This is a genomic window from Microcoleus sp. A2-C3 (assembly GCF_036706065.1).
Classification (GTDB): Bacteria; Cyanobacteriota; Cyanobacteriia; order Cyanobacteriales; family Microcoleaceae; genus Microcoleus.
The window spans coordinates 1-80,891 of the sequence record NZ_JAUBVX010000029.1 but is presented as its reverse complement, the minus strand read 5'-3'; the positions used below and the strand labels follow the sequence as shown (position 1 = coordinate 80,891).

Annotated in this window: 84 protein-coding genes, 1 tRNA gene, 1 pseudogene and 1 riboswitch; of the genes and pseudogenes, 42 read left to right on the top strand and 44 right to left on the bottom strand. The window is 45.3% G+C overall.

Features of this window, described 5'->3' with window-relative positions:
• Positions 1-143: 143 nt before the first annotated feature.
• The 4 genes from QUB66_RS17320 to QUB66_RS17305 form a co-directional block, all read right to left on the bottom strand.
• On the bottom strand, positions 144-896 hold the full coding sequence (locus tag QUB66_RS17320) for a DUF2207 domain-containing protein (RefSeq protein ID WP_332968973.1): 753 nt from the start codon (positions 894-896) through the stop codon (positions 144-146).
• Between the two features lie 370 nt (positions 897-1,266).
• Positions 1,267-2,073, bottom strand: a complete 807-nt coding sequence (gene cbiQ, locus QUB66_RS17315) for a cobalt ECF transporter T component CbiQ (RefSeq protein WP_265240062.1) — start codon at positions 2,071-2,073, stop codon at positions 1,267-1,269.
• The gene (locus QUB66_RS17310; protein ID WP_332968970.1) at positions 2,070-2,402 is read right to left on the bottom strand and encodes an energy-coupling factor ABC transporter substrate-binding protein; all 333 of its coding nucleotides are present in this window, start codon (positions 2,400-2,402) and stop codon (positions 2,070-2,072) included. The genes cbiQ and QUB66_RS17310 overlap by 4 nt, the downstream gene beginning before the upstream one ends.
• 4 nt (positions 2,403-2,406) lie before the next feature.
• Positions 2,407-3,126: an energy-coupling factor ABC transporter permease gene (locus QUB66_RS17305; protein ID WP_332968978.1), complete on the bottom strand. Its 720-nt coding sequence runs from the start codon at positions 3,124-3,126 to the stop codon at positions 2,407-2,409.
• Between the two features lie 61 nt (positions 3,127-3,187).
• Positions 3,188-3,334, bottom strand: a riboswitch (cobalamin riboswitch).
• A gap of 251 nt (positions 3,335-3,585) precedes the next feature.
• Between QUB66_RS17305 and QUB66_RS17300 the strand changes: the two genes are divergently transcribed.
• Complete coding sequence (locus QUB66_RS17300) at positions 3,586-4,326, top strand: Uma2 family endonuclease (RefSeq protein WP_265240060.1); 741 nt, start codon at positions 3,586-3,588, stop codon at positions 4,324-4,326.
• Between the two features lie 193 nt (positions 4,327-4,519).
• On the opposite strand, the gene QUB66_RS17295 is transcribed toward QUB66_RS17300, so the two are convergent.
• Together QUB66_RS17295 and QUB66_RS17290 are read right to left on the bottom strand one after the other, a co-directional pair.
• Entirely contained in the window at positions 4,520-6,673 is a 2,154-nt protein-coding gene (locus QUB66_RS17295; protein ID WP_332968968.1) for a pentapeptide repeat-containing protein, read from the bottom strand.
• Positions 6,674-6,691: 18 nt separating this feature from the next.
• The gene (locus QUB66_RS17290; protein WP_106150930.1) at positions 6,692-7,015 is read right to left on the bottom strand and encodes a hypothetical protein; all 324 of its coding nucleotides are present in this window, start codon (positions 7,013-7,015) and stop codon (positions 6,692-6,694) included.
• Positions 7,016-7,178: 163 nt separating this feature from the next.
• Here QUB66_RS17290 and QUB66_RS17285 point away from each other — a divergent pair, with 163 nt between their 5' ends.
• Positions 7,179-7,628 carry a hypothetical protein gene (locus QUB66_RS17285; protein WP_332968966.1) on the top strand — a complete coding sequence of 150 codons (450 nt, stop codon included), beginning with the start codon at positions 7,179-7,181 and terminating at the stop codon, positions 7,626-7,628.
• Between the two features lie 48 nt (positions 7,629-7,676).
• Here QUB66_RS17285 and QUB66_RS17280 read toward each other — a convergent pair whose 3' ends face one another.
• From QUB66_RS17280 to folK, 5 genes are all read right to left on the bottom strand, one after another.
• Positions 7,677-8,123 carry a Uma2 family endonuclease gene (locus tag QUB66_RS17280; protein ID WP_332968965.1) on the bottom strand — a complete coding sequence of 149 codons (447 nt, stop codon included), beginning with the start codon at positions 8,121-8,123 and terminating at the stop codon, positions 7,677-7,679.
• 12 nt (positions 8,124-8,135) lie between these two features.
• Complete coding sequence (locus QUB66_RS17275) at positions 8,136-8,324, bottom strand: hypothetical protein (RefSeq protein ID WP_332968964.1); 189 nt, start codon at positions 8,322-8,324, stop codon at positions 8,136-8,138.
• A 168-nt stretch (positions 8,325-8,492) separates the two neighbouring features.
• On the bottom strand, positions 8,493-9,944 hold the full coding sequence (locus QUB66_RS17270; RefSeq protein WP_332968962.1) for an FAD-binding domain-containing protein: 1,452 nt from the start codon (positions 9,942-9,944) through the stop codon (positions 8,493-8,495).
• 127 nt (positions 9,945-10,071) lie between these two features.
• Positions 10,072-10,620: an NUDIX hydrolase gene (locus QUB66_RS17265; protein ID WP_332968961.1), complete on the bottom strand. Its 549-nt coding sequence runs from the start codon at positions 10,618-10,620 to the stop codon at positions 10,072-10,074.
• Positions 10,621-10,698: 78 nt separating this feature from the next.
• Positions 10,699-11,187 carry a 2-amino-4-hydroxy-6-hydroxymethyldihydropteridine diphosphokinase gene (folK, locus tag QUB66_RS17260; RefSeq protein ID WP_332968959.1) on the bottom strand — a complete coding sequence of 163 codons (489 nt, stop codon included), beginning with the start codon at positions 11,185-11,187 and terminating at the stop codon, positions 10,699-10,701.
• 211 nt (positions 11,188-11,398) lie between these two features.
• Between folK and QUB66_RS17255 the strand changes: the two genes are divergently transcribed.
• The 3 genes from QUB66_RS17255 (at position 11,399) to QUB66_RS17245 (ending at position 16,918) form a co-directional block, all read left to right on the top strand.
• Entirely contained in the window at positions 11,399-11,866 is a 468-nt protein-coding gene (locus QUB66_RS17255) for a hypothetical protein (protein ID WP_332968958.1), read from the top strand.
• A 226-nt stretch (positions 11,867-12,092) separates the two neighbouring features.
• Positions 12,093-14,441 carry a PhoX family protein gene (locus tag QUB66_RS17250; RefSeq protein WP_332968956.1) on the top strand — a complete coding sequence of 783 codons (2,349 nt, stop codon included), beginning with the start codon at positions 12,093-12,095 and terminating at the stop codon, positions 14,439-14,441.
• 335 nt (positions 14,442-14,776) lie between these two features.
• Positions 14,777-16,918, top strand: a complete 2,142-nt coding sequence (locus QUB66_RS17245; protein WP_332968955.1) for an SPFH domain-containing protein — start codon at positions 14,777-14,779, stop codon at positions 16,916-16,918.
• Between the two features lie 129 nt (positions 16,919-17,047).
• Here the strand turns inward: QUB66_RS17245 and QUB66_RS17240 are convergent, their stop codons facing one another.
• Together QUB66_RS17240 and QUB66_RS17235 are read right to left on the bottom strand one after the other, a co-directional pair.
• Positions 17,048-17,494 carry a helix-turn-helix domain-containing protein gene (locus QUB66_RS17240; protein ID WP_265240048.1) on the bottom strand — a complete coding sequence of 149 codons (447 nt, stop codon included), beginning with the start codon at positions 17,492-17,494 and terminating at the stop codon, positions 17,048-17,050.
• Positions 17,495-17,527: 33 nt separating this feature from the next.
• Complete coding sequence (locus tag QUB66_RS17235; protein WP_332968953.1) at positions 17,528-17,836, bottom strand: type II toxin-antitoxin system HigB family toxin; 309 nt, start codon at positions 17,834-17,836, stop codon at positions 17,528-17,530.
• Positions 17,837-18,017: 181 nt separating this feature from the next.
• Between QUB66_RS17235 and QUB66_RS17230 the strand changes: the two genes are divergently transcribed.
• Together QUB66_RS17230 and QUB66_RS17225 are read left to right on the top strand one after the other, a co-directional pair.
• Complete coding sequence (locus QUB66_RS17230; RefSeq protein ID WP_332968952.1) at positions 18,018-18,302, top strand: DUF2470 domain-containing protein; 285 nt, start codon at positions 18,018-18,020, stop codon at positions 18,300-18,302.
• A gap of 189 nt (positions 18,303-18,491) precedes the next feature.
• Positions 18,492-20,132, top strand: coding sequence for an AAA family ATPase (locus QUB66_RS17225; RefSeq protein ID WP_332968951.1), 1,641 nt, complete (start codon positions 18,492-18,494; stop codon positions 20,130-20,132).
• 59 nt (positions 20,133-20,191) lie between these two features.
• Here the strand turns inward: QUB66_RS17225 and QUB66_RS17220 are convergent, their stop codons facing one another.
• Entirely contained in the window at positions 20,192-21,289 is a 1,098-nt protein-coding gene (locus QUB66_RS17220) for a DUF3616 domain-containing protein (RefSeq protein ID WP_332968950.1), read from the bottom strand.
• Between the two features lie 390 nt (positions 21,290-21,679).
• Between QUB66_RS17220 and QUB66_RS17215 the strand changes: the two genes are divergently transcribed.
• Entirely contained in the window at positions 21,680-22,783 is a 1,104-nt protein-coding gene (locus QUB66_RS17215; protein WP_265240043.1) for a site-2 protease family protein, read from the top strand.
• Positions 22,784-23,279: 496 nt separating this feature from the next.
• Here QUB66_RS17215 and QUB66_RS17210 read toward each other — a convergent pair whose 3' ends face one another.
• The 3 genes from QUB66_RS17210 to QUB66_RS17200 all read right to left on the bottom strand — a co-directional run bounded on the left by QUB66_RS17210 (position 23,280) and on the right by QUB66_RS17200 (position 27,930).
• Positions 23,280-26,948: a PAS domain S-box protein gene (locus QUB66_RS17210; RefSeq protein ID WP_332968949.1), complete on the bottom strand. Its 3,669-nt coding sequence runs from the start codon at positions 26,946-26,948 to the stop codon at positions 23,280-23,282.
• Positions 26,949-27,170: 222 nt separating this feature from the next.
• A complete protein-coding gene (locus tag QUB66_RS17205; protein ID WP_332968947.1) occupies positions 27,171-27,293 on the bottom strand; it encodes a hypothetical protein in 123 nt (40 codons plus the stop codon).
• A 250-nt stretch (positions 27,294-27,543) separates the two neighbouring features.
• The gene (locus QUB66_RS17200) at positions 27,544-27,930 is read right to left on the bottom strand and encodes an AbrB family transcriptional regulator (protein ID WP_106150812.1); all 387 of its coding nucleotides are present in this window, start codon (positions 27,928-27,930) and stop codon (positions 27,544-27,546) included.
• Between the two features lie 265 nt (positions 27,931-28,195).
• Between QUB66_RS17200 and QUB66_RS17195 the strand changes: the two genes are divergently transcribed.
• The 4 genes from QUB66_RS17195 (at position 28,196) to pyrR (ending at position 31,069) form a co-directional block, all read left to right on the top strand.
• On the top strand, positions 28,196-28,639 hold the full coding sequence (locus tag QUB66_RS17195) for an Rrf2 family transcriptional regulator (RefSeq protein WP_265240040.1): 444 nt from the start codon (positions 28,196-28,198) through the stop codon (positions 28,637-28,639).
• A gap of 37 nt (positions 28,640-28,676) precedes the next feature.
• The gene (locus QUB66_RS17190; RefSeq protein ID WP_265240039.1) at positions 28,677-29,060 is read left to right on the top strand and encodes a GFA family protein; all 384 of its coding nucleotides are present in this window, start codon (positions 28,677-28,679) and stop codon (positions 29,058-29,060) included.
• 126 nt (positions 29,061-29,186) lie between these two features.
• On the top strand, positions 29,187-30,266 hold the full coding sequence (cbiB, locus tag QUB66_RS17185) for an adenosylcobinamide-phosphate synthase CbiB (protein WP_265240038.1): 1,080 nt from the start codon (positions 29,187-29,189) through the stop codon (positions 30,264-30,266).
• Between the two features lie 269 nt (positions 30,267-30,535).
• Entirely contained in the window at positions 30,536-31,069 is a 534-nt protein-coding gene (pyrR, locus tag QUB66_RS17180) for a bifunctional pyr operon transcriptional regulator/uracil phosphoribosyltransferase PyrR (RefSeq protein ID WP_265240037.1), read from the top strand.
• Between the two features lie 369 nt (positions 31,070-31,438).
• Here pyrR and QUB66_RS17175 read toward each other — a convergent pair.
• Positions 31,439-31,511, bottom strand: a tRNA-Ile gene (locus QUB66_RS17175).
• Between the two features lie 185 nt (positions 31,512-31,696).
• Between QUB66_RS17175 and QUB66_RS17170 the strand changes: the two genes are divergently transcribed.
• Positions 31,697-32,389 (top strand): hypothetical protein, encoded by a 693-nt coding sequence (locus QUB66_RS17170; protein WP_332968944.1) that lies wholly within the window; start codon positions 31,697-31,699, stop codon positions 32,387-32,389.
• 68 nt (positions 32,390-32,457) lie between these two features.
• Positions 32,458-33,933 (top strand): hemolysin family protein, encoded by a 1,476-nt coding sequence (locus QUB66_RS17165; RefSeq protein ID WP_332971255.1) that lies wholly within the window; start codon positions 32,458-32,460, stop codon positions 33,931-33,933.
• Between the two features lie 149 nt (positions 33,934-34,082).
• Here the strand turns inward: QUB66_RS17165 and queC are convergent, their stop codons facing one another.
• Positions 34,083-34,757, bottom strand: a complete 675-nt coding sequence (gene queC / locus QUB66_RS17160) for a 7-cyano-7-deazaguanine synthase QueC (protein WP_332968942.1) — start codon at positions 34,755-34,757, stop codon at positions 34,083-34,085.
• Between the two features lie 206 nt (positions 34,758-34,963).
• Positions 34,964-36,313 carry a cytosine deaminase gene (locus QUB66_RS17155; protein WP_332968940.1) on the bottom strand — a complete coding sequence of 450 codons (1,350 nt, stop codon included), beginning with the start codon at positions 36,311-36,313 and terminating at the stop codon, positions 34,964-34,966.
• Positions 36,314-36,712: 399 nt separating this feature from the next.
• On the opposite strand from QUB66_RS17155, the gene QUB66_RS17150 reads away from it, so the two are divergent.
• From QUB66_RS17150 to QUB66_RS17135, 4 genes are all read left to right on the top strand, one after another.
• Positions 36,713-37,960, top strand: a complete 1,248-nt coding sequence (locus QUB66_RS17150; RefSeq protein WP_332968938.1) for a GTP cyclohydrolase II — start codon at positions 36,713-36,715, stop codon at positions 37,958-37,960.
• Positions 37,961-38,035: 75 nt separating this feature from the next.
• On the top strand, positions 38,036-39,118 hold the full coding sequence (locus QUB66_RS17145) for an adenylate/guanylate cyclase domain-containing protein (RefSeq protein WP_332968936.1): 1,083 nt from the start codon (positions 38,036-38,038) through the stop codon (positions 39,116-39,118).
• The gene (locus tag QUB66_RS17140) at positions 39,115-40,362 is read left to right on the top strand and encodes a URC4/urg3 family protein (RefSeq protein WP_332968935.1); all 1,248 of its coding nucleotides are present in this window, start codon (positions 39,115-39,117) and stop codon (positions 40,360-40,362) included. Before QUB66_RS17145 ends, QUB66_RS17140 begins: the two co-directional genes overlap by 4 nt.
• Entirely contained in the window at positions 40,346-40,483 is a 138-nt protein-coding gene (locus QUB66_RS17135) for a hypothetical protein (RefSeq protein WP_265240029.1), read from the top strand. The genes QUB66_RS17140 and QUB66_RS17135 overlap by 17 nt, the downstream gene beginning before the upstream one ends.
• A gap of 235 nt (positions 40,484-40,718) precedes the next feature.
• On the opposite strand, the gene QUB66_RS17130 is transcribed toward QUB66_RS17135, so the two are convergent.
• Entirely contained in the window at positions 40,719-41,294 is a 576-nt protein-coding gene (locus tag QUB66_RS17130) for a DUF4360 domain-containing protein (protein WP_265240028.1), read from the bottom strand.
• Positions 41,295-42,023: 729 nt separating this feature from the next.
• Here QUB66_RS17130 and QUB66_RS17125 point away from each other — a divergent pair.
• Positions 42,024-42,170: a hypothetical protein gene (locus QUB66_RS17125; protein WP_265240027.1), complete on the top strand. Its 147-nt coding sequence runs from the start codon at positions 42,024-42,026 to the stop codon at positions 42,168-42,170.
• A gap of 439 nt (positions 42,171-42,609) precedes the next feature.
• Here QUB66_RS17125 and QUB66_RS17120 read toward each other — a convergent pair whose 3' ends face one another.
• Together QUB66_RS17120 and QUB66_RS17115 are read right to left on the bottom strand one after the other, a co-directional pair.
• On the bottom strand, positions 42,610-44,529 hold the full coding sequence (locus tag QUB66_RS17120; RefSeq protein WP_265240026.1) for a hypothetical protein: 1,920 nt from the start codon (positions 44,527-44,529) through the stop codon (positions 42,610-42,612).
• A 38-nt stretch (positions 44,530-44,567) separates the two neighbouring features.
• Positions 44,568-45,812, bottom strand: a complete 1,245-nt coding sequence (locus QUB66_RS17115; RefSeq protein WP_332968934.1) for a glycosyltransferase family 4 protein — start codon at positions 45,810-45,812, stop codon at positions 44,568-44,570.
• Positions 45,813-45,888: 76 nt separating this feature from the next.
• On the opposite strand from QUB66_RS17115, the gene QUB66_RS17110 reads away from it, so the two are divergent.
• The 5 genes and pseudogenes from QUB66_RS17110 (at position 45,889) to QUB66_RS29765 (ending at position 51,000) form a co-directional block, all read left to right on the top strand.
• Positions 45,889-46,359 carry a tetratricopeptide repeat protein gene (locus tag QUB66_RS17110; protein WP_332968933.1) on the top strand — a complete coding sequence of 157 codons (471 nt, stop codon included), beginning with the start codon at positions 45,889-45,891 and terminating at the stop codon, positions 46,357-46,359.
• 207 nt (positions 46,360-46,566) lie between these two features.
• Entirely contained in the window at positions 46,567-47,544 is a 978-nt protein-coding gene (locus QUB66_RS17105) for a glycosyltransferase family 2 protein (RefSeq protein ID WP_332968932.1), read from the top strand.
• 524 nt (positions 47,545-48,068) lie between these two features.
• The gene (locus QUB66_RS17100) at positions 48,069-48,359 is read left to right on the top strand and encodes a hypothetical protein (RefSeq protein WP_332968931.1); all 291 of its coding nucleotides are present in this window, start codon (positions 48,069-48,071) and stop codon (positions 48,357-48,359) included.
• 241 nt (positions 48,360-48,600) lie between these two features.
• Positions 48,601-49,644, top strand: a pseudogene (locus QUB66_RS29770) (GAF domain-containing protein); the annotation flags it as partial.
• A 114-nt stretch (positions 49,645-49,758) separates the two neighbouring features.
• Positions 49,759-51,000, top strand: a complete 1,242-nt coding sequence (locus QUB66_RS29765) for a PAS domain-containing sensor histidine kinase (protein WP_442923184.1) — start codon at positions 49,759-49,761, stop codon at positions 50,998-51,000.
• Positions 51,001-51,118: 118 nt separating this feature from the next.
• On the opposite strand, the gene crn3 is transcribed toward QUB66_RS29765, so the two are convergent.
• From crn3 to QUB66_RS17060, 7 genes are all read right to left on the bottom strand, one after another.
• On the bottom strand, positions 51,119-51,448 hold the full coding sequence (gene crn3 / locus QUB66_RS17090; protein ID WP_265240019.1) for a CRISPR-associated ring nuclease Crn3/Csx3: 330 nt from the start codon (positions 51,446-51,448) through the stop codon (positions 51,119-51,121).
• A gap of 59 nt (positions 51,449-51,507) precedes the next feature.
• Positions 51,508-52,443, bottom strand: a complete 936-nt coding sequence (locus QUB66_RS17085) for a DUF192 domain-containing protein (RefSeq protein WP_332968929.1) — start codon at positions 52,441-52,443, stop codon at positions 51,508-51,510.
• Positions 52,444-52,587: 144 nt separating this feature from the next.
• On the bottom strand, positions 52,588-54,393 hold the full coding sequence (locus QUB66_RS17080) for an NAD+ synthase (RefSeq protein WP_332968928.1): 1,806 nt from the start codon (positions 54,391-54,393) through the stop codon (positions 52,588-52,590).
• Between the two features lie 94 nt (positions 54,394-54,487).
• On the bottom strand, positions 54,488-54,781 hold the full coding sequence (locus QUB66_RS17075; RefSeq protein ID WP_332968927.1) for an isochorismate lyase: 294 nt from the start codon (positions 54,779-54,781) through the stop codon (positions 54,488-54,490).
• Between the two features lie 198 nt (positions 54,782-54,979).
• A complete protein-coding gene (locus tag QUB66_RS17070; protein WP_332968926.1) occupies positions 54,980-55,729 on the bottom strand; it encodes an NUDIX hydrolase in 750 nt (249 codons plus the stop codon).
• Complete coding sequence (locus QUB66_RS17065; protein WP_265240013.1) at positions 55,690-56,289, bottom strand: nicotinate-nucleotide adenylyltransferase; 600 nt, start codon at positions 56,287-56,289, stop codon at positions 55,690-55,692. The genes QUB66_RS17070 and QUB66_RS17065 overlap by 40 nt, the downstream gene beginning before the upstream one ends.
• Positions 56,290-56,521: 232 nt before the next feature.
• Complete coding sequence (locus QUB66_RS17060; RefSeq protein ID WP_332968925.1) at positions 56,522-57,925, bottom strand: nicotinate phosphoribosyltransferase; 1,404 nt, start codon at positions 57,923-57,925, stop codon at positions 56,522-56,524.
• Between the two features lie 511 nt (positions 57,926-58,436).
• On the opposite strand from QUB66_RS17060, the gene QUB66_RS17055 reads away from it, so the two are divergent.
• Positions 58,437-58,607, top strand: a complete 171-nt coding sequence (locus tag QUB66_RS17055; protein ID WP_375339849.1) for an isochorismate synthase — start codon at positions 58,437-58,439, stop codon at positions 58,605-58,607.
• Between the two features lie 189 nt (positions 58,608-58,796).
• Here the strand turns inward: QUB66_RS17055 and QUB66_RS17050 are convergent, their stop codons facing one another.
• Positions 58,797-59,477: a diacylglycerol/polyprenol kinase family protein gene (locus QUB66_RS17050; protein ID WP_442923301.1), complete on the bottom strand. Its 681-nt coding sequence runs from the start codon at positions 59,475-59,477 to the stop codon at positions 58,797-58,799.
• A 191-nt stretch (positions 59,478-59,668) separates the two neighbouring features.
• Here QUB66_RS17050 and QUB66_RS17045 point away from each other — a divergent pair, with 191 nt between their 5' ends.
• The 5 genes from QUB66_RS17045 to QUB66_RS17025 all read left to right on the top strand — a co-directional run bounded on the left by QUB66_RS17045 (position 59,669) and on the right by QUB66_RS17025 (position 61,941).
• Positions 59,669-59,965 (top strand): BrnT family toxin, encoded by a 297-nt coding sequence (locus tag QUB66_RS17045; protein ID WP_265240010.1) that lies wholly within the window; start codon positions 59,669-59,671, stop codon positions 59,963-59,965.
• Positions 59,966-59,999: 34 nt separating this feature from the next.
• Positions 60,000-60,239 carry a hypothetical protein gene (locus tag QUB66_RS17040; RefSeq protein WP_332968923.1) on the top strand — a complete coding sequence of 80 codons (240 nt, stop codon included), beginning with the start codon at positions 60,000-60,002 and terminating at the stop codon, positions 60,237-60,239.
• A gap of 35 nt (positions 60,240-60,274) precedes the next feature.
• A complete protein-coding gene (locus QUB66_RS17035; RefSeq protein ID WP_332968975.1) occupies positions 60,275-60,556 on the top strand; it encodes an antibiotic biosynthesis monooxygenase in 282 nt (93 codons plus the stop codon).
• Positions 60,557-60,695: 139 nt separating this feature from the next.
• Positions 60,696-60,830: a hypothetical protein gene (locus tag QUB66_RS17030; RefSeq protein ID WP_332968922.1), complete on the top strand. Its 135-nt coding sequence runs from the start codon at positions 60,696-60,698 to the stop codon at positions 60,828-60,830.
• Between the two features lie 181 nt (positions 60,831-61,011).
• On the top strand, positions 61,012-61,941 hold the full coding sequence (locus QUB66_RS17025) for a phosphoribulokinase (RefSeq protein ID WP_265240007.1): 930 nt from the start codon (positions 61,012-61,014) through the stop codon (positions 61,939-61,941).
• 275 nt (positions 61,942-62,216) lie between these two features.
• On the opposite strand, the gene QUB66_RS17020 is transcribed toward QUB66_RS17025, so the two are convergent.
• The gene (locus QUB66_RS17020) at positions 62,217-62,729 is read right to left on the bottom strand and encodes an ARC6/PARC6 family protein (RefSeq protein WP_332968920.1); all 513 of its coding nucleotides are present in this window, start codon (positions 62,727-62,729) and stop codon (positions 62,217-62,219) included.
• A gap of 77 nt (positions 62,730-62,806) precedes the next feature.
• The gene (locus tag QUB66_RS17015) at positions 62,807-63,013 is read right to left on the bottom strand and encodes a hypothetical protein (RefSeq protein WP_265240005.1); all 207 of its coding nucleotides are present in this window, start codon (positions 63,011-63,013) and stop codon (positions 62,807-62,809) included.
• Between the two features lie 110 nt (positions 63,014-63,123).
• Between QUB66_RS17015 and QUB66_RS17010 the strand changes: the two genes are divergently transcribed.
• Entirely contained in the window at positions 63,124-64,104 is a 981-nt protein-coding gene (locus QUB66_RS17010; RefSeq protein WP_265240004.1) for an ABC transporter ATP-binding protein, read from the top strand.
• A 176-nt stretch (positions 64,105-64,280) separates the two neighbouring features.
• Here QUB66_RS17010 and QUB66_RS17005 read toward each other — a convergent pair whose 3' ends face one another.
• Positions 64,281-65,951, bottom strand: coding sequence for an ATP-binding protein (locus QUB66_RS17005; RefSeq protein ID WP_332968918.1), 1,671 nt, complete (start codon positions 65,949-65,951; stop codon positions 64,281-64,283).
• A gap of 521 nt (positions 65,952-66,472) precedes the next feature.
• On the opposite strand from QUB66_RS17005, the gene QUB66_RS17000 reads away from it, so the two are divergent.
• The gene (locus QUB66_RS17000) at positions 66,473-70,981 is read left to right on the top strand and encodes a hypothetical protein (RefSeq protein ID WP_332968917.1); all 4,509 of its coding nucleotides are present in this window, start codon (positions 66,473-66,475) and stop codon (positions 70,979-70,981) included.
• Between the two features lie 78 nt (positions 70,982-71,059).
• On the opposite strand, the gene QUB66_RS16995 is transcribed toward QUB66_RS17000, so the two are convergent.
• A complete protein-coding gene (locus QUB66_RS16995) occupies positions 71,060-71,209 on the bottom strand; it encodes a hypothetical protein (protein WP_332968915.1) in 150 nt (49 codons plus the stop codon).
• Positions 71,210-71,315: 106 nt separating this feature from the next.
• Here QUB66_RS16995 and QUB66_RS16990 point away from each other — a divergent pair, with 106 nt between their 5' ends.
• The 5 genes from QUB66_RS16990 to QUB66_RS16970 all read left to right on the top strand — a co-directional run bounded on the left by QUB66_RS16990 (position 71,316) and on the right by QUB66_RS16970 (position 72,965).
• Positions 71,316-71,789: a type II toxin-antitoxin system VapC family toxin gene (locus QUB66_RS16990; protein ID WP_332968913.1), complete on the top strand. Its 474-nt coding sequence runs from the start codon at positions 71,316-71,318 to the stop codon at positions 71,787-71,789.
• 3 nt (positions 71,790-71,792) lie between these two features.
• Positions 71,793-71,972 (top strand): hypothetical protein, encoded by a 180-nt coding sequence (locus QUB66_RS16985; protein WP_332968911.1) that lies wholly within the window; start codon positions 71,793-71,795, stop codon positions 71,970-71,972.
• 18 nt (positions 71,973-71,990) lie between these two features.
• On the top strand, positions 71,991-72,347 hold the full coding sequence (locus QUB66_RS16980; RefSeq protein WP_332968909.1) for a hypothetical protein: 357 nt from the start codon (positions 71,991-71,993) through the stop codon (positions 72,345-72,347).
• 145 nt (positions 72,348-72,492) lie between these two features.
• Positions 72,493-72,696 (top strand): hypothetical protein, encoded by a 204-nt coding sequence (locus QUB66_RS16975; RefSeq protein ID WP_332968908.1) that lies wholly within the window; start codon positions 72,493-72,495, stop codon positions 72,694-72,696.
• The gene (locus tag QUB66_RS16970; protein ID WP_265239998.1) at positions 72,693-72,965 is read left to right on the top strand and encodes a type II toxin-antitoxin system RelE family toxin; all 273 of its coding nucleotides are present in this window, start codon (positions 72,693-72,695) and stop codon (positions 72,963-72,965) included. The genes QUB66_RS16975 and QUB66_RS16970 overlap by 4 nt, the downstream gene beginning before the upstream one ends.
• A gap of 286 nt (positions 72,966-73,251) precedes the next feature.
• On the opposite strand, the gene QUB66_RS16965 is transcribed toward QUB66_RS16970, so the two are convergent.
• From QUB66_RS16965 to QUB66_RS16930, 8 genes are all read right to left on the bottom strand, one after another.
• On the bottom strand, positions 73,252-73,656 hold the full coding sequence (locus QUB66_RS16965; RefSeq protein ID WP_265239997.1) for a helix-turn-helix domain-containing protein: 405 nt from the start codon (positions 73,654-73,656) through the stop codon (positions 73,252-73,254).
• Positions 73,640-73,939 carry a type II toxin-antitoxin system HigB family toxin gene (locus tag QUB66_RS16960; RefSeq protein WP_332968905.1) on the bottom strand — a complete coding sequence of 100 codons (300 nt, stop codon included), beginning with the start codon at positions 73,937-73,939 and terminating at the stop codon, positions 73,640-73,642. The genes QUB66_RS16965 and QUB66_RS16960 overlap by 17 nt, the downstream gene beginning before the upstream one ends.
• A 172-nt stretch (positions 73,940-74,111) precedes the next feature.
• Positions 74,112-74,309: a hypothetical protein gene (locus tag QUB66_RS16955; protein ID WP_332968903.1), complete on the bottom strand. Its 198-nt coding sequence runs from the start codon at positions 74,307-74,309 to the stop codon at positions 74,112-74,114.
• Positions 74,310-74,323: 14 nt separating this feature from the next.
• Positions 74,324-74,722, bottom strand: a complete 399-nt coding sequence (locus tag QUB66_RS16950; protein WP_332968902.1) for a type II toxin-antitoxin system VapC family toxin — start codon at positions 74,720-74,722, stop codon at positions 74,324-74,326.
• Entirely contained in the window at positions 74,713-74,913 is a 201-nt protein-coding gene (locus QUB66_RS16945; protein ID WP_265239993.1) for a hypothetical protein, read from the bottom strand. Before QUB66_RS16945 ends, QUB66_RS16950 begins: the two co-directional genes overlap by 10 nt.
• A gap of 26 nt (positions 74,914-74,939) precedes the next feature.
• Positions 74,940-75,101 (bottom strand): hypothetical protein, encoded by a 162-nt coding sequence (locus QUB66_RS16940; RefSeq protein WP_265239992.1) that lies wholly within the window; start codon positions 75,099-75,101, stop codon positions 74,940-74,942.
• Positions 75,098-75,433 (bottom strand): DUF5615 family PIN-like protein, encoded by a 336-nt coding sequence (locus QUB66_RS16935; RefSeq protein ID WP_265239991.1) that lies wholly within the window; start codon positions 75,431-75,433, stop codon positions 75,098-75,100. The genes QUB66_RS16940 and QUB66_RS16935 overlap by 4 nt, the downstream gene beginning before the upstream one ends.
• Entirely contained in the window at positions 75,426-75,746 is a 321-nt protein-coding gene (locus QUB66_RS16930; protein ID WP_265239990.1) for a DUF433 domain-containing protein, read from the bottom strand. Before QUB66_RS16930 ends, QUB66_RS16935 begins: the two co-directional genes overlap by 8 nt.
• Positions 75,747-75,816: 70 nt before the next feature.
• Here QUB66_RS16930 and QUB66_RS16925 point away from each other — a divergent pair, with 70 nt between their 5' ends.
• Entirely contained in the window at positions 75,817-76,071 is a 255-nt protein-coding gene (locus tag QUB66_RS16925) for a hypothetical protein (protein WP_332968900.1), read from the top strand.
• Here the strand turns inward: QUB66_RS16925 and QUB66_RS16920 are convergent.
• Positions 76,068-77,081, bottom strand: a complete 1,014-nt coding sequence (locus tag QUB66_RS16920) for an adenosine kinase (protein WP_265239987.1) — start codon at positions 77,079-77,081, stop codon at positions 76,068-76,070. The two genes, QUB66_RS16925 and QUB66_RS16920, sit on opposite strands and share 4 nt — an antisense overlap.
• 92 nt (positions 77,082-77,173) lie before the next feature.
• On the opposite strand from QUB66_RS16920, the gene QUB66_RS16915 reads away from it, so the two are divergent.
• The 4 genes from QUB66_RS16915 to QUB66_RS16900 all read left to right on the top strand — a co-directional run bounded on the left by QUB66_RS16915 (position 77,174) and on the right by QUB66_RS16900 (position 80,717).
• Entirely contained in the window at positions 77,174-78,739 is a 1,566-nt protein-coding gene (locus tag QUB66_RS16915; protein ID WP_332968899.1) for a bifunctional aminoglycoside phosphotransferase/ATP-binding protein, read from the top strand.
• The gene (locus QUB66_RS16910; protein WP_265239985.1) at positions 78,727-79,149 is read left to right on the top strand and encodes a hypothetical protein; all 423 of its coding nucleotides are present in this window, start codon (positions 78,727-78,729) and stop codon (positions 79,147-79,149) included. Before QUB66_RS16915 ends, QUB66_RS16910 begins: the two co-directional genes overlap by 13 nt.
• 332 nt (positions 79,150-79,481) lie before the next feature.
• Positions 79,482-80,276, top strand: coding sequence for a YdcF family protein (locus QUB66_RS16905; protein WP_332970799.1), 795 nt, complete (start codon positions 79,482-79,484; stop codon positions 80,274-80,276).
• Between the two features lie 210 nt (positions 80,277-80,486).
• Positions 80,487-80,717 (top strand): hypothetical protein, encoded by a 231-nt coding sequence (locus tag QUB66_RS16900; protein WP_265239983.1) that lies wholly within the window; start codon positions 80,487-80,489, stop codon positions 80,715-80,717.
• Positions 80,718-80,891 lie beyond the last annotated feature (174 nt).

The following is an 80,891-nucleotide window of genomic DNA, read 5'->3' as shown; positions in this document are numbered from 1 at the left end:
AAAAATTTTTTACGAAAGTATTGGTATTTATGTAAGTCTTTTAAGATAATTAAATTTTTGTTTGAGTTTTTCACAAAGGAACATAAATTTGATTTCCCCAAAATCCATCAGTACACCTATACATAGAAAATGATTTAGGATTGCTATATAAGGAATAAAAATACTAACCAATATTCTTTTGTGAACAATTCCACTTCTCCCGAAGAAGATTGAGATTGATTGCCAGTTTGTTGCCAACGAGGTTGAGGCACATTAAGAATTGGCTGGGGAAAGGCAATTTGTACTTCTAATTCTTGTTCCGGTAGCACAGGCTGACTTGCTACAAATTCATAGGTTTTAGCATCTACTTGACTAGGGATAGCTGGTGTGCCAAAATTCGTAAACGATAGAACTTTACCTGACAAAGCTTCTGGTAATTTTACTCTAACTTTTGCGGCATTGATCGGGGCTTTACGACCTGATGAAATGGCTTTCCAGTAAACTTGAGTATTCTCGCCATCTAGCTGCAATCCACCTACTACGCGATATTTGATAACAAAAGTATGTGATTCTGGCGCTTTTAATTGATGTTGCCAACGAATCCAAAGCTGATTATTTTCAATCCCAGTTGTACTGGCGATCTTTTGATTATTTTCGGCAACTGTCACATCTTTGATTTCATCGACTTTATCTAAAGGAATATAGCGATATCGTTGAGTGTTGTAGTCGGCTGTGAATACATATTTTTGTGTTTCGGTGACTAACATATCTCCGTTGGTCTGAACGTCGATTAGGACGTTGATATTCTCCCAGTAAAATGGTAGTTGTTGGGCGGCTGCATGAGTGACTGTGACCAGAAATACGGTGAATAATGTGGTGATAAAATAAGTTATTTTTTTTAACTGCTGTTTGTTCATGAGATGATTCCTACTGAGTAGCTATTGATTGCTATTATTCAATAGATTTCTAGTAAGGTCAATTCATATAATTCATTGGTTTAGTTCATAAAAGTCATATTATGGTTTTGTCACAAAGATGGGACGTACGGTTGAAACCGCATCTACACAAAGTCCGAGATGAGACGGCGGTTGAAACCGCGTCTACACAAACAATGTCCGCCTCCGCGGACTGAAGAAAATAAGATGGTTTTAACCGCCGATTCTTTAACCTGCGGAGGCAGGTTTTGTCTGTATAGACGCGGTTTTAACCGCCGATTCTTTAACCTGCGGAGGCAGGTTTTGTCTGTATAGACGCGGTTTTAACCGCCGATTCTGTACAAACGCGGTTTCAACCGCCCGGTATCCTGACAATACTTAACAGGGTTAAAACCGTGCAGCCAAACACGGCTTCAAATGTATATCTGCGCGAGGGTTTGTAAGGGTAGGAATTCCAAACGCGGAGTTCTCCGTTGAAGCCGCGCGAGGCTAAAGTCAGGGAAACTTGACGGTAGTTTTCTAAAGTTCGCAGCAGCAATTGACCGATTAAAATGCCTAAGCTGTGCATTCCCCGCTTCCAAGTGCGGTAGCCGCAGCGGGAGTTTTGGGCTGTCCAAAGTTCATCGGCGATCGCCAATAAGCTAAAAATAAAGCGGTACATTAGTAATAGCAGTTCTGTGACTAACTCTGGACAGCGTAATTGTCTCAGAATCTGCAATATTTCGGTAAATGGTACTGTCAACAGGATGAAGTACATACAGCTTGTGGATGCGAAGGCGCGGGCAAACAGCAAGCTCACTTGGTATATTCCAGTGCGACTCACATAGATATAAAAAGTGCCGATGCTAATTCCCCAACCTTGCCAAATATCCCACTGAATTTCCGGGATGCGATCGCCCGCAACGGCACCCATCGCCAAAGCAGGCAAACTTGTCAGCAAAAACACCAGCGGTACAGACAGCAACCGCAGATAGAGTTTCGCCGGAATTCCGGCATAAACGACGATCCAGATTGTCAACCACAGGGCGATCGACAACTGCACCGCTGCATGGGAAACTAGAGACAGGATTAAAAGGGCGATCGCAAATGATAGTTTGTGAGAGGGCGGCAAACCGCGCAAGCGATTTGTATAAGCCAGACTATCAATTTGATGGTTCATTCCAAGGTTTTGCGATCGGAATTCTGCTGAGATTGCGATCGGCCTTTATACAACCCAATCACGTAGCCAATTACGCCAGCCCCCATCGCCGCTTGAGACGCAAACAGCAAACTTTCAATTTCGCCGCTCGCCGGTTCAAAGAAGTGATTGAACCAAGGTTCATACCCCGGTTGAATTTCGCTAATTGCTTTTTCAGCTTGGTCATCCGCGCCGCCGTATTCACCCCGCACAAACACCAGAGGAATAACAGCAAGAACAACCACAGCACCAGCCAATAACCAATTTTGTAGCGAACTAGCTTGCTGATTTTTTGTAGGCTTTTGATTCACGACTTTATGACTCCTGTCTCAATAATTTCAAAGTTTCCAACTCCGGCTTTCCGTAGGAATGCAGCCAATTCCAGACTAATACAGTCAGCAATCCCTCGCTAATCGCCAGGGGTACTTGAGTAATAGCAAAGATGCTAGCAAACTTGAGAAACGAAGCCATAAAACCGCCGCTTGCTGCGGGAAAAGCCAATGCTAATTGAATCGAAGTCATCACATAAGTCAGCAAATCTGCCAAAGCCGAAGCACAAAAAATTGCCGCCCGCTGACTACCAGTTCGCAACAGCAAATGATAGACAAAATACGCAGCAAAAGGGCCAACAATCGCCATCGAAAACATATTTGCTCCCAGGGTTGTCAAGCCGCCGTGGGCCAACAAAACCGCTTGAAAAAGCAGCACTAAAGCGCCGAGTACAGCCATCACCGAAGGGCCGAACAAAATCGCACCCAAACCAGTACCCGTCGGGTGAGAACAACTGCCCGTTACCGAAGGAATTTTTAAAGCAGAAAGCACAAAAGTAAACGCACCCGCCAAAGCTAACAGCAGTTTAAGTTCCGGGTGTTCTTTTGTAATGCGGGCGATCGATCGCAAACCAACTAGAAAAAAAGGTAACGCCACTATCCACCAAAACGCCGCCCATTGCACCGGCAAAAAACCTTCCGAAATGTGCATAGCTGCGGCGGGGGTTGCCGAACCGAGGACAATATAACAACTTAAGCCAGCCATCAATCCCAGGCTGACTAATTTCCGATTTCTGGCCTTCACGCTGAACCTCGCAGATGAAACTATGTAAACAAACACATCGGCGGGCATCCTGACTTAGAAAGCGACATGGCTTTCATTACAGTTGCGGGACAGCGCCGGACTTACACCGAACTTTCCCCGTTTCCTCTAATGGCTGCTCCCCATTAGAACCGAATGATTAGCTTAGTATAGGCGATCGGGCAACTCTCAGCCGATCTTTACAAAAATTATTTCAAATTAAGTGGCTTAGATTGTGTCCGACAGCTTCAAGTGTCCGAAGAGACAAACAATAAAAATGCCACCGAACACGATTTGATCTATCTTCTTCTTTTTGATTCTCTTCCTTCGCGTCTTCGCGGTTCGTTAAAATCTCAACCAAATTCCCAAAAAACACCAAACAAGTGAATGCTATAATATTAGTGAGTTTCGAGAAAAGCCGCCATGTTAGATTACAACTTTCCGAAGCACTGGCCCTCAGCCGACGAACTACCAGACTCAGATGAAACACCAGTGGATAACGAACTGCAAGAATTAATCCCAGGATTGCTAAAAGCAATATTGCTCATACTTTGGGGGGAACGCATGGACTGGTTTTTTGGTATAGATATGGGTCTTTACCATCACCCCGAAAAACCTCCGATTGTGCCAGATGCCTTCTTGAGTTTAGGGGTGCAACGGTTTTATGATGAAGAATTGCGTCCAAGTTATGTGGTGTGGGAGGAAAAGGTCATGCCCAGTTTTGTACTGGAAGTTGTTTCCCCGACTCCTCGCAAGGAATACACCGCCAAGTTGGAAGAATATCAAAGGTTAGGCGTACTTTATTACGTCATTTATTCTTCCCGCCGCCGACGTAAACCCCGTTTGGAAGTATATAAGTTAGTCAATGGTTCCTATGAGTTACAGCCAGAAAATCTAGTTTGGATGCCAGAGATTGGTTTGGGAATTGGCTGTGAAAGGGGCAATTATTCTGGGGTGACAAGGGAGTGGTTGTATTGGTACGATGCTGATGGAAAACGTTATTTGACTCCTGAAGAACAGGTGAAGGAATCAGCGCAACGTCTCCAACAGGAATCGCAACGCGCACAACAGGAATCCCAACGTGCACAACAGGAATCCCAGCGCGCCGATCGCCTAGCTGAACGATTGCGAGAGTTGGGGATAGATCCTGATAATATCAACTAATTACAAAATCTCGCACTTTAGAACCCCGATTTTTTGAAGAAGTCGGGGTTTTGGTATTTTACATAAATTCCGGTTACACTCCTTATGATATAGAGTCCAAGGTAGTACCGTCTCCCTACCGTGATTAATTGTAAGGAGACGGCACTGCCGTCTCCTTCAGCTACTAATAATTCCGATGCCAACGGATTTGATACTATTTCGTCGGGCACTTCGGATGATTCCCACCCTGCAAACAAATATAAGCAATTTGACTTTGATCTAAATTCTTAGCCTCCCCAAAATTAACTCCTTGGAATCGACCCGATTTGCTACCGACAGGACTTTGAATAAACTGATCCGAAGTCGCCTTCCCCAGAAACACAGCGCTTTGAAAATTCACTCCAGCTAAATTCGCGCCCCGGAAATCAACCGAACTCACGTCCGCATTCCGCAAATTAGCATCTTGCAACCGAGCGTCTTTTAAATTCGCGTTGGCGAGTTTAGCTGAACTCAAATCAGCATTTTGTAAATTTGCACCAGATAAATCAGCACCAGATAAATCAGCACCTTGCCATTCCGATTTAGACAAGTTTGTCAAGGACAATTGAGCGCCTTGAGCCTTCACTTTGGCTAAACGCGCGCCTTCCAAATTTGCTCCCGAAAAATTAGCGCTGCCGATATCTGCACCAGTAAAACTTGCCTCTTTTAACATTGCTTGCTGCAAGTTTGCTCCAATTAATAGAGCACTACTAAAATTAGCTCCAGTCAAACTTCCGCTTGAGAAATTAGCTTTGTTCAGGACAGCGCGCACAAAAGTAGTGCGGTTCATTACTGCACTGTTCAAAGATCCTCCGGTTAAATTTGCTCCCTCAAAATTAGCTTCGCTTAAGTCAGAAATCCAATCGTCAAATGTACCAGGTCGCCTGTCTTCGCCAGTTCCATAAAAGCGAGTTCCCTGCAAGCTGGCATTGGTTAAATTGGTTTTTCTGAGCTTAATTCCTGACAAGTCAACTTTGTCTAATACTAAAGTAAACTGACCTGGGCCCGCAGGACTTTGACTTAAATCTGTGCGGCTCAAATCCGCGCCGTTGAGCTGGCTGCTATACACTGTGAGAATTTTGCCGATCGCCCTTTGCACTGTTCTTTGGCGAGTGGCTGCTAACTCTCGTTCCGGGGTTTTCCCCCCAAATCGCAGGGATTCGAGGTCATTGCTAAGAGCTAGATTCAACCGCCGCAAGTCAGGCAAAGCTTTCGGGCCGGTACTAACTAAAGCTTGCTGGATCGCGTCCAACATCGGGCGGCTCTCTTCTTGAGCCAGCAAATCGGCTAACAGCGGTACGGCGCGGGAGTCTTCCACGGCGCCCAAAGCCAAAATTGCCGATCGCCTCCCCGATGTCCCGCTAGCCGAAGTCGGAGACAATTTATTCACTAAAGCCACAAATAATTCGTCATTCCGCTGCCGAGAATCCCGCATATTTGCTTGAGTTTGAGTGTAGATCAAAGTGCCAACAAACAAACTTAAAATCAATCCCGCGCCGCCGATGGTAACTATTACTAAAGTTGTGCCTGGATGTTGGCGCATCCAATTCCACAAACTGGGATATTCCTTCACCCCAGTTTCGGGAGTCAAAACCAAAGCCGCAATTTGGGCATCTTCCTCAGTCCATTCTTGACTTTTGACAGGATTTGTAGACAGTTCGTGCGATTCCCTACGGGATAGCTTCGCTTCACGAGCATTGACGACCAAAGTATTCGCGAGGCGATCGTGCCCCGACTGCCGTTTGTAGCGCAACGCAAAAGCCCCGTCTGCGAGGATTGCCAAGCCGCTCAACCCACCTAAAATGATTAAATCTGGAAACGCGCCACTCAAGCGCCAAATGCCGTAAGCGAAGCCCAGAGGCACTCCCCAGCGCCCCAAACTTTCACGAATTAGCACTCGCCGAAAACCCGGAGGAACACCCGACGCTGTGACAACTTTCACCCCAAACCAGCGTTTCGGGAGAGTTTGACCGGTTCTGGCGAGCAAAAACAACTGCCACGCAGCTAAAACTGCCGGTGCTAGCAGTGCCCCAGACCAGAATAGATTAGTTAGGGGTGCGACTCTGGGGTTGCGATCGCGCACGGGGATAGCCAAAACACGAGCAACAGTTTCGGAGACTGCTGCTACCGAGGGATTGAGCGGCACGGTTTGAGATTCCTTGTTAACCAATGCGCCGATGCTGAAGGGAACGAGGGCGCTGGCCGCAATTAACGAAATTTCAACGGCCCAAGCGCCACACCTGCGAACCAGCAGTGGCATTTGCTGGGATTGTGTCTGCCAAGACGGATCGGGTTGATTAATACCACCGGGTGCGGTTGGGCTAGCCATATTTAGAATTTCCTATTGTTAGTCGTTAGTGTTGGAGGAATCAGGAGAAATTGCCAATTTGTACGCTATGTAGATTAGCACTCCGAGAACAGCAAGAGTCATCAGCGCTGAAATTAGCTGTACGATGCTATTGAAGACTGTCAGGACAATTATCGCTCCGACGGCAAAGACTGCCACCTGTCCCGGTTTGGGCAATTTTTGAAACTTGTCCAGAAATTGATTGTAGAAGGTTCCGACGGCTTGATAGCTGTTTGGATTTTGTTGGATGAGGGGCGATCGCTCTAGTTTAGCTTTTAGTGCTCCGATCGCCTGCTGCCAATTGAAGTTATTTTGAGGATTCATAAAAAAAATTGGAGTTAGTTTAGCTGTACTTTAATCATTTTAGGACGGTCACATTAATAAGAGTCACATTAGCCTGTTCGGAACCCCTAATTATCTTCTACTGTCAAAGAAGTAGAACCGAAGCCATTCTGTTCCGATAAATTTCGGATAAATAAGGATAAAAATGAAGATATATTATCCCTGCGATCGCCCCAGACTACGCTTTGGCTCGATCGTCACCTTAGCCTTAGCAATGATTTTAGCGCCTGCGGGAGCCCTTCGGAGCCAACCGCTACAAATTGCTCCGGGATTTCGTGAACCGCTGAGCGTTTCTGGAGTCTCCGGCGGCCCGAACAATAGCGGCGACTGCGGTTTTGTAGCCCAAGGGCCGAACCAAGTCATCGAAGTAACACAGGATTTACCTTACTGGAAAATTGCGGTACAAACGGCGGGAGCTCCGAGTTTGATGATTCAGGGCCCGAGGGGGCGTTTCTGCGTGCTACCGGCGAATGCTGGTGCGGGGAATGTCGAATTTTCCGGCTATGGGGACAAGGGGACTTATGTGATCTTTGTGGGCGATCGAGCTCAAGGTCAACACCCTTACTCTCTCTCTATTTCCCAACAGCGAAATTAAAAATACCAAAAAATCAGGAACCTTGCTGTCAGAAATAGGGATTTCACATCAATTTTGTATTTGTTCTGTAACCCACTTACGAAACAATCGGAGAGTTTGACTCGTACCCGCTGTTTGACTTTGTTCGCAATACTGAGAAATCGCTTCAATAATTGGCAAGTTGGGAAATATCGGACTAAATTCCGATTCAACATATTTCCCATCTTCAAGCACATTAATCTGAAGCCTTTTATTTTCATAGCGCCAGATTTCAGGGACTCCCAACGCCTCGTAAGCATCCAATTGATTTTTAGAAGTTAAATCGACTTCAATTGCTAAATCCGGCGCAGGATCGATAGTTAAGTCGATGCGCTTTTTGCCAATCATTAAAGCGTAATTTTGAATATAAAAAGATTTATCAGGTTCAATTCCTTGTAACATACTTTTTCGCTTAAAAGTCGTCGAACCAAATGCTTCAAAGTCAATTTCAAGTTCTTCGATTAGTATTCTGACCATATCGCCAATGATCTATTTATTAAATTCATGTTCTGGTAGCGGCATCCTAATCTCCAAAGTTCCTTGACTGTAAGCTATTCTAGAGCCACGGTGTTCTCCCAACTCCTCTAAAATCGCCTCAAACTCCTGCCAGTTGATATCGTTCAACAGCAGTCTATGTCCTGGCGGTACACTGATTTGCCTTAATTGCAGCGTTACCATTTCAACGTCCAATTTCTTTATTTTTATTGTAACTCAATACGATTTAGATCAGATAAGACGGCGGTTTCAACCGCATCTACTAATTCCATGCGCCTGGTTTTCTTTCTTTCTTCAACCCGCGGAGGCGGGTTTTGTCTGTGTAGGCGCGAATTCTATTCGCCCAATTTTCTACTCAACAATTTTTTGCTGTTTATAAAGTTCCTTAAACTTCCGTTGCTGCTCATTATGATCTACGATCGGATCGGGATAATGAAGCAGTCGGCGTTCTAAAGGCGAAATATTTCCTGTTAGCAAAAGTTTAGTATCAACTCGGCGCAATTCTGGAACCCACTGCCGAATATATTCCCCTTCCGGGTCAAATTTTTGAGCTTGACTGGCGGGATTGAATATTCGCAAAGGTTTCTGATCCATCCCGCTCGATGCACTCCACTGCCAGCCGCCATTATTAGCAGAAAGATCGCCATCAATCAAATTTTGCATGAAGTATTTTTCGCCCCACTGCCAGTTAATAATTAAATCTTTCGTGAGGAAACTAGCGACTATCATACGACAGCGATTGTGCATCCAACCAGTCTGATTTAACTGCCGCATTGCCGCATCGATAATTGGATAGCCAGTTTTGCCCCTACACCAAGCTTGAAACAGCTTTTCATCGTTTTCCCAAGGAAAGTCTTTGAATGCTTTACGATACGGCCCGTCTGCTAATTCTGGGAAGTTATACATGGCGTGTTGGTAAAATTCTCGCCACGCTATTTCCTGTTGCCAAGTGCTGATGCTTGTGCAGGCTTCTTCGCTGCGGCAAGTTTCCATTACTATCTGGGTAGCTTGCCAAACAGTACGGATGCCAATTGCACCAAATTTGAGGGCGGCGCTGAGTTCGGATGTGCCACTAATTGCGGGGAAATTGCGCTGTTCTTGATATTGGTAAATTGCCCGATCGCAAAAATCTTCCAACTTGGCTCGCGCCGCATCTTCTCCGGGTTCTATTAACAGCGAATTTTCCCAAATAAATCCCAAACTAGATGGCGTTGGCAGTGTTTCAATTGCACCTGCTTGGTTAGCAATTTCTTGTTCTTCTGCGGTCAATCCAGTCATTAATTCCAGATCAGTTATCGGCAGTGTCTCTACAGGTTGGGCTTTCGGTTTGCTGTTCCATTTTTTCCAAAATGGTGTATAAACTGTGTAGGGATTCCCTGTGCCGGTGCGAATTTCGTCCGGGGCGTGCAGGAGTTGATCGCAAAAATTTTGAACTTGAATTCCGGCTTGTTCGAGGGCATTTAATACGGACTGATCGCGCTTTTTTGCATAGGGTTCTACATCCCAGTTCCAAAATACTGCTTTAGCATTAATCGCTGTTGCTAATTTCGGTATTCCTAGAATCGGATCATCTTGAATTATCAGTAATTGACTGCCTGCTTCGCTGTAACGTGAGGAGAGTTTTTGTAAGCAGCCGATCATGTATGTGACTCTGGCTGGTGCTACGTCATCGCGATCGAGAATATTGCGATCCAGACAAAAAACTCCAACTATTTTCGGGCTTTGCTGGCGCGCTGCGGCTAGTCCGATGTTGTCAGAAATACGCAAGTCGCGGCGGTGCCAAAATAAAATTAAATCAGACATTTTTTTATATTTTAACTTTATACAGTTCCCCGTAGGGTGCGCACTGCGCACCTTACTACTATACAATAAGTAGGGTGCGCCGAAGAGCACCTTACAGATAGATTATCTGCGTCTAGGACGGTCTGCTTCAAGTCAGAAAAGGACGCGCCAAGAAAAAGCTAGAAATAGATTTCGCATCAATTGGTTCGCCAGCTAAGATCGCTTTTTCTAATTCTTCTGGAGTGAATAAAACTGTCTCCATGTCTTCATCATCGTCTTGCGCTGGTGGCTTTTCCAATTTGACCAAATCTTGTGCTAAAAAAGCATAAATTATTTCATCTGAATAACCGGGAGCGAGCATGAATTTGCCTAATTCCCGCCATTTTCCGGCGCTATATCCGGTTTCTTCTTGGATTTCGCGTTTGATAGTTTCGGCGGGGCTTTCAGTGCTTTCGACAGTACCTGCGGGAAATTCTAAAATCCGTCCTTTGGCTGCGAAGCGGTATTGTCGCACCAAGACGAGTTTACCTTCGGGGGTGACGGGAACTGCAAGTGCTCCGCCGGGGTGGCGAATACATTCCCAGTCGCCTTCGGAACCGTTGGGAAGGCGGAGGCTAGCTACGTCAAAGTTGAATTTACGCCCTTGGTAAAACAGGCGCTGTTTGAGGAGTTGGGGTAGTTCTTGACCGATCGACATAAGCGATAAGTGAATAATGTTTGATTGCACCGATTTAAAACATCATAGGCGATCGCAGCCCGGAATTTTGCTCAATTTCTACACTTTCATTTTTTCCACTCCTGAACAGTTTACCGTTTGCAGGAGTTGTGCGATCGTACTTTTCGTCACAGGATGCACCCAATCCGGCGCAATTTCGGCTAAAGGTACTAATACAAAAGCTCTTTCGGTCATCCGGGGATGAGGTAAAGTCAGTGTCGGAGTGTCTAGGATTAAATCATCATACAGCAGCAAATCTAGGTCGAGGGTTCTCGGCCCCCATTTTTCGCGGCGAATCCGATTAAATTTTATTTCAATTTCTAATAAAGTTGCTAGCAATTGTTCGGGTTCTAGTGCAACTTCTAGGATGGCACAGGCATTAATATAATCGGGTTGTGGCGGCCCGACGGGGGCGGTTTGATACCAACTAGAATAAGAATTTACTGTGATTTCTGGAGTATTGTTGAGAGTTGCGATCGCACTTTTGAGTGTGGCGAGGGAGTCGCCTAAGTTGCTACCGAGGGCGATCGCGCATTTTGTTGATTTCATTGCAGGAAGATGGAAGATGGAAGATGGAAGATGGAAGATGGAAGATGGAAGATGGAAGATGGAAGATGGAAGATGGATTTAGTTATCTCCCCTACAAGCCCTATTTTTGGGCAAACCTGACACTACAAGATATTATTTTAATTTGAGCTTAATCGGCTGTTAAATTTTGTTTATTATCATTGACAAGTATTAGCATTGAGTTTAAAAAACAATGAGTTTGCATCGGCGCTTATGTTCAACCTTTATTTTAGCAACGGTCTTTTTTGCCGCAAGTATATCAGTATCTTTAGCAGAAACTAAGGAAAGCTATCTTACCCTAGATTCGGACGACAGTCAATCTTTTGCAAGTTTAGTGCAGCAGGCGGAAGATTTGGCCACATTGTCGATCGCCCGCGAGTTTCAAGAAAATCCAGGATTAACAGAAGTTACGGTGATAGTTACAGCCGATCGCAGCCGGCAAAGAGTTCCGGTTTTGCGATCGAGAGTATCCCGCAGCCAGTGGCAGAAAGATGCGAGCATCGAACGGTGGACGAGATATTTTGCAGATGCTAAATTGCTGCTGGGATTCATAGATCCCAATATTTCGCCCGCAAATTCCGGGCCTTCGCAAAGGATTAATGTACCAGCGCCTAGTCGATCGGCATCCCGACAAAACGATCCGGCTTTTCGAGATGATTGAGATTGTGTTTGGTCGATTACCATAATAAAAATGGTTCGTAGTGCGGACTTCAGTCCGCAATAGGTCACGGACTAAAGTCCGCACTACGAACGTTTTTATTTAACGTGTTTTTAACCAAAATATTCCCCTACTTTAATTAACCAGAAGTTTAACTATCCTTAATTTAATAGTAGTAAATTTCTATAAAGACTCGTCTGACTAGGGATGTTGGGATCAAAAGGAATTTATGTCTAAAATAACTCGCCGACAACTGCTAATTTTCTTCGGCAGCAGTGCAGCTACCACTGTGCTTGCTCCTAAGCTAACTCAAACACTGTTCGGCATCAATTCCAGCGATGCCGTTGCTGTACTTCCAACATCTTTCACTCCTCTAAGACTTCCCCACCCGCTGCCAATTTATCGAGAAATGTCGAGTTTCATGCCGACTGCGCCGGGGGGAATCGGCACTGTGATGAGTGCGTCAGGGGATACGAAATTAACCAGTTACAGCGTGGTTGACGATGTGGTTGTGCCGCCGGAATACGAACGTTATGTAATTCTCCGCTGGGGCGATCGAGTTTTTCCCGATCCGGCAGATTATTTCGGCTACAACAACGACTATACGGGCTTTGTAGGCCTGCGCGGCAGCACAGACGACGGCTATCTGTGGGTTAACCACGAATACGTATCCTTCCCGATGTCGAAAATCGCGCCCGAAGCCCCGACGGATGTGGCATCTTTTCCAGCGACCGATCGCGCCGTCCTCGGTATAGACTTATCCGTAAAAAATCAGGCTACCCTCGGCGAATTCCTGTACAATCTCGGCGGATCGATCGTCCGCATCACCAAACAAGCTGATGGACGCTTTGGGGCAATTCCGCGCGATCCCCTCAACCGACGCATTCACGGACTTTCCGGCCTCGGAATCAACAGCCAGCGCAGCGACAAATACAAAGATGTCACCTCCTGGGGAACCAGACAAGGCGACAATAACTTCTTGGTAGGAACCGGCCCTGCAGCCACCCAAGTTTTTGCCCAAGTCAACAGCGACGGACTCGGCAACCGCATCATCGGCACAGCATACAACTGTTCCGGCGGCACAACCCCTTGGGGAACAATCCTTTCCGCCGAAGAAAATTTCCAAGGTAGCGAACTATTCTTCGTGGGAGTTCAGGAAAACATCAAACCCAACGGCGGCCAAACCAGCTATCCCAAGGGTACTACTGGCGAAGAATTCGGCTTAGTGGGCGAAAAATACGGCTGGATGGTAGAAGTCGATCCCCAAGATCCCAACTTCCGCCCCCGCAAACACACCGCTTTAGGCCGTTTTCGCCACGAAAACGTCGCCTTTCGCGCCGAAGCAGGCCGCAAGTTAGTAGTGTACATGGGGGACGATCGGCGCGGCGGACACACCTGGAAATTTGTCAGCAACGGTACTGTCACAAATCCCGCAGATAAAACCAACAGCAAATTATTGGAAGACGGCGTTTTGTACGTCGCCCAATACAATCGCAACGGTGCGGGAAGATGGCTACCACTGACAATCAATAGCCAAACCAATCCAGTGAGTCCCCAAAAAGTTGCCGAGGCGGAATTAGCAAGTTTTGGCAAAGCTCAAAGAGATGGCAATACTCGCTTGCCAAAACGCAGCGGAATTGCAAGTCAAACCGAAGATGGCGGTTCTTTTGTAGTAGATACAACTAATGAAGCAACAGCACTTCCCGGCTACAGAAATAAAACTCTTGCTAATTTCTACAGCAGCCAAGGTGCGGTTTTAGTTGATGCTTTCTTAGCTGCTAATTTGATTGGTGGTACTCCGACGGCGCGGCCGGAAGATTTGGAAGTTAATCCTACTACGAAGGAAGTTTTTATTGCATATACTGACGGCGCACCGGGAAGCGATGGCTATCCAGATTCTCGCATTTTTACTGTTGCTAAATATGGCAGCGCACTCAATAGCACCCAGCAGTCGGGAGGACTTTACAAAATAATTGAAGATAGTGCCGATGGTGCTGGTTTGACTTTCCGCTGGCAGCGTTTAGCCCAAGGTGGAGAAGCTGGTACAGTAGCTGGGGCGGGATTTGCTAGTGTTGACAATTTGGTTTTTGACCCTCAAGGCAATATTTGGGGCGTGACTGATATGTCTACTTCCACACACAACGGTTTTGATGTGGGTGCTGTTGGGAAACCCACTGCGATCGATCACAAGAAAACTGGAAATGTCTCGGATTTTACTGGTGTTTTCGGCAACAATTGGCTTTTTTACATTCCGACTTCTGGGCCGAATGCGGGAAGTGTAATTCCGTTTGCTCACGGCCCGAACCGCTGCGAAATGACGGGGCCGACTTTTGTTGGAGATACGCTGTTGCTTGCGGTGCAGCATCCGGGGGAAGATTGTCCGATCGATGATGGTACTGTGTTGCGCCGTCAAATTGAAATGTTGGATTTAAACGGTGCTGTTTTTAATCAAACTCGGACTGTTTCTCGTGGTAGTTTGTGGCCGAGCAATATCTCGAATGATTCGCGCCGATCGCCGATGCCGTCGGTAATTGGGATTCGCCGCGTGCGAACAAATCCCACCGGCCAGTTTGTCTAGAGTTATCCGCTGCTTATTGTAGGCGAGTATCTGTAGGGACACGGCATTGCCGTGTCCTTACTTTTTCAGTTTGTTGCATCATTGATTTTAATCTTATAGCAGTTCTCAAGTGAGTTTGCCCCCGTGCGCGATTGCTTTCTTGCCAATTGCCAATTACTAATTACCAATTATCATAGATCCCTCACCTAAACGAGAAAAATTATATCCGTATTTTCACTGATAAATATGACTATTATGACTGCAAGTAATGAAAAATAAGACATTAAATTTTACATCAGAAGTTGGGATTAGAGCTAAGCTAGAGCTAATAGAACAAATTAGCCCATATCAAAAAAATGCTTTATTCACTTTTGCCCAAGTCTCAACTCAAAGTTCGAGTTTTAAAACAGTTAGCAGCCGCCATTTCGGTATCTTTAGCCCTCAGTGTAACAACCAGTTTGAAACCCTCGCCGGTATTAGCTGCTGGCGATATCCCCCCTGCAAATCACTCCTCGACTCAGCTAGCAGCAAAACCTGATTCTAGCTTGCAGTTAGGGCAGTTGCGCACCACTGTTCCGGTGCAGACAATGCAGCTCGATGCGGGTGGATTTATCCCGATCGCGATCGGCAGTATGATAGTCATTCTAGTGCTACCGCTATTTTTTGGTGGATTAGTCGTAATTGGCGATCGGGAAGTTGGCATTGTCAGTAAAAAGTTTAGCTTCAACGGCAAATCTTTGCCCCCAGGAGATTTAATTGCCTTAAACGGTGAAGCTGGATATCAAGCTGATACATTACCTCCCGGTTGGCACTGGGGTTATTGGCCTTTGCAATACAACGTCCGCAAAGAATCTTTAACAATAGTTCCCCAAGGCGAAATTGGCTTAGTTATCGCAGCAGGCGGCGAGTCGAATCCGCCACAGCGCATCCTCGGAAAAATCACAGAATGCGACAATTTTCAAGATGCTCGCAAATTCCTCAAAGAAGGCGGCGAAAAAGGTCGGCAACTCGGCATCTTGACGGGCGGCAGCTATCGAATTAACACGGCATTATTTACCGTAATCACAGCAGGAAATGCTACAAAACACGGCATGACAGCCGAACAGTTGAAGCTGTACACAATCGCCCCAGACAAAGTAGGAATTGTCACAACTTATGACGGCGTTCCGATTCAAGATGGCGAAATTGCCGGCCCAATTATTCCCAATCACGACAACTTCCAAAACGCGCAAAAATTTATCACCGCCGGCGGGCGGCGCGGTTTGCAGGAACAGGTTCTGCTGTCCGGTTCGTGGAACTTAAACCCTTGGTTTGTCGGGGTTGACCAGGTGGCAATGACTGAAATCCCGATCGGCTATGTCGGCGCCGTGATTTCCTATGTCGGCAAAACCTCAGAAGATGTCAGCGGCGCAGCTTTCACCCACGGCAACTTAGTAAATGTGGGCAACAAAGGCGTATGGGTGACACCTCTTTATCCAGGCAAACATCCGCTAAATACTCGCATTTTGAAAGTAGAATTAGTGCCGACTACAAACATTGTATTGAACTGGTCTGGTAAAACAGAACGGCACAGTTACGACTCTAAACTTTCATCTTTAACCGTGCGTTCTCAAGACGGTTTTGCCTTCGATTTAGAAGTAGCTCAAATCATTCACGTTGGAGCTTTGGATGCTCCGAAAGTTATCTCTCGCGTCGGTTCGATGCAGAATTTAGTAGACCACGTTTTGCAGCCGACAATCGGCAATTACTTCCGCAACTCGGCTCAAGCTTATTCTGTATTAGATTTTCTTTCAGCCAGAAGCGGCAGACAAGCGGAAGCCGCCGAGTATATCAAAGCAGCTTTGCGTACCTACGACGTGCAAGCAATTGATACTTTAATCGGGGATATTTTGCCACCCGCAGAGTTGATGCAAACTCAAACGGATCGCAAAATTGCTGAGGAACAATGTAAGACTTATGAGGTGCAGCAAATAGCACAAACTCAGCGGCAACAATTGGTAAGAGAAACAGCGCTGGCTGAGATTCAACAAGAGATGGTAAAATCCGAACAAGGCGTGAAGATTTCTGAGTTAAAAGCGAATTCTCAGGTCAAACAAGCTCAAGGCGAAGCTGAGTCGATTCGGGTGAAGGGAAATGCTCAAGCTGAAGCTTATCGCGCGGGTGTTGTAGCTTTGGGCGGTTCCGGTTATACGGCTTTGCAGTTAATGCAAATTATCGGCGATAGTCATGTGCGAGTTGTACCAGATGTTGCGGTTAGCGGTAACGGTAGCGGCGGCGGTTTGGTTGACGGTTTGCTGGGAATGATGATGTGGAATCAAACGAGCAAAAATGGAGATAATGGCGGGGAATTGCCTGTAGTTACTTTGGAAAAATCGCAGCCTGCTGTGTTGGAACCTGTGGCCAAGTTACCCGTAGCAAAGGTGAATTCAACCAAGTCACCAGAAGACCGGGCGGTTGAAACCGCGTCTATACAAACAAAACCCGCCGACGCGGGTTGAAGAGTGAGCGGTTAAAATTCCGTTATTTTCTTTTAGTCCGCGCAGGCGGACTTTGTTTGTGTAGGCGCAGGCGGACTTTGTTTGTGTAGGCGCGAATTCTATTCGCCGTAAATTCTATGTTTGTGTAGACTATGTTTGTGTAGACGCTAATTCTATTCGTTGGGAATCCTTGGATGCTGGATGTAGCGGAAAGAATGCAGCCGGCGAGACACAGAAAAACTCAGCAAGTTTTTGTATGTGTTCCGTTGTAAGTTGACGCTTTTCACGCAGAATATCAGAGACAATAGACTCAGTTTTAAAAATAGGAACGAGGTCTTTTTGTCGGAGATCAAATTCTACTATCAAAGCTTTTAACAGTTCTATCCCGTAAATGTCAGGAATAGGTTCTAAAGTTTGCTCGTATTCATAAACCAGGGTTCCGAGTACGTTTAGATAATCGCGTTCGTCGGGAGTTAGTTCGCCTTTGTCTAATAGAGAGTCAATGGTTTCTTGAGTTGCGATTAATTCTGACTCCGCAGTGATGGGTCGCGGGGGAAACGCTGTGAGCAATTCTATATAGGCAAGAGAGTTGTTCATAAGATTATTCACTATTAATAGAAGATAACATTATCATTCATACCACGGGTATTTTTTCCATTTATCTTCGTCATATTCTTCATGGGTAAGTACAGCTCTAATAAAGATTTTTTTAGGTTTAAATTCATAATCTATGAAGGTAATCAGTCTGTAGTTATTACCTCTGATGTTAAAGACAGTAAAGTTACCCACTCTATCTGCTGAGGAAAAAACTGCTTTTACTTCAGCTAGGTTTGACCACTGGGCTGTTGTCGCTAGTTTGTACCAAGACCGCAGACTTGTTTCCGCGTCAGGATACTTTTCCCAGAATTTTCTGAGTGCAGATTGGGAGATAACGTGCATATATTGCCTAGATAAAAATTTTGAAGAATAATACGTTCTTTCATGATCGATTGTTTTTCCTAAAGGCTACTCGATCATCTTAGCAAATTGCGAAGTTGATTGTCAACTGCGAATCAATCTCTTTCTCCGATCGCGCAAATCGCAGTACAATCGATCGCAATATTGCATATGAGGAATCCCCATGTCAGACCAGTTTTCGACCGAAATTAGCGATCGCATCTGCACTCACATGAACGAAGACCACGCTAGCGCCGTAGTTTTGTACGCTCAAGCCTACGGCGACAAGCCAGAGGCGACATCCGCTCAAATGCTCGCTATCGATGCCGAGGGCATGGATTTAACCGCTGAAGTAAATGGCGAAACAGTGCCTGTCAGAGTAAAGTTCGATCGCACTTTAGCAGATGCCGAAGATGCCCACCACATTCTGATTGATATGCTAAAACAAGCCAGAAAAGCCGCAAAATAGCCAACCCTGCACAATTCTGTTATAATTTCAAGGTTCGTAGTACGGACTTTAGTCCGATTAAATCGTTGACAAGGACTAAAGTCCTGACTACAAACCTTTAGTCCGGTTAAATCGTTGAAAAAGACTAAAATCGTGACTACAAACAAAATATTTAATAAACTTTAATTTACATCTAAAATCTCAAATCAAATGACAGAAACTTACCCCCATTCCAGAGAATTAGATGCCATCAACGGCGCTCAAAAAAACCCTTTTGAGGCACTCATTAAGCGACTAGATTTGATGATTCGCGCCCGCTATTCGCTGCTGTACATTGTCGGCGCAGAAGAGGAACCAGTCGAAGCTGTAATCGCCCAAGTAGCGCTGCAAGTAACACCCGCGCGCCGAGTATTATTCTGGGATATGGTGCGCGGCTGGGAAGATAACGGTTCTGGAAAAGGTTCGGTAATGGCGGCGCTCGATCGCATCAGCAAAACTGCTGTCGAAGAATATACCATATTTGTACTGCGGGATCTGCACCCAATTTTGAGAGCTCCGTACACCGACAAAAATGCCCCAGTAGTCCGGGAATTGCGCAATTTAACCAGGGAATTGAAGCGCAGCAAAAAAACTATCGTCCTCACTTCTCACACGCTAGAATTGCCAGAAGAATTGAAAGAAGAAGTAACAGTAATTGATTTCCCCTTGCCGAACATCCAAGAAATCAATCATTTAATTTCCCATGTCGTGGAAAAGCCGGAACAGTTGCAAGTTGGTGGCTTAGCAAAGGAACAATTAGTTAAAGCTTGTCAAGGTTTGAGCCGCGCTCGAATTGGGCGCGTTTTAGCTAAAGCTTTGGCTGCAAAACAGCAAATTAACGAGTCGGATATTGACGGAGTTTTGGAAGAGAAACAACAAGCAATTCGCCAAACTGGAATTTTAGAGTTTTGCAACTATAGAGAATCCCTGAAAAATGTGGGCGGATTGGAGAATTTGAAGCAGTGGGTAAAGATGCGGCAAGATGCTTTTACTGACGAAGCCCGTCGCTACGGTATACCCAATCCTAAAGGCGTTTTGTTAGTAGGAATTCAAGGAACGGGCAAATCTTTGTCGGCGAAAACTATTGCTTCTGAATGGCGTTTGCCGCTGCTGCGTTTGGATACTGGCAGATTGTTCGGCGGCGTGGTCGGGGAAAGCGAAAGCCGCGTTCGACAAATGATACAATTGGCAGAGGCGATCGCTCCTTGCGTCTTGTGGATAGATGAAATAGATAAAGCCTTCGGCAACATTATCAGCGGCGGTGACGGCGATTCGGGAACTTCGCGCCGCGTATTCGGCAGTTTGATCACTTGGATGCAGGAAAAAACCAGCCCGGTGTTTATCGTCGCAACTGCAAATAACGTGCGGATTTTGCCGGCGGAGTTGCTGAGAAAAGGCAGGTTTGATGAGATTTTCTTTTTGAATTTGCCCTCGGAATCAGAAAGGCAAGATATTTTTAAAGTGCATTTGCAGCGTTTGCGGCCGACTAGATTGCGCGATTTTGATTTGGAGGTTTTGGCGAAGTCTGCTGAGAATTTTAGCGGTGCGGAAATTGAGCAAGTTGTGATTGATGGATTGTACCGCGCTTTTGGCACTTTTGTGAACGGACAGCGCCGAGATTTGACGACGGAGGATGTTTTGAGGTCGATCGAGGATACTGTACCTTTAGCTGCGATCGCGCGATCGCAAATTGAAGATTTGAAGCGGTGGGCGGCCGAAGCGGGCGCGAGAACAGCTTCTAACGATACTCGATTGATTGATGAATTGAAGCGCTACAGCAGGCCACTGGGAGGGGATGCGATCGACAATTAACCAAATTTCGGTTCGCAGTCAGGAATCCAATTCCCTAATTCTAAGGACTGAATTCCTCACTACGAACCCAATCTAAAAATATCCGCAAAAATCGCATTTTCCCCAACCATTCTACTCGCAGCCGGCGAATCGTAAACGACTAACAACGAATTCTCCTGCCCCAAATAGGGAAACAAACTCAACCCCTCAGCATTGTCCGTACCAACATTAAAAGGCAAGTCAAACAATACCTCCAAATTTCCCCCATCTTGCCCAGTAATACTGTCGCCCGTTAGCGAAGCCCTCGAAGAGGATCGCCCTAAAATTCCCCTCAACCGAAAAACCCTCATCGCCCCAGATAGAGTCATCGTCGGCCCGGCTAAAACAATTAAATCTTCCCCATTAAAACACAATTCTCGCACACCCAAACCGTTCAAATCGACAAAATGTTTTTTGTACAATTTCCCTGCTTCCCCAATTTCCTTAAGCCTTAAAACTCCCGGTTCTGTCTCTTCAACTTCTATTTCTAAAATTATCGCCCAACCCCGCAGCACAGGCCCCCGCAAACCGAGAAAAATGCTCTCCCCCCGCACCGCAAAACCCTCAATATCGAAACCATTTTCTTTGCTCGGAATTGGCACAGAAAAATACAAGCCGAGATGGCTGTCATCTTGGAGCGCATCTGTTAGTATATTGCCCGTTTCTGTCCGCTGAAGGCATCCCGCTGTCAATTGAATTTTGGGATTTTCAGGATGGGAAATTGACTTGTACAAAATCCCATCTTTCACTGGGACTTTTGCTAGCAAATAGCGATTGACATCTGTCTCAATTGTTGCTAATCTTTCGAGATCGTCTGCGGAATCTTTACCTTTAGGTTTTTTGCGTTTTGTGCTGTGAGAACCGACCAACCAAAGGCAATTGCTGCTGAAATCAATTCCTTCAATATCGATTTCGTCGTCGTCCGATAAATCGATAAAATCCCCGATCGCAAATTTTTGATGTTCTCCAAAAACATGAGGCGATACAGGCGACAAACATTCGAGCGAAGTCGTTTCATCAGAACCCAGCCACAAATGACCGTCGGGAGTGAAAGCCACAGCCGATAAGTTTGTAATAATATCGCTCGCTTCGCTGTTGAATTGCAGCAGCAGGCGACCGAGCAAAAAGGATTCTGGCATAATTATTAGCACCAAAACTATTCTTAGGGTAAGTAATTATAGCTAAAATTGCTTGAAACTGATATCTTGCCACAGGTGCAATAGTCCGCCAGGGAATTAATTCCCCGTCTCAAAGGTAAAGTCGGTTTGAACGGACTGAAAACTTATAGTTAAAACTAAAATAAATATAATGTTCTGTCCTGAGAGAGATGACTTCCGCTTTTTCGACAGGGATTTTTAACTTCCAGCAGCCCCGCAGCCACAACCGCAGCCGGCGGTGACTATTCAGCAAACCGAACCTCTACAGACGGATAACACCCTAATTGAAGCATTAACATTTCAGTTACATTTCGTTACTATAAGGAAACAGAGAAAAAAACTTCTCGCCCATAATATCAGAGGTCGTCATATATGAATAGTACATTTCGCGTCGGCAACCTGTTTGGAATTCCCTTTTATGTCAACGCATCTTGGTTTTTAGTTCTGGGTTTAGTAACTTGGCAATACGGCGGCGCACTAGCTGGCCTGTTTCCCACATTAGGCCCTGTAGCGCCGTGGTTGCTAGGATTATTTTCAGCCTTACTATTATTTGCTTCCGTCTTAGCCCACGAATTAGGACACAGTTGGGTAGCCATCAAACAGGGAATTGGCGTGAAATCAATTTCGCTATTTCTGTTTGGCGGACTGGCTAATTTGGAAAGAGAATCGAAAACGCCAGCCGAAGCATTTTGGGTAGCGATTGCAGGCCCGTTGGTTAGCTTATTTTTGTCCGGTTTGTTAACAGTTATTGGCGTTGGTGCAGCCCTCACAGGCCCCGCAGCAGCCATCGTCGGACTTTTAGCTTCGATCAACTTAGCTTTAGCCTTATTTAACTTGATTCCCGGTTTGCCCCTCGATGGTGGTAACATCCTCAAAGCGATCGTCTGGAAGATTACCGGCAACCCTTACAAAGGCGTAATCTTTGCTAGCCGCGTCGGTCAAATAATTGGTTGGATCGCTATTGCTACAGGCATCTTCGGCAATATTTGGAATTTAGTAATCGGTTGGTTCTTGCTGCAAAATGCTGGTCAATCTGCACAATATGCCACAGTCCAAAATGAACTCGCAGGGCTGACAGCCGCCGATGCTTTGACTACCGAAAGCCCGATCGTCCCAGAAAACTTATCGCTCAGAGAATTTGCCAACAACTACGTGATTGGTAGCACTCACACATGGCGCCGGTTCTTAGTTACCGACGATGCGGGACAATTGGTAGGTGCGATCGACCTTGACGACATCAAAACCATTCCCACCGGTACCTGGCCCCAAGTTTTGGTTAAAGAACTCGTGAAGCCGATCGAATTTACCACCACCGTCAAACCAGAATTATCCCTCCTCGAAGTCGTCACCCTTCTGGAAACACTCAAAGTCCAAGAACTCCCCGTCATTCGCGAAAACGGCGTCCTCGTGGGACTTGTAGAAAAAGCTGAAATTGCCCGCTTGCTACAAAAACGAGCTCAAGCAGACCCCGCTTGATACCCTCAGATACTTGACAAATAATAGTTAACCCCCTCGATTGCTCTTACCAAAATGGCGATCGGGGGGGTTAACTCTAGCTATACAAAATTCAACTCAAACCTTAAATTATTAGCTACAAATCAACAATGATAATTATAATAGTCTTTTAATCAACTGAGCGAGGACGTATGCCATCTCAAGACTTTTCCTCTCAATCCGAAACACTACGGTTCACTTAAGATTGTCCGAAGAGAGGAACGAAGCAAACAAGAGTATTTATTTTTCATAATTTTTTACCGCCTAGATCGTCTTAAGTGAACCGTATTGTCTTATATCATGTTTTGTCGATTACTATAACAAAAATGGTTTGTAGGGCGGACGACAGTCCGCAAATTAAGAGCGGACGATCGGCCGCACTACGAACCTTGATATTGCATGATGGTTGAGAAAACCAGCATCAAAAATGTTTTTAGCAATACTTTTTGAGAATGATATAAGGTTCGCATTGCCCACCCTACAGTTCAATTTTTGCAATTAAATCGAGGATTTCTTGATAATCAAAGTTATCTAAATGATTCATCAAAACTTTGGCAAAAAGCTCATTTTCGCTGCGAATTTCCTCAATTGTTGTAGCAATCAAATCGAAGTCAGCCTCACGGACTGCTTGTAGAAGTTTGCTCGTCCATTCTGGGGAAACTTGCGGTTTTGAGTTAAGCGTAAATATTTCATAACTATCCAATATTTCTTGTTTGATGATGGTTGAACTCTCTGAAAAATTATTGACTTCAACGGGGGCGATTGCTGTAACGGCTGGAATGTCAAATTTCAAGACTGTACCCCGTCCTACTTCGCTTTCGGCGGTAATTTCGCCGCCCATTAATTTTATGAACTCGCGGCTGATACTTAATCCTAAACCCATACCTTTTTGAAGTGTTTTACCCGATGAACTTTGCATGAATAATTCAAATATACTATCTAATTCTTCCGGGGCGATGCCAACTCCTGTATCGGCAATTTCAAACCAAATAAAAACTTTTTGGAAGTTTTTAGATGAATTAACAAATTCTTCTTTGACAGGTTTTGTTGTTCCTTCTTTGTTCGTTCCGACGGTGACTGATACTGAGCCATTTTGGGTGAATTTAACTGCATTGTCTAAGAGATTGATCAGCACTTCCCGCAACTTAATATCATCGGTTTCTACGTATTGAGGGACATCCGAGGAGCAGTCAATAATTAATTTGATTTTTTTATTTAGTGCCGGAATTTGGAACATATTTTGCAAGTCGCCCAGCAAGCGGTACAAATCAAAGCATTTGGGGTAGATTGTCATGCGCCCTGCTTCAATTTTAGATAAGTCTAAAACTCTATCGATCAGTTGAAGCAGGTGTTCTCCGCTGCGGCGAATAATTTTGATATTTTCTTTTTCCGGCAAAGTTAAATTAGTGCTGGGTTCCATTAATTGAGCGAAGCCGAGAATGGCGTTGAGAGGGGTTCGCAATTCGTGGCTCATGTTGGCGAGAAAGATGCTTTTAGTTTTGTTTCCAGCTTCTGCTGCTAATGCGGCTTCTTTGAGTTGTTGTTCTACTTGTTTGCGATCGCTAATATCGAGTATTATGCCGTGCCAGACGATATCTCCATTTTCGCGCAATTCCGGCCGAGAGTGAGCTTGCAGCCATTTGAGTTTTCCCGATGCTGTGACAATCCGCCACTCGTGGACAAATGGTTCGAGATTTGTGGCACTTCTGACAATGGCCTCGAAGTGGTTGGGGCGATCGTCCGGGTGCATTTGTTCGTAGAGTAAAGCAGAGTTGTTCTTGATTTCCTCCGGCTCTAATTCTTGAATTTCTCGGCACATCGGACTGATGTATTCCATCTTAACTGAGCCGTCGGGATGCTGCACGAATATGTAAAGTTCTCCGGGAACAGTGATTGCTAATTTGTGAAATAGAGCTTCGCTTTTTTGCAAGGCTATTTGTGCTTGTTTGCGATCGCCAATATCAATCCCAAATCCAAAAAGAAAGTCAAAATTGCCATTTTCATCCAAAACGGGCGTACCGTGCCACTCCACCAACAAAGTACGCGCGGTGCTGCTATCTCCTAGGGAATCGCACTTGGTGATAAGTTGGTGTTCGTTAACCGTTTGCGGGCTGGCTTTGACACCCTTAAAAATCGAGTGCAATCCGGCTCGATCGCCCTCCGGTACAAATATAGCTAAGTAATCTTTGCCGATAATTTCTGCGGCAGTATAGCCCACAGCTTGCAGCATACAGTCATTCGCCCGCAGGATTCTACCCTCACAGTCGATCGCCACAAAAAACATCGGAGAATTTTCAATAATCTTGAAGTTAAAGTCCCGCTCTTTGCGGATAATTTTTGTAGCATGGTGGCGCTCATCAATTTCGATCTCCAAGCGGGCATTGATTTCGGCTAACTCGATCGTGCGCGAGGCTACTTCAATTTCCAGGGTGCGGTTGTAGTCAGCCAATATTTGCTCTGCCTGTTTGCGATCGGTGATATCTTGAAAAACAATAATCACGTAAACAAGATTGCCCTCAGCGTCAAACACCGGCATCGATCGCACTTGCAAGCGAATATTTTTCCCATCCGGGCGAATTTCCATATCTTCAACCAGCGTTTCTTCACCCCTCACCGCTCGTGCAAACGGGGAGTCTTCCATCGGATAAAGTCGATCGGTTCCTGCTACATAAAGCTGATAAGTTGCTGAGAGTTCTGCTGCGGTTGTATTGGGCATCGCCCCTTTGCCGGTGATCTCTCCTCCCACCGAATTCATAAAAACAGTGCTACCAGTCGGAGTCAGGGCTGTCACCCCAACGGGCAAACTTTCTAACAGCTTGGCAAATTTTGCTTCGCTTTCGGCCAAAGCTTGAAAAGACTTTTTCAGTTGAGTTGCCATTTCGTTGAAAGACTGGGCTAATGCGCCCACTTCATCCAGCCTACTGACAGCAACAGTGCGATCAAATTCTCCTTGGGCGATATCTTTAGCTGCTTCGTTGAGCCGCAGCAACGGCAGCGTTACCCACCTAGCTGTCAGAACTCCGGCAATTGTCGATAGCAGGAGCGCCACCGCAGAAAGTAAAATTGTAGTGCGGGTATTTCTGTTAACTTGCCCCATGAAATCGGATTCGGGAACTACGATCGCAATCAGCCAGTTCAAACCGTAACTATCAGAAAACGGCAGCACTTCCACAAAATATTCCTGCCCGTCTCGGCTAAATTTCAGTTGCTGCTGCTGGTTAATCTCACCAAAGCCTCCGAAGTGTTCGTACAAATACTTAGCTGTGGTGCGAATGACAGGAGTTTTGCTGTCTAAAACATTCAGCCGCTGGGGTTGTTGCTTTCCCAACATCTTTCTAAAGGATGATTCTTGACTCGAACTGGCAACCAGTAAGCCCGATCGTTCGATCGCAAAAATTTCTCCAGTTTTGCTAAACTTCAGGCGATCGAGATATTGCTGAATTTCCAAGATCGAAAAATCTACCGCACTAACTCCCAGTAATTTACCATTGCGATCGCGAATCGGTTGACTCGCCGCCATAAACAGAGTCCCCGGAGTCAAACCCTGATAAATGCTCGTCCAAATCGGTTTATTAGCTGCAACAGCTTCTTTGTACCAGGGGTGCCGGCGGGCATCGTAGGTTCCCGCTTCTGTGTTTAATTTGGCGGTGCGAGTGCCTCTGTTGTCGGTCGCGTAGTAGATGTTATGAGAGTTGGTAGACTTGTTAGCGGCGACAATTTGCAAACTGTTGTCGATCGGGTTGCGCCAAATACCGAGATATTCTCCTGTTTTTTCAGAACCCAGGGACATCCACTGAATGCTTTTAAACGATCGCATTTGCTGCCAGAGGAACTTCTCTCCCCGAAGCTGGGGCTGTTCTAACTTTAAGTTTAATTCCGCGCGATCGATCGCTTCAGCGTTGAGTTGATTTACCCAGTGAGTATTTTCCAGAAAACCAGTCAGTTGTTCTTCAACTCTCTTCCCCGTCTGGGCGATCAATTTTTCGGCGAGCTCTTCGACTGCTCTTTCTCCGTTGCGAAAGGACAGATATCCGACAATCCCCACTGCTGCGACGATTTGCACCACAAAAGAGCCTACTAGAACGCAGCGTAGGGGTATTTTTGTGGGCTGTTGGGAAGTTTTGCTCGCGAATCGGGACAACGGCATAGGCTGGCGACTAACTGCTCCCTAACACTGTAACTGTTTCGGCCTCTAATTTCACGTAGGGCGATCGAGCTTGTTTACTTCCAGTCACTCGATTTTAGATTTTAGATTTTAGATTTTAGATTTTGAGAATACGTCCGCCATTTTCTTGGCGAAGTGCAGTTTCTCACCTCAACCAAACCTGCTTATTGCCTCAAACCTCACCCGTGACATCCGTTAAATCCGTTATAAAATCCGCTGCCGAACCTCATCCGTGACATCCGTTAAATCCGTTATAAAATCCGTTGCCGAACTTCCCTCGAACCTCTTCCTTCTTCCCTCTTCGTTCGAGCAACTGTCAACTGTCAACTGCCAACTGTCAACTCAACAGTTACACGGAAAATCCCCGCTTGTCCAAACGGATATAGCGAGGGGCGAGAATAGGTATTCTCGGAAAATATAAAGTAGTGGCAGTGGCTTTTGTCGAGCCATTGCCATCTATAGAAGCCATACTGTTTTAGGCGCACTGAAAAATTTCAGAGCCAACTCTCTGCCTGCATTCAATGCTTGAAGTCAAACCAACCAGTTCAAGCAAGAAGTCAAAGCAAGTCGTAAAAGCCTAGGATACTTCTTCGCGATCGATTTGGCGCAGGTGAATGTGCTTGCGTCCCAGAGAGATTTCAAATTCATCTCCCGGCTGAAGTTCCATCTGCTTGGTGTAGGCGGCTCCAATCAGTAAGTTGCCGTTAGATTGAACGCTAATCCGATAGCTAGCTGAGCGTCCGCCACGTCCATTACCATTTTGCTTCCCGTCAAGCTGAATGCCTTCTGCATCAATCAGCGCATTCAGGAATTTCATCATGTTCACCCGTTCTACGCCATTTTTGGTAATGGTGTAGTAGCCACAGGCTCTAGCTTTTTCTTCCTTGGTAAGGTTCTCTAGGTCTTTGACCTTTTTGATCAGACCTTCGCCTTCAAGGGGTTCGATATTTTTCTTTTTAGCCATTTACTGAGTCCTGAAATATTCAACTGGTGTACGGATTTTTTCTCGGTTGGTTTTTGGTTTGACCAAGAAACTTTAGCTTTATAGCTGGTCGTAAAACCATATTACACCGATCGGCTCAATTGTTAACCACTATTGTCTAAATATTTTTAACAACGTGCAGTCTTTCTTGAGGAGTAGCTGCAAGGCAAGCGAGCAATCTCTAAACTCGCTAGCATAAGCTATCAGCTATCAGCTAGCTGAATATTTGCCCCCATCTGAAAATCCCATGAAGTTAACCACACGCGGACACTACAGTGTCAAAGCATTACTGGATCTAAGTTTGCAACCTCGGTTCGGCCCGACATCGGTGAAATCGATCGCGAACCGACAGGAGTTACCGGCTCCATATCTAGAAAAATTGCTGATTGAAATGCGACGAGCCGGTTTAGTCCAATCAGTTCGGGGTTCCCAGGGAGGATATCAATTGGCCCGCGAACCCGCTCAAATCTCTTTAGGACAAATCTTAGAGGCTGTAGGGGAAACTATTGAACCTTTACCTCGACATTCTCCTGACGCGACTCAAGCAGAGGACTGGGTAACATTCAGTTTGTGGAACCGATTGCACAAAAAACTGGCCGAAGCGCTATACAGTATTTCCCTCGAAGACTTATACTATGATGTCCGCAGTTGGCAAGCGGCTCTTGGGGAAGAAACTAGCTTTATCATTTAGATGGTAAGTTCATTTATTCGATCGCCAGCTTGCACACATGGACGAAACACTTGTTACCTACTCCGGTGGCTGTCATTGCGGTGCTGTCCGCTTTACAGTCACGGTTGACAAACACGAAGCATCAGACTGCAACTGCTCTATCTGTAAAAAGAAGGGATTTTTGCACCTAATTGTGCCGCCGGAACGTTTTACATTAATGTGTGGCGAAGATGTTTTGACAACTTATACGTTTAATACAGGAATTGCCAAACATACTTTCTGCCGAATTTGTGGTATTCACTCGTTCTATCGCCCCCGATCGCATCCCGATCAATTCGATGTCAACGTCCGCTGTCTTGACTCAGATGCCGTTTCCAAATTTCAGATTCTACCCTTTGACGGTGTTGATTGGGAGCAGAACGTACACTTGCTGGGCGACTAAAGTAATCTCAGCAGTTAAAATCAGGGATCAAAAATCCAAGTCCACAATGGTAGCCACAGTTAAAAGCTGTGCTAGAAACACGATCGCTCATACTCGGACGGACTATCAAGTTTGGCACAATATATAATGGTGCTCGATCAATTTGCTGTTTTGATTTTAGCTGCGGTATTAGATTATGCGATCGGCGATCCTTGGGGTTGGCCGCATCCCGTGCAGGCGATGGGTTGGGCGATCGACCGCTATACTCGAATTGTCTTTAGTATATGGAATAATCCCGCAGACAAAATGGCTCCTGCGGGCGATCGTCCGGCCGGCGATCGGCACAAACTGCTGCTACGATGTGCTGGTACAATACTAGCGATCGGGTTGATTCTAGGCAGTTATACTGTCAGTTGGTCGATCGTCCAAGCTGCTAGTTGGGTGCATCCTATTTTAGGCATTGCCCTACAGACCATTTTGCTGGCTAGCTGTTTTGCCGGTAGGAGTTTAAGGGCGGCGGCCCAAGACGTGCTCGCACCTTTAAATATTGGAGATTTAGTCAAAGCGCGAGAACGGTTGAGCCTTTACGTCGGCCGGGATACTGAAAACTTATCCGAGCCAGAAATTCTGCGAGCATTGTTAGAAACTGTAACAGAGAATGCCGTTGATGGCGTGACAGCACCGCTATTTTATGCCCTAGTTGGGTTCGCTCTGCCGCATCTATTATTAACTGTTACCAATTTGCCGATCGCTCCTAACTCGATGTGGGCGATGGCGATCGTCCCCTGTGCGATCGCCTACAAAGCAGCCAGCACATTAGATTCTACCGTCGGCTACAAAGAAGCGCCATACACTGATTTAGGATGGTTTAGCGCCAAACTAGATGACGTGTTGACATGGATTCCTTGCCGACTAACAGTGATTACTTTAGCCTTGATATCTGGCAAACCGATGTACATTTGGCAGATTTGTCAGAGAGATGCAGTTAAAGATGCCAGTCCCAATTCCGGTTGGAGTGAGTGCGTCTACGCCGCCATCTTGGGAGTACAACTAGGAGGTACAAATTCCTATCGCGGAGTGATCAAACACAAACCGCTGCTAGGAGAGCCGATTCGGGCGATCGCACCGCAGCAAATTGACCGAGCATTAAAGTTAACTCGGTATTGCTTTCTGATTTGGTTGGGACTATCATTGCTTTTTTATACCTTATTATGTTTGAGCCGCTAACTGCTGACCTCACCCGCAGACAGATACAGCCCTCCGACAGGAGTCTGCCAGATCCCAAAAAGTTTTGACGTTAGTAGTTCCCACCCCCAGATTCATCTATCAAGTCAATCTAAAATCTAAAATCGTTCGACGCTCGCACTCACGCCGAAGTCTCACATCTAAAATTGTTCCAACCCTCAGATTAATTTGTCGAGTCAATCTCAAATCTCAAATCCCAAATCTCAAATTCTTCGATTCGCCAACAGCCAACCATTAGCTCCCAGCAAGCAATGACTAAAATTATCAAAATTTTATCCCCGGATGAAGTGAGGCGAACTCTCACCCGCGTCGCTTCCCAGATTGTCGAAAAATCAGGGGCTCCCTCGGAGTTAGTGCTGTTGGGAATTCATACTAGAGGAGTGCCGCTAGCTCAAATGTTGGCAGCTCAAATTGAAGTCCTCGAACAAGTCAAAGTACCGGTGGGCGCTTTGGATATTACGTTTTACCGAGATGACTTGGATCGAGTTGCGATGCGAACACCGGCTAAAACAGAAATTCCTTTCGATTTGACTGGCAAAACGGTGGTGTTGGTAGATGACGTTATATATAAAGGTAGAACAATTCGAGCGGCTTTGAATGCGGTAAACGATTACGGGCGGCCGGAGAAAATTTGGTTGGCGGTATTAGTCGATCGCGGCCACCGAGAAGTACCGATTCAGCCGGATTTTACGGGTAAAAAGTTGCCGACTGCAAAGGAAGAACAAGTTAAGGTTTACGTTCAAGAGTACGATGGGCGCTACGGAGTGGAATTGATTAAGGGTTGATATGTTGACCAACGATCGGAATCATAATTTTGGGAGTGAGCGTGCGAGCTTAAGAGATCGCGATCCATCTCAGGAGATCGCGATCGCCCCCTAGCCTCAGAAACCGGGTTTCTTCCTATATTTTTCGTGACTCGTCACAAATTTTTCGTAGAAACCCGGTTTCTAAGCTCTTGTGCATTTAAATTGTAGATTTTGATGACAATCAAAAATCGTCAATTCCTCTCCCCCTCTCCCCTTCTCCCACTCTCCCCCTCAATAGCCATACACAATCGATATGAGCAAAAGCTTAGCCCCACGGGAGCCAGAACTGGTATCAGAGAAGAAACCGGGTTTTGGCCCCACGCGCGGAGCGTCCTAATTTATTGAAAATCGGCAGTGCAGGAGTTGAACCTGCCTGGGGCGAATTATGAGTTCGCTGCCTAAACCGCTCGGCCAACTGCCGTTAAATCGATTTGTTCGATCCAACTGAAAATCAATTATAACATAATTTCCCAGTCCGTGCTAGAACTAGAGAACAAAAATCAAAATCTTTAGATCTGTTTAGTCCCGATCGCCTGGAACGCACCTGCGCTATCGGGCTCGACCGGACAAAGCAGTTTCTATTCCCTCGGCATAAAATTATAGGCAATGGCAGTGAATTCAACAGTAGTGCTGACTCTAATTCTGCTCACTCTGATGTTTGGAGCAGGTGTGACGAGTTCTGTTTTGGGATTTACTACAGGTCGCGAAGCCTTGAAAGGAACGACTCAACCCGATGTTCGCCCCAGCAACAATGCTGGCACTGGCAAGCAGAGAACTGCCGCTAGCAAAGAGCAAGTGAGCATTTTGAAAGAAACAGACATTCTCAAAACCGTCAAAGCGCGGATAGAAGGTCGCGATCCTGACAAAAAAACGGTCGGAGCAAATACTAAAGCAGACAAGGCAAGCTCTAAATCAGCCACAGCCAAAAAACCGGGCGCGACAAATGCCAGCGCCAAGTTTCCGCTCAACAGTCGCGATGGGGGAGTAACTCTGGAAGTAAGCGCCACCAGTCAGCGCAGCAACTCCATGCTGCTAGACGTGAGCATGAAAAACGAAGGTTCCCAAGCTGTGAGGTTTCTCTACAGTTTCTTGAACGTCACTGACAATCAAGGGCGGGCCCTTTCGGCGACTGCCGAGGATTTGCCGGCGGAACTGCCCCCCAACGGGCAGGTGTATTACGGTACGGTGAGTATTCCCACCGCTTTGCTGGAAAATGCTAAGGAAGTTTCGCTGACGCTGACAGATTATCCAGGTCAAAAACTCCAGTTGCAAATATCTGGCATTCCAGTGGCGAAGTAAGACAATCAGGAGCAAAACCTCCAGACCGATTCTCAGGTTCGATCGAGAAAGTTGTTCTAGGGAGCATTGTGTCACTTTTAGGGACGAGAGTGCAGGAGATAGCTGATTTACCCGCGATGACTCCGACAGAGGTGCTGTCGCGGTTGCTGTCAGTGCTGCTGCTGATTGCAATCAATGCTTTTTTTGTGGCGGCTGAGTTTTCGATGGTGACGGTACGCCGATCGCGCATCAATCAGTTAGTAGAGGCTGGCGACATTGCAGCTCTAACTGTTCAATCTTTGCAAAAAAGTATCGAGCGATTGCTCTCAACAATGCAGTTGGGAATCACTCTTTCTAGTTTAGCTCTCGGCTGGATTGGGGAAGATACGATCGCCGTGCTAGTCCGAATGTCGATCGCCAGTTTGCCGCTGCCACTTTACATCAAGTCGGCCCTCGCCCATTCTTTGGGAATATCAATAGTAACTTTTTTCCTGCTAGCTTACCTGCAAATCGTACTCGGCGAACTGTTTCCCAAATCTGTAGCGTTACTTTATTCCGAACAGCTAGCCAGAAGTTTAGGGCCTCCGAGTTTATTAATTTCTCGTTTGTTCAATCCCTTTGTGTCATTTCTCAATCAATCCACGCGATCGCTCTTGCGGTTTGCGGGAATCGAATACGACCTCAAACACCGGCCGGTTACTCCCGAAGAACTGCAATTAATTATAGCTACTTCCAGCGAATCAAGCGGCTTGGAAGCAGAAGAGCGAGAATTGCTCAATAACGTGTTTGAATTTGGCGAAGTTTGGGTAGAAGAAGTGATGGTGCCCAGGCCGAACATTATCGCACTTCCGAAGACGGCTACCTTTCAAACTTTGCTCGACGAAATGGCAATTTCCAACCATTCCCTCTATCCCGTGACGGGAGATTCTTTAGACGATATTATTGGCATTATTGGTTTCAAACAACTTGCAAAACCTCTAGCTGAAGGTTTGCTATCTCCCGACACAGAAATTGTAACTTGGATGGTTGCGGTGAGGTTTGTGCCGGAGATGATGCTGCTGGGGGAATTGCTACCTTTGATGCAGAGTTCGTCGGAAGAAATTGCGATCGTAGTTGATGAATTTGGCGGCATTTCCGGGTTAGTGACGCTGAGGGATTTGATAGCGGAAATTATCGGCCGCACTTACCACTCGCCCGACAGTAAAGAAATTGCTGTGCAAGTATTGGACGATCGCACTTTTTTGGTACAAGCGCAGTTAAATGTAGATGATGTGAATCAAATATTGAATTTGGATTTGCCGATAGCTGACGAATATCAGACAATCGGAGGTTTTTTGAGCTATCAGTTGCAAAGAATGCCGGCTGTTGGGGAAGTTTGGCGCGGCGACAATGCGGAACTTACGGTGGTTTCGGCGATCGGGCCGCGCTTGGATCAAATTCAAATTCAGTTGCTGGATGGGGCGGCTGGCGATATTTTGGGTGAAATTCTAGCTGCGGGCGGGGAAGTTGTGGCGAAAGGGCGATCGAATGGCGGGTTGAGAGGAGGCGCGAGATTTTCTAGTTAAGCATCTTTTAGTTAATGCTTACATAATCTACTCGCTCGAAGTCGCTGCGTACTAAATCATCTAACGTCGGGCCTTTGGGGCGTAAATTCAGCGGCAGCGAAGTAGACGCGAAAAAACCCGGTTTCTGGGCCGTCGCGCGCAAGTCATGTTTAACCGTAAGTCACCGGATCTTGCAACCCCAATTCTTCAAAAGCCGCCAGCCGCAGCCGACAAGAATCGCAAACACCGCACGCAGTTTCGCCGCCTGCATAGCAAGACCAAGTTTGCTCCCAAGGCACTCCCAACTTGTTACCCAATTCAATAATTTCGGTTTTTTTAAGTTCGAGCAAAGGTGTGACAATCTTAATAGCTTCTCCTTCCCTTCCCTGCTTGGTTCCCAACCGAAATACTTCCTGCATTGCTTGGATGTAATCGAGACGACAGTCGGGATAGCCGGAATAATCTAAAGCGTTGACACCGATGTAAATCCTCTGAGCTCCTAGGGTTTCGGCGTAGGCGAGGGCAAAACTAAGAAAAATCGTATTTCTAGCTGGAACGTAGGTAATGGGGATGTTTTGCGACATTTCTGCCAGGTTGCGATCGATCGGCAATTCCATCTCATTATCCGTCAAAGCCGAACCGCCCCACAGCGTCAAGTCAAAGTTTATCACCTGATGCGCCTTAATATCCGCTGAAAGTGCGATCGCCCGTGCTGATTCCAACTCCCGCCGATGTCTTTGTTGGTAGTCAAAGGAAATCGCGTAACATTCGCAGCCATCGGCTTTGGCTTGATATAAAACTGTTGAGGAATCTAGCCCTCCCGACAATAAAATAACTGCTTTCACTTAAAACATCCTCGATCGCATCAGCGTTTATATTTATATCAAATTCTTTGTCAGTTGACAAGATGAGACGACGGTTGAAACCGCGTCTACAAAAACGAGGACGTACGGTTGAAACCGCGTCTACAAAAATGAAGAAGATAAAATAATTTTAACCGCAGAGTTTTCTTCAACCCGCGGAGGCGGGTTTTGTTTGTATAGACGCGGTTTCAACCGCCGAGTCTTCTTCCTTGCAACAAATCATCTAGTTCGCGGTAATCGGGCAAAGTTGTATCAATTTCTCTACCCTGCCGCAAAACTGTGCGATCGCGCTGCGACCTAGATAACAATTCGCTGAAATTCCGCGCCTTAAACAAAATCAAATCTGCTGGTAAACCAACTCCTATTCGTCCTACATTCGGCAATCCCATTAAATCTGCTGGTGTTGTTGTGACTGTGCGCGGCCAATCTTCCCAAGGCCTGTCTAAATGGGCAATGCGGACTGACATATTAAACACTTCTAAAACATCGTGGTCGCCAAATCCGTAAAACGGATCGCGACAATTATCGCTAGCAACTGTGACGGGAATTCCTGCTGCTTTGAGTTCGTGCAGCAGCGTCACTCCCCGCCAGCGCGGTGTACGCCCAGATTCTCTGTCTTGCAAATAAAGGTTGCACATCGGTAAGCTGACAATGCCAATATTTGCTTCCTTGACTAATGCGATTATTTCTGTTACTAAATCCGGCGGTTGTACGGCTAAACTACAGCAGTGCCCGCAGATAATTTGACCGCTAAATTTATGGCGGATGGCGGTTTTTGCGACTTCCCGCAATGTTACTGATTCTGGATCGTCGGTTTCGTCGGTGTGGAAGTCGAGGTTTAAACCGCGTTCTCGCGCTAAGCTAAAAACGCGATCGAGTTGTTTGCCTAAATCCGGGTTCATGTAGGCGACTCCGCCGAGGATGCCGCCGATTTGAGCAATTTTGTCTGCTAATTTTTCGCCGGCGGGTGTCAGGTAATAGTCGAGGGAAACTAGGGAAACTGCTTGCAAAATTAGCCGATCGCGCCATTCGTCCTGCAATGCTGCAAATACTGCTAAACTAACCGTTGCCTGTTCCCCGGCGCTGTCGATGTGAGTGCGGATCGCCTTGGTTCCGTGGGCGTAGCTGCACTTGAGCCCGAACTGCATCCGCTGGTAAACATCCTCTGCATTCCAGTTTTTTTGAGCGTCAGCCCCCACTGCTTCGAGCGCACCGCCAAAAGTTCCATCGGGATTGGGCGATCGTTCCCAAATGTGTCCTTTGTCCAAATGCGTGTGCATATCTACAAAACACGGGAAAACTAAACCACCTTGCAAGTCTACAACTGGGATATCTAGAAGTTGGGATAAAGGTTGCGTACCTGTGGGGATGATTTGGGCGATCGTACCCGCTGCAATTTCCACATCCACCGCACAAAAACCGTTCTCAGCTTGTCTAGTTGGGACAGTAATAGCGTTAGGGGCGATCGATTTCATCTCTAGAATAGACGCGGGTACGCGACCATTTTTGAGGAAATAATTAGATGTACTTGGCAACATTAAATTTGTGAGTTAGTATTTTCTTAAAAATTCAGCGCTACCAGTTATAACTATAGCACCCCCTTGCAGGAATTGTGAACATATCTCTTTCCCTGTTTCCCTCTTTTCTCGTTCTGAGTCCTCTGCGGTTATTTTAAAAAATATTATTGACAAATCAAATAAGATTGCCATATAAATTAAGGTTAAATATTTAGCTTTTATATTAGCAATGCAGCCCCAGCCCTGAACCACAAATGCAAAATTTTTAGATTGTTGAGAAAAACGCGCCAGTCAGCGCCACCAGTTTTGCTATGCTGAATACTTCCAGATCCTGAATCCTGTTGCTATCATAAATCACTGCTTCAAATTGCAATTTCACTTTCAACTAACAGCAGCATCCATAGCAAGAGCCCAAAAACTGTGTCAAAACCCAAGCATATAGTTTTAACATCCCATTCCGACAGTTCCGACACAAAACCAATTCCCATTTATTGGGGAGAAATCGATCCCCTGAAACGGGGGCCTGTGATTGGTAGTCTTAGCAAATCGTCTCACCGAAATGCGATCGGCACTCATTCGGGTTCCTACTCTGTTTATCGAGCGCTAGCAGTTGCTTCCGGCGCACTCCAAGCAGATCACCGCCCCGATTTTACCAACACATCTCCAGCCGCAAACATTGGGCCACATCCGAGTTGGGGCGATCGCAATTTGATTGTTTCTCTCGATCCGTTTGGGGCTTTGGTTAGCGAAATTTATACTTCATTTTCTCAGCAGGGATACGATATTCGACCGACAATTGCTGTCACTAAAGCTCACATGAATATGCCGGAATTACAAGATGCCATCGCTAAGGGGCGGGTGCAAATTGATGGCAAAATAGTCAAAGCAGGCGGTAATTTAGCAGTAACTAAAATTGCGATCGATCCGGTGTGGTATTTGCCAGGAATTGCGAGGCGGATCGGTGTTGAAGAAAGTGTTCTCCGCCGTGTCTTGTTCGAGCAAACAGGCGGTATGTTCTCGGATTTGGTGACGCGACTGGATTTGCACGTTTTATTGCCCCCAATTGGCGGAACTACGGTTTATATTATTGGCGATGTCGCGAATATTTCTGACCCACAGAAGCAGTTGGCGGTACGGGTACATGATGAATGCAACGGTTCTGACGTGTTTAGTTCGGATATCTGCACTTGCCGTCCTTATTTGGTACACGGGATTGAAATTTGCATCCAAACGGCACAATCTGGCGGTTCTGGGGTAGTTGTTTATTTCCGCAAGGAAGGCAGAGCTTTGGGCGAAGTAACTAAGTTTTTAGTGTACAATGCCAGAAAACGGCAGGCAGGTGGCGATCGCGCTGATGCCTATTTTACTCGCACTGAATGTGTCGCCGGAGTTCAAGATATGCGGTTTCAAGAACTCATGCCAGATGTTTTGCACTGGTTGGGTATCTCTCGAATTGACAGTTTAGTTTCTATGAGCGATCTCAAATACAATGCAATTATCAATTCTGGCATTCAAGTAGTCGATCGCATCCCCATTCCCGAAGATTGGATTCCCGCAGACGCACAAGTCGAAATCGTCGCCAAAAAAGCCGCTGGCTACTACACGCCAGACCCCGTGCCAGATGCTACAATTCTTGCAGAAGCGATCGGACGCGATTTAGGAGATTGAGAGGGCAAAGACGCGATCGATCGCGTCTTTGCCAAATAAAATTTATTGCTGGTTTTTGATCAGTCAGGGTAGGTTATGGCTAATTTGCGTTCTACTGTGATCGTAAAAACAGATATTTGCGGATATACCGCCAGAGTTAAAAAATTAGTTCAGTCGGAATTAAGTAGTTTGTTAAATGAGCATAAAAATTTTATTTCAGAGATTAGCACCAGAAATGAAGGCAGCCTGATCAAAGGGGAAGGTGATTCCTTTTGGATGATTTTTCCCAGCGTCACAGCAGCGGCGATGGCAGCCATAGAAATGCAGCAAGAATTGAGATCGCAACAATCTAGCAAATCCAACGACGAACGATTGGCTATTCGCGTGTCGATTACATTGGGAGATGTCTTGCATCAAGATAAAGATATTTTTGGCGATACGGTGAATTTAACAGCGCGCATAGAATCAGTAACTCCGCCGGATGAAATATATTTGTCCCAAGCAGCATGGCTGGCGCTCAACAAAGCAGAAGTGCAAACATCTTTTGTCAATGAGTTTTCTTTGAAAGGGATGAGCGAACCTGAAAAGGTTTACAAAGTTGACCAAAGTTATAAAACGCGAATTGTTGAAAATCAAGCAATAATTAAAGCTGATTTGAGAGGTTTTATTGCTTATCAAGAATCTAATTCTATTAGAGACGTTGAATATTTGATCACCAACTTCGATACTTTTGAAAAAACCATTTGCGAAGAATACGGTGGCACAATTCGGAGTATTGTTGGCGATTCGCATTTGTTGACTTTCCCAGAAGCTCACGCAGCCTTAGCGGCAATGGAAAGTTTGTGCGAAAATTGGAAACTGTTTATTCACGGCAATCAAATACCTTGCGGCTTGTCGGTGGGAATTGCTAAAGGAAATTTGTATATATTTCGCTCTTGTACTTACGGCAAAGATATTAACATCGCCGACAGGCTGGAAGATTTAAGTAAAATAGTATCTCCGGGTACAGAAAAGAATTCGGTGATAGTTTCCGATCAAATAAAACGTGAAGTCAGTGGCTCGAAGTGGGAATATAAGCTGATCAAAATTGATAGAAATGTGATTTTAGATAATCTTTTAGATTACAGTCAGTTTGACTTTTTTAAGGAAAATGATGTTTACCGGTGTTTGGTTGTATGAAGTTGCACAATATTGAACTTGAGGCTGTAGAATATCTGAGAACGCCGGCTGCGATTCGCCAAAAGTGCGATCGGCTTTTTAATTTAGCCTCCGAAAATAAACTGCGCTACTTCCGCGTCGATTTATCCCAACTCGACAAAGCAGCAAATTATGTAATCGACACAACGCGCCAACAGTATCCCGATTTCAACATTCCCTTTCACAGTCGCTGGCGGCATTTTGAAGCCGGCAACCAACCGCGCCTCGCCGAATTAAATACAGCGTTAGCACAATTTACACTCATAGAACAAGCTAAGATCAAATTTGATTTAGCAATTATCAGCGTTTTGCTCGATGCCGGCGCCGGTGCCGATTGGCAGTATTGCGAAGCCGAAACAGGACAGGTTTACCGCCGTTCTGAAGGATTAGCAATAGCCACTTTTCGGATGTTTTGTCAAGGTATTTTTTCCAGCAATCCCGATTTTCCTTTTTCTGCTGATTCTCGCGGACTTTCTCAATTAAAACTAGAAACCTTAGCAGCCGGATTTCAGGTAAGTCGAGACAATCCGCTAATTGGTTTAACAGGCAGATTAGAATTGTTGCAGCGTTTGGGGAGTGCAATTTGCCAGCATCCATTATTGTTTGGTAGCGACAATCCGCGTCCCGGCAATTTGGCACAATATTTGCTTGACAGTCTGGTTGATGGAGTCAAAACTGTGAAGGCTGTTGAAGTATTGAGGGCTGTTTTGACAGGTTTTGGGGAAATTTGGCCGGGAAGATATGCCATTGCTGGTGTTAATTTAGGCGATGTTTGGCGACATCCGGCATTACAAGGAGAAAATCTGGCAGATGAATTTGTGCCGTTTCACAAACTCTCGCAGTGGTTGACTTATTCGCTGTTGGAACCGCTGCAAGAACTTGGTTTAGTCGTCGCCGGATTGGATGAGTTAACGGGATTGCCGGAGTACCGCAACGGCGGTTTATGTTTGGATATTGGGCTGCTGCGGGCAAAAGATGTGGTTATTTTTGAGCAGAGTTATTTGCCTGGTTCGGAAATTATAGTAGAATGGCGATCGCTAACTGTGATTCTTTTAGATAAAATTGCCGCAGCTATGCGAGAAAAGCTGCACTTGAGTGCGACAGAATTGCCGCTGGTGAAGATTTTGCAAGGGGGAACTTGGGCGGCTGGGCGAAAAATTGCCGGGGAATTGAGGGCTGGTGGAGTGCCGCCAATTCAGATTGAAAGTGATGGTACTGTGTTTTAGAAGAAGGAAGAAGGAAGAAGGAAGAAGGAAGAAGGAAGAAGGAAGGAAGAAGGAAGAAGGAAGGAAGAAGGAAGAAGGAAAATCCCTAAAAAAATCTACAATTTTACAGCGACGCACCTGATCCTAATTTGAAAAAGTCTTGCTACATCAGAAGTGTTGGGTTTGTTTCCTCAACCCTGTTTGTCAGGTGCGTCGCGCTCGGATTGTCGATAGTTTTTGGGATTTTTTTCAGGCGACGCATTCTACGAATACTAATAACTTGATCTTAATTAGAACGTTGTGATTAGCGCAGGAAAAAACCCGGTTCCTTTACGAAACCGGGTCATAGGTGTTATGTTTTTTTGCTGGTTCTGTGTTTAGCGGCAAGTGCGATATTTGATGTGATAAACTAAACCGCGATGAGCCAAATCGAAAGAGTCCACGGTGGCTGCGCCGGCACCACTGGCTGTCATCGAGGCATTCACCCGCATATTTACACTGTCGCCGCAGCGAGACCAAACATCAGCTACAGTGACTAAACTATCTCGCACATTGTAGTTAGTTTCTCCGCTTAAATTCCGATTAAAAACTGGGCCGCGGCTTCCTGCGAAAAAGTATTCTGCTCGCAAGTTGCCTGTGGTGCTAGGAGCAACGTAGCCGCGGTAATCAGCATCGTAGAGAGAAATTTGGAAGCCTTGGGGTACTTTGATGGGAATGCTCAGATTGCAGCTTTTACGCCTTTCTGTTGAGACATTTCCCTGGGCTGCAAACTTATCAAATAGGATGGTGAGTTCTTGACCGTCGGGGCTGACGCTGACGCTGGCGGAGCGGTCTGGGCAACCGCTACCGCCGTAGCTGGCACCTAATATTTGAACTGACGGAGTAGCAGCAAATGCGGGGCTGATAGAAGCCGTCATTAATGCTGTCGCTACCAAGAGTTTTATAAACTTCATGGATGTTCTCCTTAATAAGTTGAGTTGTGTGTTAAGCAGATTAAAGAAATGCAATTGAATTTAGGTAATGTTTTTTAACTTGGATATGACGGCGGTCATCTTGAAAGATAAAAAAGCCGTTGAATCCAAGCTATTTTTTTCAATTGCAGTACCTAGATCAGTTTTTTTGATTAGTTAATTTATCTAGTAAACTGGTTTTCTGCTGATACTTTCTAAGATTCATATCTGTTGGTCCATGTTCCGGAAGATTCTGGTGCGAAACTCCGGATCTGTGTTAGCGGACTGTTCCGAAGTGCGAGACAGCGAGCGAGACCGGTCGGGAGGCTGTTGGGGTCGGATATGTGTTTCCATAGGGCTTATTTGACCCGGACTGGGAGATGCTGCCGATCGCCTTTACGGTACTCTGTAAATTGAATAAAATCATTTTCTGCTGTATATGGCAATACATTCATTTAAAAATAAGTTTACTAACATAAGCATTGGTTTGATAGTGCCATACAATGTAAATTGTAAAATTTTAATGTCAGGAAAAGCCTATATATAACAATAGTTGTAGGGTTTTCTTACATTAAATTCGCAAATTGCATTATCTAGATGTATTTACTGCATTTTATCGATCAAATCTCTGCCTTTAGTGTAATTAATGGCAGTAATTAGTAGATAAAATAGAGGTATGATGCTGACTGCTTGCGATCGACTACTAACAATTCTTGGACGAGGAAAAAAACAATGGAGACTACAGCACAGAAAGAAGCCCCAACTCAGCCTGTTGAGGAAGTGACAATTAACGATATCAACAGTTTGGAGTTTGAGCTTTGGGCTAAAGCGGTGAAACGGCAGATGATTGCAGCACTCTCTAAAAAGGGCGCGATTTGACATCTCTGGGTTTTTTGTGTGCAACTTGTGTTAATTTAATTAACAAAATTTTTGTCTGCATTGTTGTCCAAGAGCGATAAGTGGGGAGGGGAAGAGTTTTGAGATTGCGCCTCTTTCGGAGTTGCGGGAGGGGGAGAAGAAAGCATTTTCCTGATTCCTAGTTCTGGACCCACGGGTGGAAGGAAGCCGGGTTTTTTTACGAAAATACTTCTGTTGCGATCGGCAGAAATGGTAAAAAAACCCGGTTTCTTTGTGTCAAGAGTGCATCCCGGACTGTTCCTTCTACCGAATGCTCGATCCCAGATTACCAGAAAGAATTGGTTTAAAGCCTCTTCCTTCTAGGGAGAAATTAAAACAAGACTATTCATTACTCGAATCCTCGGACTTCCAGGTAGAGGTCGCCCTCAACTGTCAACTGTCAACTGTCAACTGTCAACTGTCAAGATCGCTTGTCAACCGCCGCTAGCAAGCGTAGATTTCCGTCTTGAATCTGCACGGCTTTGACGGTTCCCACAGCGACTCTTTGTTGACCGTTAGCCATCGCTACTTCAATCTTAATCTTGGGGTCAGCCTGCAAGCCCAGCCGCCCCCAAAGCCACTTGACTTGAGTAGCAGGAAAAGAGCGGACTTCTACATCTGTAAAGGGCGGATTAACCCAGCGGGTTCCGTCGTAAAAACTCGCTACCTGCACCTGATACCAAACTTGTTCTTCGGTCAATTTTAACTCGTTTTTGGGTTCTGGTTCCAGCCACTCAGTGGGATTGATACTGCTAATTACGGTAGCAGAACCCATAATTTGACTCTTGTGGTCTTCTAAAGTTTGAGCCACAGAAACTGCTTCCTCAAGTTTATTGACCAAATTCCGAATACGAGTTCGACTTTCGCTGTCAGTATCTAATTGCTGGTCGAGCCAATTCATCGCCTCGCGAGTTCCGTCTTGAGATGCTACAATCAGCGCGCCCCAAGCCTTGACATCGGCGTCAGATGCGTTGACTCTCAAGGCGGCGTCTACGCGGTTCATGATCCGCCCGCCTTCATTTTTGAGGGTTGTGGCAATTTCGTGAGTGTTGCTAGGATCGGCTTCAAATACTTGCAAAGCTTGACTCCAGCGGCCGTCGATCAATTCTGCGAGCACTTGTTGGCTGGGACTGGCCCAAGATGCGATCGCCTGAGCTCGAGTAATTTTAGCGTGAAATTCGATCGTTTCTAGCTGAGCTTGCGCGGCAGCAGGCCAATTCTGGCCGGCTTTCCCCTTAGCAATACGCATGACATTTAATCCCGGAGACCAAAGTCCGCTTTTTGCCAGCCGCAGCCCATTTTTATAAGTCTCGTCATTGAAGGCAAATTCTTCTAAGGAAATCGCGGTTAATTGAACTGGGTTCGGGATAAATTTGCGCGGGCCTATTTGATAAATGGTAAATTGCGGCTCTAAACCAATTGTTTGGTCGATCGCCAATTGCGGGTTTTTCCCCTTAACAATTTGCTGCCAATTCGGCGGTTGTCCAGCAACACTCGCCCAATCCAACAGCGAGATTAAATGATTTTGGCTGGGGTTGTAGCGAACGACTTGTCCGTAGGGAATTTTCTTGTCGCCCCGCACCAGTTGACCGCTGACATTAAACCAAATGCCCTCGGCGGGGGCTTTTCCGTCAAAGCGGCGCAGTTCTGTCAGCGGTAGCGACTGATTTGAGGCTTGATTGTTAGATGTAGAGTCATCCAAAGAAGCAATCACAAAAGATTCCGCAGGGCCTTCTACATTCACGGAACTTGCTAGCTGAAAATACTGCTCTTTTTCGGAATCGCGATCGGGAAGTTGCACGCGCTTGTACACGCGAAGTTCGACAATTTGACGGCAAGGATTTTTGCAAACAGTAGAAGCATTAACATTCCTTTCCACCATCACCGGCAACAGCAAGTCGGAAATAAAATTATCGCCCGATTTCTCAATAGGAAGCGGCAGGGGTTCGCCAGTGATGAATCCCAATTTGCGGATGCTGGCTTTGATTTGATCGAGAGTTTGGATCGTATCTCTGCTACCTGTAGGCAGGCGCGACCATCCGGGTACAAACTGAGAGACTAATTTGTTACCGTTGGGATCGACAATTAGCTGGTAACTCAACCAAGCGCCGCCTCCCATCAAAGCGGAAAAGCCACACAAGACGCTGAGGGCGGTCAAATTAGCTATTAATCTTTTCCAGGGATATCTGGCGGGAGTTGGGGTACCAGCTATCGGAAGCTGGGACTCTTGCAGTTTTTTGGGGCGTCGGTTTTGGCGGCGGCGTCTGGTCGGAGCAGGAGCAATTTTGGAATTTTCTGGGGGTTTGGCTCGATTTTTTGAGGAGTTTATTTTGTGTTCCATCGTCGAATTTTTAGAATTTAGATTTTAGAATTTAGAGTTTAAAATTGGAATAGCCGATCGTACTGCCGACCTATGATATCCCAGGTGTATTGGCTTTCAATTCGCGATCGCGCGTTCAGAGACAACTCCTGTCTTAGCTGATGATTTTCAAACAAACTGGTAATCGCTTCAACATACTCCTGAACTTCGTTTGCCCGCAAGGCCTCGATCGGTGATGGGGTGCGACCATCGACGGCTAAACCTTCCAAACCTCGATCGCTCGCCACCACGGGAGTTCCCGCAGCCATCGCCTCCAAAGTTTTATTTTTTATCCCAAAACCAATCCGCATGGGCACCACACAAACAGCAGCCTGATGCAAATATTCTGCCACTCTTTGCACCCGGCCTACGACTTGAATTCCCGGAAGTTTCCCCAAGGAGAGGACTTCGGGGACTGGCGAGGCGCCGACTAGGCTGAGGCTAGCATCGGGATAGCGCTGCTGCAACTTTGGGAGTATCTGCAAACTAAGAAACCTGGCTGCGTCTATATTGGGCAAATTGTTCATGGCGCCTGCAAAAATTAAGGTGTGTCCTCCCGGATCGATCGCGCGATATGGAAATTCTGTCAAATCCACGCCATTAGGAATGACATCAATGGTGGGTTCAAAAAAATCTGCTTTCCCTCGCAGCCTCGGTGGCGACAGCAATTCTAGGAGTTGCTGTTTGTCTGTGGATGTGGTGGCGACAATACGGGAGAATTTGGCACAGTAGCGTGTTTCGTAGCGGGCGAGTAGGGGTAAATTTAGTCGATCGCGCAGGGGGTTTTGGGAAGTCCCGGTGGCTAACATTTCCCTGCAAGTTCCCCAAACCGAACTGTGAATATTTGCGACTGTCAGCAGTTTTTGTCGCCATTCTGGGCGCACATAAATTTCGTTAACGCTGTGTTCGCAGGTAACAGCTTCGCATTTGCCGGCTGTGACTAAATCGTCTGCCCAATTCTGCATTGCTTGAGAGTAGCTGGAGAATACGTTGGGAGGTGTCCCGGATAACAAAAATTGACTAAAACGCCGAATTTTTCCAGATATCCCGGTTGAAACTGTTCCAGGAGTCTCGAAAACTGCTAATTCTGTAACTTGCCCTCGTAATGCGTCGATTTGTGCATCGGTGACATCGGGCGATCGCACAGTACCGAGAATTACATCATGCCGCCGGCTCAAGTATTGCAACAAATTAAACGTCCTTACCTGAGTTCCGCCGCGGCTTGGCGGATAGGGAAAAGTCGAGGAAAGCATCAAAATTTGCATGGGATGTTGGATAAATAAAGTTGCCGCTGTCGCGATAAAATTGATTGATAAAACCTGTTTAACAATCCTCCCACCTATGGACGAATTATCTATGAAGGCGCTGCTCGAAGACTTGAAAAAGTCTGATGAAAGCGTGCGCGATCGGGCTACTACAGAACTCTGGCGCACTTGGTTTAACCAGAAGGGTGAGTATGGGATGCAAGTTCTCAGGCGATCGCAAGTTTCGCTAGATTCGGGTGATGTTCGGCACGCTTTGGATTTGCTGACGAAACTGATTGCGGAAGCGCCAGATTTTGCTGAAGCTTGGAACCGGCGCGCCGTACTTCACTATACCCAAGGAAATTATAAAAAGTCGATCCATGACTGCGAAACCGTGCTCCAACTAAATCCGGTGCATTTTGGGGCGTTGCACGGTCTGGGTTTGTGCTACGCTGCTCTGGGAGAATACAGAAGTGCGATTCGAGCTTTTCGCCGCGCTTTGGAAATTCAACCTTTTGCTTTGGTGAATCAAAAGTTAATTCTTGAATGTACGACTCGTTTGAATTGAAGTCAACAAGGAACAGTTGACAGTTGACAGTTGACAGTTGACAGAAGGAAGAGTTGACAGAAGGAAGAGTTGACAATTGACAATTGACAATTGACAGTTGACCGAAGGAACAAGGAAGGAATAAAGAAGAAGGAAGAAGGAAGAAGGAAGACTTTAATTTTTAGCAATCTACAATCTACAATCTAAAATCTAAGATGGTCTCAGTTTGTGCCCAAAATTAGCGTTTGCATTCCTACTTGCAATCGAGTGCATTTGCTCGCTAGTGCGATCGCCAGCGTGCTAGATCAAACTTATACGGATTTTGAATTAATTGTCTGCGATGACGGTTCGACGGACAGCACTCCGCTGTTGATGTCGGAATTTGTCGTAGCTTGCGGGGCGGGACGCCATCGCCCGATTCGCTACATTCGCCACCCGCAGCATATCGGGAAAAGTAATAATATGCGATCGGGCTTTGCGGCGGCAAGGGGCGAATATTTTATTAAATTTGACGATGACGATCGTCTGAGCGCGCAATTTCTAGAGCGAACATCTGCTATTTTGGATAAAAACCCCAGTATTGATTTTGTCAGTACCGACCATTGGGCGATCGACATTCACAATAATATTGACGAAAACCTGACAAAACTCAATTCGCAGCGGTGGGGCCGCACCGAATTGTCGGCCGGAATTATTGAAGATTTGCTATCCACAGTTTTTGTGAGACAGAGTTTGCAAATAGGCGCGACTTTGTTTCGCCGCCGCGCCCTGGAATCAGTCGGCTTTCTGCGGCCGAATTGGCAAAATTGCGAAGATAACGATTTGTTTGTGAGGCTGGCAATTGCGGGCAAAAGGTGCTATTACTTGCCGGAGCTGTTGATGGAGTATCGATTTCACGCAGGACAGCAAGGATGCGATCGGGCAATTCCCTATTTAAGCGATAAATTGCGCTATTTGACCAGCTACGAGTTTGATTCCGAGAAGTTGGAAACAGTCAGGCTCAAGAGGATTGCAGAAACTCAATTAACGCTAGGTTTGCGGCTGATTGAGGTTGGTGAAACTGCAAAAGGGCGGCGGATGGTGCGGGCTGGAAAGTCGGTTTCTGAGGCGAAAATGTGGGCGGGTTTGGGATTGTCGCTGCTGCCGATGGAGTGGCGGGGGAGGGCTTTTGCGCTAGTGCGGGAGTTGTTGAAACGGGAGTTTTGAAGGTAGAGGATTTCGATAACTAATTGAACAATTCCGTAACAGTGAGGAAGAACTACTTTCATCAGAAAGAATTCGACGAAGATTTCATGATTTGGGTTATATCGCAATACGGTTCACTTAACACTATTTATACCCCGGAGAACCCCCTAAATCCCCCGAAAGCAAGGGGGACTTTGAGGGCATTCTTCTCCCCCCTTTTTTAAGGGGGGTTAGGCGGGATCTGTCTTAAGTGAACCGTATTGGGTTATATCGGTTCTCAAGCGTGGTGAGGTATGCCCTATGCCATATCCCCTATGCCGTTCGCGTACCTGATCTTTCTGAGAAAGGCTATAACGCATTTAATATTGATCGCAGAAACTTATACGCAAGTAATCAGCTCTGATCCCGCTCGACCCAGTATAAAATGTAGTTCCGTAGCAGAACATTGGGATTTTAGAGCGAGAGATTGAAAATTCTGCTGTTTATGCCCTAAGATAGATACACTAACTATTTCCAAGCTAATGTTTGGCTTGGGATCAGCCGATATGGATGCAACAGTAAATGTTGTAGATTTGACTGCGGTGATGCCTGGAGAGCACCCGATCGCGCAATTTTACACCGATTATGGAACCGCTTTCGAGGCTGTGGGCGATCGAGACGGGCAACTAGCCCTCCGCAAACTCTTGCAGTTTCGCCACAACGGTCAAAAATCTCGATCTTCCCGGCAAAATTTATACGCGCAGTATAAAACGCTACGCTCGCAGTTACCTGTTTGTCGTGGCTTTCCGCGAGGCTGTGCTGCCAGAATGCGATCGAGTTGCATCAGTGGCAGTTAATTGCATCGCTCGAAACAGTCCTCAAGCAAACAGATATTCTCGACCAACTAGAACGGAGGCCAGTTATTTACCAATATATGAAACCTTCCTATTTAGGGAATTTTATTTATAGTAATTAACCAGATAAATCGGGATAAAATGTATCAAAAATAGGCGACGGATTGGCAATATATTCCAGCCGCAATCCGAAACAGTTCGAGAGGGGGATACAAATAAAATTTATTTGGATAATTGTGTTGCAATGCTAGTAACTATGATGCACAACTTTTACGATGCGTTGGCAGATTTGGAAATCTATGCCGGTGCCACACCGATGGAGCGCCAAAAAATCCTTGAGCGCGTTGAGACAAGTCAGGAAAAACTCAAAGAATGTGCGCACCATACCCCGATCGATCACCAGCACAAGTTCGATTTGGTTGAGGCAGAATGGCTCCGTGTTTTGGGGAAGACTATAGAAGCAATGGAATTTTACGATAGAGCTATTGCTGGAGCTAACGCTAACGAATATTTGAATGAAGAAGCTCTTGCTTGCGAACTAGCTGCTAAGTTTTACCTGTCATTGGGAAGAGAAAAAATTGCCAGAGTCTACATGATAGACGCCTATAATTGTTATGTCCGCTGGGGAGATCGAGGCAAAATTGACGACTTAGAAAAAGCCTATTCTCAATTGTTGTCACCGATCGGGCAGCCCGCAAAACTCGCTACAGATTCATTAGCAACTTTCGCAATACCTGTCAAACAAAATCAATCTGTACCTTCATTAATTAATCCGTCTGTGTCGGCGACAGTCTCAGATTTCGGGAATTTTTCAACTCTGCTAAAAGCTTGTCAAGCGCTTTCTAGTGAAAGAGATCTGGATCAACTAATTGCCAAACTGATACAACTGGCGATCAAAAATACAGGCGTTGACAAAGGAGTGCTGATTTTGCAAAAGGGTAATCAATGGGAAATTGCTTCTGCAAGGGCGATCGATAATTTGGGTGTCGATCGGGCGATCGACTTATCATCCGCAACACTCGATGAAAATAGTGATATCCTGCCCCTAAAAATTGTTGATTGTGTTGAAAAATTGTTGAAACCTGTGATTTTGCGGGACATCGCTCAAAAAATTGATTGGGATTCCGATTCCTACATCCTCAAATACCAACCACAAAGCTTGTTGTGTTGGCCGATTCTCGATCAAGGTAAATTAATCGGCATTTTGTATCTAGAAAATCGGTTAACCGCAAGAGTTTTTACCCGCGATCGTCTGCAACGGCTGAATCTCCTATGTTTCCAAGCAGCCATCAGTTTGCAAAATGCTCTGCTATATCAAAAATCTCAGGATTACAGCCAAAAATTAGAGCGATTGCTAACAAAATTCAGTCGAGCCGAAGCTCAGCTTGCCGAGCAGAAACAAATGCTGCAAGCGATTCTTGATGTCGCTCCGATTTGGATTTGGATGGTTAATCCCAAGGGTAAAGTACAATTTTTCAACAAGACATTTTGTCAAGATGTGGGCGTGCCTCTGAGCGCTTTCCTAGCTGTCGAGCATTACAAAGATATACTGGGGGAAAATGCAGCGAACTGCCTGGTTTCAGATGCCGCCTGCCTTGCCCAAGATTCGCCCCATTACTCCAGCGAAACTCTCACATTGGTTGACGGAAAACAACACTATTTAGAAGTCACAAAAGTGCCGTTGAAAAATTACGATGACGAGACGATCGGAATTATTGGTTTGGGTGTTGATGCCACAGATCGCAAGCGCTCAAATGAGCTTTTGCAAGAGCAAAATCAATGCCTAGAACGAACTTTAAAAGATTTACAGCAAGCACAATTACAAATCGTACAAAGCGAGAAAATGTCGGCTTTGGGTAATTTGGTCGCCGGAGTAGCCCACGAAATAAACAATCCGATTGGGTTTATTGCTGGAAATTTGAACGAAGCTAAAAGATGTTTCGAGGATGTTATGGAACACTTGAATTTGTATCGCTCCGATGCACCGAAATCGGAAATTGCCGACCACGCGGAAGAGATAGATATCGATTATCTGTTAGCAGATTTACCGAAGATGATTGATTCCATGCAAGTCGGGTGCGATCGCATTTCCAGCATTAGCACTAGCCTCCGCACCTTCTCCAGGGGCGACAAAGACTACAAAGTTTCTTTTAATATTCACGATGGCATTGATAGCGCTATTTTAATTTTGAAACACCGCCTCAAAGCTAATGAACACCGTCCGCAGATTGAAGCGATCGCTAAATACGGCAATCTCCCTAAAATCGAATGTTTTCCCGGTCAATTGAATCAAGTTTTTATGAACTTGCTTGCTAATGCGATCGATGCCTTAGAAGAATCAAATCTAGGACGCAGTTTTAACGAAATTTCCGTCAAGCCCAACCGCATCAGCATTTCCACTGATGTAATGGGGGAAGAGTACATTAAAGTTACAATTACTGATAACGGAACTGGGATGTCAGAAGAAGTGAAAAAGCAGATATTCGACCATTTGTTCACGACGAAAGCTGTCGGGAAAGGAACGGGATTGGGGTTGGCAATTGCCCATCAGATTGTGGTAGAAAAACATGGTGGAACTATCGAGGTGAATGCCGAGCCAGGAGTTGGGACTGAGTTTGCGATCGTTTTGCCAGTCAGAGGATAAATTATAATTAAAATTAAATTAGGACTTAGATGAAAAGTAGTTTGACATCCTACATATAGCTGTAAGGTGCGCACTGCGCACCCTACATATAGTAACTTGCCCAACAATATCTAATTTACTAACTTGGTAAATTCAATTTTATTATTTGTCCAACCGAAACTTCGTGCTTGTGCGTCGCTACCACCACCGCACCTTCTAATCGCGGATCGTAACATCCAACCCAAGCGGCAGGATGGCATTCGTGCACTAAATACCCGTACAACCAAATTGCTCCTCTACCTTCGATGACAATTCCTTGGCTGAATTGAGCATTTTCAGGGATTTTTAAACCTTGTAAATCTTCGGGTGTGATGATACCGTCTTGAGTTGTAATTCGTAATCGTAAATGTTGGTAAGCTAAACCGTCTTGAGTTTGATTGGAGATTATTGTTAATTCAATAGGGTTCATTTTTGAGCTATCTGTATTTTACGTTTAATTAGGTGGATTTACTTAAAATCCTATACTTTTTAGGGTAAATTGGGAATCCGATCGCCAATTTTCAATCCCAATTGGGCCGCCCTACCGCCTTTGAGCTCGATCACTCCGTCAACGGGAAAATCGGGGCCGTAGCTGGGACAGGTGTCGCTGAAACAGGGCGGTACGTTGGAAATTATCGCCTGCACGATGCCTTCCCGCAGAAAAATCATATCGAGCTCGATTTGCACGTTTTTCATCCAGAAACGCACATTGCGCGGGGGGGCGATCGGGAAAAGCATTCCCCTGTCATCGGGCAATTCTGTCCGAAACATTAAGCCAATTGCTTGTTCTTGGGGAGTTTGCGCTACTTCTAGTCCGATCCCGCCCGCGCCCGCGCCCAAAATAGTATTCACAGAAACTGGCAAAATTTGACCCATATCCATCCCACCAAACATTGAGATAAAGTTTGATTCAGTCAAATTAAATGTTCCTGAAACTACTCCTAAATAGTTACCAGAATTTTTATTTTGTATCAGAGTTTGGTTCTCAAAAACAGAAATATTTAAATCGCTAAACTTGATGCCATCTGTCAAGACAATTTTATCATTTCCGTTGCCAAAATCTGTAATTATATCGGCTTCAGTAACAGTAGATACGACGGAGGTTTGATCAATTACAAATAAATCATCGCCCGCGCCTCCTGTCAAGATATCTTTGCCTTCGTCGCCGATTAGCAAATCGTTACCCCGATCGCCATTAATCGCATCTTCACCTTGTCCTCCATAGATTGTATCGCTTCCTTGCCCTCCAAACAGGGTATCGGCGCCTTCGTTTCCGGCCAGTAAGTCATTGTCGCGATCGCCAAAAATTAGGTCATTCCCCGCCAAACCTTGAATTGTGTCATTCCCCGCAAATCCTCTCATCGTATCGTTTCCGGGAGTTCCCAGGAGAAAATCGAAGCCGAAAGTACCGTCGATGTTAACCATTTTGCGTTTAATAAGTAAGTCAAGTCATCACAAAAAACATAATATCTGGTAGCAGCGGGTTAAGCCACAATCTATAACATCCCAACCAATAATTTTATTCAAAACCCGCCCTCTCCCATGTAATGTTTATTTATAACCACCTACTTAAAAGGAAGCTTTGGCGATCGGCATCCGCCAACCGGTACCAAAAGCTCGATCGCTAATTTTCAAACCTGGCGGTGCTTGTCGCCGTTTAAACTCCGATTGCCTGACTAATTTTACTACACGCTTAACCACGGCTTCATCGTGTCCCGCCGCGATAATTTGTTGGGTAGATTCGTGATGTTCGATCAACCGCTGCAAGATGTCATCCAAAACATCGTAATCAGGCAAAGAATCTTGGTCAAGTTGCCCCGGTTTCAGTTCAGCACTCGGCGCTTTATTGATAATATTAACTGGAATCATCTCTTTCCCCAACTTAACAGCATCTTTCCCCATCCCGCTGTCAGAATTCAGCCACCGACAAAGCGAATAAACGCGAGTTTTCGGAACATCAGAAATGACTGCCAAGCCGCCATTCATATCGCCGTAGAGAGTGCAGTAACCCACCGACATTTCCGACTTATTGCCAGTGGAAAGCAGCAAATGTCCGAACTTGTTAGAAATTGCCATTAACAGATTGCCACGAATTCGCGATTGAATATTTTCCTCGGCAATCCCGAAAGTGGTATTGACAAACAAATCGGCGAAAGTGCGATCGTAAGTTTTCATCAAATCGGCGATCGGCAATAGTTCGATCGCAATACCGAGATTTCGGGCTAATTCCAAAGCATCATTAACCGAATGATCCGAACTGTAAGGAGAAGGCATCAGCACCCCCAGCACATTTTCGGGTCCGATCGCGCAACTAGCGATCGCCGCCACCAAAGCCGAATCTATCCCGCCACTCAAACCAAGTACAACCTTAGAAAAACCGCACTTGCGAACATAATCTCGCACTCCCAAAACCAAAGCCGCCCAAATTTCCGCATCCTCGAATGGCGGTTCAAAACTTAAACCAGTTGTGGAATGGGCATCTTGCCCGTTCCCACCGCTGCCAACTAAACCTGCTTTTTGTGCTTCACATTCCCCTCCAAAATCACTTGTGGAACGGGCATCTTGCCCGTTCCCGCTGCCAATCAAATCTTGTTTATTCTCATCATATTCCAGTACAGCAAAATCAGTTTCAAAAGAAGCCAATACCAGAATCAAATTACCCTGAAGATTCACCGCAAAACTGCTACCATCAAAAATAATATCATCATTTCCCCCTACCTGATTAGCATAAACAATCGGTATCCCTGAACGGATGACACTGTGCTGCAACATCGCCGATCGCACTCCCCGCTTCCCGACAGAATAAGGCGATGCCGACAAATTCACCACTAAATCCACGCCCAATTTTGCCAAATCTGAAATAGGATCACCCGCGTAACTGCGTTTACCCCAAAACTCCTCATTGTTCCACAAATCCTCACAAATTGTCACACCAATTTTGAGTTTACCAATAGTGAAATAATTACTGTTTTTTCCAGGTTCAAAATATCTATCTTCATCAAATACATCATAAGTAGGCAACAAGCGTTTATTAAAAACTTGTTGGACTGCGCCATTTTGCAACAAAACAGCACTGTTGAACAATAATTTTTCGCCGAGTTTTACAGCATCAGCATTAGGTAAGGCAGTCCCGACAATGACTGCCAAATCCGGTGGCAAAGCTTGCGCCAGTTGCTGCAACTGTGCGCCTGCGGCTGCGATGAAACTCGGGTTCATCAACAAATCGCGCGGCGGATAACCGATCAGGGAAAGTTCCGTTGTTAGCAATAAGTTTGCGCCCTCAACCTGCGCTTGTTTCGCAGTCTCCAGAATTAGGTTGGAGTTGCCACAGATATCACCAATAGTAGGGTTGAGTTGTGCGATCGCAATTTTCATATCACCAATTCACCTAATAAATCTTGCTAGCAGTCCGCCGATGCGGACTTAATTTCCTATATACCTAGACTTGAAGGTCGGGAAACATTACTCATTACTCGGATTTGTAATGTTTTAACTCTTCCTCAATAAAATGATTGACCAAATGGCGGTAAATATTTTCAACCACATCAGGATTCAAACCCGATTCCAGAGCCCACTCACGCCGCTGCTGTAACATAGCCTGAAAGCGATCGGGCGCTCTAACGCTCGCTTCACTCGTTTTGAACCTTGCTGCTGCGATGACATATTGAAATCTCTTGCTCAAAGCCTCTATCACTTCTCGATCGATGACATCAATTTCCTCCCGAACTTCGTGAATATTAGCGCATTCATCAGGGTCTTTCATTGCCGGCACTCCTTAATAGCTTCTTTTCTCATATTACTAAATTGATTCCTGAATGTCAGTCAATTTTCCATTTTTAGATTTTAGATTTGAAATTTACTCCACCGATTAATCTGAGAGATTGAACTAGCGCCTAAAATTTGCGATCGACCCTAAGCCGTCGATGGATTCAATTTTTAGGCGGAGTCATCCAATGAACAGCTAGATAAACACCAATGGCTTATTTTTGAAGGGAGCAAAAGCAGCCGCATCAAAGCGGTACAAACTAGCAGGGCGGCCCGCACCTCGCGAAACCTTAACACGGGTATCGCACAAAAAACCCAATTTCAACAATCGAGCTCGAAAATTAGAATAATCCGAAAAATTCTCCCCCAAAACAGTAGTATAAAGTTGATATAGATCGCTCAAGGTAAAAAGCTCCGGCAAAACTTCAAAAGCTACCGGGCTGTATTCAAGTTTGTTCCGCAGTCGCCGATATCCGTATTCGAGAATTTGATTGTGATCGAATGCTAGCTTCGGAACTTGTTGTACGGGATACCAAGCAATGCCACCGACGCGATGGCCGACACCCGCAACTACACTCCCAGCAATCAATTCAGCTTCCTCAAACCGCACCAAAGCAAAATAACTTACCGAAAGATAGCGATCGCCCCTGGTGAATTGCCGAGGATCGCGCCCCGGTTCTCCGAAAGTATACAATTGCTCCAAATACAAGTTTTTCACTCTAATTTTTTCCGACAAAATGCGGTAAGCTGCATTTTCCAGAGACTCTCCGTGTCGCACCAAAGTACCGGGAAGACTCCAAGAATCAATAAACGGTTCGTCTGGCCGCATTACCAACAGCACCAACAAGCGGTTCTGCACGGTATCGACGGAGAAAATTACATTATCTACTCCTACTTTAAAGTCAGCTAATGAGCAACTTTCGCTCTTTTTTGTGCCTCGTGCCATGCGTACAAATGCTCCCGATTAATGTAATCCTCGATAGTTGGAGTTAGGGCTTCGGTGTCTCCTGTTTCGCGATAGGAAGTTGAAGAAACATCAGGAGCGTTCAAAGATGCGATCGCCACTTCTGCACCCAGGCGCCTTAACTGCCACAAATCTAACTGTTCTGACGGATAACCAGGCCGCGGTACAATCAGCAACTCCACTTCTTTTAATAACTGTTCAAATTTGTACCAGCGAGGCAGTTGTCCCACCAAGTCCGAACCTATTACCATCGTCAACTCTGCATCCGGCCACTGCAATCTTGCTTGTTCCACAGTTTCTAGCGTCCTAGGACTGCTGAGTTCTGGATGTAGGCAAAGATTGTGTCTCGGCGAATTAATTTCTTGAATGATTAACAGCAGCATTGCCGATCGATGTTCGAGGGATGTCTGGTGCGACTTGAAAGGATTATCCGATGCCCAAACTGCTACCCAATCAAAATGCTGAGAAAGCCAACTCAGGATTGTTTTGTGTCCTGCTGTCGGCGGATCGGCACTGGTTCCAAACAAGGCAATTTTCTGCATAGGGAATCGTTCATTCAGTTGACAGTTGACAGTTGACAGTTGACAGCGACCTCTACCTAGAAGGAAGAGGATTTACTCGTTACCAGGCGACCGCCTGGTAATGCATATCTGGAGGCTCTGCCGACCTTTTCCTAAGCGAGGCAGAGCCTGTGGATCGGGGCTCCCAGGCTAGAGCCTGGGAACCAGTTATAATTTCAGTCTTAAATTATAACCAATGACTAATTACTGATGACTAATGACTATTTCTGGTTTTTTGAGTGAGAGTTTGCAAATCTGTAGAAATTTCCATCGGTGGCGAAATCGGGTTATTTAGTTGGCGAGTTTCTGCCGGGAGACTGGCGACAGAAGCAGCAGTTCGTTTGGCAATCTCGTCCAAACTTTCCGGTTTCTGCACTCGTTTGCCATCTTTGACAACTAATCTTATTAATGGTATGTAAGCCGCTGAATTATAATTCCCCCCCCCTGTTAGTCCCAAACAATCGCTGACAATTTCTCCATCTTTAACTGTTCTAAAAATTTGCTTTTTCCCTGGATATGTTACCTTGCCGCTTGCCTCCTTCATCACCGGAATTCCGTCAATTTCCACCAACTTATAAACACCGTTCACAGGCGAACCGCTGACCAACTTTGTTCCTAAACCGTAACCGTCAATGCAAGCGCCCGCACTTTTTAATTTAGCAATTTCGTGTTCGTCCAAATCGCCACTAGCAATAATCGGCACGCCCGGCAGGATCGATCGCACTTCCCGCGACAATTTTACCAAATCCCCCGAATCCAGCCGCACACCTTGCAACGGTATTTCACCGCTGTTTACTCGATCGGCCAACATCCGCGCCGCCGCCACAGTATCGTAAGTATCAATCAGTAGCGGTGCGCCCGGAAAATAGCGGTGAAATGCTGCAAACGCCTCCTCTTCGCTGCCTTCGAGAGCCGACACAGCCATTACTAAAGCATGGGCGATCGTACCAACAGGCTGGCGGCCCAACTTCAAAGCAGCCAAAACATTAGAAGTACCATCGAACCCAGCAGCCAGAGCAGCCCTCGCCGCCCACACAGCAGCTTGCGGCCCAAAAGCCCTGCGCGTCCCAAATTCCAGCAACTTAGCGTCAGGGCCCGCCGCATCCCGCAGCCGCGCAGCCCGCGTCGCGATCAAAGTTTGATAATTGATCGCATTCAGCAAATAAGTTTCTACTAACTGAGCCTGCCACAGAGGAGCCTCAATTCGCAATAGAGGCTGATTGGCAAATACCGCCGTCCCCTCTGGAACCGCCCAAACATCGCCAGTAAAGCGGGCTGTGGCGAGTAGAGTCCAAAATCGCTCCGGTGCCCCGGCAAAAATTCCGGTGGACTGCAAAGCCTGAATTTGCGCCTCGGAGAACCGAAATTTTTCTAGATAGTCGATCGCTTGAGCCAAGCCCATCGCGATCGCATAACCAAAACCCTCTGGTAGCCTCCGCGCGAACAATTCAAAACTCGCAAGGCGATCGTCGAGCCCTTCTCCGACGTAACAAGCCGTCATCGTGAGCTGGTAGAGATCGGTCAAAAGGCTGTAATCTGCTGAGGAAACCGTCAGTTCCCCGTCTTCTAAAATTTCCTCAAAACCTGTGAGGTGCAGGCTTTCTGTCGCAGTTTTCATGAAAAACCCCGGACAAACTTATTTATTTAATTATAGTGATAAATACCATATCTTTTTGTAAATTTTTGATAAAGATTGCTGATACCATATTGCGTTTTTCTTAACAACGCTCTTGCACAGAGGGTTTCAGGTTAATTTGCGGATTAAGATTATGGTATTTTTAATAAAAACAGCGAATTTGAGTTTGTAGGGTGTGCAGCGCGCGATCGTGTTGATTTAGAGGCGCGCGGGTGCATCTGGAGTTTTGTGGAAAGCATTTTTTTTGTTTGAGGGCGATCGTCCGAGGTAACTGTCAACTGTTGAAAAGAAGTATTGCTACAAGAACGGCCGATGCGTCTCGGCGCACCCTACAATATTCAAGCAGAAATATATCAGGTCGATCGCCCAAGCTTCGCAATTCCTAAAAGCTTCAGGTTGCTTCGATGTTGCGGACTAATAAGTAATTCAAACAAATATTGCTAAAGGAACCAAAAAACCGAAATTAATAGTAATCTAAGAAGTATCAGAAGCAATGACAAGAGAGGCAGATGTGATGAATCTTTCTAAATCTTTGGCAGATGCGATGCGTTACGTTTCCGAAGGTGCGATGAGGATTTTTAAACGGAACGATGACGATTATCCCAATACAGGAGTTCAGCCTTTTGAAGGTACGCCACCCAAAGGCTCTAAAAAAGACCCATGATTGGGCGATCGGGTAGTTTCTAGCGAGGTAAGCAAAGACATTTGCCTCAAGCAACAGCGGCAAGTTTTTCGACTACTTTTAAATATATTCAATTTTTCCCAGTTAAACAAAGTTTAGCTGGGATTTTGCCGTGAAAAGCAGGTATTGGTGGCGTTGGTGTTTTGAGTTTTATCAGAACTCAAGTCCTCACTAGGAACCAATTACCCAAAATTGATTGAGGAAAAAGGCGATCGCCGCACTGCCAATTGGCACAGTCAAATTGTCAATTCCCAACTTAGAAACCGACTCCAAAGTAGCAGCAACCAAAGCCACAACAGCCGACACCGCCCAAGTTTGCCAAACATTGCCTTGCACCGTCAGCAAAATCAAACTACTAACAGCAAAACTCACCAAATACATAGTTGCAGAACCTTCCCAACTCTTCTGGATTCCCCAAACTCGATAAAGATGTTTGCCGTATTTTTTGCCAATGACAGCGGCCAATCCATCGCCCCAAGCCATCACTAAAATGCCCAAAGCTGCGTATTCTTGATGTTGCAGTGGCCAAAACCAAGCTACGAGAACGCTGATACTAACAGCATAGAAAAAAGTCCCGAAACTCTTGCGGTTGATACTGTTAAGACTGGGCAAAATCGGAACTTGGTAAGAAATTAGGGCGATCGCACCTGCTAAAACCCCTGCCGAAATCCCCACCCAGCCGGGTATTTCCAGCCACCAAGCCAGCAAAATCACGTTCCCAGTACCGATGTGAACCACCTTCCGCGATACCTCTGCATCGACGGAAGTAAAGCGGTTTAACCCCTCAGCTACCAGCAAAATCACGCCCAACCAGGCTCCCACGAGGGAAATTTGTAACCACACAGTCGGCATTTCAGATAATATAGACACGATAATTTAGGAAAAATTGCGATCGGGCACTGTTTACTACTTTAGTGGAGATTCAATCCATTTCGGCCGGAGAGGGTGATCGCGATTTAGGGAGCAAAAATTGGTGCTTTTTTAAGTCGATTCACCGAAAAACGTATTGACAATGTAAATACATCTTGGTTACACTATAAGCTATGGATGTGTATTTCGTACTCAATGGTGTAGCCTTCGTTTGGAATGAGGAGAAAGCTCGGATCAATCCCAGAAATCATGACGGCGTAACATTTCAGCAAGCCGCAGAAGCCTTCTTCGATCCGCTCCTAGTGGTGGTTGATGCAAGTCGCAACGATGAAGAGCGAGATGCTGTCATTGGTTTGGACAGACGTTGGAATCTTTTGTATGTCGTCTACATTGAGCGTGAAAACGACATCATTCGGATAATTTCGGCTCGTAAAGCCACGCGCAAGGAACGCGAATACTATGAAAATTGAGGCATTGAAAAAGCGGCTAGATAGAAATCGTCCCATGACAAGTATCACCATTCGGATGCCCGAAGATGTGATTGAAGATTTGAAACGAGTAGCGCCATTGCTGGGTTTTTCTGGTTATCAGCCCTTGGTACGTGCTTATATTGGACAAGGACTGCGATCGGATCTGGAACGTCTAGAAGGTGATACAGTTTCTGCCTTGATTGCCAGTTTGAAGCGTCACGGTGTGAGTGATGAAGTCATTCATGAAGCACTCAGCGAAGTTACTCAGCAGTGAATATTTAAAATTAGAGAAAAATAGGTTTGATTGCTATGCAGTATGTCTTAATTATTCATGAAGTCGCAAATTATGAAGGTTGGAAAAAGGTATTTGACAATGCTGCAACCATCCGAAAAGAAGCTGGCGAGCGCTCCTATCAGGTTTTGAAGTATGACAGTGAACCTAACAAAATTGTTCATTTTTCCGCCTGGACATCAACAACAGATGCCAGGGCTTTCTTTGAGTCATCTGCATTGGTTAAAATTAGAGAGGAAGCGGGAGTCAAAGCTCCTGAATTTATATATTTAGACCAATTAGACTCAGGAGTATTGTGAAATACATATTGTATATAGCCTTTCGAGCGAAAGATGAGAAAGGCTATATATCTGCCCATTAAGAGTAACTTTTTCATGCTTTCTTTAATTCCCCAATCTCAGATCGGAATCTTTACAAACAAAAATATCCCTCCCACCGATGCTGCAATTTGTACTACACTCATGGACTACTGGGACAGTTGGCGGGGCTGATTTTTCCGAGATTCTGAGTATAGCCGGATTTAAAAGTGCGATCGACATTGCGGGCGATCGAGAAATGGGCGTGATTTTTTGATCAGATGCTCTCTGAGTCTCCGATGCCACATTTTATTAAGAAATAATACAATAATTTTACACATTGGGGAGACTCCGGGGGGGATCAAGTCAAACTATGCGATTAGCGATCGCAACGAACACTATTTTGATAAGATTTAGGATTCACCAAAAATTTGCTATTGTCCGTCGGGGTAAAAACAATGAGCGATCGACCAATCATTCTCGGTATTGTCGGAGACAGCGCAGCGGGCAAAACCACCCTGACGCGGGGAATTGCCCAAGTATTGGGGCCAGAAAATGTCACTGTGATTTGTACAGACGACTATCACCGCTACGACAGAAAGCAGCGGGCAGAAATCGGGATCACAGCACTGCATCCCGACTGCAATTACCTCGACATCATGCAGCAGCACCTCAGCCTGCTACGCACCGGACAAGCTATTCTCAAACCCATTTACAACCACCACTCAGGTACATTCGATGCGCCGGAATACATTAAGCCCAGCAAATTTGTAATAGTTGAAGGTTTACTGGGTTATTCAACTCGTGCAATCCGCGATTCTTACGATGTAAAAGTGTATCTCGCTCCCCCAGAAGAGTTGCGAACTCAGTGGAAAGTTAAGCGCGATATCATGAAGCGCGGTTATACTGAAGAACAGGTGCTGGCAGAAATGAAAAAGCGGGAATCGGATTCAGAAGATTATATTCGCCCCCAGCGCAAATTTGCCGACGTTGTAGTTAGTTTTTACCCGGCAGAAGCGGACAAAGAATCAAATTTAAGCGTCCGTTTAGTGCTCAGGCCGACAATTCCTCACCCGGATTTTACTGAGATTTTAGGTCGAGGCAGCGATAGTTTTCAACCTGCAATTCGCCTGGGACTCGATCGGGATATGGGCAAACCGGTTGACGTTTTGGAAGTAGACTCCCATGCTACTAACGAACAAGTAAACGAACTGGAAAAGATTTTGTGCAACGAAATGCCACACCTGCGGGGATTTTGTTCTACCGAAGGCAATCCCGAAATTGGCAAACTGATCGGCACCACTGGCGAAGTTTTGGAAAGTTACCCGCTAGCTTTGACGCAGTTGCTAGTTTCATATCATATGATGAAGGCAATTCATCTGTATTAAGCTGTACTGCATTTAAATTGCATATTCGGGCGGGCTAGAAGCCCACCCCACAAGAGTTGGATTATTTATGTAGTTATTGTAGGGTGCGTCAGAGGGGAAATTATTAATTTATATTCAAAACATTCTGCCCTGACGCACCCTACAAACTATTGATTTATCACATGATAAAAGCAATTCATTTGTCTGAGTTTAGTTAGTGATTAGTGGTTAGTGGGCAGTTGTTATTGCAATAACCAATAACAAATAACCACTAACTAATAACAAATAACCACTAACTAATAACGCATGATTTGAGAATCTGCTATTTTCCAAATGCCATCCCAATACTCCAAGGTATAGCGAACTACCCTAGTATTAAAACTGCTAGTCTCGACTCGATCATCTCGGTAGACTGTGGCATCTTCCGTGACTCTGACTTCAATCGTGGCTTTGTTTCCAGAGACTGCGAAACGTTCGACGGATTCAACTTTTTGAACACCATATCGGTAGTGAGAATTAGTGATTCTCAAGTTGTCAATCCCTTTGACTGTATCACTATACAAAATACCTGTAGTCATTGTAGCCAACAATTGGCGATCGAACGGAGGAGCAAATATTTTCTGTTTTGCATCCAGCCACCGACCAATTAAATCCGAAGCTTGTCCGAGAGTAATATTCTGAGCTTCACTAATATAATTTTCGCAGTAATTTGTTGCTAACGGTTGTCTGGTGCAAGTAATATTTTCCGCTTTCGCGGGCGGAGTCAACCACAAAGGAGTTAAGATGGCAAGTAAGATAATCGGCTTCATATGTTAGAGTCCTCAATAGTAATCCGATCTACATCCTTCACTAACGACATTTCGGAAATTGAATTGTCTTGTTTTTGTCACAATTGAGGATAAATCCTCAGTGCTGGGAAAGTCAGATTAGCAGTAGCAAATTGCTGAATTGGCTGCGAGACTGGCAACTGACTTTGAGGTGCGGGCAGCATTTCGCCTCGGAAGTCCAGGATGGTAACGAGTAGCAGGTAGGCAAATGCTAACATTATAGAAATCACGCCGGTGATGATAGCAATAATTTTTGAACGATCCATATTCAGATATTTTTAAGTGCAGCTAATATTAGTTTAACATTAAAAAGAGCAATTATGACGAAACTTATGCAATAGAATATAATCAGGTGCTACTTATTTAGATGACGAAAATGGAACCTTTTATAGATGCGCCAACTTCCACCGAGATTCCCGGATCTACCCCTGTGGTGGAAATATTTAATCTGGGGAAGTTCTACCGTACCGGCTTCTGGATGAACGAAAAAATAGAATCGCTCAAAAGTTGCACTCTGACTGTTTCTGAGGGGGAAACTTTCGGGCTGTTAGGGCAGAATGGAGCGGGGAAAACTACGCTGCTGAAGACTTTGCTGGGGATAGTGCGGCCGACTTCTGGCAGGGGGCTGCTGTTGGGGAGGCCTTTGGGCGATCGCAACGTGAAGCGGCGAGTCGGCTATTTGCCAGAAAATCCCTACTTTTACGATTATCTCACGGGCTGGGAATTCTTGCAATTTGCGGCGGGTTTGTTTGAAATTCCGACCTCGATTCAGCGGCAGCGAATTCCGCATTTGCTAGAGTTAGTTGGTTTATCTCAATCGGCGGCAATAAAAAAACAGTTGCGCCAGTATTCTAAGGGAATGCTGCAACGAATCGGCATGGCTCAAGCTTTGATTAACAATCCCGATGTGGTATTTTTGGATGAGCCGATGTCGGGTTTAGATCCGATGGGGCGCTATCAGATGCGGGAGATAATTTTATCGCTGAAAAATCAAGGGAAAACGATTTTTTTTAATTCGCATATATTGTCGGATGTGGAGAAGATTTGCGATCGGGTGGCAATTTTGGCTAAGGGTGAGTTAATTTGCATTGGTGCGATCGACGAACTCCTGGGAAATACTGAAACTTACCGGGTTGAAGGTAGGGGTGGCCACTTGAATATTCTGAAAAAATGGATACCGGATATGGAAGTTGATAATGATTTGTGGTACGGTCATTTGCAGGGAAGTCCGAAGGAGTTTATTTCTAGTCTGAGCATGAGTGGAGGGCAGCTAATTGGGATGAATTTGGCTAAGCCTTCTTTGGAAGAGTTTTTTATGCAGCAATTGCAAGAAAGAGGAATTTATTCGAGTGGTTGATGTTGAAATCAAGAAACCAGGCGGTGGAAAATCGGCAGTTGAAATCAAGAAACTCGGCGGTGGAAAATCGACAGAAACCAAAAAACTCGGCGGTTGAAACCGCGTCTACACAAACGAAGTCCGCCTTCGCGGACTAAGAAAACGGGCAAGATGCCCACCCCACAATACATAAAGTTTTATTGTGGGGTGGGCATCTTGCCCGCCCCTGAAAGGCTAATGTTTTTCACTTCCGCTAACAATGGCAACTCTATATTTCCACACACTAATTCTGCACAATTCCACTGTCGCAGATATTCACAAACTCCCGAAATAATCGCATTTGCTGCATCCAAATCCCCAGCTTGACACCCGTGATAATGCGCTCTGATCAACGGCTTAATATCCTCAATATGTTGCCATTCACATTCAGGTTTTAGGGGAATGCTGATAAAATAGCGGTAGGCTTGGCGGTGTGCGGTGCGAAAGTTTTCGGGATTTTGATTCAATATTCGATCGCCCTTTTCGCGCACTAACGGATGCAACTGGTAAGACAATCGCTGACAGTCATAATAGAGCAATTGTCGGCGTTTGAGAGCGAGAATAATATTTTCTTTGAGTTCGTACTTGCTAACTTCCGGCATTTGAGCGGCTATTCCCGCAAAATTCAGCGGATATTCTGCGGTTTGATAGACAGAAATTCGGCTCAAGCAAGTTCGCTCAATGTCACTGAGACGCGCTATCATTTCATCGAGCAGACTCTCAATCGGTCGAGTTAGCAACCAGTCTCTATCTTGCAAGAATTTGCTGACATTGCTTTGATATTCGCTGTCATCGCGAATCAATGAGGCTATTAGTTGCAAAGCTTGGGGATGTCCTTGATAGCGCTGGGCAAGTTCGGTCATCTCTTCTATTGTACCGATTAAGTTAAATGATGTCAATAGGGCAATAGCGCAATTATTTGTGAGTCCATCAATGGTAATTTCGCGGGTAATTGTTGGCGGCAATTCTGCTAAGGTTTCGCGGCTGATAAATATGATTTTACTTTGATGTGCTGTTTCTATTAGTAGTTTGAATAACCAAGCGTATTCAGATTGGGTTTCGGCAAAATATCCGGCTGTTTCGGCTCGCCCAAGTTGCAAGATGGTTTCTAGGCGATCGCACACAATTAAGCATGGTTGATTTTTGAGCAATTTTAGCAGTTTTTCAATCTTTTGGAATGTGTGCACTGGGGCGGCACTTGGTGCATTTTGGATCGGAAAAGTTGTATCTGCGGAGGAAAGTGCAGATAGGAGGGAATCGAGAAACCAATCAAATTGAGGTGCTTGGTTTTTGACGAATTCCAATGATTGCCAAGCGACGGCGACAAAGGGATTATTTTCGGTTTGAAGTTGGCGGATGAGTTGACTGATCAGGGTTGTTTTGCCGATTCCGGGTAAGCCGACAAGGGCGATCGCATTTGGGGGTGGATTTCGGTTGTCTAGGTTGAGTAGCAGGGTTTTTAGGGTGTTGAGGTGGGATGTGCGATCGAGCCAATTCCAGACTGGGGGTATGTTGTCGGGAAGTGCGAATGTGCGATCGGTTTGGGTGTCTGGGGCGATATCTGCGATCGCGGCAGCTAATAGTAATTCTGTTTGCTTGATATCGTTGCGCTCAATAATATCTTCCCAGTTATTGATTCCTACGGCCTTACAAATAGCAATAAATGTTTCGCGTCGAATTGGCTGACGCACCCAAAACCTCTTTAAAGTTGCTTTTGAAGTGATAGCAGCCTGACACCATAGTTCATCAGCTTTATTCCATCCGAGGCTTCGTCTTACCAAATCGATTATTTTTAATCCTTCCTCGGATGCTCTGAGTAAACCTGCCATTCTTACTCCTGTACCATAATTTTGCCCCAATGGAATTATAGATTACATCGGAGAGCCGAAAGATGAGCCAAATGAGCTAAATGAGCCAAATGAGCCGTTTATGTTGAGCCAAATGCTGAGCCATTGAGCCGATACAGATTCAGGATTCAGGAGTATTGTGAAGTGATGAGTCCGGCTTGCGGCTACAGATCGAAAGTAAAACAAGGTACGCAGGCATTGGCTTTGTGGTTATGTTTCACTACTGATGTGTTACTCGACAATCTAAGGGAAGTGCGATCGCGCCTCTGGAGGAGATTAAGGGCGATCGGAGTTACCTGGTTTTAGGGTAAATCTGGCGGGCGATCGGGCGATTCTCTAGGGGATGGCTCCGCTTCACGGCTATTTGAGCAATGTAAAGTTTCATTACAAAAAGCGGGCAATTTGCATAAAAAGCAGATGAACGTCCAGATACATATATAGCAAGGTTTGCAAGGCGGGCTTTGCTGGTTTTCACACAACTATATTTTTGAGGAGATGGGATTATGGTGAATATTACTTTAGGGCAAACGATTGATGAGAGTTTGAGCAGCACTGATCTTGAAAATCCTAAAAAATTAGGTAGCTTCTCGGATGACTATACATTGAGTGAGCTTTCCAATTGGCAGCAAGTTCAGATCAACCTCGACTCGTCGGATTTTGACAGTTACCTACAACTGGTAAATGCTTCAACAGGTGAAGTGATTGACTTTAACGACGACTCAGGTGGTAGTCGGAATTCACAGCTAAGTTTTACGAAGGTTCCCGGCATTGATTATATTCTTCGAGCTACCAGTGCTAATTCTGGTGCAACAGGAAATTACACCATCAATACTAGCTCGCTGGGTACGGGTTCATCTATAGTTGGCACACGGGATGGACAAGTTGGAACAGTTGATCAATTAGGAAGATTTGCACAGATAGCAACAAGTAACCTAGACTTCTCCGACATTGCCTTATCTAATAGCGGTCAGCTTTTCGGCATTACCTTTGGCAATTTATATAAAATCGAACCCAATTTAGGATCTGCTTCACTTGTTGGCAACTTTGGTTTAGGTTCTTTTGTTAACTTGAATGCTTTAGAATTTGCCAACAATACACTTTATGCTGCCGATTTTTCTAAGTTATACACCATTGATATTAGTACCGGTGCAGCAACTTTAGTCGCTAATTTGGGTTCAGACTTTGATAGTAGTGGAGACTTAGTATTTGATGCTACTAATAATCGATTTTTAGCTACATCACTAGACACAACAAGTGATAGCTTATTTTCCGTATCTCTGACAGGTGAAGCAACCAAAATTGGTGATATTGGCTTTACAAATGTTTTTGGTTTGTCATTTGAAAATGGCAATTTTCTCGGTTTCACGGAAGATCGAAAACGAATTACTATCAATTCCACAACAGGAGCAGGTACGCTTGATAGGAATTTAACGGGTGTTACCGGTTCCATTGGTGGAGCATCATCTATTCTATCTGCGACTCCAACTCCAACTCCCCCAACTCCAACTCCCCCAACTCCAACTCCCCCAACTCCAACTCCCCCAACTCCAACTCCCCCAACTCCGACTCCCCCAACTCCAACTCCTCCTCCAACTCCAACTCCCCCAACTCCTCCAACTCCAACTCCCCCAACTCCTCCAACTCCAACTCCCCCAACTCCTCCAACTCCAACTCCCCCAATTCCTCTTCCGGTTCCAATTGTACCTGCAAATCAAATTCCCAAACCCGATTCTAGTAACGAAGTGGATCTAGATCCGCTGAAACTCAAGGTAGTTAACGGTCAATTCGTATTCAACGACAAAACCAAGAGTTACGAGGCATCAGGTACTATCCAAATTGGATTAAAAAATGGCCCTTTCCCGTTGTTAAGTGTTAATGGCTCTATTAGTTACGATAACCAAACTATCAAATCAACAGGAATATTTTCGCCTACTATTGGTGGCTTAACAGTGCCATTGTATCAAGGTGATTTAGAATTTGATGTTGGCAAAGCAGTTTCAAAATTAGTTAAGGAAACTACCCAAGGAGTAGCAAACTCCTTTAAGCTCGCTGGCACAGAAGTTGAGTTCACCAACTTAGCTTTCACACAAAAAGGAATGGAATTAGAAGGGACGCTTCAATTCCCACCAGAACTTTTGGGCGGAACTAAGCTAGACATCAGAGGCAACAATAAAATCCTGATTGGCAACGATGGCGTGAGCCTAACAGGAGGAAAAATTGATTTCCCAGATGCAAAATTTAATATAGAAGACTTACTGGAGGTTAAAGGGACAGGTTTAGCACTTGGATATACTACTCAGCAAAGAGCAGGAATTACCCTTCAAGGTAAAGCCGAGTTGGTTGTATTTGATCCCAGTCCCACTCCTACTCCCACCCCCCCTTTCACTATTACTGCCAACTTTGCCGATCCCAATTACATTAAAATAAACCGTGACTTTAGCCCCATTGTCGATGTCAAGGGATCATTTTCTTTAGACAATATCAAGCTGGTGCCAAAGGTCTGGGAGATTAAAAATGCAAAATTATCTTTGGATACAGAAGCCAAAGAGGTTAAGGGCGAAGGTACTATACTTATCCCAACGGGAATTGAACTTAGTGGTGGTCTTGGTTTTGTTGATAAAAAATTAAACTTTATCAAGATAGGAGGGAGTAACCTCAACAAACCTATTGGCGCTACTGGTGCTTTTCTTCAGAGCATATCGGGGCAGGTGAATGATCTTACCAAACCCGATAAAATTGAGAGCAGTCTTACTAATGTTGGGGTGACTGCTGGGCCTAAATTAACAATATCACTACCTTCTTGGGCCGGCGGAGATGTTTCTGGAACTGCTGTTGAACTTAATGCAAGCGGTAGCATCACTCGCGATCGTCTCAAGACAAACGGTACTATCAAAATTGCAGGTGGATTGGTAGAGGGCAAAGGTGAGGCTGAACTCAATTGGAATAAAAAATTCTTCAATGCTGAGGCTGACTTCTCAATGCTTGGCGGTCTAATCAATACCAAAAGCAAATTTAGTGCCGATAAGAATTTCAACATCATCATGGGTGGTACTGCCAGCGTCAAAGTCCCAGATATATCCATTGAAATCCCCAAAGTAAAAATTCTTGACAAATTTGAGGTAGGCGGTGGCAAAATCAAATTCAAAGGTCAGCCACTTGCACAAGCAGAATTTGCCCTCAACTACTCCAATGACAACAATCTATCGAACGACTTTGTTCAGGCTTATGGTAAGTTACCACCTATGGAATTTTTCAATCCTTTAAACTTTAAGGAGCCTATCAAAATAGAATATGAAGCGACGATCAAAGTTTCTTTTGATGGTAAAGCCGAGGCCAGTGTAGGTAAACCAGTGCCAAGAGCAAATAGCTCGATCGTTACCTCTAGTCAAATCGAAAGAGTTGCTTCTGGCAATCAGCTTGAAGCTAGTGCAGATAAAACAGCTTCCGCCATACAAGGCTTCACTGTTGCCCCAGGCACACCGTGGATAATTCTCAACGCCAACTGGGATAATGCCACTGCTAATACTCCAGTTGAAATTAAAGCACCCACTGGCGCTATTTTCAAAGAGTCTGATTTTGCAGCCAATAATATTGCAATTGTTGATGCCCTCACTACTGCAACTACCAAGGCAGTTATGATCGCCAATCCACAACCAGGTAATTGGGATATCAACTTAACGAATTCAACTGCTTTAGGTAATGTAGAGTACAGTGCTTTTCAGGATTCTCAGGCTTCTACGGTTCAGTTGACATCTCTATCTAAAGATGTCAGCGGGCAAAATGTCACCATCAACTACAACGCTTTTGACTCTGACTCCACTGCCAAAGTCAGCTTATTCTACGACACTGATAACCAAGGTTTCGATGGCATTCTAATCAAAGATGGACTTGAGGAAAAAGACGGTGCAGGTAACTTCGTCTGGAACACTCAAGGCTTACCCACTGGCGATTACTACGTCTATGCAATGGCGATGGATGAAAACAACGCACCTGTTTTCAGCTACTCTCAGACACCGATTCAAGTAACAGAATCAGCAGATTTATCAGTCACTAAAACAGCCGATAGCGATACAGCAACACCGGGAACAAACGTCAACTACACCGTTGCCGTCACGAACAACGGCACTGATAGCGCTAAAGGTGCAATCCTCACCGAAACCTTGCCAGAGGGTGCGAAATTTGTTTCCGCTAATGTAACCCCCACCAAGCAGTCAGGAAATGAACTAACTTTTGATCTCGGCGATTTACCGAAAGGTCAAATTTCAACAGTTAACATTACCGTTACCGCACCGACAACTGGAGACATCACCAGCACCTCTAGCATAACCAGTAAAACATACGACCCCGACATCTCCAATGATTTCGATTTGGCCAGCACTACAGTCACAAATGACGGTACTGCCACAGGAACAGACAATATTCCACCAACACCAACACCAACACCAACTCGTCCCCCACTGCGTCAAGTTTTAGGAACTCCTGAAAACGACAATTTAGTTGGCATTGATGCAGCAGATAGCATCGTTGGTTTCGCTGGCGATGACACCCTTGCCGGACTTGGCGGAGATGACATCATCTACGGCAATAAAGGCAATGACATCCTCACTGGCGACAGCGGAAATGACAATATCTTTGGAGGTCAGGGTAATGATAGTATCTTAGGCGGTGCAGACAACGATCGCCTCAAAGGTAACGAAGGTGACGACACTCTCAACGGCGGTTTAGGTCGAGACATCTTAATCGGCGGCCCCGGCAGCGATACCTTTGTACTACCAAAAGATGCCGCTGTAACTGGCGAATTCCTGCCAGATGCTATCTTAGACTTCCAATTAGGCGCAGATCAAATGGGACTGACAGAAGGACTAACAGAAGCTAACCTAATCCTGAACTTCGATCAAGGCAATACCATCATCAAGATTGCCGGATCGAATCAAACTTTAGGTCTTGTTGTTGGCGTATCGCCCACTCAGTTAAGCGGTAGTTTTGTCCCCATCAATTTGACAGTGATTTAGGATAATCAGATAAGTGCGATCGCCCTTACGTCAAAAAGGGCGATCGCCCTTTCCCCCATCCGCGTCCATCAACCTGCATCAGCGGTTCAAAAGTGCGATCGACCGGTGCGTCAAAAAGAGCGATCGACCTTTCCCCCATCCGCGTCCATCCGCGTGTATCTGCGGTTCAAAAGCGCGATCGACCGGTGCGTCAAAAAGAGCGATCGCATCTTCTATAAATACCAACAAGCGCGATACTTCAAAAAGAATATTACACCATGTAACAATGATATTTATCCCTAAGCTAGACAAGCAATGGTATTGTTAACAAAGAATTTGTTACAATCTATTATGTATGAGTGAAACTGTCTACATCGAAACCAGTATCTTGGGCTACCTCACCGCCAGAACCACCAAAAACCTGATTATAGCTGCAAACATTGAGGTAACACGAGATTGGTGGGAATTTCGGCGAAGCAACTTCAGACTCTATATCTCACAAGTTGTTTTGGACGAAATAGTACAAGGGGACTCAGAGATTGCGACTCAACGTTTGGAGATAATTCGCGACTTTCCATTGCTGGAACTCAATCAAGCTGTACGAGACTTAGCAGGACAATTTCTCACACGAAGCAATCTTCCTCCCAAAGCTGCTAATGATGCAGTTCATATTGCAACCGCTACCGTTTACGGTTTAGATTACCTGCTAACATGGAACTGCAAGCATATCGCTAACGCTCAAATTCAGAGAAAACTTGCAGAAATTAGTCTTGATTTCGGATACCAATTACCGATATTGTGTACGCCTTACGAACTACTAGGAGGTTAATTTATGTGGCAAGATGAGATCCTGGAGGAAATTCACCGAATTCGTGAAGAACACGCTAAGTCATTTAACTACGACTTGGATGCTATGTTTGCAGATTGGCAGAAAAAGCAGGCTAAAAGTGGCAGGGAAATAATCTCAAAATCACTCAAGCCTCGCACTCAGCCCACCTCCATCTGTGGTTAATAAAAGAGCGATCGACCGGTGCGTCAAAAAGAGATCTCGCCCTTACCCCCATCCGCGTCCATCAACGTGCATCAGCGGTTCAAAAGAGCGATCGACCTTACCCCCATCCGCGTCCATCAACGTGCATCAGCGGTTCAAAAGTGCGATCGACCGATGCGTCAAAAAGGGCGATCGCCCGTTCCCCCATCCGCGTCCATCAACGTGCATCTGCGGTTCAAAAGTGCGATCGACCTTCCCCCCATCCGCGTCCATCAACCTGCATCTGCGGTTCAAAAGAGCGATCGCCCTTACGTCAAAAAGAGATCTCGCCCTTTCCCCCATCCGCGTCCATCAGCGTGTATCTGCGGTTCAAAAGAGCGATCGGTCTTACCATAGAATTATCAGAGCTTTCGCAGGTACAGTTTAATCAGGAGCCTCCAAATCATTGAAAAATGCTGACACCAGTGGCGGATTGTCCATCCCGATTTAGGAGTGCGCTGTTAAAATAGAAACATCATTCCCTCCCAACTCATCAAAATCTATGAAAATAGAAGACTATCCACTTGCCAAAGAATTAATATTCGATACCGAAGGCAACATCAGTCAAGTCATTCTCAACTATACCGACTATCAGTATCTCCTAGAGGCGATCGAAGATAGAGGACTTCTCCAGGCTATGCGCCAAGTAAAAGATGAAAAGCCGTTAACTTTACAAGAAGCACTTGCCGAACTTGATAAAGAATGAAAGTTGAATATTTGCCCAGTTTTTTAAAGGATTTAAAAGCTCTTAAAAGTGCGCCTGTCTTTGAGCAAGTCAAAGCGATCGTTTTTGAGGAAATTCCCAATCTTACTAATTTACAGACAATTATTAACTTAAAAAAATTAAAAGGCGATGACAAGGCCTATCGGCTTCGGGTTGGCGACTATCGAATAGGTTTTTATTTTGATGGCGAGACTATTACTTTTGTAAGGGTTCTCCACCGGAAAGATATTTATCGCTACTTTCCGCCATAAATCTGTTTTCCAGATACCTTTAATTAGCTTAAGCGCGAGATCCCTTCCCCCCCCCTCCGCGTCCATCAACGTGCATCTGCGGTTCAAAAGTGCGACCGGTGCGTCAAAAAGGGCGATCGACCTTTCCCCATCCGCGTCCATCAACGTGCATCTGCGGTTCAAAAGTGCGACCGGTGCGTCAAAAAGAGATCTCGCCCTTTCCCCCATCCGCGTCCATCAACGTGTATCTGCGGTTCAAAAGAGCGATCGGTCTTAATCTATCCTTCTATCTGCCCTAAAAAAGCCATTAATTAGCAAACAAACTCGGCTCTACATAAAAAAAACTACCCAGAATCACAGCCTGCTCTTTGCTGATATCTCGCTCACCATTAACCAAGCCATACACTCCTTCTTCAGAGCCAATAATTCCCATCAAATCCGCAGGTTTTAGCGATCGCTGTTCCATCAAAAATAGCAACAATGAATTAGGGGTAGCCGTAACTCCCGGTGCATAATATTCTTGCTCAAATTTTTCAATCAATGCAATCAACAATTCATACAACTCATCTTCTTCAGGAGTGCGATCGCGACGGTGCATTAACTCTTCCACAATAGCCAAAGCCTTTTCATTCTCAGCTTCTGTTCTAATGATTTTCGGCTGATACTGAGACAATAACTCTGTGTATTTATCTGGATTAAAAATAAGGGTCATTTTTCCATTTCTCCTTATCATACTCAGCATGAGTAAGAATGTATTTGATATAAATCAATCGGCTTTCATAATCGATACTAACTATTAATCTATAATTGTTGCCTTTGATGTTGAAAACGGTAAAACCTCCAACTGCTTCTGCTTTAGGAAAAACAGATTGCACCTCAACTAAATTTGACCATTTGGCTTTCGTAGCAATTTTAAACCAGTTATCTAATACTTCCCGACAATCAGCATGACTTTCGCTATATTCACGCACTCGCCGATAGCTGATTATGTGCATCTGCTATATTTGGCAATTTTAACTAAATTCTATCTTAGCTAAACTAATTTATTTTGTCAATAGTGGATGTACCGAGCGCTATAGAAGCTCTTCAAGAACTCAAACAGATTATCAGTCAGTATATTTTGCAAAAATGACAAAAATTAACGATTAAACAACCTAGATTTAGGTTTTATTGTCCAACTGCTACCTGAGTACGCGCTGTAGCTATCCCGATCGTGAATCGCCCTTTCCCCCATCCCCGTCCATCAACGTGCATCTGCGGTTCAAAAGAGCGATCGACCTTAATCCCAAAAGAGCGATCGCCCTTTCCCCCATCCCCGTCCATCCGCGTGTCTCTGCGGTTCAAAAGTGCGATCGACCTTACCATGCTGATGCTCTTGATTAGGCAGTAGGGATAACCTGAATCAGCCCCGTATGAAAGGCTGTGTCGTAAGTAATAACAGGCAAATTTTCGAGTTCAGCTTGTGCCATAATCATTCTATCAAAAGGGTCGCGGTGGGCAATGGGCAGGCTGCCAGCGCGGAGGGCATGGGCTGAAGTTATAGCTAATTCTATAAATTGCGATCGGTTGAGGATTTGCGAATATTCCTCGACAATCTGTTTGGCTTCGGGAAGTTTACCGATGCGATATTTGGTGGCTATTTCCCAGGCTGAAACAGTGCTAACAATGATATTAAAATCGGGGTTGCGAATGATGTCCCGGCATTTGGCATTGAGTTTGGGATCGTCAAAGAGCCACCACAGCAGGATATGGGTGTCGATTAGGTAGCTTATTCCCATTGTTCTAGTTCATCTTCTGCTAGGGATTCAAAAAAAGCATCACCGAGTTGTCCCGTCAGTAAACCAGGGGTGCGAGGCTGTGGCTTTTCTCGTCCTAATCCGAGGCGAAAATAGTGAATCAGATCGTAGATTTCTGCGAGTTTATCTTCCGGGATGTCTTGTAATTCTTGAACGATTTTCTGAATTAGCATAAATCAAACTGTCCGATAGTTGCTGATTAATCGATCGCACTACAAGAGTTGCGGCTTAGTCTATTATGGCTCATCCTACAGAGGCACAAGACGGCGACGGGCCCAAAGTGCGATCGACCTTTCCCCCATCCGCCTCCATCAGCGTGCATCTGCGGTTCAAAAGAGCGATCGCCCTTACCATTTCTCACAAAAACTCAACACGCCCAACCATTTCGTCAGGCTTGTACACTTCATAAATCAAAACTAGACCTTCAATGATTTGTCCGATCGAACGAGTCCCCTGCTTACAATAAGCAATACCTGGATGCTCGCTGCTAAGACTAGCGATCGTTAAAAAATCATCATCGTGAGTCATAATTACCCGCTTTTGTTCACAGATAAATGCTAACTGCAATTCGTCACTCTGAGCAAGCAATCGGGCCTCAATAGTTGTTGTAACATCAATTAATCGTCGGCGTAACTCTCGCGCCACCGCCGATTTAACATTTTCATCCAAATGAAAGCGAATGCGTTCACTCACATCTAATTGCCCTCAACTTTTCCTCCAAAGGAGAGGGTGAAATGTTACGCTTCAACTCTTCTACAAAAGCATCTCCGATCGCAGTACGGCGGTCAATTTCTTCTCGATGATCGTAATAGTAAGCCATTGCTGCATGAACCGAAGCTGGCGATAAATTATAATCTCTAGCAATGTCTTCTATGGATTCTCCCATCTTCAGATACATCTGTGCAATTTGTGCTACTGCGATTCGATGACCAGCAATGCGCGGCTTACCGCCAAGCACTCCAGGCGTAATTTCAATATGTTCTGTAATGACTGATTGCTTAGACATAAAGCATTAAAAACTGTTAATTGGTAATGTCGATCGCCTTTTAAGATTAGCACAAACAGACTCAGAGAGATTGCTATTACCATCAAAAGTACAGCTTTCCCCCATCCGCGTCCATCCGCGTGTATCTGCGGTTCAAAAGGGCGATCGCCCGTTCCCCCATCCGCGTCCATCAACGTGCATCTGCGGTTCAAAAGGGCGATCGCCCGGTACGTCAAAAAGAAATCTCCCCCTTCCCCCCATCCGCGTCCATCAACGTGCATCTGCGGTTCAAAAGTGCGATCGCCCGGTGCGTCAAAAAGAGCGATCGCCCATTTTCAATTACTAACCAGAAATCACCTGATTCAGTAAATGAGCCTGAGAACCTTCAAGACGGGGACCATGAATCTGCACCACCATAGAAGCCAAATAATTGCCCCAACGAGCCGCTTTTGTAGCACTCAAACCATTAGTAAGCCCAAACAAAACACCGCCGGCAAAAGCATCACCAGCACCCACAGTATCGATCGCCTTTACGGGAAATCCAGCCACATCCACAATCTGTTTATTCTCCACCACCATGCAGCCCTTATCCCCATTCGTGATAAAAGCCAAATCGGAAATTTCGCTCATTTTCCGAGCACACTCTTCCAGAGATTCCTCCTTGAAAAAACTGCGAACTTCATCAGCATTGCAAAAAATCACATCGCAATATTCCGAAACCACCTTGTGAAAATCATCCGCAAATCGATCGACCAAAAAGCCATCCGAAAAAGTAAAAGCCACCTTCACACCCAGATGCTTAGACTGTTCCATCGTCTCAATACTAGCCTTTCTCGGTTCTGGAGCATCCCAAAGATAGCCCTCAACATAACTATACTTGCAGTGAGACAGGCGATCGACATCAATATCAGTCGCCGCCAGAGTAGTAGAAACCCCCAAATTAGTACACAGAGTGCGTTCCGCATCCGGCGTAGTCAGCACGACACAAGTACCAGTCGGCCCGTTCGACTCAGCAGGATGCACATTAAAATCAATCCCCGCCTCCAGCAAATCTTTGCGGTAAAATTCGCCGTTAGTATCCTTAGCAACCTTCCCAGAATAATAGCCTTTACCGCCACTCTGAGCCAAACCAATCATCGTATTAGCCGCAGAACCCCCCGATCGCATTTGCAGCGAAGTGTGTTCCAAATCGTGCAAAATGCCCCCCTGGGTTTCCGAATCCATCAGCGTCATCCCGCCACGATTCAGCCCGTGCTTGACCACAAAATCATCTTCGACTAATGCTAAGATGTCTACCAGGGCATTGCCCACGCCAAACACATCCACAGAACCGGATTCTTGATTGTTTTCTGTCATCACTAATTTTTGGTTTACGCTAACTATCAACTCTATAATAAATCGGCTTCAATGCAACATCTAAAATCTAAAATCCAAAATCCAAAATCAATATGATTGATACTTGTCTCCCAGATCTGATTCAGCAAATGTTACAGCCTGGGTTCTACCCCCACAGCGTCACAGAACCAGTGCAGCTAATTCAGACTCACATTTCCTTTGTCCTGCTGACAGGAGATTATACTTACAAAATCAAGAAACCAGTCGATTTTGGCTTTTTAGATTATTCAACGCTGGAAAAACGGCAGCATTTCTGCACCCAAGAATTGCTGATGAACCGACGCACAGCACCGGAAATTTATCTAGAAGTTTTGCCAATTATTCAAAGCGACGATAAGTTTCACTTTGGCAGTAATTCACCTGAGATAACTCCAGCAGAAGTTGTTGTAGAGTACGCGCTGAAAATGCGGGAATTCCCTCAAGATTCGCTGTTGCTCAGTTTGTTGGAACGCGGACAGTTGACGGAGCAACTGATGGCAGACTTAGGGCGGGAAGTTGCCAAGTTTCACAGCACGGCAATTAGTGATAGCTACATTCGCACATTTGGCGAAGTCAGTCAGATTCGCACAGCAATAGATAACAATTACCTGATTTCCCAAAAATATATCGGCGGGCCGCAGACTCAGACACAATATCAGGAAACTAAAGATTATACTGATGCGTTTTTTGCCGAAAATCAAGAGTTGTTTAAGCAGCGAATAGCTAATAATAAAATTCGCGAATGTCACGGAGATTTACACTTGCGGAATATAGCATTGTGGCAAAATAAAATATTGCTGTTCGACTGCATTGAATTTAACGAGCCTTTTCGCTTTGTTGATGTTATGTACGATATTGCTTTTACAGTCATGGATTTGGAATCGCGGGGGCGCAGAGATTTAGGCAATGTTTTTCTCAATACTTACATCGAACAAACTGGCGATTGGGAAGGACTGCAAGTTCTGCCGCTGTATTTGAGCCGTCAAGCTTATGTTAGAGCAAAAGTAACTTCGTTAATGTTGGACGATGCCTCGGTTTCAACTGATGAAAAAGCACAGATTTTACAGACAGCCGCTCATTACTATAAATTAGCTTGGGAATACACAAAACCGCGCCGGGGAAAGTTAACTTTGATGTCTGGTTTATCTGGTTCTGGGAAGAGTACGGTGGCTCGATATTTGGCAGCCCGCACAGGTGCAATTCAGATTCGATCCGATGCTGTTCGCAAACATTTAGGCGGAATTCCTTTAAATGAACGCGGCGGACAAGATTTGTATTCGGATGAAATGACGGCGCAGACTTATGGTAGATTGTTAGAGTTGGGTATGGTTCTGGCTGACCGAGGTTGGGATGTGATTTTAGATGCTAAGTTCGATCGCCAAAACTTGAGAACCGATGCGATAAATCTGGCTCAATCCCACGGCTTGTCCTGGCAAATCGTTTACTGCACCGCACCAATTGCTGTATTGCGAGAACGGCTGCAACAGCGCCGGGGCGATATTGCCGACGCGACAGCAGAACTATTGATCTCGCAGCAAGCAGAAGCAGAACCTTTTACAGAATTTGAGAAAATTTCTGTAAACATTATAGATACCGCGCAAGACTTAGAGGTACAATTAAACTTGATTTGTGGGGAGTAGTTGCACTGCGATCGCCCTTGCCAAATTCATTGTCTGCTAATATTGTCAATATCTTTCTGTATTATTACAAAAACAACTTGCAGCTCATGGCAAAATTTAACGGAGACTCCAAGGGGTTTAACCCCGCGATAATCTGGTTTGTGCTGTTTACCGTTGGGTTTCGCTTAGTAGGATGTAGTCTGCCCATAAGTCTAGGCCTTGGTGTCCTCGGCGGCGTGGCAGTAGGTTTAACTGTCGCTTGGTGGCACAACGAACTACTACTCAACCCGAATACAGGTTCTCAGGATAAAAAATCTGATGCTATCCTCAACAAAGAAGTAGTGGAAGTAGACGGGCATAAATACAAAACCTCCCGGCGTGAAGCTACTTCATTCTTGGACTGGCTGTCAGAACCCGAAGATCGCCGATAGCACCAAAAAAAGTTTTTAATATTGAGTTTTGCTCTGGCAGTTAAAGAGTTCAAAATTCACAACTCAATAATAAAAAATAAAACCTGCGTTAACAGTTAACAGTTGACAGTTGACAGTTGACAGTTGACAGTTGACAGTTGACAGTTGACAGTTGACAGTTGACAGTTGACAGTTGACAGTTGACAGCGAAGTTTTGAGGCTGGGGATTTAAGCCCCCGACTAAAAACAATCCACCTAAAGGTGGGGGCTTAAATCCCCTGTGCTTTGGTCAACCAAATTACTACTTACCGATTACCCATTCCCGCTAACGAGCAATTTGAATTACTTGCTGAATGTTTCTATTTTTGTCTAAACTTCTGCCGCTATTGATTTATCCTTTGGGGTTGAGTTGCCTGTTAATGATAGCAGCTTTAATCACACTTTGGAAGCGTCCAAAATGGGCGGTGGCGCCAATGGCTGGGGCTCTAATTATTTTACTACTCGGAAGTAGCGGTTGGGTGTCAAAATCCTTAGTTCGATCGCTCGAATGGCAAAATTTACCAACCGCCGAACTCCCCCAAGCTGAAGCGATTATCGTCTTGGGTGGCGGTGTCAAAGCAGCCCTAGCACCCCGTCCTTGGGTAGAATTGGGTGAAGCGGGCGATCGAATAATATACGCTTCCCGACTGTACCGTCAAGGCAAAGCTCCCCTGTTAGTCCTCAGTGGTGGCAGAGTAGACTGGAAAGGTGGGGGCTCTCCCGAATCGGCAGATATGGCAGAAATTGCCCAAACAATGGGCGTACCGGCATCAGCAATTCTGCAAGATCCCGATTCCCACAACACCTATCAAAATGCCGTCAACGTGCGGCAAATCTTAGATACTAAAGGCATCAAAAAGCCCGTTTTGCTAGTGACATCGGCGATGCACATGACTCGATCCCTCTTGATTTTTCAGCGTCAGGGAATAAAAGTAATTGCAGCGCCAACCGACTTTCAGATAACGCAGCAGGATATCGCCACATCTCAAAGCAACGGGCTAGCATTCGCGCTGGACTTATTGCCTGATACCTATTATCTACATCAGTCAACTAAAGCCTTAAAAGAATACATCGGCTTAATCGTCTATCGGCTGCGCGGATGGCTTTAGCAGATTTTAGATTTGGGATTTGGGATTTGAGATTGAATATCTTAAGCTAAGAAGGAAGTTCGGCAGCGGATTGTGTAGCGGGTGTAACGGATGCAAGAATTCCCACTGAAAACTGTCAACTGACAACTGTCAACTATCCACTGTCAACTGACAACTGTGTTAGCTTAAAGTCATTACACCAATATTTGCCACAGTCGCCCCCAAACAGTTATGTTGCCCCACGAGCTACAAAACATTGTCCCAGAACCGACTCCAACGGCCGAAATTTTTCAGAGACACCAAGTTGTCCGCGAGTTTTACGACGAAGTTAAGTACCGTCAAGAATTTGAGCTTTATTGCCAATGGTATTATGCTACAGCCAAGCAGCACCAGCAGGAATTGCAGAAAATGCAGGGAGATTTGAATATCTTCGCTTGGTTCCGTCGCAGACAGAAAAGTTAAGAATTAAAAGCATTTCCCTTCTTCCATCCACCCGTTACCAGAAAAAATTGGTTTAAAGCCTGTCTCTAAAAAGGAGAATTTAAAAGAAGACGATTCATTAAGTAGCTCAACAAAATTAATTACACAAAACAACTAATATGATATAATAAAACTATTGAGCTGTATTCAAAGAGA

Excerpts from the sequence above, each read along its gene's own strand:
- QUB66_RS17020 (WP_332968920.1), bottom strand. The coding sequence starts at position 62,729 with ATGAAGCCGATTATCTTACTTGCCATCTTAACTCCTTTGTGGTTGACT.
- crn3 (WP_265240019.1), bottom strand. The coding sequence starts at position 51,448 with ATGAACCCTATTGAATTAACAATAATCTCCAATCAAACTCAAGACGGT.
- QUB66_RS17115 (WP_332968934.1), bottom strand. The coding sequence starts at position 45,812 with ATGCAAATTTTGATGCTTTCCTCGACTTTTCCCTATCCGCCAAGCCGC.
- QUB66_RS17255 (WP_332968958.1), top strand. The coding sequence starts at position 11,399 with ATGAGTTTGCATCGGCGCTTATGTTCAACCTTTATTTTAGCAACGGTC.
- QUB66_RS17045 (WP_265240010.1), top strand. The coding sequence starts at position 59,669 with ATGGATGTGTATTTCGTACTCAATGGTGTAGCCTTCGTTTGGAATGAG.
- cbiB (WP_265240038.1), top strand. The coding sequence starts at position 29,187 with ATGGTGCTCGATCAATTTGCTGTTTTGATTTTAGCTGCGGTATTAGAT.
- QUB66_RS16905 (WP_332970799.1), top strand. The coding sequence starts at position 79,482 with ATGTTTCTATTTTTGTCTAAACTTCTGCCGCTATTGATTTATCCTTTG.
- QUB66_RS17110 (WP_332968933.1), top strand. The coding sequence starts at position 45,889 with ATGGACGAATTATCTATGAAGGCGCTGCTCGAAGACTTGAAAAAGTCT.
- QUB66_RS17275 (WP_332968964.1), bottom strand. The coding sequence starts at position 8,324 with ATGGTAACGCTGCAATTAAGGCAAATCAGTGTACCGCCAGGACATAGA.
- QUB66_RS16960 (WP_332968905.1), bottom strand. The coding sequence starts at position 73,939 with ATGCACATAATCAGCTATCGGCGAGTGCGTGAATATAGCGAAAGTCAT.
- QUB66_RS17145 (WP_332968936.1), top strand. The coding sequence starts at position 38,036 with ATGGCTAATTTGCGTTCTACTGTGATCGTAAAAACAGATATTTGCGGA.
- QUB66_RS17130 (WP_265240028.1), bottom strand. The coding sequence starts at position 41,294 with ATGAAGTTTATAAAACTCTTGGTAGCGACAGCATTAATGACGGCTTCT.
- QUB66_RS17300 (WP_265240060.1), top strand. The coding sequence starts at position 3,586 with ATGTTAGATTACAACTTTCCGAAGCACTGGCCCTCAGCCGACGAACTA.
- QUB66_RS17210 (WP_332968949.1), bottom strand. The coding sequence starts at position 26,948 with ATGCCGTTGTCCCGATTCGCGAGCAAAACTTCCCAACAGCCCACAAAA.
- QUB66_RS17050 (WP_442923301.1), bottom strand. The coding sequence starts at position 59,477 with ATGCCGACTGTGTGGTTACAAATTTCCCTCGTGGGAGCCTGGTTGGGC.
- QUB66_RS17040 (WP_332968923.1), top strand. The coding sequence starts at position 60,000 with ATGACAAGTATCACCATTCGGATGCCCGAAGATGTGATTGAAGATTTG.
- QUB66_RS17005 (WP_332968918.1), bottom strand. The coding sequence starts at position 65,951 with ATGGCAGGTTTACTCAGAGCATCCGAGGAAGGATTAAAAATAATCGAT.
- QUB66_RS16950 (WP_332968902.1), bottom strand. The coding sequence starts at position 74,722 with ATGGGAATAAGCTACCTAATCGACACCCATATCCTGCTGTGGTGGCTC.
- QUB66_RS17265 (WP_332968961.1), bottom strand. The coding sequence starts at position 10,620 with ATGTCGATCGGTCAAGAACTACCCCAACTCCTCAAACAGCGCCTGTTT.
- pyrR (WP_265240037.1), top strand. The coding sequence starts at position 30,536 with ATGACTAAAATTATCAAAATTTTATCCCCGGATGAAGTGAGGCGAACT.
- folK (WP_332968959.1), bottom strand. The coding sequence starts at position 11,187 with ATGAAATCAACAAAATGCGCGATCGCCCTCGGTAGCAACTTAGGCGAC.
- QUB66_RS17085 (WP_332968929.1), bottom strand. The coding sequence starts at position 52,443 with ATGGTTAACATCGACGGTACTTTCGGCTTCGATTTTCTCCTGGGAACT.
- QUB66_RS16985 (WP_332968911.1), top strand. The coding sequence starts at position 71,793 with ATGTGGCAAGATGAGATCCTGGAGGAAATTCACCGAATTCGTGAAGAA.
- QUB66_RS16930 (WP_265239990.1), bottom strand. The coding sequence starts at position 75,746 with ATGTCTAAGCAATCAGTCATTACAGAACATATTGAAATTACGCCTGGA.
- QUB66_RS16975 (WP_332968908.1), top strand. The coding sequence starts at position 72,493 with ATGAAAATAGAAGACTATCCACTTGCCAAAGAATTAATATTCGATACC.
- QUB66_RS16990 (WP_332968913.1), top strand. The coding sequence starts at position 71,316 with ATGAGTGAAACTGTCTACATCGAAACCAGTATCTTGGGCTACCTCACC.
- QUB66_RS17285 (WP_332968966.1), top strand. The coding sequence starts at position 7,179 with ATGAAGATATATTATCCCTGCGATCGCCCCAGACTACGCTTTGGCTCG.
- QUB66_RS17065 (WP_265240013.1), bottom strand. The coding sequence starts at position 56,289 with ATGCAGAAAATTGCCTTGTTTGGAACCAGTGCCGATCCGCCGACAGCA.
- QUB66_RS16965 (WP_265239997.1), bottom strand. The coding sequence starts at position 73,656 with ATGACCCTTATTTTTAATCCAGATAAATACACAGAGTTATTGTCTCAG.
- QUB66_RS29765 (WP_442923184.1), top strand. The coding sequence starts at position 49,759 with ATGCTGCAAGCGATTCTTGATGTCGCTCCGATTTGGATTTGGATGGTT.
- QUB66_RS17080 (WP_332968928.1), bottom strand. The coding sequence starts at position 54,393 with ATGAAAATTGCGATCGCACAACTCAACCCTACTATTGGTGATATCTGT.
- QUB66_RS17015 (WP_265240005.1), bottom strand. The coding sequence starts at position 63,013 with ATGGATCGTTCAAAAATTATTGCTATCATCACCGGCGTGATTTCTATA.
- QUB66_RS17290 (WP_106150930.1), bottom strand. The coding sequence starts at position 7,015 with ATGAATCCTCAAAATAACTTCAATTGGCAGCAGGCGATCGGAGCACTA.
- QUB66_RS17010 (WP_265240004.1), top strand. The coding sequence starts at position 63,124 with ATGGAACCTTTTATAGATGCGCCAACTTCCACCGAGATTCCCGGATCT.
- QUB66_RS17025 (WP_265240007.1), top strand. The coding sequence starts at position 61,012 with ATGAGCGATCGACCAATCATTCTCGGTATTGTCGGAGACAGCGCAGCG.
- QUB66_RS17235 (WP_332968953.1), bottom strand. The coding sequence starts at position 17,836 with ATGCACGTTATCTCCCAATCTGCACTCAGAAAATTCTGGGAAAAGTAT.
- QUB66_RS17230 (WP_332968952.1), top strand. The coding sequence starts at position 18,018 with ATGTCAGACCAGTTTTCGACCGAAATTAGCGATCGCATCTGCACTCAC.
- QUB66_RS16970 (WP_265239998.1), top strand. The coding sequence starts at position 72,693 with ATGAAAGTTGAATATTTGCCCAGTTTTTTAAAGGATTTAAAAGCTCTT.
- QUB66_RS17305 (WP_332968978.1), bottom strand. The coding sequence starts at position 3,126 with ATGGCTGGCTTAAGTTGTTATATTGTCCTCGGTTCGGCAACCCCCGCC.
- QUB66_RS17140 (WP_332968935.1), top strand. The coding sequence starts at position 39,115 with ATGAAGTTGCACAATATTGAACTTGAGGCTGTAGAATATCTGAGAACG.
- QUB66_RS17170 (WP_332968944.1), top strand. The coding sequence starts at position 31,697 with ATGGCAGTGAATTCAACAGTAGTGCTGACTCTAATTCTGCTCACTCTG.
- QUB66_RS17250 (WP_332968956.1), top strand. The coding sequence starts at position 12,093 with ATGTCTAAAATAACTCGCCGACAACTGCTAATTTTCTTCGGCAGCAGT.
- QUB66_RS17035 (WP_332968975.1), top strand. The coding sequence starts at position 60,275 with ATGCAGTATGTCTTAATTATTCATGAAGTCGCAAATTATGAAGGTTGG.
- QUB66_RS17225 (WP_332968951.1), top strand. The coding sequence starts at position 18,492 with ATGACAGAAACTTACCCCCATTCCAGAGAATTAGATGCCATCAACGGC.
- QUB66_RS17240 (WP_265240048.1), bottom strand. The coding sequence starts at position 17,494 with ATGAACAACTCTCTTGCCTATATAGAATTGCTCACAGCGTTTCCCCCG.
- cbiQ (WP_265240062.1), bottom strand. The coding sequence starts at position 2,073 with ATGAACCATCAAATTGATAGTCTGGCTTATACAAATCGCTTGCGCGGT.
- QUB66_RS17055 (WP_375339849.1), top strand. The coding sequence starts at position 58,437 with ATGACAAGAGAGGCAGATGTGATGAATCTTTCTAAATCTTTGGCAGAT.
- QUB66_RS17270 (WP_332968962.1), bottom strand. The coding sequence starts at position 9,944 with ATGTCTGATTTAATTTTATTTTGGCACCGCCGCGACTTGCGTATTTCT.
- QUB66_RS17190 (WP_265240039.1), top strand. The coding sequence starts at position 28,677 with ATGGACGAAACACTTGTTACCTACTCCGGTGGCTGTCATTGCGGTGCT.
- QUB66_RS17245 (WP_332968955.1), top strand. The coding sequence starts at position 14,777 with ATGCTTTATTCACTTTTGCCCAAGTCTCAACTCAAAGTTCGAGTTTTA.
- QUB66_RS17200 (WP_106150812.1), bottom strand. The coding sequence starts at position 27,930 with ATGGCTAAAAAGAAAAATATCGAACCCCTTGAAGGCGAAGGTCTGATC.
- QUB66_RS17135 (WP_265240029.1), top strand. The coding sequence starts at position 40,346 with ATGGTACTGTGTTTTAGAAGAAGGAAGAAGGAAGAAGGAAGAAGGAAG.
- QUB66_RS17060 (WP_332968925.1), bottom strand. The coding sequence starts at position 57,925 with ATGAAAACTGCGACAGAAAGCCTGCACCTCACAGGTTTTGAGGAAATT.
- QUB66_RS17030 (WP_332968922.1), top strand. The coding sequence starts at position 60,696 with ATGCTGCAATTTGTACTACACTCATGGACTACTGGGACAGTTGGCGGG.
- QUB66_RS17320 (WP_332968973.1), bottom strand. The coding sequence starts at position 896 with ATGAACAAACAGCAGTTAAAAAAAATAACTTATTTTATCACCACATTA.
- QUB66_RS17280 (WP_332968965.1), bottom strand. The coding sequence starts at position 8,123 with ATGGTCAGAATACTAATCGAAGAACTTGAAATTGACTTTGAAGCATTT.
- QUB66_RS16920 (WP_265239987.1), bottom strand. The coding sequence starts at position 77,081 with ATGACAGAAAACAATCAAGAATCCGGTTCTGTGGATGTGTTTGGCGTG.
- QUB66_RS17195 (WP_265240040.1), top strand. The coding sequence starts at position 28,196 with ATGAAGTTAACCACACGCGGACACTACAGTGTCAAAGCATTACTGGAT.
- QUB66_RS16915 (WP_332968899.1), top strand. The coding sequence starts at position 77,174 with ATGATTGATACTTGTCTCCCAGATCTGATTCAGCAAATGTTACAGCCT.
- QUB66_RS17075 (WP_332968927.1), bottom strand. The coding sequence starts at position 54,781 with ATGAAAGACCCTGATGAATGCGCTAATATTCACGAAGTTCGGGAGGAA.
- QUB66_RS17155 (WP_332968940.1), bottom strand. The coding sequence starts at position 36,313 with ATGTTGCCAAGTACATCTAATTATTTCCTCAAAAATGGTCGCGTACCC.
- QUB66_RS17120 (WP_265240026.1), bottom strand. The coding sequence starts at position 44,529 with ATGGAACACAAAATAAACTCCTCAAAAAATCGAGCCAAACCCCCAGAA.
- QUB66_RS17295 (WP_332968968.1), bottom strand. The coding sequence starts at position 6,673 with ATGGCTAGCCCAACCGCACCCGGTGGTATTAATCAACCCGATCCGTCT.
- QUB66_RS17220 (WP_332968950.1), bottom strand. The coding sequence starts at position 21,289 with ATGCCAGAATCCTTTTTGCTCGGTCGCCTGCTGCTGCAATTCAACAGC.
- QUB66_RS17215 (WP_265240043.1), top strand. The coding sequence starts at position 21,680 with ATGAATAGTACATTTCGCGTCGGCAACCTGTTTGGAATTCCCTTTTAT.
- QUB66_RS17100 (WP_332968931.1), top strand. The coding sequence starts at position 48,069 with ATGGATGCAACAGTAAATGTTGTAGATTTGACTGCGGTGATGCCTGGA.
- QUB66_RS17070 (WP_332968926.1), bottom strand. The coding sequence starts at position 55,729 with ATGGCACGAGGCACAAAAAAGAGCGAAAGTTGCTCATTAGCTGACTTT.
- QUB66_RS16945 (WP_265239993.1), bottom strand. The coding sequence starts at position 74,913 with ATGCTAATTCAGAAAATCGTTCAAGAATTACAAGACATCCCGGAAGAT.
- QUB66_RS16900 (WP_265239983.1), top strand. The coding sequence starts at position 80,487 with ATGTTGCCCCACGAGCTACAAAACATTGTCCCAGAACCGACTCCAACG.
- QUB66_RS16955 (WP_332968903.1), bottom strand. The coding sequence starts at position 74,309 with ATGGTAAGGTCGATCGCACTTTTGAACCGCAGAGACACGCGGATGGAC.
- QUB66_RS17000 (WP_332968917.1), top strand. The coding sequence starts at position 66,473 with ATGGTGAATATTACTTTAGGGCAAACGATTGATGAGAGTTTGAGCAGC.
- QUB66_RS17125 (WP_265240027.1), top strand. The coding sequence starts at position 42,024 with ATGGAGACTACAGCACAGAAAGAAGCCCCAACTCAGCCTGTTGAGGAA.